Consider the following 115343-nt stretch of genomic DNA (forward strand, 5'->3'; position numbering starts at 1 on the left):
GTAAAAAGAGTCGCTCCTGGCATCAGATCAGGAGCAGAGCGAGGCGCGGCGCGCGTCAGGAGATCGCTTTCTCACCGCCGAAACGTGCTTTGACCTTGTCTTTAACCCGGTTCATAAAGTAAGCACGGTTGTCTTTGTTGGTGAGGAAGAAGTAGCGCGCAAAGCTCAGGCTTGCCATCAGCGACTTACCATCCATCTTGTAGCGCAGCGGCAGCTTAAAAGCTTTGTAGGTGTGGATGTCACGCGGGGTCAGATGCGGCTTCATGGTATCGAGCCAGAACATCGAGTACTTCACCGACTCGCCTTTGTGTTTCGAGCCAAACTTAGTGACCAGATGGTAGTTCGCCAGCGGTGCGGCGATCATCACAAAGTCATAGCCCATGCGGTCGGCACGTATGCAGAAATCATAGTCCTGATGACGGATGTAGCGGGTATCGAACTGAATTTTTGCCGCGTCTTCCCGCTTCAGCACAATGGTGCTGGTCTGGATAAAGCCGTAGCAGCCGAACAGATACTCCGCGACCGTTTCATTTTTGCCTGGCGGCTGCATCGGCATCACTTTCAGGAACGTGCCATCCTGATAGATATTCACCTGGCTGAAAATGACGAAATTCTTTTTGCCCTGCCCGTCCAGCTGAGCAATTTTTTCGCTCACCTGCTGCAGTTTGTCCGCCGCCCACTCATCATCGGCGTCAAGGAAGCTGACATAGTCACCGGTCGCCAGCTCAATGCCTTTGTTACGTGCACCGGCTCCGTTGAGTTTGACCTCGGAGAGCACCAGATTGATATCGAGATCCCGGTAGCGTTCGCTGCGCACCACATCCGCCAGCGCGGCGGCATCCGCAGATTTATCATCAACGATGATGACTTCGAAATTGCGATACGTTTGTGCTTTAACGCAATCCAGCGTCGTGACAATCGATTCTGACGCGTTATAAGCCGGAATTACGATGGAGAAACGAATGTCCTTCATTGCCAGCACCTCATTAAAGTAGTTCAAAAATAAACAGTTCATTCGACAACGGTCGATGAAAAACCTGTGTTCTGACCGGCGACCGCCCCTGGGTGAAACTCGTCACCCAGAGGCGGTCGTCAGATTGATTAGTGGATCAGCCAAAACTCCCGCGCCACTTCATAACCGGTAACGGCCTGTTTGGTTGAAATGGTGTTGTAGTAGAGGTAATAGAGCAGGAAGAACACCAGCATGGCATACAGCGCTGGCTTCCAGGATCGCCTTGCCTGATAAATCAGCGAGGTCAGGATGATCGGCTCAACCTGCTGCAGATAGTTGGACAGGCGCGAACCTGACGGGAAGTTGTACAGGAAGATCCTGATCGCCCCGCCGATGGCAAAACTTAAAATCAGCAGATAGTTAAGGCGATACTGGGCGTAATTCTCGCGCTTCAGCTTATCGGTCAGCATGAAATAGAAGAAGACGAACACCAGCATGATGTTTTTCAGGTTCGATACGGCCAGGATGCTGCCACCCATTGCATAGGAGGGGTCATTGTTATAGCCCGAAGCCCTCTCTCCCAGCGATCCCAGATGACCGGCAATCAGGGCAATAAAGCCCGAGCCACCCACAACCGATAGCGGCAGACTGGCAACGATGATAATGACCGGCCACCAGCGCCAGTCCCGGATAAACAGGAACGGCACAAGCGTCACCACCATGACACCGGTGTTATGGCTCGTGAACGACAGAATAAAGAAGGCAAATGCCCACCAGTAGCGCTTGAGATAGATCGACCAGAGAACGCCAAGGAACAGCGCAGAACTCAGGCCAAAGCGAATCTGGTTAATGTCTTTGTTGATAAAGATGTGCGCCGAATAGAGCACCAGCGCCAGCACCGGATACGGAGACATCTTCCTGAAAAACCAGGTATTGATGGAAACGGCAATGGCGCAGAAGACAAACAGGAAGATGCTGGCATTGTGCGAAAACAGGCTGGTGAGCCAGGCCATCGCAAAAATCAGCGGTTCGTAACGGAAAAACGCAACGGTATTAAAGAAGCCATTAATCTCAATACGTCTTACAAAGTCTTCGAAGAAGCTCCGGTACTGAAAGTCATCCATGCCGGTACCAAGACCGCGTATTCCCCCGAAAATAATCAAAGTCACGGCGGCAAAACAGAGTAGCCAGGTCAGAATATAATTTGTGCGTTCGTCTTTTTTTAGCGCTATTTCAAACAGCGAAAGCAGCAGTAAAAAGCCTGATACATACCAATATGGAGCCATGGTGTGATTCCTTAATTCCACAAGTTCTCATGCCAGCAATAATCACGTTTCGCCTTCCCGACTGGCTTTACAGCGAGTCTGATTGCACGGTCACAAATTGCGTGCGGGCGATGCCTGCTGGTGATGAATTCTGTTGAGTGACGCTCGCCATGCGATTTATAGATGTATCGCTTTTGTGGGTTTGGACAGAATAACCTGTGTAAATTGATGCGTGTCGTCATTCAAAGGGACGATAAAAAGGGGCGGTCAGACCGCCCCCTGTTTTATTGCTCAATGATCAGCTTTTGTTCGTCTTGCCGTAGTCATAGGCATAGTAGTCATACCCATAGCCATACGCATTAGCGGCTTTACGCACCACGGCGTTGAGGATCACACCTTTAATCTCAATACCGTTCTGGGCAAAGCGTTTGAAGCTGACGTCCACTTCTTTGGTGGTGTTGGCTTCGAAACGCGCCACCATCAGTGAGGTGCCGGCCAGCTTACCGATGATGGAGGCATCGGTGACGGCCAGGATTGGCGGCGTATCGATTAACACCAGGTCGTAGTTCTTGCTCGCCCACTCCAGCAGCTCACCCATGCGACGATGCATCAGCAGCTCAGACGGGTTCGGCGGAACCTGACCACGTGGCAGGAAGTCGAAACCGTACACGCCCTGCTGAATCAGCGCCGGGCTGAACTCAGTTTTACCGGACAAGACGTTGGACAGACCTGATTTGTTATCTGCGCCCAGCAGTTCGTGGGTATAACCACGACGCATGTCGCCATCGATAAACAGAACACGCTGACCCGCTTTCGCGACCAGGGTCGCCAGGTTGGCACAGATAAAGGTTTTACCAATACCCGGGCTGGCACCGGTGATCATCAGAATGTTGTTTTTCGCTTCCATCATCGCGAAGTGCAGGCTGGTACGCAGGCTACGAATCGCTTCGATGGAGAGGTCAGTCGGGTTACCCAGCGCCAGCAGCGTTTCGTGCGGATCGGTTTTCACCTTGCTGCCACGACGCGCCAGGGCTTCGGTATCCTTCTTACGCTGCCAGTCTGACAGTGGAACGCTGGCATAGACATTCATGCCCAGCTCTTCCAGCTGATCCGGGTTCTCGATGCCGTGATGCAACAGCGCTTTCAGCAGAACCAGACCCACTGACACGAACAGACCGAAAATCAGGCTCGCGGCGATGATCAGCAGCTTCTTCGGTGCAACAGGCGAGTTAGCGGTCTGCGCGCCATCGATGATGCGGACATCACCCACGGTGCTCGCTTTACTGATACCCAGCTCCTGCTGACGGTTCAGCAGCTGCATGTAGATCTCCTGACCAGACTGAACGTCACGGGTCAGACGCAGGATTTCCTGCTGAGTCTGTGGCATGCCAGCAATTTTCTTGTTCAGCTGAGCCTGCTCACCTTCCAGCGTTTTGCGTTTTTCAAGCAGCGCGCGATACGTCGGGTGATCTTTGGTAAACAGCTGAGAGACTTCAGCTTCACGGAAGGTCAGTTCGTTCAGCTGACTCTGCACGCTGACAGAGGAGTCCAGAGCGGATTTCGCTTCCAGTGACAGGTCAACAGATTCGTTCTGACGACGGAAGGTGTTCAGCTTGTCTTCCGCTTCATCCAGCTTGCTGCGCACGGCAGGCAGCTGAGTGCGTAAGAACTCCAGGCTTTTCTCTGCCTGCGCTGACTTGCGCTCAACGTTCTGTAACAGATAGTTATTCACAATCTGGTTCAGCACTTTGCTGATCTGCTCTGGATCTTCACCCAGATACTCCAGACCCAGCACGCCGGTATCTTTACCTTTGTCTGCCACGGTCAGGTTAGAGAGCACTGAACGGATCGCCTGCAGGTTATTCAGCTTGGTCACGGTGAAGCTGGTGCCTTCATCAGCGTGAATCTCGCTGACCAGCATGCTGATGTCGCCGTGCGACTCCAGCTGGCCGACTTTACCTTTGAACAGCTCATCGCCATCTTTTGAGACGGTGTAGCTATCCGGACCGGTCACTTCCAGTTCAACGTTACGTTTGTCGATAGTGCGTGGGATTTCCAGGCGCGAAATCGCGATACTGGCGGGTTTGTTGCCCATCAGGCGCGACAGACCTTTACCGATAACCGGGAAATAGTTCTGCTCAACGACGGTATCCAGACCCAGATCGTCAACGGTTTTGCCGATGACCATACGGGATTCCAGAATCTCGATTTCCGTATCAGAGGCTGGTGTCGGTGGCAGAATGCTGTCAATTTCGTTCAGAACGGTGCTGGCATTCTTCTGCTCAACCTGAACTAACGCATCTGCGCTATAAATGGGTGTTGCAAACAGTGTGTAGAGTGTTCCCGCCAGCATGAAAAAAGCGGTAACGGCAACAATGATCCAGCGATGATCAATTAGCTGTCCCACAAGATGCGCCAGATCCCATCCATTCGAATCCTCTCCCGGCGCGGTTCTGACCTTATTTTTTATATTCATGGATAATCCCAACTATCGGCTTAATACGTTCACCCACTTCTGGGTAGCGTTTTCCAGTAATCCGTAAATCTCTTCAAAGGCCTCACGGCTTTTTCTGTACGGATCCGCAATTTCTTTCTGATTGAGCCAGTGCCCAAGCAGCATGGTTTTGCCACGCGCGGCCGGGTCGATGCGATTCACCTGTTCAATATGTCGCTTTTCCATCACCAGAATCAGGTCAACGTTGCGGCACATCTCTGCCGTCAACTGTTGCGCCTCATGTCCTTCCAGCGACAGACCCTGCGCAGCAGCGACTTCAGACGCCGTCTTGTCGGCCGGGTGGCCGACCAGCGCCCCCAGGCCGGCAGAGCGAACGTCTAAATCAGGCAGCGCACGTTTAAACAGGCGCTCTCCGGTAGGAGAGCGGCAGATGTTGCCAACGCAAACGACTAACACGGACTTAATCATGATGGGACCTTAATTACCCCAGGTACGGATACGCGATGCGGCCTGTGTTGCATCGTTGATACCTGCGATGGTCGGTATCAACTGCCCAATCACACGGTTCCAGCGCGTCAGCGGCGTAGAGGTGACATAAACAATGTCGTAAGGCTGGAGCTGGAAATCGGTTCCCATCACCATGGATGCCGCATCTTTGGTGTTCAACTGATAGATGTTGGCAATCTTGTTGCGATCGGTGCCGTGCAGTGGACGGATAACGAATACACCGGTGGCGTCAGAGGTGGTTTGATCCATCCCGGCCGCATTGCCCAGTGCTTCCGCCAGCGTCATGCCGCTACGGTCCATTTTCAGGGTGGTCTGCTGCTTCACTTCACCCATCACGAAGATTTTCAGATCATCGTTACGCGGAACGTAAAGAATATCGCCTGGATAGAGGAGGTGGTTCTGGCTCAGGTCACCATTCTGCATCAGTGCCTGCAGAGAGATACGCTGTTCACGACCGTTGTGCGTCAGCACCACGTTGCGCCAGTCAGCATCAGCGGCCAGGCCGCCAGCGGCGTTGATCGCATCCAGCACCGTCAACGGAACGTTGGTGATGGGCTGCTGACCAGAAGTGGTCACTGAACCCGTCACATAGGTTTTCTGTGATTTGAACGAGGCGATGCTGACATCAACCTGCGGGCTTTCAATGTACTGAGCCAGACGACGTGACACTTCGTCACGCACTTCGCCGACGGTACGGCCCGCTACACGCACACGACCGATGTAGGGATAGAAAATGGTGCCGTCAGAATGCACCCAGTTACCGGTGTCGCTGGCGCTACGGTACTGACCCGCTGGGGTGGTCAGTTCCGGGTGATCCCAGACCGTTACGGTCAGGACATCGCCCACACCGATACGGTATTCGTAGTTCTGAATTTCGTTCTGCAGGGCAGGATTCGTCTGAGCCACCAGTGGCTTCGGACGCATCCTTTCAACCAGTGAAGGCGTTAACGGGAAGACGTTGACATATTTATCGATGTCAAAGTTGCTATCCTGCTGTTCAACAACATCTTTTCCTGATGTAGAAAGGTGAGAACCTGGTTCGATCGTACACCCGCTAAGGAATGTGGCGGATACCAGCAAGGGTATCAATTTCATTTTGATTGTAATCATTTAGATCTTCGCTATCAGTTATTTATTGATAGAGGCGAAACCGCCGCTGTGTAAGCGTCCAACAAAAAGTAAATCCTACCTGACTTAAGCACTGAACCTGTCGTTCATTATCCTTGCTCCACTTGTTATAAGTAGCGGCCATCTACCAGGGTGTACCCTGAACGCCACGCATCATAGCGGACTATGGATGCACAGCGATATCCCTGATGATGGCCACTATCAACGACACGCCTGACAACGGCAAAACACCTCTGAGCGCGCGTTAACGCGCTCATTCCGACTCACGATTAATAGGCACCATCGCGTTTCAACACCACGCCCACTGTTTTAAACAGAATCGCGATGTCGTTCCACAGTGACCAGTTTTTCACGTACCACGAGTCGAAATAGACGCGGGTTTCATAGTCAACATCATTACGACCGCTGACCTGCCACAATCCCGTCATGCCTGGCTTTGCCATCAGGTAATAATCAACATCACCGGCATAACGACAGAGTTCATCTTCAATGACCGGACGCGGTCCGACCAGACTCATATCACCGCGCACCACGTTCCAGAGCTGAGGGAGCTCATCGAGGCTTGTTTTACGGATGAAGTGGCCCACTTTAGTAATACGTGGATCATTTTTGAGTTTGAAATCTTTATCCCATTCCGCACGGGCAATCGGATCAGTGCGCAGCACCTCTTCCAGCACTTCTTTTGAATTAATGACCATCGAGCGGAATTTCAGACATTTGAATTTACGGCCATTCATTCCCACACGCTCGTGACCATAAATCGGTGGTCCACCGTCACGACCCACCAGGAAGCCCAGTACCAGCAGCGCTGGCATCAGCATCAGGATAATCGAGAGCGCACCCACGATATCGAATGCCCGCTTCAGGAAGCGCGACGTGCGTTTAGCCAGGTTGTTCTGAACCCGCAGGATCATCACTTCATGGCTGAAGATATAGGCCATGTCGGTACCGTAGAGCGGAACACCACGCAGGGTTGGGATCACTGACACTGAACGGCAGTTGTGCATCGCCAGCGATTTAAGCCAGACATCACGGTACTGACTCTGCTCATACTCAACCGCAACGATAAACTGCGTTTCGCTGTTGGTGAGGCTCCAGAGCTCCTGCTCGTCGCGCAGCACCGGCACGCCGTTCATGATCTCCTGCGGACAGGTTCCATCAACGTCATAGAAGGCGATAACGTCAAAACCCATGACCTCTTCGCTTTGCAGTGCCTGCCAGGCTTCATGCGCATTTTTGCTGCTGCCGATAATAATGGTCTGTTTTTTCCACAAGCCATTTTTATTCAGCAGACGTTTAGAAAGCGCGCGGCAGGTCGGAATTAAAATCAGCGCCAGGATCCAGGTCAGTAACCAGACGAAACGCGACATCTGCCACTGCGACAGGGCGGTAATCGACAGGTCGATAACAGAAAATATAAGAATGGTACGAAAAACTTCTTTTAATTCGAACCAGAAAGGTTTGCGGTAAGTGTAGTGACGCAGCCTTACCCAGAACCAGCCAATACAAATTACCGACAGACAAATGTGTGTGGCAATTTTTAAATTCATTTCTTTTTCAGAAATATCTGCCAGCGGCGAATCTGACTGCAAATTAATTAGCATCATCGCCAAAAAGAACGCTGCGTTGAAACAAATTAAGTCTGAACATGCCAGCATTAATTTGGTAATAAGACTTTTAAACGTAAATTCTGTATCGCGCATATTTAACTCTTTATTTTATTTCCTTAAACCCGCAACGGCTATCGCCTGTTTAATCATTAAGCGACGAAACCTCTCCAGAGTGAGCCGTTTCTAAGGGGAGCTCCTGCGGCGTTTACGCCAATGATCTTAACCATGAAACCAATAATATCGTGATGAATACCAACAGATTACTCTGACTTAACCACCGCCAGCGCTGCTCACTTTATCAACAAAAACGCGATTCGGGCACGCTACCGCCCTTGGCTGTCGCTGCCAATATCGCTGTCATCATTCATAATGCTCCCCGTAATGTGTTAGCGTTACCGCAACGCATCATACAGACGTTCACAGGCGAATTACTCATTCGTGACATTGCGATTAATGTCGAATAGGTACGCAGATTACGACTCTGGGGCAGAGTTTGCTAACTTGTTGCTATACTAGTTATTACTGGCTTGTTTACAAGCAGGTCCCGCCATCCCTGGACTATTTTAGGAAAAAGACTACCAGCAATTAGTATTGAGGCCTGACGGGCAGTGCAATCCTTTCTTCACAATTCGGATTAATGCCATACTCCCGATGAGATAAATCGCATAAGCCCGACAGGTGAATATCTCTTTCCTGTCAGCCAATGACTAAGAATTATCTCTACTGCGCCCTGTGAAGTTAATCAAAGCGTCACACTATTATGTTCATATTTTGCACGATATAGCGCGGTTATCTGAGAACATGCCCCCTGCCCTGCCATTTGTACGTGGCTTCGCACTCCACTATCATCAGAGAAAACTCAATTTAAGACATTCAGGTGAACAACGCATGCTGGAGGTAATTGCAGATCCCTCGCTATGGGCGGGATTAGTAACGCTAATCGTTCTGGAACTGGTTTTAGGCATCGACAATCTGATCTTCATCGCCATCCTGGTTGAGAAGCTTCCAGGGCCGCTTCGCGACCGCGCGCGCGTGATTGGACTGCTGCTGGCGTTATTGTGCCGATTATTGCTGCTGGCATCGCTTTCCTGGCTGGTTACGCTGAAAGAACCCTGGATTACGCTTATGGGCCACCCCTTCAGTGCGCGCGATTTACTGCTGCTGACAGGCGGGATTTTCCTGCTATTTAAAGCCACCACAGAGTTGAATGAGCGTCTTGAAGGGGATGATGAGGCGTCCGGTCAACAAAAAGGCGGCGCTAAATTCTGGCCGGTGGTGGCGCAAATCGTGGTGCTGGATGCCATCTTCTCGCTGGATGCGGTGATTACTGCCGTCGGCATGGTTAATGACTTACCGGTCATGATGATTGCGGTCACCATCGCCATTCTGCTGATGCTGCTCGCCAGCAAGCCGTTAACCCGCTTCGTGAACAACCATCCTACGATTGTGATCCTCTGCTTAAGCTTTCTGCTGATGATCGGCTTCAGCCTGGTGGCGGAAGGCTTTGGCTTTGTGATCCCCAAAGGCTACCTCTATGCGGCAATCGGCTTCTCGGTGGTCATTGAGGCACTGAACCAGCTGGCACACTTTAATCGTCGTCGGGTGCTGTCGGCCGGTCGTCCGCTACGCCAGCGCACGGCGGAAGCGGTGTTACGGCTGCTGCGCGGCGCCGCAGAACCGGCGGAGCTGGATGCGAAAACTTCGTCACTGATTGCTGACAGCGATGACAGCATGCTGTTTAACCGGCAGGAACGGGTGATGATTGCCCGCGTACTGGGCATGGGTCAGCGCCACATTAACAGCATCATGACCTCGCGCCACGACGTCGAACATATCGATCTCAGTGATGATCCGGCAGAGATTATGTCGCGCCTCGACCGCAATCAGCACACGCGAATACTGATAACGGATCACTCCAGCGAACCGCTGGGCGTGGTTCACGTTATCGATCTGCTGCACCAGTCACTGCACCACAATTCCCTGGATTTACGCGCCCTGATTCGACAGCCGCTGGTCTTTCCTGAGCGGCTGACGGTGCTGCAGGCGCTGGAACAGTTTCGTCAGGCCCATACTCACTTTGCCTTTGTGGTTGATGAGTTTGGTTCGGTGGAAGGCGTGGTGACGCTGAGCGATGTAATGGAGACCATCGCCGGCAATCTGCCGAATGAGGCGGGTGAAATCGATGCTCGCTACGATATTCAGATTCAGGATGAAGGTCACTGGATTGCTAACGGTCATATGCCGCTGGAAGATCTGGCGCTCTATGTGAAATTGCCGCTCGATGAGCAGGGTGACTATCATACGCTGGCGGGATTACTGATGGATAAGCTGCAACACATCCCTCAGGAAGGCGAAGTGTTGCAACTGGGTGACTATCTGCTGCGAACGCTGCAGGTCGAAAATCATCGGGTGCAGAAAGTCGAGATCCTGCTGCAGCCCGATATCAGTTACGAGGTCTGAGTGGTTAGCTGGCAGAAGGAAATGCGCCCGCTACGGGCGCATGATTTTCTTCAGGTTCTCTTTGTTCTCGCCCTCTTTCTGGCGATCGATCCACTGATTCAGCCGTGATTTCGCCTCACTCTGCAGCCGGTTACGCAGAACGTCATCCACCGGCAGAGAGTATTGCAGGCTGTCCCAGCGACCATACATGCGCAGCGGAACCGGCTGACTGGAGAGCGCTTTCACCAGCGCATCATCGCCACGCCAGCCGCTGATTTTCAGCCCCAGGGTCATATCCAGCTGTTGCTGCACCATGTCAACTTTGCCCGCACCCTGCAGGCCCAGATTCTGGCCGTTGCCATTGATATCGCTGAAGCTGAGTACGCCCTTATTCAGCGCCACCTGTGCGCTAATCGACTCAATCCCCTCATCCACCGCCTGATCGCTGCTGACCTTATCGCTGACCCGCGCCACGGCACGCTGCACCATCTGCTGCAGATTCAGCTCTGCCAGCTTCAGGTTGCTGGCGCTGATGGTCGCCCTGCCCTGCCAGCGATGTTTGGCTGCTTCGACCGTCAGCGTATCACCCGACAGGTCGCCATCCAGACTCAGGTTCCCCTGCACACTTTCCGGCAGTTCAAACGCTTTAAGCAGCGGCTGAATCGCAATTAAACGGAGTTGGGGTTTAAGGCTGACCCGCGTCTCTGGCTGACGGATATCGATACTGCCGGGAATGGAGAAGCTGCCATTGCCCAGCTTGCCGCTGAGCGTCTTCAGCGTCATCACTCCCTGCTGATTGCTGGCGTTCACCGAAAGACTGGTCAGAGAGAGTCCGCGCCATACCGCATTGTCAGCCTGTAACTTCAGCGCCAGATCCAGATCATTCAGCGGAGAGTCGGCGTTGCTGCGTTCCCGCGGCGCAGCAATCACCGGCGAACGGGCCACGGTGGCGTGCTGCACGCCAGGTACGTCAGAGACGGACGCACTGGTGAGTAAATTATCGACGTTAAGGTTGCTGGCTTTCAGATCCAGCGCCAGCTGCTGCGGTGGCGCAATATGGCCACTGCCCTGCCCGGTCAGGGTGCTGTCATTGGCGGTGAGCTGCAGATTACTGAAGGAGAGCTGCTGGCGGTCACCATCCCACTCGCCCTGCAGGCTCAGCGAGCCTTTGATCCCCTGTGCCGGAATATCGGCGCCGGACAAGGTGTAATCAAGCTGCTGCAACTGGCCGCTGAGGCGATGGGGATATTGCGCGGCATCCAGCTGGCCTTTGAGATTCAGTGTGGCGTTGCGCTGGTTGCGCATCAGCGTAGTGCTCAGCGACAGGGTCGCCAGCTTGTTCGCGTCCTGTTCCATATTAATGTTGAGGTCGCGGAAATTATATTCGTCGCCGCCTGGCTGCTGCCAGATCAACAGACTGTCTGCTACCCGCAGTTTAGCGATATCGAATGACCAGCCGCTGGAAGGCGAAGCCGGCTCCGCATCACGCGGACCCTGGGGCGCATTTCTGGCACGCTGCGCGCGGCTATCTGGCGTCACCCGCACTATCGCATTTTTCAGCATCACCTGGCTGACGCTGAGCTGATGGGATAACAGTGGCCAGAGATCAACATCCAGCCGCATGTTTTCCGCCGAGACCATCGGCTGGCTGGCGCCCGGCGCGGTAAGACTCATCCGGCCGGCCAGAATGCTGAGCTGAGGCCAGACGTGCCAGCGCAGATCGCTGCTGACCTCAAGGCGATAACCACTGCGTTGTTCGACCTGCTGCACCATATAGGCACGAAAGTCGTTGGGATTGACCAGCAGCACCAGCGCGCTCATTCCCGTTACGACCACCACTAACAGGATGGCCAGCGTGGTTATCACTCTTTTCATTACATCCTCAGATCAGTCTTTGTCGATACGGCTGGCATCAGCGCCCTGCTGACCGCGATATTTCGCATCTTCACGCCGGTTGTAGGGACGCGCAGCCGGGCCTGAAAGCGGTTCAAAACTCAGCGCGCCGATCAACATGCCGGGACGCAGAGCCAGCGGCAGTTTACCTGAATTGTAGAACTCCAGCACGATACGGCCCTGCCAGCCAGGATCGATGCGGTGAGCCGTAACGTGTACCATCAACCCAAGTCGCGCCAGCGATGAACGGCCATCCAGCCAGCCGACCAGATCGTCAGGCAGCGTCACGGACTCCAGCGTCACCGCCAGCGCCAGCTCTCCCGGATGAAGGAAAAAGGCTTCGCCATCAGGCAACACGATCTCATCGCTCATGACCCGATCCAGTGCCGCGCTCACTTCCTGTTTCGGGCCGCTCAGATCGATAAAGGCCGCGGTATGACCGCTGAAGGTGCGGAACTGATTACCCAGACGCACATCGACGGTCGCCCCGTTAATGCGCTCGACCGGCGGGCGTGGCTCAATGGCCAGTTTGCCATTGTCCAGCCAGGCTTCAATATCGCGATCGCATAATCTCATTGCGGTAACTCCATGGCATAAGTGTAGCAAACCGGCATGCGTGCCTGCCGCCGGTCTGCACCACGTCCGGACGGACGTGCGTTATTCAAAAAACTGGTTGATTTTCGCCTTGAGGATATCGATGGCGATACGGTTTTTTCCGCCGCGCGGCACAATGATATCGGCGTACTGTTTTGATGGCTCGATAAACTGCAGGAACATCGGACGCACGGTCTTCTGATACTGACTCATTACCGAATCCATTGAGCGGCCACGCTCATTGACGTCACGTTTCATACGACGCATCAGACAGATGTCGAGCGGCGTGTCCACGAAGATAGAGAAGTTGAGTTCCTGGCGCAGACGGGCATCGGTTAACAGCAGAATGCCTTCAAGGATGATGACCTTTTTTGCGCTCAGATGATGCGTTTGCTGGGTGCGGGTGTGCTCAACGTAGCTGTAGACCGGCAGCTCAATATCCTGACCGGCTTTGACCGCCTGCAGATGCTGCAACAGCAAATCATGATCCATCGCGCTCGGATGGTCATAATTGGTTTTAACCCTCTCTTCCATGGTGAGGTGACTTTGATCTTTGTAATAAGCATCTTCCGGGATGACCCCGATGTGCTCGCCACCTACCTGATCACGGATTTCACGATAGAGCGTGCTGGCAATTAAACTTTTACCGGATGCGGAAGCGCCGGCAATGCCTACAATCACGCACTGATGAGACTTGTCAGTCATACTTTTTTAAGACCTGATAACTGGAGCCTGCCACTGGTCACACATTACGCGGGCAGCGGACGGGCCGAAATGGAGAGGGTGTGTTCGCGCTAAGTATAGGGATTTCGGCCTTTTGATGCCAGAGAAATGGCGTCGGCGACTTTTCAGACTTTCTCCTTTGGACGCCACTCATTTCACCGATAAACTAGCGGCACACCATACTATAAAAAAAATGGCCTGCGCGGCACGCTGTTCAGACAACGCGTGTCGCTAACGTGACGACCGAAGATGCATCAGGAGTGGTATGCACTGGAAGACTTTGACCTATTTTGGCGACAGCATGCTGTTGATTCCAACAGCGGTGATTATTGCGCTGATTTTGCCGTGGAAGAGTGATAATCGTCATACGGTCTTTTACTGGATTGTGGCATTTGGCCTGGCTGGCCTGACCGTCAGCATCTCTAAAATTCTGTTTCTGGGGTTTGGCATCGGCAGCGCCCGCTTTAATTTTACCGGTTTCAGCGGTCATAGTGCCATGTCCGCCACGCTGTGGCCGGTCATGCTGTGGCTGATTTCCGGGCGCTGGTCCGCGATGTGGCGCATTGCGGCGATTGGGGTTGGCTATCTGATTCCCCTGATGGTCGGTTTCTCCCGCCTGGTCATCCACGCACACTCAAAAAGTGAGGTGGTCACCGGGCTGCTGCTGGGCTTCACGCTGAGCACGGCGTTTCTGATATCCCAGCGTCGCACCTCGCTCAAAGGCTTCAGCTGGCCGCAGGTCGGTGCTGCGCTGTTAGTGCCGTTTGTATTGATGAGTCACGGTCGTGTCGCCACCACGCAGCAGTTCCTGGAGCGTTTCGCCGCCAGCCTTGCGGGCATGGAGAAACCCTATACCCGCGCCGATCTTTTCCGCCAGTAATCAACGTGCTGGCAATCAATCTTAGCGTGCCCGTCAATTCGCCGAATAACGGGCAATATTGATTTCACCCCTTTTTTCTTTGCCGGATGTGATAGCATGCAGTGAGAGAATGACTGGTGCCTGATACGCCATTGTGGAGCGCTGCACCCTGCCGGAAGTCCGCATGACGATAGAGATCCTGTCCCCGCAAAATAGCACGCCAAACCGCTGGCTCTCGGCGCTGCTCCTTGGCTGCGTGGTGTTTGTCCTGACACTCTTCTGTCTGGAACTGATCGTCGTCAGCGGCAAAATCTCCCCGCTCTGGTTTCCGACTACGTTAATGACCGTCGTGGTTTTCCGCTGCCCGTCACGCCAGCTCCCGCTGCTGCTGACAGCCTGCGTGCTTGGCACCGCCGGGGCTAATGCCATCATCATCGGGCCTGCCCTCTCGAACATTAAATTCGCCCTGCTCAATCTTATCCAGGCCGGTGTGGGTGGCATGCTGCTGCGCGCCCTGCTGGATCGGCGCGCGCCGCTGGATTCGCTGCATGACTGGGCTCGGATGGTACTGTCGGTGGGCATCGTGACGCCGGTGCTCGGCGGCCTGCTGGCACTCTGGACGCTTCAGGTCACCGGCCACGCCTCATTTCCCTTCTTTTATACCTGGGTGATCTCCGAAATCATCGGCATGCTGGTGTTAGGCCCGATGCTGTTACTGCTGCCGTGGCCGCTGCGTCGCACGGGGTTCAGCAATCTGCGCCTGGCCGAAGCTCTGCTGACGCTTCTTCTCACCCTCGGGGCCAGTTATCTGGCGCTACGCTTTTTGCCGTGGCCCTTTACCTTTATCGTGGTGATCCTCTTCTGGTGCGCGGTTCGCCTGCCCAAGCTGCAGGCGTTCGTGCTGTTCTTCCTGAACGCCAGTTTTATCTCGATACTGCTCGCCTTTGATCTGGTCACCGTGGTGAACAACAACAGCGCGCTGGGCCCGGTCTCCAGCTGGCTGCCGTTCCTGCTGGTGCTAATCCCCAGTCACATTATGTCGCTGGTGATGGATGCGTTCCGGCGCGAAAAGCTCCATATCACTGACAGTGAAACCCGCTTCCGTCACGCAATGGAGTACTCCGCCATTGGGATGGCGCTGGTGGCGCCCCACGGCAGCTGGTTGCAGGTCAACCGCTCGCTGTGCCAGATCCTGGGCTACCCGGCTGAGGAGCTGAAGCGGCTGACTTTTCAGCAGATCACCCATCCCGACGATCTCAGCCTCGATTTGCAACATGCGAACCGACTGCTGGCGGGTGAGATTGATACCTACACCTTTGAGAAGCGCTATTTCCGCAAAGATGGCGAGATTGTCTGGGCGCGGCTGACGGTATCGCTGGTGCGCGATGGTAACCAGGAACCGCTCTACTTTATTGCGCAGATTATCGATATCTCTGAGCTGAAGCAGAGCGAGCAGGTGAATCGCCGGCTGATGGAGCGTATTACGCTGGCCAACGAAGCGGGTGGCATTGGCGTATGGGAGTGGAACCTGCTGACCGGCGAGATGTTATGGGACAAGCGCATGTACGCGCTGTTTGGTCTTGCCCCGCATGAGTCACCCAGCTATGACCTCTGGATCCATCTGCTGCATCCCGCCGATCGCGAGTATGCCGCACTGACGGTGCAACAGGCGATTGAGCTTCGCAGCGCGTTTCACATGGAGTACCGCGTGGTCGATGACCAGGGACATCGCTGGGTGCGCACTCAGGCCAACCGGCTGCTAAGCAAAGAGGGGCGCATTGAGCGCATGCTGGGCATCTGTCAGGACATCACGCCGCTACGCAATCTTAACGAGGCGCTGTTTCAGGAGAAAGAGCGCATGGCGATCACCCTGGATTCGATCGGCGAAGCGGTCATCAGCACCGATAAAGAGATGCGCGTTGCCTTTATGAACCCGGTGGCGGAAAAAATGAGTGGCTGGTCGCAGGAGCAGGCCGCCGGTCAGCCGCTGAGTGAGCTGCTGCATATCACGCAGGGACGTAACGGCCCTGAGGTAGAGAGTTTGCTGTTATGCCAGCTGCCGCCGGAAAAAGTCACCCCCGGTCTCGCTGAAGATCTGGTGCTGCATACCCCGGACGGCGGCCATATCGATATTCACTACAGCATCACGCCGCTGCGTTCGGAAGCGGGTCTGGAACAGGGGGCGGTGATGGTCATTCAGGATGTGAGTGAGTCACGCAAACTGATGAAGCGCCTGAGCTACAGCGCGCTGCATGACACCCTGACCCGTCTGCCTAACCGCGCCAGCTTCGAACTTCAGCTTAAGCGTCTGCTGTTTGATGCCGCTGAACATCAGCATCAGCACGTGCTGGTGTTTATCGACCTTGATAAGTTTAAAGCGGTCAATGACAGCGCCGGGCATGCTGCAGGCGATGCGTTACTACGCGAACTCTCCGAACTGATGCAGCACCCTCTGCGCAGCAGCGATTTCCTTGCGCGACTGGGCGGTGATGAGTTTGCACTACTGATGCCCGATTGCGATATCGCACAGGCACATGATGTGGTGCAGCGCATTGTCGCCGCGGTAAATGATTACCGGTTCCAGTGGCTGGGACGCCTCTATCAGGTCGGTGCCAGCGCGGGCGTGACGCAGATTTCAGCAGAAAACTGTCAGAGCAGCGACGTGCTTTCGCAGGCGGACATCGCCTGTTACAACGCCAAACGCAGCGGGCGCGGACGGCTGGTGGTCTACGAACAGCATCGCTTACCGCTGTCGGGCAACCATCAGGGTATGGATGCGGCGATGATTGATGCGCTGCAGATCGAACTGCCCGCCTGGGCCGTTGCGCCGCCAAAAACGCCGCAGGCCGCCTTTATCTGGCTGCTTGAGGTGCAGCTGTTAACCGCTGACGGGTTGCTGCTGGATGAGACACTGTTACGCAATAACCTGCCTGATGAAACGCTGCGTCGCCGGCTGGATAATAATATTCTTGAGGCTTTTTTCCGCCACGACGTGCAGCGGCTCAATAACAAAGGCATTCCGGTGATTCTGCCGCTTAATGCCCAGGTACTGAGTGATGCCGCCTTTGTGCAGCAACTCTGTCAGCGCTTTGTCGCCGCCGGACTCTCCAGCAGCGGCTGTGGTTTTGCTTTCCCTGCCGCCAGCGTGCTGAGCCAGGGCGATCAGCTCTATGCCGCGCTGCTGCAACTGCGGCAGTGCGGCTGCCGCATCGTATTGCAGCATTTTGGCCGTAATCTGGATGCTTTTAATCTGCTGAGTGACGAGGTGGTCGATTATCTGGTGCTGGCGCCTGAACTGGTTGCCAACGTTCACAATAATCTGATGGATGAGATGCTGCTGACCATCATTCAGGGCCAGGCAACACAGCGCAATATCTCGGTGCTGGCCGGTCCGGTTTCGGTACCGGCCCTGCTCAGCACCCTGGCTAACCTTGATGTTAATGGCGTCTGGGGCAGTGCAGTGGCGGAGCGCCAGCCGTTGCGTTCACTGGCTGAAGATCACATCTTCGCTATTCGTTAATTCCGGCGCTGCCCGCTTGCCACCCTGCTGAAGCTGCGCTAAAGTCGCCCCCTTTTTTCCGGCATGGGGGCGAAAATGTTCATAGGATTCGATTACGGCACGGCTAACTGCTCTATTGCAGTCAGCGAAAATGGCACGCCACGTCTGTTAACGCTGGAAAATGATCAGCGCCTGCTGCCGTCGATGATCTGTGCGCCGACCCGCGAGTCGATCAGCGAATGGCTCTATCGTCATCATCAGGTCGCGACACCTGACAGCGAAACCACGGCGCTGCTGCAGCGCGCGCTGCGATATAACCGCGAAGAAGATATCGACGTCCAGCCCAATAGCGTGCAGTTTGGCCTTACCGCGCTGCAGCACTATATGGTCGATCCCGAAGATGTCTGGTTCGTTAAATCCCCCAAATCGTTCCTCGGTGCTACTGGCCTGAAGCCACAGCAGATTGCCCTGTTTGAAGATCTGGTCTGCGCCATGATGCTGCACATCCGCAAGCAGGGTGAAAGCCAGCTTGATCAGGCTATCGATCAGGCGGTAATCGGCCGACCGGTCAACTTCCAGGGTTTAGGCAGTGAAGAGTCTAACCAGCAGGCTGAAGGTATTCTGCTGCGCGCCGCTCACCGCGCCGGTTTCCGCGACGTGGAGTTCCAGTTCGAACCGGTGGCAGCCGGACTCGATTTCGAAGCCACGCTGCAACAGGAGACGCGGGTACTGGTAGTGGATATTGGCGGTGGTACTACCGACTGCTCAATGTTGCTGATGGGGCCGAAGTGGCGTGATAAAGCTGACCGCCGTGAAAGCCTGCTGGGCCACAGCGGTTGCCGTGTCGGCGGTAACGACCTGGACATCATGCTGACGTTTAAGACCCTGATGCCGCTACTCGGTCTGGGCGGTAACACCCAGAAAGGCACCGCCCTGCCTGCGCTGCCGTGGTGGAATGCGATCGCCATCAATGATGTGCCGGCACAAAGTGACTTTTACAGTCCCGCCTGCGGAAAGTGGCTGCGGGATTTAGTGCGTGATGCGGAACAGGGTGACGTGGTGGCTCGCCTGCTGAAAGTGTGGCAGCAGAAGCTCAGTTATCGCCTGGTGCGCGCAGCGGAAGAGAGTAAGATTGCGCTGTCAGCCAGCCCGGCGCATACCGCCTCCCTGGACTTTATTGCCGCCGCATTAGAGACAGAGATTGGCGTGGATCAGCTGCAGGACGCCATCAGTCAGCCGCTGGAGAAAATTCTGGAACAGGTGCAGCTGGCATTAGCCACCAGCCAGATTAAGCCTGATGTGATTTACCTGACCGGCGGCAGTGCGCGTTCGCCGTTGCTGCGCGCGGCGCTGCAGCAGACGCTGCCGGATACACCCATTGCGGGCGGCGATGATTTCGCCTCCGTCACCGCTGGGCTGGCACGCTGGGCGGAAGTGATGTTCCGTTAATTCTGCTTTACGCTGCGCTGCAATAAAAAAATGGCACCTGAGGGTGTAATGCCAGTCAGTTAAGCGACAGGTGATAACGCAGTCTGGTGCCGCGCAGGGGCTGGCGGTCCTCGCGCCGCTGCGCGGTTCCTTCACTTCATTCCTCTGCCTGACGGACCGCCGGGGATGGCACATCCTGTGCCGCCCCGCCTTTCGCCCGCGTCCTGCGGGCTCTCCTGGCAGACTCATTCTGTTCAGCGCTGCGGATTGCCTGCCCCTGCCCGGCATCAGCCTGCTCTGAAACTTCAGTGTGTATTGTTAAAAAGGGCACGAGAGTGGAGGCCTGAGCGCCTCTGCTGCTGAAAGGGCTATCCGCAGCGCTGAGGTGCTCAGGCCCGCACTGCGGCTCGCTCGCCCGGAAAATCAGAAGGCAATATTGGCGCTGATACCGCCGATAAACGCATCTTTCACTTCACTGACTGCGCCTGGTGCAACCACATACTGCAGGTTAGGTCGCAGTGACATCCAGTTAGTTACTTTGGCGTTGTAGTAAACCTCATAGTTGTACTCTGAACCTTCCTGAATCGGCAGATAGGTCGGGCTGTCAAAGCGGCTCTCGCCATTAGCCTGATTCTGCTGACGCAGTGAGCGGGTATAGTCGCTGTTCACATGAATCCGTGACGCGCCCACGCCGATCTCATCCTGAGGACGGGCATCAAACGGGCCTGTCCAGGTAAACGCAATAGACTGGTAGTTGTCGGTCTTTGAGGTCTTGTGATCGTTCATCACCGCCTGCACCCGCACGCCCAGACCGCGATTCACATCGCCATCCTGCGCGGTCAGCTGTTGCTGTAACAGCAGATAGCCGCCATAGGAATGGGCCTGATCCTGATAGCCGCCGTTGCGCCAGCTGCCATAAACATCGCCATCCACTGAGGAATAGTAATAGCCGATGCGGTAGTTACCCGGTAATTTCTCCGGCCCGAAGGTTGGTTTCCAGCCCAGTTCGACCGGCACCAGATTCCCTTCTGAATTGCTGGTATCCAGGCGGAAACCATCACCGCGATCGTAGTTAGCGCGGTTCTGATTATAGAAACCGACCTGGAAGAAAACGTCCGGCGTGATATTGAATTTCACCCGGCCGCCCCACTGCGACACAGGCCAGTTAAACCAGCGATCGCCGCGCCAGTTACCCGCCTGCCCGCTGCCCAGCGCCAGGTTCTGGAACAGATTGCCATCGAAGTTATCGAAGTCTTCCCCTACCGTCACCCGCCCGGCTTTCACATCGACCACATCGTTAAACAATCCTTTGCGTAACCAGAACTGGGTCAGACGCCAGGTCTGGCCGCGACCGTAAACCTCCTGCACCGAGGAGAGCATACCGGTGCGTTGATCCGCGACCTGTTCAGAAAGATTCTGTCCGTTACGACTGGTCACGGTCATCTGGAACTCGGCATCCTGCCAGTCCAGCAACTTCTGCAGATCGAAATTGGTCCCAAACGACCACTGATCGCTGTAGCGCATGGTGGTATTGGTATCTGCCCCGCCGCCTAAATTCGCGGCGCTTTCCATGGTGTAGTTAACGTCAAACTTAATGCCGTCGTCCTGCAGCTGCGTTCGGTACCCGCCCCAGTCACCAAACATCCATTCGGAGTCCGGGCTCAGGGCGTCAGCGGCCAACGCCTGCGCGGAAAACATGGCCAGGATCAGGGTGCCGGTTGCCACACGGCGCAGCGGGAAACGCTGCTCTGCTTTTCTGTTTTTCATCTTGCTTATTCTTATGTAAGTTACGGAAAATGACGCGCAGAGGATAGTGCTGGATAACCTCTGTTTTTTGTAAATACGTGCGCATAATTACCCGTAACATCCGTTTATTAACGCATTTGTGATCGGGATCGCTGATTGGTTATTCTCTGGGCGGGGTGCCAATTTTTTGACAGGTGCAGCGTAAAAAGGGGCGCTATCGCCCCTTGTGTTTACTGGCTTGCCTGATTCAGTTGTTCAATCTGCGCCGGGGTCAGCGTCAGCTGCATCGCGCCAGTCAGATCGTCGAGCTGTTTCAGCGAGGTGGCACTGACAATCGGTGCGGTGATACCGGGACGGGCGATCAGCCAGGCCAGCGCCACCTGCGTCGGCGTCACCTGATGCGCTTCGCTAATAGCATCCAGTGCGTCCAGGATCCGCAAACCGCGCGGGTTAAGGTATTTATCTACGACACCCTGACCGCGCGCGCTTTTACCGGCATCCGCCGCCTCGCGATATTTGCCACTGAGAAAGCCGCTGGCGAGTGAATAGTAGTTGATCACGCCCAGCCCCTGCGCCATCACCACCGGCTCCAGCTCCGATTCATAGGGCTGGCGGTCATAAAGATTGTATTCAGGTTGCAGGGTTTCATAGCGCGCCAGCCCCTGCGTTTCACTGACCTGCAACGCCTCCTGCAGCCGTGCCGCGCTGTAATTGGAAGCACCAATCGCCCGCACTTTGCCCTCTCTGATCAGGCTGTCAAAGGCGCTCAGGGTTTCCGCCAGCGGCGTATCCTGATCGTCGCGGTGCGCCTGGTAGAGATCGATATAGTCGGTCTGCAACCGGCGCAGTGAATCTTCAACTGCCTGACGGATATATTGCGGTTTCAGCCCGGTTTTCTCCGGCGACAATTCCATGCCAACCTTGGTTGCCAGCACGATCTGGTCGCGTTTGCCGCTTTTTTTCAGCCATTCACCCATAATGGTTTCCGATTCACCGCCTTTATTGCCCGGTGCCCAGCGGGAATAGACGTCGGCGGTATCGATAAACCACAGGCCTCGATCCACCAGCGCATCCAGCAGAGAAAAGGAGGTGGTTTGATCCACTGTCCAGCCAAACACGTTGCCGCCAAACGTCAGCAACGGCACCGCGATACCACTGTCACCCAACTGCCGGGTTTGATTCTGACTCATTTCCTGCTCCTTATTTGCCTGAAAAAACCGTCTGTCTTTCAGCATAGCAAAGTGATTTCACGGCTTTATGACGATTGTGATGCGATTAATGAAAGAACAGGCATAATTACCCCGCCCTGACAGATATCCTTATTTCCTTCAACTTCTGCCCGTCAGAGGCGGCTACACTCTGTCGTTTGCAGGCTACCCATTTGATGCCTGCGCCTGGGACTACGTCACTGCTGGAGAGCACCAACAATCATGAGCACCCGACATCCTGTTATGAAGAAAACCCTTATCGTGCTGGCCCTGATCGCCGTGGCCGCTGGCGGCTATTATGCCTGGCAGCGCCATGCCCAGCCGCAGAGCAGCAGTCAGAGTGACGCACCTGCGCCACGTGGCGGCAAAGGCGGCGGTGACGGTGCCCGTCGTCCCCTCGCGCCGGTTCAGGCCGCTACGGCCACCAGCCAGAGCGTGCCGCACTATCTGAGCGGACTGGGTACGGTGACCGCGGCTAACACGGCCACGGTGCGCAGCCGGGTCAATGGCGATCTGCTGGCAATCCACTTCACTGAAGGCCAGCAGGTGAAAGCGGGCGAGCTACTGGCAGAAGTCGACCCGCGGCCTTATCAGGTGGCGTTAACGCAGGCGCAGGGCCAATTGGCGAAAGATCAGGCGACGCTGGCCAACGCCCGTCGTGACCTGGCGCGCTTCGAGAAGCTGGCAAAAACCTCGCTGGTATCGCAACAGGAGCTGGATACCCAGCGCTCACTGGTCAGTGAAACGCTCGGCACGCTGAAAGCGGATGAGGGAAGCGTCGCCAGTGCGCAGCTCAATCTTACCTACAGCCGGATCACCGCGCCGATTGCCGGCCGGGTCGGGCTGAAACAGGTGGACGTCGGCAACTACGTCACCAGCGGCGACACCACCGGTATCGTGGTGATCACCCAGACGCACCCGATTGATGTGGTCTTTACCCTGGCTGAGAACAGCATCAGTTCCATTCTCAAGGCGCAGAAAAGCGGTGAATCGCTGCTGGTGGAGGCCTGGGATCGCAGTAATCAGAATCTGATCGCCAGCGGCAAACTGCTAAGCCTTGATAACCAGATTGATGTCACCACCGGCACCATCAAAATCAAAGCGCGTTTTGATAATCAGGACGACACGCTGTTCCCCAATCAGTTCGTGAATGTGAGGCTGAAGGTCAACACCCTGCAGGATGCAATTGTTATCCCACCTGCCGCGCTGCAGATGGGCAACGAAGGCAACTTTGTCTGGGTGGTTAACAGTGACAACAAGGTCAGCAAGAAAAGCGTGATTGCCGGCTTGCAGGATAGCGAGAAAGTGGTGGTCAGCGCCGGTCTGGAGGCGGGCGAACGCGTCGTGACCGATGGGCTGGATCGCCTGACGGAAGGCGCAAAAGTCGAGGTGGTCGCGCCGCAGAGCAACGCACCGCGCGCTACCCGCGCCACCCTGCCGTCAAAAGGAGAGCGTGAGTAATGCAGGTCATGCCTCCCGATCACAGTGGCGGACCGTCACGCCAGTTTATCCTGCGGCCGGTCGCCACCACGCTGTTGATGATTGCGATCCTGCTGGCCGGGGTGCTGGGCTACCGCTTCCTGCCGGTCTCGGCGCTGCCGGAAGTCGACTATCCGACTATCCAGGTCGTCACGCTCTATCCGGGTGCCAGCCCGGATGTGGTCACCTCCTCCATCACCGCGCCGCTTGAGCGCCAGTTTGGTCAGATGTCTGGCCTGAAACAGATGGCGTCGCAAAGCTCCGGCGGTGCCTCGGTGGTGACGCTGCAGTTCCAGCTGACGCTACCGCTGGATGTCGCAGAGCAGGAGGTTCAGGCTGCTATTAACTCCGCCACTAACCTGCTGCCCAACGACCTGCCTAATCCGCCGGTCTACAGCAAAGTGAATCCTGCCGATCCACCGATCATGACGCTTGCCGTCACCACGCGCAGCATGCCGCTGACGCAGGTGCAGGACATGGTGGAAACGCGGGTGGCGCAGAAAATCTCTCAGGTCAGCGGCGTCGGACTGGTCACGCTATCGGGCGGTCAGCGTCCGGCGGTGCGGGTGAAAATGAATGCCCAGGCGCTGGCTGCGCTGGGTCTGACCAGCGAAACGGTGCGGACCGCCATCAGCAATGCCAACGTTAACTCCGCCAAAGGCAGCCTGGATGGCCCGACCCGCTCAGTTACCCTGTCAGCCAATGACCAGATGAAATCAGCGGAAGATTATCGCCAGCTGATTATCAGCTACAAAAACGGCGCACCGGTGCGTCTTGGCGACGTGGCGACTATAGAACAGGGAGCAGAAAATAGCTGGCTTGGCGCCTGGGCCAACCGCGATGCAGCGATTGTGCTCAACGTTCAGCGTCAGCCTGGTGCCAATATCATCGCCACAGCAGACAATATCCGTGCCATGTTGCCCGCCCTGACCGCAGCCCTGCCGAAGTCGGTGGAGGTTAAACTGCTCACCGACCGCACCACCAATATTCGCGCTTCGGTCAACGACACGCAGTATGAGCTGATGCTGGCGATGGCGCTGGTGGTGATGATTATCTATCTGTTCCTGCGCAACGTGCCCGCCACGCTGATCCCGGCGGTTGCGGTGCCTCTGTCACTGATCGGCACCTTCGCGGCGATGTACTTCCTCGGCTTTTCCATTAACAACCTGACGCTGATGGCGCTGACCATCGCCACCGGCTTTGTGGTCGATGATGCCATCGTGGTGATTGAGAACATCTCACGCTATATCGAGAAAGGGGAAAAGCCGCTCACCGCCGCGCTGAAAGGTGCCGGCGAGATCGGCTTTACCATTATCTCCCTCACCTTCTCGCTGATTGCGGTCCTGATCCCGCTGCTGTTTATGGGCGACGTGATCGGCCGTCTGTTCCGCGAATTTGCCGTGACGCTGGCGGTGGCGATCCTGATTTCAGCGGTGGTCTCACTGACCCTGACGCCGATGATGTGTGCCAGGATGCTGAGCGCGGAGTCGCTGCGCAAACAGAACCGCTTTTCGCGGGCCAGCGAAGCGATGTTTGATCGTATCGTGGCCGCCTATGGCCGCGGCCTGAAACGGGTACTTAATCATCCCTGGCTCACGCTGTCGGTGGCGCTTGGCACCCTGGTGCTGACGCTGTTGCTGTGGATGATCATCCCGAAAGGCTTTTTCCCGCAGCAGGACAACAGCATTATTCAGGGCACGCTGCAGGCACCGCAGTCGGTCTCCTATGCCAGCATGGCGCAGCGCACCCGCGACGTCGCCTCCATCATCATGAAAGATCCGGCAGTGGAGAGCATGACTTCGTTTGTCGGCGTGGATGGCACCAATGCCTCGCTGAACAGCGCGCGTCTGCAGATCAACCTCAAACCGCTGGATCAACGCGACGACCGCATTCCTGCCATTCAGCAGCGCCTGCAACAGCAGGTCAGTGAGGTACCGGGCGTGCAGCTGTGGCTGCAGGCGGTGCAGGATCTCACCATCGATACCCAGGCGAGCCGCACGCCCTATCAGTTCACGCTGCAATCGGGTTCACTGTCGTCGCTCAGCACCTGGGTTCCGGCGCTGCTGACCCGGCTCAGCACCCTGCCACAGCTGCGCGATGTCAGCAGTGACTGGCAGGATCAGGGGCTGGAAGCCTATGTCAAAGTGGACCGCGACAGCGCCAGCCGCCTCGGCATCAGCATGGCGGATGTCGATAACGCGCTGTACAACGCCTTTGGTCAGCGGCTCATCTCCACCATTTATACCCAGGCGAACCAGTATCGGGTGGTGCTGGAGCAGGACAATAGTGCCACTCCAGGCATGGAGAGCCTGAATGCGATTCGCCTTAACAGCAGCGACGGCGGCAGCGTACCGCTGAGCGCCATTGCCCGCATTGAACAGCGCAACACGCCGCTCAGCATTAACCACCTCGACCAGTTCCCGTCGGCGACCTTCTCCTTCAACGTGGCTGACGGCTATTCGCTGGAAGATGCGGTGAAAGCGGTGTCGCAGGCTGAAGCCGAGCTTGGCATGCCCGCAGAGCTGATGACGCAGTTCCAGGGCAGCACGCTTGCCTTTGAAGCGGCGCTGAGCAGCACCGTCTGGCTGATTGTGGCGGCTATTGTGGCGATGTACATCGTGCTGGGCGTGCTTTATGAGAGCTTTATTCACCCCATCACGATTCTCTCAACGCTGCCCACGGCGGGTGTCGGCGCGCTGCTGGCGCTGATGCTCAGCGGCAATGAGCTGGATATCGTAGCGATAATCGGCATCATCCTGCTGATCGGCATCGTGAAAAAGAACGCCATCATGATGATCGACTTTGCGCTGGCGGCCGAACGTGAACAGGGTATGAAGCCTGTTGATGCCATCTATCAGGCCTGCCTGCTTCGCTTCCGCCCGATTCTGATGACCACGCTGGCCGCCCTGCTCGGCGCGCTGCCGCTGATGCTCAGCACCGGCGTCGGTGCCGAACTGCGTCATCCGCTGGGGATTGCCATGGTCGGCGGGCTGATTCTGAGCCAGGTGCTGACCCTGTTTACCACCCCGGTGATCTACCTGCTGTTTGATCGACTGGCGCACGCCACCCGCCGCCGCTTTGCCCGCACGGAGGCCGCAGAGTGAAGTTCTTTGCCCTGTTCATCAACCGGCCCGTCGCCACCACGCTGCTGACGCTGGCCATCGCACTGGCGGGGATGCTGGGTTTCCGGCTGCTGCCGGTGGCGCCGCTGCCGCAGGTTGATTTTCCGGTGATCGTTATCTCGGCTTCGCTGCCGGGTGCCGCGCCGGAGATCATGGCGTCGTCGGTAGCCACGCCGCTGGAGCGTTCACTGGGACGCATCGCGGGCGTCAGTGAAATGACCTCCACCAGTTCGCTGGGAAGCACCCGCATCATTCTGGTGTTTGATTTTGATCGCGACATCAACGGAGCCGCGCGCGATGTGCAGGCCGCGATTAACGCGGCGCAAAGCCTGCTGCCTACCGGGATGCCGTCGCGCCCGACCTATCGCAAAGTGAACCCTTCAGATGCGCCGATTATGATCATGACGCTGACTTCGGATACCTATAATCCGGGTCAGCTCTACGATTACGCCTCGACCCAGCTGGCGCAGAAACTGTCACAGATTGAGGGCGTGGGCGACGTCACCGTGGGCGGCAGCTCGCTGCCTGCGGTCCGCGTGGCCCTGAATCCACAGGCGCTGTTTAATCAGGGCGTCTCGCTGGATGCGGTGCGCACCGCCATTTCCAACGCCAATCAGCGACGGCCGCAGGGCGCACTGGATGATTCGCAGCAGCGCTGGCAGTTGCGTACCAATGACGCGCTGCAGACCGCCAGTGAGTATCAGCCGCTGATAGTGCATTACAACAACGGCGCGGCGGTCAGGCTGTCGGATGTGGCGACAGTCGAAGATTCAGTGCAGGACGTACGCAACGCCGGGATGTCGCGCGGTAAACCGGCGGTGCTGCTGCTGATCCGCAAAACGCCTGAAGCCAACGTCATCGATACGGTGGACCGCATCCGCGCCGAAATGCCGCTGCTGCATGAGGTGATCCCGGCCGCCATCGATCTGCAGATCGCTCAGGATCGTTCACCCACCATTCGCGCCTCGCTGCATGAGGTGGAGCAGTCGCTGGTGATCGCCGTGGCGCTGGTGATTCTGGTGGTGTTTGTTTTCCTGCGCTCGGGCCGTGCCACGCTGATCCCCGCCGTCGCGGTGCCGGTTTCACTGATCGGCACCTTCGCCGCGATGTACCTGTGTGGCTTCAGCCTCAACAATCTGTCGCTGATGGCGCTGACCATCGCCACCGGCTTTGTGGTGGATGATGCGATTGTGGTGCTGGAGAACATTGCCCGACACGTGGAAGCGGGCATGAAGCCGCTGGCCGCCGCGCTGAAAGGGGTACGGGAAGTCGGCTTTACCGTGTTGTCGATGAGCCTGTCACTGATTGCCGTGTTCCTGCCGCTGCTGATGATCGGCGGACTGATTGGCCGCTTCTTCTCAGAATTTGCCATTACGCTGTCGGTGGCTATCGTCATCTCGCTGTTTATCTCGGTCACCCTGACGCCGGTGATGTGTGCCTATCTGCTGAAGCCGCACGCGCCGCGCAGCCAGCCGTGTCAGCGCGGCGCGGGCCGGTTGCTGATGGCGATCCAGCAGGGCTATGGCCGCTCGCTTAGCGTGGTACTGAACCATGCGCGCTGGGTGATGGTGCTGTTTTTCGCCACCATCGTCCTGACCGGCTGGCTGTTTGTCCATATTCCGAAAACCTTTATGCCGGAGCAGGATACCGGACGACTTTCCGGTTTCATCTCTGCCGACCAGAGCATTTCGTTTCAGGCGATGCGCAGTAAGCTGCAGGATTTTATGGAGATCGTCGGGGCCGATCCGGCGGTAGAGAGCGTGGTGGGCTTCACCGGCGGGATGCGTACCAACAGCGGCTCCATGTTTATCTCGCTGAAGCCGCTGTCGGAGCGGAAAGAGAGCGCAGTGGAGATTATCGCCCGCCTGCGCAATAAGCTGGCGAAAGAACCCGGGGCGAGTCTCTATCTGAATGCGGTGCAGGATCTGCGCGTCGGCGGTCGGGAATCGAATGCCGGTTATCAATATTCCCTGCTGTCGGACGACCTTAACGCCCTGCGTGAGTGGGAGCCAAAAATCCGTCAGGCGTTCTCTGCCCTGCCACAGCTGGCGGATGTGAACTCCGATCAGCAGGATAAAGGCAGCGAAATGGCGCTGACCTATGACCGGGAAAGTATGGCGCGGCTTGGCATCGATGTCTCTCAGGCCAATGCCCTGCTGAATAACGCCTTTGGTCAGCGTCAGATCTCCACCATCTATCAGCCGCTTAACCAGTACAAAGTGGTGATGGAGGTCGATCCGCGCTACACCCAGGATATCAGTGCCCTGTCGCAGATGTTCGTGATAAACAGCGAAGGTAAAGCGATTCCGCTGTCGTGGTTTGCCCACTGGCAGCCCGCAAATGCGCCGCTCTCGGTCAACCATGAAGGGCTGTCTGCCGCCTCGACCATTTCATTTAACCTGCCGGAAGGGGTGTCGCTGTCGCAGGCGTCGGAGGCAATTGAACGCACCATGACCGCGATTGGCGTGCCCTCCAGCGTGCGCGGCAGCTTTGCCGGTACGGCGCAGGTGTTTCAGCAGTCGCAAAGCAATCAGCTCTGGCTGATGCTGGCGGCGATTGCGGCAGTCTATATCGTGCTGGGGATCCTCTATGAAAGCTATGTCCATCCGCTGACTATCCTCTCTACCCTGCCCTCGGCGGGTGTCGGTGCACTGCTGGCGCTGGAGCTGTTCGATACGCCCTTCAGCCTGATTGCGCTGATCGGTATTCTGCTGCTGATCGGTATCGTGAAAAAGAACGCCATCATGATGGTCGATTTTGCGCTGGAGGCAGAGCGCAACGGCCAGCTCAGCGCGCGCGAGGCGATTTTCCAGGCGTGCCTGTTGCGCTTCCGGCCGATTATGATGACGACGCTGGCGGCGCTGTTTGGCGCGCTGCCGCTGGTGCTGACCAGCGGCGACGGCGCAGAGCTGCGTCAGCCGCTGGGGATTACCATTGCTGGTGGGCTGGTGATGAGCCAGTTGCTGACGCTCTACACCACGCCGGTGGTCTATTTAATGATGGATAAGTTGCGCCGTAAAAAACGCCCGCTGGCCGCCGCGCAGCAGCCGTAACAGGCATGGCGGCAGCAGGCATCGGGCGTGACGCCTTTATCGGGGGATCGATGAGTACGCAAAGCACTAACGTCCGCTGGCAACTGTGGATTGTTGCCATCGGCTTCTTTATGCAGACGCTGGATACCACCATCGTGAATACCGCGATCCCGTCAATGGCGCACGATCTGGGTGTCAGCCCGCTGCACATGCACTCGGTCATTGTCTATTACGTGCTGACGGTGGCGGTGATGCTGCCGGTCAGCGGCTGGCTGGCCGACCGTTTTGGCGTGCGCAACATTTTCTTCTGCGCGATTGTGCTGTTCAGCCTGGGATCACTGCTATGCGCCCTCTCCGGCACTCTGGATCAGCTGGTGCTGTCGCGGGTGGTTCAGGGGATTGGCGGGGCAATGATGGTGCCAGTGGGTCGCCTGACGGTGATGAAAATCGTGCCGCGCGAGCAGTATATGTCCGCCATGACGTTTGTCACCCTGCCCGGCCAGATCGGCCCGCTGCTGGGTCCGGCGCTGGGTGGTGTGCTGGTGGAGTACGCCAGCTGGCACTGGATCTTTCTGATCAATATCCCGGTCGGCATCGCAGGCGCTATCGCCACCCTGATGCTGATGCCCAACTACAGCATGCAGACGCGTCGCTTTGATTTCGGCGGTTTTATCCTGCTGGCCGCCGGAATGGCAACCCTGACACTGGCGCTGGATGGTCAGCGCAGCAGTGGCGGCTCTCCGCTGCTGCTGGGTGCCATGATCCTCATTGGTATGTTCTCTCTGCTGTTCTACCTGATGCATGCGCGCAGCAATGATAATGCGCTGTTCAGCCTGAAGCTGTTTGATAATCGCATCTACTCCATCGGCCTGCTTGGCAGTTTTACCGGCCGCATCGGCAGCGGCATGCTGCCCTTTATGACGCCTATCTTTCTGCAGCTCGGCATGGGTTACAGCCCGTTTCACGCCGGTCTGATGATGATTCCGATGGTGCTGGGGAATATGGGGATGAAACGCATTGTGGTGCGCATCGTCAATCTTTATGGCTACCGCAACGTGCTGGTGATGTCGACCGTGGCGCTGGCGCTGGTGGTCCTGCTGTTCCCGCTGGTGGCAATTCTGGGCTGGGTCTGGCTGCTGCCACTGGTGCTGTTTCTGCAGGGCATGGTCAACGCCATTCGTTTCTCCTCAATGAATACCCTGACGCTGAAGGAGCTGCCCGATGAGCTGGCGTCCAGCGGCAACAGCATGCTGTCGATGATTATGCAGCTGTCGATGAGTATTGGCGTGACCGTGGCCGGGCTGCTGCTGGGGGCATTTGCTCAGGAGAGCGCAGCGAACAGCACGGCGGAACATCAGATGTTTATTTATACCTACCTTTGCATGTCGCTGATTATCATCCTGCCCGCGCTAGTGTTCTGGCGCGTGCCGCCACAGGTGAGTACCAACGTTGATTTGCGACGCCGGAGAAAAAAATGAGAGATAACCTGCGCCTGGGCATCGGCGCCAAACTGTTTATGGCGATTTTCGCCACCTGCATGCTGGTGCTGATTACCATGCACTGGGGGGTTCGCCTCAGTTTCGAGCATGGCTTTGTCGACTACATTAAGCGCGGCAACGAGCAGCGGTTAAATCTGCTCAGTGATGCCCTGGCCGATCAGTATGAGCAGCACGGCAACTGGGATTTTTTGCGCCACAACGACCGGCTGGTGTTCACCATGCTGCGTTCGCTGGAGCAGAATCCCGACAGTAACAGTCAGCTGCCGCCGCACGGCTGGCGCACCCAGTTCTGGATCCTCGATCAGCAATATAAAGTGCTGGCCGGGCCAAAATCGCCGGTGCCGCCCGAAGGCACGCGACGCAATATCACCACCAGCAATAATAAAGTGGTCGGCTGGGTCATCGGCTCGCCGCCGGAGCGGCTGACGCGCAGCACCGACATTAACTTTGATCAGCAGCAGCGGCGCACCAGCTGGATTATCGTCGGGCTGTCCACGCTGCTGGCGGCGCTGGCAACCTGGCTGATGGCGCGCGGTCTGCTGGCTCCGGTCAAACGACTGGTTGACGGCACCCATCATCTGGCGGCCGGTAATTTTGCCACCCGCGTTGAGGTCAGCAGCCGGGATGAGCTGGGCCAGCTGGCCAGGGACTTTAACCTCCTTGCCAGCTCGCTGGAGAAAAATGAGAGCATGCGCCGCGCCTTTATGGCCGATATCTCCCATGAATTACGCACACCACTGGCGATCCTGCGCGGTGAACTGGAAGCGATGCAGGATGGCGTGCGCAAACTGACGCCGGAAGCGATCGCCTCGCTACAAAGCGAAGTGGTGGTGCTGACCAAGCTGGTCGACGATCTGCATCAGCTGTCGCTGTCCGATGAGGGCGCCCTTGCCTACCGCAAACAGGCAACCGATCTGGTGCAGCTGCTGGAAGTGACGGCAGGCAGCTTTGCCGAACGCTATCGTGCACACGGGCTGACGCTGAAACTCAATCTGCCCGATAACGCCCCCTTCTTTGGCGATCCCGACCGCCTGATGCAGTTGTTCACTAATCTGCTGGAGAACAGCCTGCGCTACACCGACAGCGGGGGCCGGGTTGAAGTGACGCTGAACTATGAGGCACCCAACTGGCGCATCGAGTTTGATGACAGCGCGCCGGGCGTGGATGGGGAACATCAGGCCCAGATTTTTGAGCGCTTCTTCCGCACCGAAGGCTCGCGCAATCGCGCCAGCGGTGGCTCGGGCCTGGGCCTGGCCATCTGTAAAAATATCGCTGACGCGCATGGCGGCGATATTCATGCGGCGCACTCTGATTTAGGTGGACTGAAAATCGCGCTACACTTGCGCTATGTTCCCCTTGTGTAGACGCTTATGAGCCTGGAAAACCACGACCCGCTGATTCTGGTGGTCGAAGATGAGCCGAAACTGGCGCAGCTGATGATCGATTATCTGCATGCCTCGAACTACCGTACCCATCACATCGCCGACGGTAACGCGGTGCTGGAGTATGTGCGCCAGACGCCACCCGACCTGATGCTGCTGGATTTGATGCTGCCAGGCACCGACGGTTTAACGCTGTGCCGTGAAATCCGTCGTCATTCCGAACTGCCGATTATTATGGTCACCGCCCGCACCGAGGAGATCGATCGGCTGCTGGGGCTGGAGCTGGGCGCGGATGACTACATCTGTAAACCCTTCAGCCCGCGTGAAGTAGTGGCGCGAGTTAAAACGATTCTGCGCCGGGTAAAACGGTCGGCGGAAGAGCCGCAAAGCGCCTCGTTACTTCGCGTCGATGAGAGCCGCTTCTTCGCCAGCTGGCGCGACAAGCCGCTGGATCTCACGCCGGCGGAGTTCCGTCTGCTGAAAACGCTGTCGCTGGAGCCGGGCAAGGTCTTTTCACGCGAACAGCTGCTTAACCATCTCTATGATGACTACCGCGTGGTCACGGACCGCACCATCGACAGCCATATAAAGAACCTGCGGCGCAAGCTGGAGACTCTCGATAGCGAGCAACCTTTTATCCGCGCCGTCTACGGCATGGGCTATCGCTGGGAAGCCGATGCCTGTCATTTGATCTAGTTTGATCCCGATCAATTTACTTCCCTTTTCTCACTGCCTACAATTCCGCACCTTTTGCAGGGCTTCACTGCCCTGCACCTGCCGCCTGAGGCGACATGCTGACCTGACATCAGTGAGAAAATCATGAAACCCGAACTGCTTTCCCCCGCTGGCACCCTGAAGAACATGCGTTACGCGTTTGCTTATGGTGCCGATGCCGTCTATGCCGGCCAGCCGCGCTACAGCCTGCGGGTGCGCAACAACGAATTCACCCACGAAAACCTCGCGCTGGGCATCAGTGAAGCGCACGCGCTGGGTAAAAAATTCTACGTGGTGGTGAACATTGCGCCGCACAACGCCAAGCTGAAAACCTTTATTCGTGACTTAGCGCCGGTAGTGGCGATGCAGCCCGACGCGCTGATCATGTCCGATCCCGGCCTGATCATGCTGGTGCGCGACGCTTTCCCGACGATGCCGGTTCATCTGTCGGTGCAGGCCAATGCGGTTAACTGGGCCACGGTAAAATTCTGGCAGCAGATGGGGCTGAGCCGGGTGATTCTGTCACGCGAGCTGTCGCTGGAGGAGATCGCCGAGATCCGCCAGCAGGTCCCGGAGATGGAGCTGGAAGTCTTTGTCCATGGCGCGCTCTGCATGGCCTACTCCGGTCGCTGCCTGCTCTCCGGCTATATGAACAAACGCGACCCGAATCAGGGAACCTGCACCAACGCCTGCCGCTGGGAGTATAAAGTGGCGGAGGGTCAGCAGGATGAGGTGGGGAATATCGTCGGTATCCACCAGCCTGTCGCCGTACAGGATGTGACGCCAACGCTGGGCGTTGGTCAGCCCACCGACAAGGTGTTTCTGCTGGAAGAGAAGATGAAGCCCGGCGAGGTGATGAGCGCGTTCGAAGATGAGCACGGCACCTACATCATGAACTCGCGGGATCTGCGCGCGGTCGCCCACGTGGAGCGGCTCAGCGAGATGGGCGTTCATTCGCTGAAGATCGAGGGACGCACCAAGTCCTACTACTACTGCGCCCGCACCGCTCAGGTTTATCGCCGGGCTATTGATGATGCCGCTGCCGGTAAGCCGTTTGATCCCTCACTGCTGTTAACCCTGGAAGGCCTGGCACATCGTGGCTATACCGAAGGTTTCCTGCGCCGCCACACTCACGACAGCTACCAGAATTATCAGCAGGGCTTTTCGGTGTCCGACCGCCAGCAGTTTGTCGGCGAATTCACCGGCGAACGCCGGAGCGAATGGGCTGAAGTGGCGGTGAAGAATAAGTTTATGCTGCACGACAGCGTGGAGATCATGACGCCTCAGGGGAACCTGAATTGCCAGCTGGACGCGCTGCAGAATGCGCGCGGCGAACCCACTGAAGTTGCCCCGGGCGATGGCCATCGCGTCTGGCTGCGGGTGCCTGAGGAGGTGGATCTGCGTTTTGCACTGCTGCTGCGCAACTTCGATCACGGTGAAGATACCCGGGACCCTCATAATCGTTTACCAACGGAAACATTTTGAGGAAATCAGAACAGGATCACAGACCCCTGCGCGGCGCTGCTTTATAGTCCCGCCTGCTGCTAACGAGTAACAATAAACGGCAGATTTACCAGGAACCACCTCATTTACCCGCCCGGCTCCCCCGTGCGGGTTTTCTTTTTTCTCTCTTTCGCCAATAATTTACTGCTGGCAGCTGTGTTATAAATCCCTTCTTACTCTGTAGATCTTCAAGGAACGCAAAATGGATAATAAACCGCTTACGCTGCTCATCCTGAACGGGAAAGGCGCGGGTAATGATGATCTGCGCGAAGCTATTACGACCCTGCGTGAAGAAGGCTTCGACATTGCGGTGCGTGTCACATTTGAAAAAGGTGACGGCGATCGGTACGTCAAAGAGGCCATTGCGCTGCAGGCCGCGACCGTGGTGGCCGGTGGTGGCGATGGCACCATCAATGAAATTGCGACAGCGCTGGCTTCTTCTGAAGCGGATCATCGCCCGGTGCTGGGCATCCTGCCGCTGGGTACCGCCAACGATTTTGCCACCAGCGTCGGCATCCCGGAAGAGATGGAACCGGCACTGCGACTGGCGATTCAGGGCAAAGCCAGTGCCATCGATCTGGCCAGGGTAAACCAGAGCCACTACTTCATCAATATGGCGACCGGCGGGTTTGGCACCCGTATCACGACTGAAACCCCGGAAAAGCTGAAGTCGGCGCTGGGTGGCGTCTCCTACTTTATTCACGGCCTGATGCGCATGGATACCCTGAAACCGGATACCTGCGAGATCAGCGGCCCCGATTTCGCCTGGCAGGGTGATGCGCTGGTGATCGGTATCGGTAATGGTCGTCAGGCAGGCGGCGGTCAGCGGTTATGCCCTTCTGCCCTGATCAACGATGGCCGACTTGACGTCAGTGTTGTCACCGCGCAGGAGTTGCTGCCTACCCTGCTGCACTCGCTGACCGGCGACGATGACAATCCCGGCATCGTCACCACGCAACTGGAGTCACTGACGATCCGTTCGCCGCATGAGATGACCTTTAACCTCGATGGCGAGCCGCTTTCCGGGCGCGAATTCGTGATTGAGGTGATGGCGGGCGCGCTGAGCTGCCGCCTGCCGCCGCAGTGCGCGCTGCTTGCCTGAACCGACATCAGGGGCGAAAGCCCCTTTTTCTTCTGCTCCCATTAGTTCCCATTTTCTCCGTAACATCCCTCCTGCTGCCTCGCTTTATTACGCCTTAACGGGCGTTTTCAGGCAATGTAAACACTCTGTGATTCCGTTCACAACTCTGCCACCCCAACTTGTATGGTAGTATTAAAGAGCGTACTTTTTCATCATTGAACGCTGACTTAAGGCAACCAGGATGAAAATTGTTAAGGCAGAAGTATTTGTAACCTGCGCAGGCAGAAACTTTGTCACCGTAAAGATCACCACCGATCAGGGTCTGACCGGCATTGGCGACGCAACGCTGAATGGCCGTGAATTACCGGTCGCCTCCTACCTGAAAGATCACGTCTGCCCGCAGCTGATTGGCCGCGATGCGCATCAGATCGAAGACATCTGGCAATATTTCTACAAGGGCGCTTACTGGCGTCGTGGCCCGGTCACCATGTCCGCTATCTCGGCCGTCGATATGGCACTGTGGGATATCAAAGGCAAAGCCGCCAATATGCCGGTTTATCAGCTGCTGGGTGGCGCATCACGCACCGGCGTGATGGTCTATTGCCACACCACCGGCCACTCCATTGATGAAGTGATGGATGACTACGCGAAGCACAAAGAGCTGGGCTTCAAAGCGATTCGCGCGCAGTGCGGCGTTCCGGGCATGAAAACCACCTACGGCATGGCGAAAGGCAAAGGTCTGGCCTATGAGCCTGCAACCAAAGGCAACTGGCCGGAAGAGCAGCTCTGGTCAACCGAGAAATACCTCGATTTCACCCCGAAACTGTTCGCCGCCATCCGTGACAAGTTTGGTTTCGATGAGCACTTGCTGCATGACATGCATCATCGCCTGACGCCAATTGAAGCGGCGCGTTTTGGCAAGAGCGTGGAAGATTATCGCCTGTTCTGGATGGAAGATCCGACGCCTGCTGAGAATCAGGAGTGCTTCCGCCTGATCCGCCAGCATACCGTTACGCCGATTGCCGTGGGTGAAGTGTTCAACAGCATCTGGGATTGTAAGCAGCTGATTGAAGAACAGCTGATCGATTATATCCGCACCACCATTACGCATGCGGGCGGCATCACCGGTATGCGGCGTATTGCTGATTTTGCCTCGCTCTATCAGGTGCGCACCGGCTCGCACGGTCCTTCTGATCTCTCCCCTGTTTGCATGGCGGCTGCACTGCACTTTGACCTCTGGGTGCCGAACTTCGGTGTGCAGGAGTACATGGGCTTCTCTGAACAGATGATGGAGCTGTTTGATGCAAACTGGACCTTTGACCAGGGCTACATGCATCCAGGCGACAAACCCGGTCTCGGCATTGAATTCAACGAGAAACTGGCGTCGAAATATCCCTATGAACCTGCCTATCTCCCGGTCGCCCGTCTTGAAGATGGCACCCTGTGGAACTGGTAAGGAGAAGCTGATGAAAAGCGTTGTTATTGAACAGCCGGGTGAACTGGTGGTGGCTGAACGTCCGCTGCCACAACCTGCGGCGGGCGAAGTCCGGGTCAAAGTGGCTTATGCCAGTATCTGCGGCTCTGATGTGCATATCTGGCACGGGCATAACCCGTTCGCGAAATATCCACGGGTAATTGGTCACGAATTTTTCGGCGTCATTGACGCGGTGGGCGACGGTGTTGATCCGGCCCGGCTGGGCGACCGCGTGGCGGTGGATCCGGTGGTGAGCTGCGGCAGCTGCTATCCCTGCTCGGTGGGCCGTCCCAATGTTTGTACCACACTGCAGGTGATTGGCGTGCATCGCGACGGCGGCTTCAGCGAGTTTGCGCTGGCTCCGGCAAAAAATGCCTTTTCCCTGCCGGACAGCATCCCCGATCGGCTCGCCAGTCTGGTTGAGCCTTTCACTATCGCCGCCAATATCACCGCGTTTCTCAAACCGCAGCCAGACGATGTGGCGCTGATTTACGGTGCCGGTCCGATGGGGCTCACTGCGATTCAGGTGCTGAAGGGCGTCTATAAGGTTAAAAAGGTGATGGTGGTGGATCGCCTGCCGGAAAGGCTGGCACTTGCAGAGCAGAGCGGTGCGGATCAACTGTTCGATAACAGCGAAATCCCGCTGGCGGCACAGCTTGAGGGCGTGCAGCCTACGCTGATTATCGACGCGGCCTGCCATCCCACCATTCTGGCTGAAGCAGCTGCCCTCGCCTCACCGGCCGCGCGCATTGGCCTGCTGGGTTTCTCCGGCGAGCCGTGCAGCATTACTCAGCAGAGCCTGACCAGCAAGGAGCTGTCGCTGTTTACCTCACGTCTTAACAGCAATCGTTTCCCCCAGGTGATCGAATGGATGGAAAAAGGGTTAATCCAGCCAGAGAAACTGGTCACGCACTACTTCCCGCTGCAGGAGATTGAGCGTGCGATGACCCTGTTTGAAAAAGATCCGCGCACCTGCTGCAAAGTCATACTTCAGATGGGTTAATTATCCGCTGAACACCAGGTCTCCTCAGCCGGTGCGTACCCGCCGGCATGACTATAAAGATAAAACAGATCACGGAGTTTGTATGTTCAAGAATCTGCGCTGGACCCTCGTTTTGCTGCTGTTCCTGGTTTACATGATTAACTACCTCGATCGTGTCGCCCTGTCGCTGACGGTGCCGCTGGTGGAAAAAGATCTGGCGATCAATGCTGAGCAGTTTGGCATGATCTTCGGCAGCTTTTTCTTTGGCTATGCCCTGTTTAACTTCCTTGGCGGCCTTGCCACTGACCGCTATGGCCCTAAAATCGTGCTGGCCGTGGCGGTAGGTGCCTGGTCCATTTTCTGCGGCATGACCGCACTGGCCACCGGCTTCTGGTCACTGCTGATCCTGCGTGTGCTGTTCGGCATGGCTGAAGGCCCGATCTGCTCCTCGGCCAACAAAGCGATTAACGGCTGGTTCCCGAAAAAACAGGCCGCGACGGCCATGGGCTTACTGAGTGCCGGATCACCTTTAGGTGGTGCGGTCGCTGGCCCGATCATTGGTTATCTGGCGCTCGCCTATGGCTGGCGTCCGGCGTTCGTGATTGTCTGCTGCATCGGTCTGGTGTGGATGGCGTTCTGGCTCTTCTTCGCCGCTGACAATCCGGCGAAGAGCAAGCGCGTCAGCGAAGAGGAACGTCTGCTGATTGATCGCCTGAAAGCAACGAACCCGAATGATGAAGTTGATTTGTCGGAAACGTCACATCCGTTTGGCTACTACCTGCGCCAGCCGATTATCCTGGTCACCGCTTTTGCCTTCTTCTGCTACAACTACATTCTGTTCTTCTTCCTGAGCTGGTTCCCGGCCTACCTGGTGCAGGCGCACGGCCTGGATATCAAATCGATGAGCATCACCACCATGATCCCGTGGATCGTCGGTTTCGTTGGCCTGGCGCTGGGTGGCTTGATCTCCGATAAGATCTTTAACATCACCGGCAAGCTGTTGTTGTCCCGCAAAATTGTGCTGGTGGTCTCACTGCTGGCCGCCGCAATTTGTGTGGCGCTGGCGGGTACGATAAAAGATGTGGTGCCTGCGGTAATTATGATGTCGGTGTCGATTTTCTTTCTCTACATCACCGGCGCAATCTACTGGGCGATTATTCAGGATGTGGTACACAAGAGCCGTATCGGCAGCATCAGCGGCTTTATCCATCTGGTGGGTAGCCTCTCCGGCATCATCGGGCCCATCGTCACCGGGTTTATTGTTCATCACACCGGTAAATTCGATAGCGCCTTTATCCTGGCGGGCTGTGTCGCCGCGCTGGGTGCCTTCCTGGTGTTATTTGTGATTCGCAGTCCGAAAACCCAGGATAAACCGGTTTCGGTCTGAGTGTTGTTTCGCTAACAGATGTATGATTTCGGGGCGCTTTGCGCCCCGTTTGCCATAAGGATGGACTATGTTACAGATTGATCGCCTGCCTGCTGAGGTCAAGCGCCCCGCTTACGACCGCAGCCAGTTAAAAACCCGCATGGTACATATCGGTTTTGGTGCATTTCACCGCGCTCATCAGGCGCTCTGCAGCGATAAGCTGGCTGAACAGGGCAGCGACTGGGGTTATTGTGAAGTGAACCTCAACAGCGGCGCGTTGATTGAGGCCCTGCGAGAGCAGCAGCTGCTTTATACCCTCACCGAGATGGCCGATGATTCATTGCATACCCGGGTGATTGGCGTCATTACTCAGGCACTGCACGGCAAAAGTGACGGTATTGAGGCGGTGATCAATGCCATGAGCCAGCCTGAGGTGGCGATTATCTCCATGACCGTCACCGAGAAAGGCTATTGCCACCAGCCTGCCAGTGGCAATTTAAATCCCGATCACCCTGACATCGTGCATGACCTGCAGAATCCGCATTCGCCGCGTTCGCTGCCCGGTCTGATTCTGGCCGCGATTCGCCGCCGACGGGATCAGGGCTTACCCGCCTTTAGCGTGATGTCCTGTGACAACATGCCGGAAAATGGTCACGTGACCCGCAACGTTGTTGTGCAACTGGCACAGCATCAGGATCCGGCCCTGGCAGACTATATTCAGCAACACATTACCTTTCCCTCCACCATGGTCGATCGTATCGTTCCGGCCATGACCGATGCAGCGTTTGCGGCACTAAGCGAGCGTCTGGGTTCCGATGACCCGGTTGCGGTTGAAGCGGAGCCCTTCTTTCAGTGGGTGATTGAAGATAACTTCGTCAATGGCCGTCCGGCGTGGGAAAAAGCGGGCGCAGAACTGGTCAGTGACGTTCTGCCCTATGAAGAGATGAAACTGCGCATGCTCAATGGCAGCCACTCTTTTCTGGCCTATCTCGGCTTCCTGGCCGGTTATGAATACATCAGCGACTGCGTGGCCGATCCCCATTTCCGCGCCGCCGCCCGTTCACTGATGATTGATGAGCAGGCGCCGACGCTGCGTACCCAGGGCGTGGATCTCAACGCCTATGCCGATTCGCTGATCGCCCGTTACGAAAACCGTGCCATTAAACATCGCACATATCAAATCGCCACTGACGGATCGCAAAAATTGCCACAACGCATGCTCGACAGTCTGCGCTGGCATCTGCAGCGCGGTAGCCGCTGCGACCTGCTGCTGCTGGGCGTGGCGGGCTGGATGCGCTATGTCGGCGGCGTCGATGAACAGGGTCAGCCGATTGAGATCCGCGATCCGCTGAAAGCCACGCTGGCAGAGACGGTTGCCGGTAGCGAAGAAGGCGAAGCACGTGTCCGTGCGCTATTGGGTCTGCGCGACATCTTTGGCGAAGATTTAGCGCAGAACGCCGATCTGGTTGCCCGACTGACGACGTATTATCAGCAACTGACGACTCAGGGCGCGCGGGCGACGGTGCAACAGTGTATGAGCCAGGCATAACAGCCGGTGACAAAGCGCTGGCGCAGACGCAGCGCGCTGATTAGACTGACACTTTCCCATCGCGCTGGCCCCTGCCAGCCGTAATATGGATATTGCTGCATGTCGATCGCCTATACCATTACTACCAGCGAACCGGTAAATCAGCAGATTTACCGGTATCTGCGCAAAGATATCGTCACTTGCGCAATTCAGCCGGGCTCGCTGCTCTCGGAAAAAGAGGTATCCGCGCGCTTCAACGTCTCACGCCAGCCGGTGCGCGAAGCGTTCATCAAGCTGGCCGAAGCCGGACTGGTACAGGTATTGCCGCAGCGTGGCACTTTCGTGCGCAAAATCTCCGCTAAGCGGGTGGCGGATGGCCGCTTTATCCGGGAGGCCGTTGAGGTGTCGGTGGTTCGCCGTGCGGCACTGGAGATTGATGATCCGGCTCTGATGGCGCTGGAGCATAACCTGCAGCTGCAGCGGATGGCCGCTGAGCGGCATGACAGCCAGGCTTTTCTCACTCTGGACGATGAGTTTCATCGCCTGATTGCTGAAAGCATTGACTGTAAGCTGGCCTGGGAAACGGTGGAGAACATCAAAGCGGCCATGGACCGGGTGCGGTTTCTGACGCTGAGTGAAGTCTCTCCACCGGACAAGCTGATTGAGCAGCATGAAGAGATTTTTGCGGCGCTGAAGCGTCATGACGCCGATGCAGCCGAAGCGGCAATGCGTCGTCATCTGCAGGAGATGATCTTCTCTATCACCCCGATTGCCGAGCGTAACAGCGCCTGGTTTGAAGCACCCTGAACCTGAAACCGCCCGCACCACCTGATTACCAGGTCGATGCGGGCCTTCGTCATTACCACCATTGATGAAAATGGTGAACCGGTCCGATACCCTTCCCGACCTCCAGCGAATCCGCCTGCAGCAGCGCCTGCTGTAACCAGTTTTTGGCTTCCCCAATCGTCTCTGCCCAGTCAGCATGACGTGGTCGCAACGCGGCTAAGGCTGCCGACAGCGTACAGCCTGTGCCGTGCGTATGACGGGTATTTACCCGCGGCGTACTGAATCGCTGCTCTGCTGAGTGCGTGATCAGCCAGTCCGGGCTCTCCGCCGCCGCAAGGTGACCGCCCTTCATCAGCACAGCCTGACAGCCCAGTGCCAGCAATGCCCGTCCCTGCTCGCGCATCTCCTCTTCATCTGCCGCAATGGCGCAGTCCAGCAACGCCGCCGCTTCCGGAAGATTAGGTGTGATCAGCGAGACCTGCGGCAATAACAGCTCCCGAACACTGGCTACGGCGTCTGGCGAGAGCAACGCATCACCACTTTTCGCGACCATGACCGTGTCCAGCACAACAAACGGGATTGCCGCACGCATCAGCCGTTCCGCAACCTGCTCCACGATAGCCGTTTCTGACAGCATGCCAATTTTTGCACTGTCGATGCGCACATCACTGAGCACCGAATCAAGCTGGGCGGCCACAAATTCAGGCGTAATGCGATAAACCGACTGCACGCCGCAGGTATTCTGTGCCACCAGCGCGGTAATGACGCTGGTGCCATAGGCTCCCAGAGCTGAGAAGGTTTTCAGATCGGCCTGAATACCAGCGCCGCCGCTGGGATCGGTACCCGCAATCGTCAGAGCGTTAATACGCTTCATGATTACCCTCCAGCGTCCAGAGTGCATCGATAAACGCCGTAGCAAAGCTGCCGGGTCCGGCAGCCTGCGCCGCCGCCTTTTCACCCGCCAGCGCCATCACCTGACAGGCGGCCGCGACATTCATCAGCCGATCGCCAGCCAGAGAGCTGAAACCCGCCACCACTGCCGAGAGGGCGCAGCCGGTCCCGACTACCCGTGTCATTAAGGGGTTTCCACCGTGTACAGCAAGGAGTCGCTGACCATCGGTGGCGTAGTCCACTTCACCGGTGACGACCACCAGCGTGCTCCAGGTTTCCGCGAGCTGTTGGGCCGCATCGAGTGCTGCATGCGCCTGATGCAGCGTGTCGACACCGCGCCCGCCGCTGGCCTGTTGTGCCAGCGCCAGAATCTCTGACGCATTACCCCGAATCACCGCCGGTTGCTGGCTTAACAATTGCTGGCAGAAGTCACTGCGCAGCGTCAGCGCGCCGACGGCAACCGGATCGAGTGTCCAGGGCGTGCCCGCCTGATTAGCCGCAGTGACGGCAGCCTGCATCGCCTGCTGGCGCTCGCGGGTTAAGGTGCCCACGTTAATCAGCAGTGCATCGGCCATGCTACTGAACTGGGCGGCCTCAGCGGCATCGATCACCATCGCCGGTGAGGCATGGAGTGCCAGCAACACGTTGGCGGTGAAGTTCTGGACCACGTCATTGGTCATACAGTGCACCAGCGGTGACTGGCGGCGGAAAGCGTGCAGAATGGGCGCGAAGTGCGCGGCAGAAAGGTGTTGAGATTGATGTGTCATCGTAGCTCCCAACCGGCGAACAAGAAGGCGAATGCGGTCAGGCATCAGACTTCCCTACGCTGGCATTATCCAGTTCAGGTCAGCGGGTTTTTCTCAGCCCTTTCCGTGTGGAAAGCGGCACCCCGAGTCGTGTTACGGCTTGCAGCATAGGCAAGCCGCGCAGCGAAAGCAAGCGACTCCCGCCTGGGAAATAATCAGAGCTGAAACAATTCACATGATCCCGATCAACGCCTGAGGGTGCAAAAAAAGGCTTAATGCTGCGGGTTAACGAGATACCTCTTTATAGGTAGCCCCGCTTATTACCCGGATGGGTAATATTTCCCGCATTGACTCTGGTTACCCCATAATAATTAACCTGCTCGCAGCATCATCGTAAAAAACACTTTATTTCATGGAGTTAGAAAACTCCTGAAGCGGAACTTCATACTATTCAGGATGTATGATGCGATTTTTAGCGCTTATTCCACACCGCCATCGATGGCAGGATATTAATATTGAACGCAAGGGTGCCGTGGCACCCAATGGCAGACAGTACCTCTCCACCTATATCTCCGCCCGTTGCACAGGCTGTGGCGAAATTATTCACCGTGTCTATTATCGCGACATCAGCGATCGGCAGGCGCGCCGCTGGTTAGGTTAACGTCCCGGCAACGGTCATTCCGGACACAGTTCAGGTTAACAGTTAGTTAGCAATTTGTTAGTCTGGTAACTAATCATCGTCTGACCAGACTCTCTCTATGCCACTGCTGTTTGAAAGCTTAAGCCATCAAATTTACCTGTCAGCCCCGCTGTTTATCCTGATCCTGCTGGGGTACTGCCTGACGCGCCTGGGGAAATGGCCCGCCAGCATCAGTGAAGGGATGAACCGCTTTGTGTTTAACGTTGCTCTGCCCTGCATGCTGTTTCGGGTGATGAGCACCTTCTCGCAAAGTCCGCCGGTGGATGCGCGCCTGTTGCTGGCCTTTTTCGGCAGTTGCCTGCTGGTGTTTATCGTGGGACGACTGCTGGCAACAAGGCTGTTTAATCTGGATGGCGTAGCGGCGTCGGTTTTTGCGCTGGGCGGCATCTTTTCCAATAACGTCATGCTGGGGATCCCGGTGGCCACGGTACTGCTGGGGCCAGAAGCCCTGCCCCCGGTGGCGCTGGTGCTGGTGTTTAACAGCCTGATCCTCTGGACCTTACTGACCGTTTCGGTCGAGTGGGCGAAACAGGGCAGCTTCTCGCTGGAAGGACTCTGGCGCACCCTGCTCGGCGTGCTGAAGAATCCGCTGATCATCGGTATTCTCAGCGGTACAGCCTGGAGCTTTCTGCAACGTCCCTTGCCGCTGCTGGCCGCTGAACCGCTAAAGATGCTGGCCTCACTGGCTGCACCTCTGTCGCTGGTGACGCTGGGCATGAGCCTGGCACACTATCGGGTGCGGGATGGCTTAAAAGAGAGCTATACCATCTGCCTGCTGAAGCTGGTGCTGCAACCGATGACGGTATGGGCTATCGCGTGGCTGACCGATCTGCCGGCGCTGGAGAGTAAAGTGGTGGTGCTGCTGGGATCGATGGCAGTCGGGGTTAACGTCTATCTGATGTCGCAGAAGTTTAATGTCATTACCGGCCCGGCGGCGGCGAGCATGCTCTTTTCTACCGTGTTTGCGGCGGTGACAACGCCAATCTGGATGATGCTGATGACGCTGACGGGCTATTAACAGGCTAAAAAAAAGCCCCTCAGCACGCGTGCTGAGGGGCTATTGTCTGGCTAACTAAATGTTACTCAGCCGATTTGGTACGAATCAGATAGTCAAAAGCGCTCAGTGAGGCTTTAGCACCTTCGCCGCTGGCGATGATGATCTGCTTGTACGGTACGGTGGTGCAGTCGCCCGCGGCGAACACGCCTTTCAGGCTGGTTTCGCATTTACCATCGATGATGATCTCACCCATTTTGTTGCGCTCAACCGCACCTTCCAGCCATGGGGTATTCGGCAGCAGACCGATCTGAACGAAGATACCGGAGAGCGGCAGCTCATGAGTGGTCTGCGTCGTACGGTCGATATAGTGCAGGCCGGTGACTTTGGTGCCGTCGCCTTTCACTTCGGTGGTCTGGGCGTTCAGAATCACATCCACGTTCTTCAGGCTGCGCAGTTTATCCTGCAGCACCTGATCGGCGCGCATCTCATCGGCAAACTCCAGCAGCGTAACGTGTTCAACGATACCGGCCAGATCGATGGCCGCTTCCACGCCGGAGTTACCGCCGCCGATCACCGCCGTGCGTTTGCCTTTAAACAGCGGGCCATCGCAGTGTGGGCAGTAGGTCACGCCTTTGGTGCGATACTCTTCTTCACCCGGCACGCCCATGTTACGCCAGCGTGCGCCGGTCGCCAGGATGATGCTGCGTGATTTCAATACTGCGCCGGAGGCGGTTTCGATGGCGTGCATTCCGCCCTCTTTCGCTGCCGGGATCAGTTTGATGGCGCTCTGGCTTTCAATGACGTCCACGTTGTAATCATCCACGTGTGCGCGCAGTGAACCGGCCAGTTTTGCCCCTTCGGTTTTCGGTACGGAGATATAGTTTTCGATATCGACCGTGTCCAGCACCTGGCCGCCAAAACGCTCACCCAGCAGGCCGGTACGGATACCTTTACGTGCTGAGTAGATGGCTGCCGCTGCGCCCGCCGGGCCGCTGCCGATAATCAGGACTTCATACGCGTCACGCTTGTTCAGCTCTTCCGCTGCACGTTTGTCGGCATTGGTATCCACTTTGCTGACGATTTCCGCCAGGCTCATGCGACCCTGACCAAACTCTTTACCATTGAGGTAAACCGCTGGCACGCCCATCACGTTACGTTCCTGAATCTCGTTCTGGAACAGGCCACCGTCGATAGCGGTGTGGCTGATGCGCGGGTTAATCACCGCCATCAGGTTCAGCGCCTGTACGACGTCAGGGCAGTTATGGCATGAGAGTGAATAGTAGGTTTCGAAATGGAAGTCGCTGTCCAGCGCGGCAATCTGATCCAGCAGGCTTTGTGCTTCTTTCGACGGATGCCCACCGGTCTGTAACAGTGCCAGCACCAGTGAGGTAAATTCGTGACCCAGAGGTGAACCGGCAAAACGCGGGCCGCTGTTCGAACCTGGGTTGGTGATCAGAAATGAGGGCTTACGCACCTGACGATCGTTCTCTTCGCGGAAGCTGACTTTGTCAGACAAACCGGCGATATCAACCAACAGTTCACGGATCTCGGTTGATTTTGCACCTTCGTCCAGCGTGGCAATCAACTCAACAGGTTTGGTTAATTTCTCAAGGTAAGCCTTGAGCTGGGTTTTCAGATTTGTGTCGAGCATAGTGATATCCTGGTCAAAAAATCGGGTGCCGCAGCACCCGATTGGAGAATGGTCGAAAGGCCGAAGCGTAATTAGATTTTGCCAACCAGGTCCAGAGACGGAGCCAGTGTTGCATCACCTTCTTTCCATTTAGCCGGGCACACTTCACCTGGGTGAGAAGCCACGTACTGAGCCGCTTTCACTTTGCGCAGCAGGTCAGAGGCGTCACGGCCAATGCCTTCAGCAGTGATTTCGATTGCCTGGATAACGCCTTCCGGGTCAACGATAAAGGTACCACGGTCAGCCAGACCTTCGTCTTCGCGCATGATTTCGAAGTTACGGGTCAGCGCGCCAGTCGGGTCACCGATCATCGTGTACTGGATTTTCGCGATGGTGTCAGAAGAACCGTGCCAGGCTTTGTGGGTAAAGTGGGTATCGGTAGAAACGGAGTAGATATCTACGCCCAGTTTCTGGAACTCTTCGTAGTGATCAGCCACGTCGCCCAGCTCGGTCGGGCAGACGAAGGTGAAGTCAGCTGGATAGAAGAAGAACACACTCCATTTACCTTCAACGTCTTTCTCGGTTACGTCGATGAATTCGCCGTTTTTGAATGCTGCGTTTTTGAACGGCTTGATTTTGGTATTGATAATAGACATCTGGTGGCCTCCGTTAAAATATGTGATGCAGGTTACATAATTTCCGGGCCAACATCTAATATGCAGTCGTTATCAATTTGATTAACGAAAGCTATCAAACGCTAAGAGCCTGATGCTCTCTGGCCCGGCAGGCAGTGTACAGCGATTTACGTGACATTTAACCCGCTTTATCTTTTCCGCCCCTCTCCGCGAATCGCTGCTAGTTTTGTAAGACCGGATTAAAAGGGAGCTGACTTGTGGAGATTCGTCCGTTTACTGAAGCCGATCGTCCTTTTCTGCGTACGCTGTTTCTGGCGGCGCGTCGGCATAACTGGCGCTGGCTGGACGGCAGCGAGTGGCAGCTGGAAGATTTTGATGGGGTAATCCTGGGTGAAACCGTGCTGGTCGCGGAAGCTGATGGACAGCGGGTCGGATTTGCCGGCCTGCTGGAGAACGATAACTTCCTGCACAGCCTCTATGTCGATCCTGACTGGCAGGGGCGCGGCGTGGGCAGCGCTTTGCTTAAGGCGGCAGAGGCGCGCTTTACCTCAACCGGTGCGCTGAAGTGCCTGCAGAAGAATAAAGCGGCGCAGGCCTTTTACCTGAAACATGGCTGGAAGATGATTTCACAGGGCGAAGGCGAACATGGCGGCTACGTGTTAATGCACTACCCGCTGGCCTCGCAATATGCCAGCGGGTCGGGTCGTGCTTAAAGCGCGCGGAAGGCGATGTCGCCGGGGATGACTTCGCCCTGCCAGTAAAGCTGGGCAGCAACGCGTCCGGCCAGTTGGCGATAAAGCGCGGTAAACTCGCTATCGGGCCGGCGAATCACCGTCGGCTGACCTTCATCGAGATCTTCGCGCAGGTCAATGTGCAGCGGCAGCTGAGCCAGCAGCTGCGTCTGGTAATCCTCTACCAGTTTCTGTGCGCCGCCGGTGCCGAAAATCGGCTCATGGAAGCCACACTGACTACAGACATGCAGGCTCATGTTTTCCACCACGCCAAGCACCGGCACATTGACCTTTTCAAACATCACCAGCCCTTTGCGGGCATCAATCAGGGCGATATCCTGCGGCGTGGTCACCACCAGCGCGCCCGTGACCGGTACGTTCTGCGCCAGCGTCAGCTGAATGTCACCGGTACCGGGTGGCATATCCAGCACCAGATAATCCAGCTCAGGCCACAGCGTCTCGTTCAGCAACTGCATCAGCGCTTTGCTGGCCATCGGCCCGCGCCACACCATCGCATTATCGTCCGTGACCAGATAACCAATAGAGTTGGTTGCCAGCCCGTGCGCCATGATCGGCGCCATGTGGGTGCCATCCGGCGAGGTAGGCCGTTGATCCTGGGTGCCAAGCATGTTCGGCACTGACGGGCCATAAATGTCGGCGTCAAGAATGCCGACCCGCGCCCCCTCTGCTGCCAGCGCCAGCGCCATGTTCACGGCGGTGCTGGATTTACCCACGCCGCCTTTGCCAGAGCTGACCGCAATAATATTTTTCACGCCGTTGACGCCCGGCTGGTTTTTCACCCGTTTCAGGGTGGCAATGTCATGGCTGAGTCGCCAGTCGATGGCACCTGCACCGGTCTGACGCAGCAGTTCGGCGCTGACCTGCTCTTTCAGGACGTCGAACCCGCTGGCCCAGGCAAACGGCATCAGCAGCTCCACATGCAGCGTACCGTCAAGCTGTGCCACGTGATGTAACGCCTTCAGGGCGGTGAGATTCTGCTTAAGGGTCGGATGCTCAAAGCTTCTCAATACGCCAGCCACGATGGCGCGCAGGCCTTCTGGCGTCTGCGGTTCCCGGGATTGTGCTGTCATCCCCTACTCCTTATTTCTGCTGTGCTTACGCTGTGTTTCAGCGATGTATTGTCAATGATATCAGATGCTCGTGGATCTGCGGTGACCGCAGGGGGTGAATCCCTTGTGTTTACGCAGGAGAAGCCTTCAGTTACCATCTAAGCCCGTTTTTTCAATCAACAGAAAGCTACGCAAACTATGACTCAAGTCGCTAAAAAAATTCTGGTAACGTGCGCACTGCCTTACGCGAACGGATCAATCCATCTCGGCCACATGCTCGAGCATATCCAGGCCGACATTTGGGTGCGTTATCAGCGAATGCGTGGCAATCAGGTTTATTTCATCTGCGCCGATGATGCGCACGGTACGCCTATCATGCTGAAAGCTCAGCAGTTAGGGATTGCACCGGAGCAGATGATTGCAGAAATGAAAAGCGAGCATGAAGCCGACTTTGCCGGTTTCAACGTCAGCTATGACAACTATCACTCGACCCACGGCGACGAAAACCGTGAGCTTTCTGCGCTGATTTATGGCCGTCTGAAAGAGAACGGTTTTATTAAAAACCGCACCATCTCCCAGCTTTACGATCCGGAAAAAGGGATGTTCCTGCCGGACCGTTTTGTGAAAGGCACCTGCCCGAAATGTAAATCTGCCGATCAGTATGGCGATAACTGCGAAGTGTGTGGCGCGACCTACAGCCCGACCGAGTTGATCGAGCCAAAATCGGTGGTCTCTGGCGCGACACCGGTTCTGCGCGACTCTGAACACTTCTTCTTTGATCTGCCATCCTTCAGCGCCATGCTGCAGGCCTGGACCCGCTCGGGTGCGCTGCAGGATCAGGTGGCGAACAAAATGCAGGAGTGGTTCGAATCGGGCCTGCAGCAGTGGGATATCTCCCGCGACGCGCCTTACTTCGGCTTTGAAATTCCGGACGCGCCAGGCAAATATTTTTATGTCTGGCTGGATGCGCCTATCGGCTACATGGGCTCGTTCAAGAACCTGTGCGACAAGCGCGGCGACATCGACTTCGACGAATTCTGGCGTAAAGACTCTACTACCGAGCTCTATCACTTCATCGGTAAAGATATCGTCTACTTCCACAGCCTGTTCTGGCCAGCGATGCTGGAAGGCAGCAACTTCCGCAAACCGAACAATCTGTTTGTGCACGGCTATGTCACCGTCAACGGTGCCAAGATGTCGAAGTCGCGCGGCACCTTTATTAAAGCCAGCACCTGGCTGCAGCATCTTGATGCGGACAGCCTGCGTTACTACTACGCGGCGAAACTCTCTTCACGTATCGACGATATCGACCTGAATCTGGAAGATTTCGTCCAGCGCGTAAACGCCGACATCGTCAACAAAGTGGTTAACCTGGCGTCACGTAACGCGGGCTTTATCACTAAACGCTTTGACGGCAAACTGGCGGCTGAGCTGGCCGATCCGGCGCTCTATCAGACCTTTGTGGACGCGTCAGAGAAGATTGGTGACGCCTGGGCCGGTCGTGAATACAGCCGGGCTATTCGTGAGATCATGGCGCTGGCCGACCTGGCGAACCGTTATGTCGATGAGCAGGCTCCGTGGGTGGTAGCGAAGCAGGAAGGCCGTGATGCCGATCTGCAGGCGATCTGCTCAATGGGCATCAACCTGTTCCGCATTCTGATGACCTGGCTGAAGCCGGTGCTGCCGTCACTGAGCGCCCGTGCAGAAGGCTTCCTGAACTGCGAACTGAGCTGGGATGCTATCGCGCAACCGCTGCTGGACCACCAGGTTGCGCCATTCAAAGCGCTTTACAGCCGCATTGAGATGGCAAAGGTTGAAGGACTGATTGAGGCCTCGAAAGAGGATGCCGCTGCCGCCAGTGCACCGGCCGCAAGCGGCCCGCTGGCAGATTCGCCGGTAGGTGACACCATCACCATCGACGATTTCGCCAAAGTTGATATGCGCGTGGCGCTGATTGAGCAGGCGGAACTGGTTGAGGGTTCGGACAAGCTGCTGCGCCTGCAGCTCGACCTGGGCGGTGAAAAGCGTCAGATCTTCTCGGGTATCCGCGCCGCCTATCCCGATCCCTCTGTGCTGGTCGGTAAAATGACCATTATCGTGGCCAACCTCGCGCCGCGTAAAATGCGCTTTGGTATCTCTGAAGGCATGGTGCTGTCAGCGGGTCCTGGCGGCAAAGATCTGTTTGTGCTGTCCGTCGACAGCGGTGCTGTACCGGGAATGCCCGTTAAGTAACACTCTGCATTCTGCGGCTTTAACCGCTTAGCGCAGTGCCGTTCTTAAACCCTTCGTGCCTCATCACGGGCGCGAAGGGCTATCACTCCTCGCTCTGAATGTGCACCGCTTCCATTCCACTTCCGCCCCTGAAAATCTGTATCTGCTAATGCCACACCGCTGCATAAATGTGATCGCTAGCACGCTAAGCGGTTAATGCGTATGATGAAGCTCAGTGAAAACAGGAGCCTGCCATGCTCACCGTGCTGTCTGTCTGCGGGCGCTATCTTCGCGCCTTTATCATCATTTATCTCTGTTTATACGCCGGAATCGGCATCGCCTCGCTGCTGCCCATCAAACTGCCCGGCAGCATCCTTGGGATGTTAATTCTGTTTGCCCTGCTCGCCTCGCAGATCCTGCCGGTCAGCTGGGTTAAACCGGGCTGCCATCTGCTGATTCGCTATATGGCGCTGCTGTTTGTGCCGATCAGCGTCGGGGTGATGAGCTACACCGATATTCTGACCGCGCAGTTTGGCCCTATCGTGATCTCCTGCGTCGTCAGCACCTTCCTGGTTCTCTCTATTGTTGGCGTAAGCGCCCACCAGCTTCATAGTCGCCGTCCGGCCGGGGAGTCAGGCGATGAGTGAAATATGGTGGTCACTGCCACTGACCCTGGCGGCATTTTTTCTGGCGCGCAAACTGGCGATACGGCTGAAAATCTCGCTGCTTAATCCGCTGCTGGTCGCGATGGCGATTATTATCCCGATTCTGCTGCTGTTGCAGCTGCCCTATTCGCGCTATTTCGCGGGCAGTCAGATTCTTAATCAGCTGCTGCAACCGGCTGTTGTCGCGCTGGCACTGCCGCTGTATGAGCAGATGCATCAGATCCGTGCCCGCTGGAAATCGATTATTGGCGTCTGCTTTATCGGCAGTGTGACCGCCATGACCTCTGGCACCGCTATTGCTCTGTGGATGGGTGCCACGCCTGAAATCGCCGCTACCATCATTCCTAAATCCGTTACCACGCCCATTGCGATGGCCGTCTCCGGTTCGCTGCACGGCATTCCCGCCATCAGCGCCATCTGCGTGCTGATTGCCGGGGTACTGGGTGCGGTGTTCGGACATACCGTGCTGAATCTGCTTGGCGTGAAATCTAAAGCAGCGCGCGGACTGGCGATAGGTAACGCGTCGCACGCCCTCGGCACAGCACGCGCCGCTGAACTCGACTATCAGGAAGGGGCATTCAGTTCACTGGCGTTGGTGATCTGCGGCATCATCACCTCACTGCTGGCGCCGTTTATTTTTCCGCTGCTGCTGCACTGGTTTGGCTGAAAGTTTGCGAGAGATCTCGCAAAGTTGAAACATGCAACACAGGTTACATTGTCAGAGCGATGTGGATCACATATAAACCGGTGACTGGCACATCGCCCTGCTGAATCTAATGAGGCTCACATGCAATCCCGTTTCCTCTCTGCCTTTGAGGCATTGCCGTCAACGCTGCAAACCGCACTCTCTCCCCTGCTGGACGATCCTGGCTTTCAGGCGGTGCTGAGCGCCGACCAGGTCGCCTCACTGCAGCAACAGACACAGATGGATGCCGATGCTCTGGCGCTGGCGCTGCTGCCCCTGGCGGCGGCCTGTGCCGTTGCTACCGTGTCGCATTTTAACGTCGGGGCTATCGCCCGTGGCGTCAGCGGCAACTGGTACTTCGGGGCCAACATGGAATTTATCGGTACGCCGTTGCAGCAGACGGTTCACGCCGAGCAGAGCGCCATTACCCATGCGTGGCTGCGTGGCGAAAGTCAGCTTGAGACGATCACCGTTAACTACACACCGTGCGGTCACTGCCGTCAGTTTATGAACGAGCTGAACAGCGGTACGAACATTCGCATCAGCCTGCCACAACGCGCGATCAGCACCCTGGCAGATTATCTGCCGGATGCCTTTGGACCGCGCGATCTGGACATCACGACCTTCCTGATGGACAGCGTGGATCACGGTTATGTAGCCGAAGGCGATGAACTGGTGCAGGCCGCGGTTGCCGCTGCCAATGCCAGCCACGCGCCTTACAGCCAGTCACACGCCGGTGTTGCGCTGCTGACCGCAACCGGCGCGATTGTCACCGGGCGCTATGCGGAAAATGCCGCCTTTAACCCGAGTTTCCCGCCCCTTCAGGCGGCGCTGGTCCTGCTCAACATGCAGGGTGGCGATGTTCGTCAGATAAAAAAAGCGGTATTAGCCGAAGTGGAAAATGCCACGCTAAGCCAGTTCGCCGCCACACAGGCGACGCTTAAGACATTTGGTTGCGGTGAGCTGCTACAGGTGACGCTGTACAAAGCATAACCCGCTGTCAGAGAGGCCACAGTTTTGTGAGCTTTTATGAACAAACGCTGTACTTCTGCGGGAAATTTCATAGGATCTGGCGCCAGAATTCACGTGATTACAAATTACTCTGAATAATTCAGGTTGCAGGATAGCAGCACGGTCGTGAATGTTTTAGCAGCGGTTCCCCTGCCGCTGCCAGGCCTGCAGTCTGAGCTATAACGGGTAAGAAAACTGGCGCTACCTTTCCGGCGTGACGCCAGACAACACTGCAACCGGAGCATTACCGCATGGAACTCGACTACGAAAGTAAACGCCCGCTGTATATCCCTTATGCTGGCCCGATTTTGCTGGAATTTCCCCTGCTGAACAAAGGCAGCGCCTTTAGCATCGAAGAACGTAACGAATTCAACCTCAACGGTCTGCTGCCAGAAGCAGTGGAATCGATTGAAGAGCAGGCGCAGCGTGCCTGGCGTCAGTTCCAGGACTTCAAAAACAATAACGATAAGCATGTCTACCTGCGTAACATCCAGGACACCAACGAAACGCTGTTCTACCGCCTGCTGGATAACCATCTCGAAGAGATGATGCCCATCATCTACACCCCGACCGTCGGCGCAGCCTGCGAACACTTCTCTGAAATCTACCGTCGTGCGCGTGGCGTGTTCATCTCCTACCCTAACCGCGACCATATCGAAGATATGCTGCAAAACGCCACCAAGCAGAATGTGAAGGTGATCGTGGTGACCGATGGCGAGCGTATTCTGGGCCTCGGCGATCAGGGCATCGGTGGTATGGGTATCCCGATTGGTAAGCTTTCACTCTATACCGCCTGTGGCGGCATCAGTCCGGCTTACACCCTGCCGGTGGTGCTGGATGTGGGTACCAACAACCAGCAGTTGCTGAACGATCCGCTCTATATGGGCTGGCGTCATCCGCGCATCACCGGTGAAGAGTATGATGCGTTCGTGAACGATTTTATTCAGGCCGTTAAACGCCGCTGGCCGAAAGTGCTGTTGCAGTTTGAAGATTTCGCCCAGAAGAATGCCATGCCGCTGCTGAACCGCTATCGCGATGAAGTCTGCTGCTTTAATGATGATATTCAGGGCACTGCCGCCGTAACCGTGGGTACGCTGATTGCCGCCAGCCGCGCCGCCGGCAGCCGCCTGTGCGAGCAGAAAGTGGTGTTCCTGGGCGCCGGTTCCGCAGGTTGTGGTATCGCTGAACAGATCATCGCACAGATGAAATCCGAAGGTCTGAGTGACGAGGAAGCGCGTGGCCGCGTAATGATGGTGGATCGCTTTGGTCTGCTCACTGACAAGCTGCCTAACCTGCTCGATTTCCAGAGCAAGCTGGTGCAGAAGAGCGAAAACCTGCAGCAGTGGGATGTCACCAATGATTCCATCTCGCTGCTGGACGTGGTGCGCAATGCGCAGCCCGATATTCTGATTGGTGTCTCTGGCCAGCCGGGCCTGTTCACCGAAGAGATCATCCGCGAGATGCACAAGCACTGTAAGCGCCCTATTGTGATGCCACTGTCGAACCCGACATCACGCGTGGAAGCGACGCCAGCCGATATCATCGCCTGGACTGACGGTGCCGCACTGGTCGCAACCGGCAGTCCGTTCTCGCCGGTGAGCTGGAACGGTAAAACCTATCCGATTGCGCAGTGCAACAACTCCTACATCTTCCCGGGCATTGGTCTGGGTGTGATTGCTTCGGGTGCCAGCCGCGTTACCGATACCATGCTGATGACCGCCAGCCGCGCGCTCGCTGACTGCTCTCAGCTGGTGAATGAAGGTGAAGGCCCGGTGCTGCCTGAGATTAAAGATATCCAGGGTGTATCGAAAATCATTGCGATGGAAGTGGGTAAAGCTGCTCAGCTGGCGGGTGTCGCCGTGGTGACCTCTGAAGATGTGTTGTCACAGGCTATCGCCAACAACTTCTGGCTGCCGCAGTACCGTCATTATCGTCGTACCTCGATTTAATCTTCAGACTGCCGGATTGCATCCGATCCGGCAGTGTTCAAAAAGAGCACAGCCAGCCGGCAGTAACTTGCTTCACAGTGACAGCTCAAGTAGCCTTGTCCCATCTCACTATTCTGACATCGAGTCTCCAGGCGCATGCTGAAACGCGTTTTCATTGGTCTGCTTTTCATCATCTTACTGATGATGGCAACGGCGCTCGGCCTTGATCGCTGGATCAGCTGGAAAACTGCGCCCTTTATCTACGAAAATGTCGCCTCTTTGCCACATCGTCAGGTCGGTGTGGTACTGGGTACGGCGAAATATTATCGCACCGGCGTCATCAATCAGTATTACCTCTATCGTATGCAGGGCGCGCTGAATGCCTACAACAGCGGCAAGGTCAATTATCTGCTGTTAAGCGGTGATAACGCGCTGCAAAGCTATAACGAGCCGATGACGATGCGCCGCGATCTCATCAAAGCCGGTGTCGATCCGGCTGATATCGTGCTGGACTATGCCGGTTTCCGCACGCTGGATTCGATTGTGCGCACCCGCAAAGTGTTTGATACCAACGACTTCATTATTATCACGCAGCGTTTCCATTGTGAGCGTGCCCTGTTTATCGCCTTACAACTGGGTATTCAGGCGCAGTGTTATGCGGTGCCCTCGCCGAAGAACATGCTTAGCGTGCGCTTCCGTGAGGTAGGTGCCCGGCTGGGCGCGCTGGTGGATCTCTTCCTGCTTAAGCGCGAACCGCGCTTCCTGGGCCCACTGGTGCCGATCCCCGCCGTACGCGATGTCCCTGAAGATGCGCAGAGTTACCCGGCAGTGACGCCGGAGCAGCTGCTGGAGCTGGAACAGAAGCTGCGGAAATAGCTCACGCGCTGCGGCTTCTTTATGCTGGTTACTGCTGTACCGAAGTCTGGCAGTGACGTGCAGGGCTCAGGGAGCATACGCCTTCCGCAAAGACGCAGGACCTCTATACCTGGCGGGCTCAGCGCGGGCGATTACGCACCTCATCCCTGAGGTGCGCCCGTAAACGAGCCAACGCTTTGCTACAGGCGTATGCTCCTATCGCTTTAGTTTTTGTCGCCGTCTGACAGAAGACCATTCCGCAGCGATTTTTAAGCTGACTGCTTATCAGTCTGAATTAGGGTGAATCCAACAGCAATAAATCAGCTCAACGCGCAGGGAACACGGTCAGAAGAGGAAAGCGTCCCACGCCAGGGATGGCGTGGGCCGAGCGTGTCATGGATGACGGCTTTTGCGACTTTCCGATCTGACCGTGTTCCCTTCGCAGACTCGATCTCACAGCGACAAGGCATGCACTCCAGCAACAATGCCTGCACACCAGCAACAATGCCTGCACTCCAGCGACAATCCCTTCTTTTAAATAATAAAAAAGCGACCCGAAGGTCGCTTTATGAGCACTGAAGAAGACTTACTTCTTACGGGAATATTTCAGAGAATCCAGCGCCACGGCGAAGATGATGATGCCGCCTTTAATGATGTACTGCCAGTAAGGGTTGACGCCGATATAGGTCAGACCATAGTTGATGACGGTAAAGATCAACACACCGGTCACTACGCCCGCCACGCTACCCACACCACCGGCGAAGGAGACACCGCCGACCACACAGGCCGCAATCGCATCCAGCTCATACATAAAGCCGAGGTTGTTGGTGGCCGAACCGATACGACCCGCTTCCAGCATCCCGCCGAAGGCGTAGAACACACCTGACAGGGCATAAATCATGATCAGGTTCAGGTTGACGTTAACGCCTGAGACTTTCGCCGCTTCCGGGTTACCGCCGATAGCAAAAATGTTCTTGCCGAAACGGGTTTTATTCCACAGCACCCAGACGAAAATAATGGCAATCACGGCGTAGAAGGTGATGAACGAGAGCTTAAAATCACCAAAGCGTAAGAAGCCTTGGGTAAATTTCGAGAACCCTGTATCAAAACCGGCAATCGGTGATGCGCCAACAAAGTCGTAATAGAGTGAGTTGATACCGTAAACGATGATCATGGTGCCCAGCGTGGTGATAAATGGCGTTACCTTGAGGTAAGCAATAATCACACCGTTGACCAGACCAATCACGCCGCCGATGATGCACACGGTCAGAATAACCAGTGGAATCGGCACCGTATCCAGCGTCGGGAAGACCTTATTCGCGTTATCCATCGCCTGCAGCAGCGTCGCGGCAACCACCGCCGCCAGACCGACCTGACGTCCGGCTGACAGGTCAGTACCCTGCGTCACAATCAGACCCGCCACACCCAGTGCAATAATAATGCGCACCGAAGATTGGGTCAGAATATTACTCAGGTTCATTAAACTTAAAAATGAGGGGTCCTGGAAAATAATAATAGCCAGCAATACCAGCAGCACGACATAAATGCCGCCCTCTTTTAACCAGGTTAGCGCATTCTTTTTTGTAGTCGCTTTCATGTTAACAGCCCTTGCTTCATTAAAGGTGTAATGACGCTAAACGCAATATTTCGTTCTGCGTGGTCGTTTTGGTATCAACTATGCCTGCTACCAGACCATTACTCATTACCAGAATACGATCGGTAATGCCTAACAGCTCCGGCATTTCGGATGAGATAATAATGATGCCCTTTTCTCTTTTCGCCAGCTCAGCAATTAACTGGTAAATTTCGAATTTTGCACCAACATCAATACCGCGAGTGGGTTCATCAAGCATCAGGATTTCAGGCTGGGTCAATAACCAGCGGCCAATAATCACTTTTTGCTGGTTACCGCCCGAAAGCGAACCAATCTGAGTATGGTGGCCTGGCGTTTTTACACGCATAGAATCGATCACCCATTGGGTATCACTCTTCATGCGTTTATTATCCAGCAGTCCCATACTGTTTTTATATTTTTTAATATTGGAAATAAGCGAGTTAAAACCAATGTCGAGGAAAGCATAAATACCGGTTGAGCGACGCTCTTCGGTCACCAGCGCAAAACCGTGGTTAATGGCTTCATTGGCGCTGTGATTATTAATCGGTTTACCATGCAGTTTAATGGTGCCGCCCGATTTTTCGCGAATGCCAAACAGCGTTTCGACGATATCGGTACGTTTGGCGCCCACCAGCCCGGCAATGCCGAGTATCTCCCCTTTACGCAAATCAAATGAGATGTCGCGAATCGATGGCTGACGCAGTGACGTCAGATGACGCACCTCAAGAATCGTCTCGCCTGGCACGTTAGTACGGTCAGGGAAACGCTGGTTCAGTGAACGGCCAACCATCATGGAGATGATCTTATCCATATCCAGCCCTTCCAGCGGCTGAGAGGTGATCCACTGACCATCACGCAGGATAGTGATCTCATCACACAGCTGGAAAATCTCTTCCATTTTGTGCGAAATATAAACAATGCCACAGCCGCGATCTTTCAGCTTACGAATAATCGTGAACAGGTGATTAACCTCTTTCTCGGTTAACGAGGAGGTCGGCTCATCCATAATCACAATTTTCGCGTCGTAGGAAAACGCTTTGGCAATTTCAATCATCTGCATCTGCGATACAGAAAGATTGGCAACTTTATCGCGCGGATCGATATCAATATCCAGCTCGTCAAAAATCGCTTTGGTATCCCGGTACATTTTATCCTGATCGACAAAGAAGCCTTTGCGCGGATAACGCCCAAGCCACATATTGTCCATCACGGTACGCTGCAGGACCAGGTTTAATTCCTGATGCACCATCGACACGCCATTTTCCAGCGCCTCTTTGGAACTTTTATAGTCGATCTCTTTACCCTGAAACAGGATACTGCCGGTATCTTTTTTATAAATACCAAACAGGCATTTTAATAAGGTAGATTTCCCGGCACCGTTCTCGCCCATTAATGCATGAACAGAGTGAGGCCGCACTTTTAAATTCACATTATCTAACGCTTTAACGCCGGGAAATGATTTTGAGACATCCGTCATTTCCAGCAGATATTCTCGCTGCGCGGTCGTATTATCACTGGCCATATTTTACCTGGCTAAAAAACGGTGGTGACATAAAAAAGGCGCGACAGCGGTCGCGCCCGTAATCGATCTTATTTCACGAACTGAGACAGATTTTCTTTATCAACCGGCACGTAAGGAACGCGGACGATCTTATCAACCATCTTGAAGTTTGTTCCGTCGGTGGCAGCTTTGCCGTTAGCCAGATTGTTGGCAATATCCAGCGTTGCTTTCGCCTGGTTTTCCGCATCGTTCAGCACGGTACCGGCCAGCGCACCGGATTTCACCAGCGCCAGCGCTTCTGGCAGTGCATCGACGCCGAAGACCGGGATTGAGGTCATGTTGTGCGCTTTCAGCGCTTCAACCGCACCCATCGCCATCGCATCGTTGTTGGCAATCACCACTTCGATTTTTTTGGCATTCGGGCCTGACAGCCACGCATCCATCTTATCTTTGGCCTGCGCGGTATCCCACATTGCAGTATCCATCGCTAACTGCTGGGTTTTCAGACCATCTTTGTTCAGGGTATCGATCACATATTTGGTACGGGCTTCTGCATCAGGATGGCCCGGCTCGCCTTTCAGCAGCACGAACTGAATCTGACCATCTTTGTTCAGATCCCACGCGGGTGTGGCTTTCCAGTGCTTCTCAATCAGCTGACCCTGAATGATGCCTGACTCTTTAGAGTCGGTACCGACATAGTAAGCTTTGTCATAACCGGCCAGCACTTTGGCGTTAGGTTCTTTGTTGAAGAAGACCACCGGCACGTCGTTGGCACGCGCTTTGTCTACTACCACCGCAGCCGCAGCCGGGTCAACCAGGTTAATCGCCAGCGCTTTCACGCCTTTTGCCATCAGCACGTCAATCTGATCGTTCTGTTTGGACTGGTCATTCTGTGAATCATTCATCAGCAACTGCACGCCACCGTTCGCTTTCGCTTCTTTCTCGATGTCTTTGCGCACCATTGACATGAAGTTGTCATCATATTTGTAAATGGTCACGCCGATACGGGTGTCAGCTGCGTGAGCGGTTGCACCAAACATCATGCTGGCAACCAGTGCTGTAAGCGTGAAAACCTTCTTATTCATGGTATCTCCGGTTTTATTATGCAGGGTCTTTTTAGCGCTACCGCGCCATACAGGCGGGAGAGCAATCGGTAAAACAGATCGGCGCGTCGGTTAACGTAATGAGAATGTTAAGCCATTGAACACCGTCTAAAACCTGACTTCCCTGTGCCAGAATGCTTCCATGAAGAGGGTATAAACCCTTTAACCGGCTACTGAGACCACAACTGATGCCGTTACACTGGCGTTACATAATGTTTCAGTCCGGTAAGACGCTGCCATCATAGTGAGAGCAATGTTAATTAACTGTGAATGTAATCACAGATTGAAAACGGTTACATGGCTGAATCGCCTGAATTAGTGACGGACTCCACATTTTGCCGCTGCGCCACCGAATGACGCCGCACCAGCGTTGGCATAAAGATGTGCGTTGCCGTGTCATCCAGCAGTCCGGCTGCGCCCTGCAGCGCCAGTTCAGTGGCGATTTTTGCCATAGATACAATGGGATAGCGCACAGTGGTTAACTGCGGATCGGTGTAACGGGAAATGGGGATGTCATCAAAGCCAATGACAGAAAAATGCTGTGGCACCTGGATGCCGTTGTCTTTCAGCGCAGTGAGTGCACCAGCCGCCATGCCGTCGTTATAGGCAAACACCGCACTGAGGTTGAGATTGCGTCCCAGCAGCTCCACCATCGCCGCTTCGCCGCCCTGCATATCGGGCTCTGCGCTGGCTATCCAGCTCTCCTGGGGCCGGATGCCCTGCTCTGCCATCGCCTGAATCCACCCTTCACGGCGCTGCGCCACATCTTCAATGGGATGGCTGGAACAAAGGTAGCCAATGCGGCTATGCCCCTGTTGCAGTAGGGTTCGTGAGGCCATCAACGCACCCGTGACGTTATCCAGACTGACACTGCGGTGTTCAAATCCGGGCACGATGCGGTTAATCACCACCATGCCCGGAACGTGGCGCATAAAATCCGCCAGCTCAGCGTCAGGCAGTGTTTTCGCGTGCACCACCAGGGCGCTGCAACGCTGACGAATCAGCACTTCAATGGCATGACGCTCTTTCTCTTCCTGATGCCAGGAGTTGCTGATTAACACATGTTTGTGCACGCGCTGCGCCACGGTATCCACCGCTTTAACCAGTGCACCGAAGAAGGGATCCGAAACATCCATCACCACCACGCCAATGGTGTCACTGACCTGCGTCGCCAGCGCCTGCGCATTGGCGTTGGGGCGATAGCCCAGCGCTTCCACCGCCTGTAACACGGCGTCGCGGGTGTCAGAGGTGACGGCGCTGCTCTGATTGAGGACGCGCGACACGGTCGCCACCGACACGCCAGCCTGACGGGCAACATCACGAATTGTTATCATGCAGCAGTTCCACAGAGGAAAAATAAGGCATCACGCCGGGTTGAACACCGGCGCTATTTTGTCAGGGGCAGGAGGCGTACAGCGTGAATTGCGTCACATCAATGAAAACGGTTACATACAATTCTGTAACCTTTGTGATGGCGGTCATTATCTGGCGTTGTCAGTGATGCGCGATTTACCGGCTGAGATCAGCGTAAGCCGCCGCCACAGCCACTCCAGCGGACCCTGTGCGAAGAAATGTAACCAGATGAGTGAAAAGAGGATATTGATAAGCCAGACCGCAGGCACCATCAGCACCAGCTCCAGCCGGGTAAAGTGCATATAGAAGCCGAAGCGATAGAACAGCGTGGTGCAGATCAGCGACTGCAGCAGATAGTTGGTCAGCGCCATGCGGCCCACGCACTGAATGGCATAGCTGATGCGCCAGCGCGCTATCTGCGGCCAGTAAGCCAGACAGAGCGCGGCATAGCCCAGGCTAATCAGCGGGCTGGCGAGATCGCGCGGGGCTTGCAGATAAAAAGCGGTCCAGCGGAATTCCCAATGTAACAGCCATTGCGCTGCCACACCGGCCACCGCAATCAACAACCCCATCGTCAGCAGCAGCGCCGCCGCCTGACGGTAATGTTGCGCTGAAAACTCGCCGATCAGCCAGCCACTACGCAGCAGTGCGCCACCGATCATCATCAGGCCCGCCAGCTGCCAGCCATACTGTGCTGCCAGCGCCATCAGTCCTGACGAGAGATGATCCAGCCGGTTCTGTATCGCTTCCCAGCCGCCGGTCAGTTTCCAGTACTGTTCATATTGCAGATCGGCAGCACCTGGCAGCCAGGATCGGGTCGGTTCAGGATCGGAGATTGACCCAAACACCAGCAGAACGCCACAGCCCACCAGATAGAGCAGAATGCCGGTATTCATCAGGCTGCGGGTGGAAGGGACATCGCGCACTACCCGCCAGACCACCAGTCCGATAATGCCGTAGTCCAGCAGGATATCGCCCTCCCAGAGAAAGACGCCGTGCAGAAAACCGATCAGCACCAGCAGTGAGAGCCGGGCAGTCAACCAGCGACTGCCGCGTGGCAGCTGCATTTGCAGACCTGCGCCAAACAGCAGCGCAAACAGGGTGAGGAATTTGAGCTGGGCAAAGGCGTCAGAGATCGCCCATGTCCAGACATCGGACAGGCTGACGCTGCCCTGCCATGCCGGATTAAGGTAGGCGGCAGAAGGCAGGCCGAAGCCGACAATATTGAGCAGCAGAATGCCGAGAATGGCACATCCACGAATGAAATCCAGCGCGTGATAGCGTTGCATGCGGCACCTGCACCATTGAGGCGGGCAACGTTATGCGCCCGCCGTAGACTCAACTATGGCGCACCGCGCGCAAAAATTCCTGGCGGGTATTCTGGCTGGACTTGAACAGGCCGCCCAGAGAGGTCGTCGTGGTGGCACTGGTGGCATCTTTTACGCCACGCGCTTTCACGCAGTAATGCACCGCATCAATAGAAACAGCCACATTGTTGGTGCCCAGCAGCGTCTGCAGTGCGACCAGAACCTGCTGCGTCAGACGCTCCTGCACCTGCGGGCGCTGGGCGAAGAACTGCACGATACGGTTGATTTTCGACAGGCCAATCACCTTTTCTTTGGGAATGTAGGCGACGGTCGCTTTGCCATCGATGATCACAAAGTGGTGTTCACAGGTGCTGGTCAGCGTGATATCACGCACGGTCACCATCTCATCAACCTTCATTTTATTCTCAATGACGGTGATTTTCGGGAAGTTGGCGTAGTCGAGACCGGAAAAGACTTCATCCACATACATTTTGGCGATGCGATGCGGCGTTTCCATCAGGCTGTCATCTTCAAGATCCAGATTCAGCAGCTGCATAATCTCGGTCATGTGCCCGGCAATCAGACTTTTACGTGTGTTGTCATCTATATCGCGCGTCGGTGCACGTAACGGCGTTTCCAGTCCACGCGCCAGCAGCGCTTCGTGAACCAGGGCAGCTTCCTGACTTAGGGTGCTCATCTTACTCTTCTCCGGCTGGTGTTGCGCCCGCCAGCTTTTGCCAGCGGGCCCTGTAATCAGGCGCGTATTGTGAAACTTTCTTTGCGGGGAATCCAGCAATCAATCAGATTGGTGATGAAAGCTTTTCACCCGGTTCGCCGCCAGACCAGCAGGCCGGCCCAGACCAGGCTAATCCCTGCAACCCACAGGGCAGGCTCCAGCCGATGTAACAGGGCTGTGGAGAGAAAAGAGAGCAGCGGGCCGACCAGCTGCCCGATAGCATAGCCGGTGGTCAGCAGGCCAGCCATGTAGCGAAGATGATTGGGTGCCAGCTCACGGGCGCAGAGCAGCGACAGCTGCACCACGCTGAGGAAACCGCCCCCCACCAGCAGCGCACCGGCCAGCAGGCCGCTAAAGCCTGGCAGCAGCGCCGCGGCAAATACGCCCAGCGCCTGCGCCCACAGCACCAGTGCCAGGCGGACGTGGCTGTGCCCCCAGCGTCGCGTCAGGATCCCCAGCAGGATGCCGATCATCGCCGCGCCGCCAAAAATCGGCCAGACAAACTGCGCGAAGATGCCGTCAGGAAACCGCGTGGCGGCCATCTGCGACAAAAAGGTGGCGGGCAGAATGTAGCCAAAGCCCGCCAGACTGTAACTCAGTACCAGCCGTTTAAGGTTGCGATCCAGCACCAGCGGCTCGGGTGCCTGATCCGGGCGATGCAGTTCGCCCCGACGCGGCAGATTACGGGTAATCAGCGCAATCAGCAGCAGCGCCAGCGCACCGTAAGCGGCCCAGGCCAGACCGGCAGAAACCTGCAATGTGTGCAGCGCTACCCCCAGCAGACCGCTGACAAAAATGCCGCAGCCTGGCCCGGCAAAAACGGCCGCTGACAGCCCTGCCCGGCCATGGCGATGCAGCTGTTCATTGCTCCAGGCCGCCACCAGCACCATCGCCCAGCCGCTGGCCCAGCCAATCAGAAAGCGGATTGCGCCGTGCAGCCACGGTCCGCTGGCGAATGCTGAGAGCAGGGTCAGGATCACCGCGCCCCATACGCCCGCCTGCAATCGCAGCTCAACCCGCCGGTGTGCGCGCATGGCATCAAATGAGCCACACAGATAGCCAAGATAGTTAAGTGCCGCGACCAGGCTGGCACTGGTGAGTGTCAGCTGGTGTGCCTGAATCATCAGCGGCACCTGGGGCGTAAAGGCAAACCGCCCAATGCCCATCGCGACAAATAAGGTTAAAAACGCGCTGAGCGCGACGCGTAACGCCATTGCTGAACTCCTGTTGTTCTGCCCTGAGATCTCTTCTGACTTGCTAACAGCATGCAGGATGATTAAACTCACGGAAAGTGAATAATTTTAACCAACTTGCTTACAGGAAGAGAAGATATGGATTTAGTTCAGCTGCGTATGTTCTGTTCCGTCGCCGAAACGGGTTCACTGGCGCGCGCAGCAGAACAGCTGCATCGCGTCCCCTCTAATCTCACCACGCGGCTGCGCCAGCTGGAAGAAGAATTAGGTGTGGATCTCTTTATTCGTGAGAAACAGCGCATTCGCCTGTCACCAATGGGCCATAATTTTCTGAATTATGCGCAGCGTATCCTGGCATTAAGTGAAGAAGCGATGAGCATGACCCGCACCGGTGAACCGGCGGGCAACTTTGCGCTGGGCTCAATGGAGAGCACCGCGGCGACGCGTCTGCCCGGCCTGCTCGCCGCCTATCACCAGCGCTTCCCCAAAGTGGCGCTGTCGCTGATTACCGGCACCTCGGGCGAAATCATCGATCGGGTGCGTGAAGGCACCCTGGCGGCCGCGCTGGTGGATGGCCCGGTCTCCCATGACGATCTCAATGGCTGCATCGCCTTTCGCGAAGAGATGATACTGATCACCGGCCTCGATCATGCGCCAATCGCCACCGCGCGCGACGTGCAGGACGATACCCTGTTTGCCTTTCGCAACAGCTGCTCTTACCGGGTGAAGCTGGAGAGCTGGTATCGGGACAGCCAGACCGCGCCCAACAGTGTGATGGAGATTCAGTCCTATCACGCCATGCTGGCCTGCGTGGCAGGCGGTGCGGGCGTAGCGATGATCCCGGCCTCGGTGCTGAAGCAGATGGCGGATCGGTCACGGGTGCAGGCGCATACGTTACCTCCCGCTTATCGCGACACCGCCACCTGGCTGATGTGGCGACGCGACGCCTTTACGCCGAATGTTGAAGCACTGAAGTACCTGATTATTGAACAATTTGACGATCGTCCGCTCAACGATGAGCTGATTTACCCATTACAGGCGGCGGAATAAGCGTTCCACGCTATGTTTAAGAGCCTGACCCACCAGGCTTTGAATCATCACGACCACCCGGCGCCACTGCGCGTCACAATCTGACTGGAAGAGGGATTGCATGAATATGATCAAAACCCGTGCCGCTGTTGCCTGGGCTGCTGGCGAACCGCTGAAAATCGAAGAAGTTGATTTAATGCCACCGCAGAAAGGTGAAGTGCTGGTGCGTATCGTCGCGACCGGCGTCTGTCATACCGACGCCTACACCCTGTCCGGCACCGACCCGGAAGGCGTTTTCCCAGCGATTCTTGGCCATGAAGGCGGCGGCATCGTCGAAGCCGTGGGCGAAGGCGTGACCAGCGTTGAAGTGGGTGACCACGTCATTCCGCTCTACACCCCGGAGTGTGGCAAATGTAAATATTGTCTTTCAGGCAAAACTAACCTCTGCCAGGCGATCCGTACCACTCAGGGCAAAGGCCTGATGCCGGATGGCACCACCCGCTTCTTTAAAGATGGCAAACCCATTTTCCACTATATGGGCACCTCAACCTTCTCTGAGTACACGGTAATCCCGGAGATCTCGCTGGCGAAAATCAGTAAAGAAGCGCCGCTGGAAGAGGTTTGTCTGCTGGGCTGTGGCGTGACCACTGGCATGGGCGCGGTGATGAACACTGCCAAAGTGAAAGAAGGCGACACCGTGGCGATTTTCGGTCTCGGCGGCATTGGCCTCTCTGCGGTCATCGGCGCGAAGATGGCGAAAGCGGGCCGCATCATTGCCATCGACCTTAACACCAGCAAATTCGATCTGGCACGCAAACTGGGTGCCACCGATCTGATCAACCCGAAAGATTACGACAAGCCGATTCAGGATGTGATCGTCGAGCTGACCGACGGCGGCGTGGATTTCTCGTTTGAATGTATTGGTAACGTCAACGTGATGCGTTCCGCGCTCGAGTGCTGCCACAAAGGCTGGGGCGAGTCCGTGATTATCGGCGTCGCCGGTGCCGGTGAAGAGATCTCCACCCGTCCGTTCCAGCTGGTGACCGGCCGCGTCTGGCGCGGTTCCGCGTTTGGCGGCGTAAAAGGCCGTTCGCAGCTGCCTGGCATTGTGCAGGATTACCTCGACGGTAAATTTGCGCTGAACGACTTCATCACTCACACCATGCCGCTGGAAGAGATCAACGACGCCTTTGATTTGATGCACGAAGGAAAATCGATTCGCTCGGTCGTGCACTTTAACAAGTAATCAGGAGGCGTTATGGCATCCACTCTGGAGCTACTGGAAGAACACCGTATTTTTGGCGGCTGGCAGCAGCGCTGGCGTCATCAGTCTGCGGTGCTGAATTGCCCTATGACCTTCAGCATCTATCTGCCTGGGCCGCACGGTGATGCGCCGCCGCCGGTGGTCTGGTTTCTGGCCGGGCTGACCTGTAACGATGAGAACTTCACCAGCAAAGCCGGCGCACAGCGGGTTGCAGCGGAACTGGGTCTGGTGCTGATTATGCCGGACACCAGCCCGCGCGGCGAAGGGGTTGCGAATGATGAAGGATACGATCTGGGTCAGGGCGCGGGATTTTATCTCAATGCCACCCAACAGCCCTGGGCCAGCCATTTCCGCATGTTCGATTATCTGAGCAGCGAGTTACCCGCCCTGATTGCGGATAACTTCAAGGTCAGTGAACGTCAGTCGATTATGGGTCACTCCATGGGCGGACATGGCGCACTGATGCTGGCGCTGCGTCTGGGTAACCGCTTTGCCTCGGCTTCCGCTTTTGCACCGATTGTGAATCCGATGCAGGTACCCTGGGGCCAGAAAGCGTTTCAGGCCTATCTGGGCGACGATCGTGCAACGTGGCGGGAATATGACAGCTGCCAGCTGATGGCGGAGGTGTCACATCGGCTGCCAATGCTGATCGATCAGGGCGACAGCGATCAGTTCCTGGCCGATCAGCTGCAACCGGAGCGGTTAGAAGACGTCGCGAATGAGGTGGGTTTCCCGCTGACGCTGCGCATTCAGCCGGGTTATGACCATAGCTACTTCTTTATAGCCAGCTTTGTGGAAGATCATCTGCGCTTCCATGCGCAGCATCTGCTGGCGTAAACAATCAGGGCCGCATTCGCGGCCCTGAACTTTTATGCCTGCTCTGCTGGCTAACGCTCTGTCACAGAGCCAGCGTCCTGCCAGCCTGCCCTGTAAAAATTCCTTTCTCAGAACAGTGATGCTCAGCGCCCTACCGGGCGCCTCCTCAATATCAGACCAGTGCCGGGCCGGTCAGCCCGTCGATCATCACCTGCGGGATACCACGCGAGCAGTGTTCGATACGACCATCGACGCCATACACCTTTGCCAGAGTGGCAGGCGTGATCACCTTATCCGGCTGCCCTTCCGCCACCAGCGCGCCCTGCTTCAGCATCAGCGCATGTTGCGCATGACGCAGTGCAATATTGATGTCATGCACCACTACCACCGTCACGATGTTACGCTGAGCGGTTTCGCGCCGCACCAGATCCATCACGTGAAACTGGTAGTTGAGATCCAGCGCGCTCAGCGGTTCATCCAGCAGCAGCAGCTTAGGGCGACGGATCAGTGACTGCGCCAGCCCGACCAGCTGTTTCTGTCCGCCGGAGAGCTGATCGAGATATCGCATCGCCAGATGGGCAATGCCCAGTTGTTCCAGCAGATGCATGATTTCCGCTTCGCTGCTGGCGCTGTGCAGACCACCGGAGGCACGCTGCGCCACGATGATCGACTCCAGCACATGCAGATGTACGCCCGCAGGCAGCGACTGCGGCAGATAAACCACGTTCTTCGCACGCCGGGCAAACGGCTGGGTCATGAGATCCTCACCGTTGAGCCACATCTCGCCCTGGCCTTTATTCAGACCGGCCAGTGCACGCAGCAGCGTCGATTTACCACAGCCATTCGGCCCCAGCAGCACAGTGATCTCGCCGCGCGGCAGCGGCGCGATATTAAGATTATCAATGACTTTATTTTTTGGGTACCCGGCACTGAAGCCGCGTAACGTCAGACCCTGTTCCATCATACCGTCCCCCGATGACGCAGAATAATACTCAGGAAGAACGGCACACCAATTAGTGAGGTGACAATGCCAACCGGGATGATTACACCGGGGAGCAGGTTTTTCGAGGCGACCGACGCCAGCGACAGCACCAGCGCGCCAACCAGCGCACTGGCAGGCAGATAGAAACGGTGATCTTCACCAAACATCATGCGGGCGATATGGGGTGCGACCAGCCCAATGAAACCGATCGGGCCGACAAACGCGACCGCCAGGGCAGAGAGGATACTGATGCGCAGTAACGTAGTCAGGCGCAGACGACGCACGTCAATGCCAAAGCTTACCGCGCGGTCTTCGCCCAGACGCAGCGCCGTCAGCTTCCAGCTGCTCATCATGGAAAACGGCACCAGAATGGCCAGCGCCACGCTCAGCACGCCCAGCTTCTCCCAGGAGGCGCGCGCCAGGCTACCCATGGTCCAGAACACCAGGCCCTGCAGGGTATCTTCGCTGGCGATGAACTGCATCATGGATACCAGGGCGTTAAAGGTGAAGACCAGCGCGATACCGAACAGCACCACGCCTGCCGAAGAGACCTGAGTCCAGCGGGTTACGGCATCCAGCATCAGCGCGGCAAACAGAGCAAAGACAAAGGCGTTGGCAGAAATTAACCACTGATCGGGAATGCCGGGAATACCCACGCCGAGAATGATCGCCAGCGCGGCACCAAACGCCGCCGCCGATGAGACACCGAGGGTAAACGGACTGGCCAGCGGGTTATTCAGGATGGTCTGCATTTCAGCGCCCGCCAGACCCAGCGACAGGCCCACTACCAGCGCCATCAGTGCATAGGGCAGACGAATGTCCCAGACAATGACGCGCGTGCCGGCATCGACGCTCTCCGGGCTGAGCAGCGTATTCCACAGCGTTTCAAGTGAGAGCCCCGCCGGACCCAGCGTGAAGTCGAGGATCAGCGAGGCGAGTATCGCCAGCAACAGCACGCCAATCCAGATTAAGCGGCGGCGCAGCACCTGATGATAGTTCTGCATGGTGTGGTGAAGCGTCTCTTCCCCCGCCAGCAGCGAAGTTTCGGTAGTCATGTTTGAACCCTGTGTGGCTATCACGTCAGAAAACGCAGCCACAATAGTGCAGGTGATAATAATTATCAATTCGAGAACATAAGCGAGACGTGAAAAAACAGTAAAAAACGGTGTTGCAGGCAGGAGAAAAGCTCAGGGAGCCTGCGCCTTTCGCAAAGACGCAGAACCCGCCATCCCTGGCGGGCTCAGCGTGGGCGATGACGCAGAGTTAATCTTTGTGAACCGGGAACTCCATCTCGCTGTACTTCACGAAACGGCTACCGCGCGTCAGCTTGTAGCCGAACCAGATAATCAGGAACAGCGGAATGCCGATGTAGGTTGCCGCCACGCCGTACCAGTCGATGCTGTCGTTGAGGAATGCCTGGTAGTTCTGACCCAGCGTGATGATCAGGCAGAGCACAAAGGCGAAAATCGGACCCAGCGGGAAGAAGCCGGAACGGTAAGGCAGATCGTTCAGGTCACGTCCCTGGGCGACATAGCCCCGACGAAAGCGATAGTGACTGATGGCAATACCCAGCCAGGCAATAAACCCGGTCATGCCTGAGGTATTCAGCAGCCACAGATAGACTTCCTGATTACCAAATTTTGAGGTCAGGAAGCACAGTCCGGCCACCACGGTGGTGGCCCACAGGGCATTACGCGGCACGCCGCCTTTAGAGAGCTTCGCGAAAATCCGTGGCGCTTTACCTTCGCTGGCAAGGTTGTAAAGCATACGCGTTGACGCATACATCCCGGAGTTACCCGCTGACAGCACAGCCGTCAGGATCACCGCATTCATGACGGCGGCGGCAGAGAGCAGACCGGCATTCTGGAACACCAGGGTGAACGGGCTGACGCTGATATCGTCGATATCATTGTGCAGCAACTGCGGATCGGTGTATGGCAGGATCAGGCTGATAATCAGGATAGCGAACACATAGAACAGCAGGATACGCCAGAAAATCTGCCGCACAGCGCGCGGAATATTTTTCGCCGGATCTTCAGATTCGCCCGCCGCGATACCGATCAGTTCGGTGCCCTGGAAGGAGAATCCCACAATCATCGCCACCCCAATCATCGCCGCAAAGCCGCCCGCAAACGGCGCGTCGCCCACCTGCCAGTTCTGCCAGCCCGCATGTTCAGCACCGCGCATAATGCCGGTGATCATCAGCACGCCAACGATGATAAAGATAATCACGGTGGCCACTTTAATCAGCGAGAACCAGTATTCCGCCTCGCCAAAGCCTTTGACCGAAATGTAGTTGAGCAGGAACATCAGCCCCAGGAACAGCGCGCTCCAGATCCAGCCAGGCGTGTCGGGGAACCAGTAGTTCATCACCAGCTGGGACGCTACCAGGTCAACCGCGATGGTCACCGCCCAGTTATACCAGTAGTTCCAGCCGAGCGCGAAACCAAAGCCCTCTTCGACATATTTCGCGCCGTAGGTGGCGAAGGAACCCGATACCGGCATGAACGCAGCCAGTTCGCCGAGGCTGGTCATCAGGAAGTAGACCATCAGGCCGATGAGGATATAGGAGAGCAGTGCTCCGCCCGGGCCAGCCTGAGCGATGGTGGCACCGGAGGCGACAAACAGGCCGGTACCAATGGAGCCGCCGATGGCGATCATCGTCAGGTGACGGGCTTTTAACGCACGTCGTAATGCAGGTTGTTGTGTTGTATTTGAGTCATTATGCATGTGTTAACGCTACGCTGGGTAAAAATGAGGCGCGATTGTAGCAGCCAGATCGCCTCTGTATAGCGAATGCCAACCTGTTATTAGTTAACTTCATGATCGCGCCGGAATTATTAGTAATTACTCGCGACAATAGGAAAAAAACCGCGTCAGTGCTTTGGAAATATGCTTCTGCCGGTGGTGGATGCGATAGAGCGTGCGGATAAGACGCGGCAGCGGAATCGTCAGTTCAACCAGCGTGCCCGCCTCCAGCAAATCGGCAATCACCCGGCGCGAAAGACAGCTGATGCCCATGCCGTGCCGCACCGCATGTTTAATCGCCTCGGAATTGCCCAGTTCCATGCCCAGCTGAAAACTCGGCAGATGCGACAGCAGCAGATAATCGACAATTTCACGGGTGCCGGAGCCGCGTTCGCGCAGGATCCACGGGGCGTCAGCCAGGGTTTGCAGCGTCACCGGCTGTTGCAGAATCGCCGCGTCTGGTGCGGCAAACACCACCAGTTCATCTTCGAGCCAGGGTTCACTGACCAGCTCGGTCATATGGCACGGCCCTTCAATCAATCCGACATCGACGCGGAAATCGGAAACCGCCTGAATCACATCCTGACTGTTGCCGACACTCAGCTCCAGCGGCAGGCGGGGAAAATCGCGACGATAAGCGGCCATCATGCCTGGCAGCAGATAGTTACCGATGGTGCTGCTGGCAAAGATGCGGATCGCGCCGTTATCCTCTTTAAACAGCTGCTCGATTTCGCCCGCCTGCTCCAGCAGCCCTACTGCACGGGGATAGAGCAGCCGTCCATGCTCATTCAGCACCAGCCGTTTGCCGACCCGGTCAAACAGTTGCACGCCGAGCTGACTCTCCAGATCGGCCAGCGCTGCACTCACTGCGGACTGCGACAGCGCCAGCAGTTGCGAAGCCTGAGTGGTGGAGCCGCTCTTAAGCACTTCGGTGAAAACTTCAATTTGTCGCAGCGTAATGTGCATCGTTGCCTCTTAACTCAGTGACTGCCTGACCAGGTAAATGATTAATGCCAGCCAGATCAGCCCTATTGCCACCAGCCAGCCTGCAATTTTTTTGCCGCGCGAACGTTGAGACTGTGCCCGCTCGCTGCTGCTGATGCGCACCTCTCGCGGCAGTAAACGCAGCAGGACCATGACGCCCGTCGGAATAATCACCGCGTCATCCAGCAGACCGACAAAGGGGATGACATCAGGAATGAGATCGATCGGGCTGATGCCATAGGCGACCAGCCCCAGCATCCCCAGCTTGTTCCACCAGGGTGTGCGGGGATCGCGGAAGGCAAACCCCAGCACAAACACATCTCTTTTGATCAGCGTCGCCCAGCGGCGCAGACGCGAAACTATCATGATTGCTGCCTTATCGTTTATTCTGGTTAATTATAAATATATTATCAATTTCACTTTTAAGCCAGTCGCCGTCATGATCGGGTCTCAACCAGGAGGAGTGACCACCATGACTGAACTGAGCATCGCTAAACCGCATCATCCCGTTCCGCTCTGGATCCCGGGTCTGCTGCTGTCCGCCGTGATTGCCGGGGCAGCCAGCTGGCTGGCGCAGCAGCCGATGATTGCCGCGCTGGGGCTGGGTTCACTGACTCTGGCGATTATGCTGGGCATCCTGGTCGGTAACAGCATCTATTCGCCGCTGGCGTCACGCTGCGACAACGGCGTGCTGCTGGCTAAGCAGAAACTGCTGCGGCTGGGGATCATCCTGTTTGGCTTTCGCATCACTTTACAACAAATCGCTGACGTCGGTTTCAGCGGCATCCTGATTGATGCGCTGACCCTGACCAGTACCTTCCTGATAACCTGCCTGCTGGGCATGCGGCTGCTGAAGCTGGATCGCGATACCGTCTGGTTGATTGGTGCGGGCAGCAGTATCTGCGGTGCTGCGGCCGTACTGGCGACCGAGCCGGTAGTGAAAGCCGCGCCGTCGAAAGTTGCGGTGGCTATCGCGACCGTGGTGCTGTTCGGCACGCTGGCGATTTTTATCTATCCGCTGCTGTGGCCGCTGGCGCATGAGCTGTTCCCGGGACTGAGTTCGGCGCAGTTCGGGGTTTTTACCGGCTCAACCATCCATGAAGTGGCGCAGGTGGTGGCCGCCGGACACAGCATCAGCCCGGAAGCCGAGAACAGCGCGGTCATTGCCAAAATGCTGCGGGTAATGATGCTGGCTCCCTTTCTGCTCTGCCTGAGCGCCGTGATACGCGGTAAACGTCAAGGGAGCAACGCGCGCCAGGCTGTGACGTTTCCCTGGTTCGCCCTGCTGTTTATCGGTGTTGCACTGTTTAACTCGCTGCAGCTGCTGCCTGCCATGGTGGTGGCGTCGCTGAATCAGCTGGCGGGTCTGCTGCTGGCGATGGCGATGGCGGCGCTGGGATTGACCACCCGTTTCGGGGCATTGCGTGAGGCAGGCGTTAAACCGCTGCTGCTGGGTGCGATGGTGTTTGTCTGGTTAATCGCGGGCGGCGGTGCAATCAATCTGCTGGTGCAACATTTCATGGGCTAGCGGCATCGGGTATCATGCCGTCTCATCCGTGCACAGCCCCAGGAGAAAGGCATGAAATATATTGGCGCACATGTGAGTGCGGCAGGTGGCGTGGATCAGGCAGTGATCCGCGCCCATGAAATAGAAGCCACCGCCTTCGCGCTCTTTACTAAAAATCAACGTCAGTGGAAGGCCGCCCCGCTCTCGACTGAGGTGATTGATGCTTTTCGCGCCGCCTGCGAGACGTACAAATTCGGTCCGCAGCAAATCCTGCCGCACGACAGTTTCCTGATAAACCTGGGTCATCCGGTTGAAGAGGCGCTGGAGAAATCCCGCGCCGCTTTTATTGATGAGCTGCGACGTGCCGACCTGCTCGGCCTGACTTTGCTGAACTTCCATCCGGGCAGCCATCTGCATCAGATTGATGAGGAGGCCTGTCTGAAGCGGATTGCGGAGTCGATCAACATCGCTCTCGACCAGAGCCAGAACGTCACCGCCGTCATTGAGAATACCGCCGGTCAGGGCAGTAATCTGGGTTTCCGCTTCGAGCATCTCGCCACCATTATTGAGCATGTTGAAGATAAATCGCGTGTCGGCGTCTGTATTGATACCTGCCATGCGTTTGCCGGTGGCTATGATCTGCGTACCGAAGCGGATTGCGAAGCAACTTTCGCCGAATTTGAGCGCATTGTCGGCTTTAACTATCTGCGCGGCATGCACCTTAACGATGCCAAAAGCGCCTTCGACAGTCGCGTTGACCGCCATCACAGCCTGGGTGAAGGCAATATCGGCAAAACAGCGTTTAGCTGGCTGATGAAAGATCCGCGGTTTGATGGCATCCCGTTGATTCTGGAGACCATCAATCCCGATATCTGGAAAGATGAGATTGCCTGGCTGAAAGCCGAACAGCAGGGATAGAAAAGGGAGCCAGCTGGCTTAATGCTGGTCAGTTAAGATTAGATTTGTAAAGGCTGTCACGGTCAAACGTGGCAGCTTTTTTGTCAGTGCGAGCGAGCCGCAGTGCGGGCCAGTGCACCTCTGCTGCTGCCGGGCCGTCCTCGCGCCGCTCACGCGGTACCTTCGGCTTTGACGTCGTGCCGACGAACCGTTCGGGGATCGGCCCTCCCTGGCCGGCCCCGAACTGTCCACGCTTCCCGGCGTGGACTTCTGGCCCACCGTCACGCCTCAGCGCTGCGGATAGCCCTTTCAGCAGCAGAGGCGCTCAGGCCTCCACTCTCGTGCCCTTTTTAACAGTACGCACCAGAAGCTTCAGAGCAGGCCGGTGGCGATCAGGAGCAGGCAATCCGCAGCGCTGAACAGAATGAGTCTGCCAGGAGAGCCCGCAGGACGCGGGCGAAAGGCGGGGCGGCACAGGATGTGCCATCCCCGGCGGTCCGTCAGGCAGGCGAATGAAGTGAAGGAACCGCGCAGCGGCGCGAGGACCGCCAGCCCCTGAGCGGCACCAGACTGCGTTATCACCTGTCGCTTAACTGGCTGGCATGCTCCCTTTTCGTTTAGAGAGAACGCTGGCTCAGGGAGCATACGCCTTCCGTAAAGACGCAAAAAAACGCCATCCCTGGCAGGCGCAGCGCGGGCGATTACGCACCTCATCCCTAAGGTGCGCCCGCAGCCGGGCCAACGCTTTGCGTTGTTCAAAAACGCTCCCGGCTTTTTGTCCATGGCCCGCGATGCTTTACTCCAGGCGTATGCTCCCTTCGCTTTGACTTCGGGAACTGTCTGTAAAAGCAAACAGGGAGCCATCCGGCTCCCTGTTATTTTCACTTCAGCAGATTATGCACTTCTGCAAATCAGGCTTTCACCAGCTGCTCTTCCGGACGTTTCAGTACCGCATAGCTCAGACCCGCAATCGCGGTGCCGATGATAATCGCCATCAGATAGCCGATAACCGGGGTAATCGCGCCAGGGATCAGCAGCACGAACAGTCCACCGTGCGGAGCCATCAGTTTTGCGCCAATCGCCATGGAGATCGCGCCGGTGGTTGCACCGCCAACGATACAGCAAGGCAGAACGCGCATCGGGTCACGGGCGGCAAACGGAATCGCACCTTCAGAGATAAAGCAGAGACCCAGAACCAGTGCCGCTTTACCGCCTTCCTGCTGACCTTTATTGAATTTACGACGGGCAACCAGCGTCGCCAGCCCCATCGCCAGCGGTGGCACCATACCGGCTGCCATAATGGCAGCCATTGGCGCATAGGTCTGCGAACTCAGTAACCCGACGCCAAACGCGTAAGCCACTTTGTTTACCGGACCGCCCATATCGGTACACATCATTCCGCCCAGAATGGCACCCAGCAGGACCGCATTCGCCGTTCCCATGTTGGCCAGCCAGTGCGTCAGGCCGTTCATGATGCCAGCAACCGGTTTACCCACTACGTAGATCATCAGCAGACCGGTGATCAGACTGGCGAACAGGGGAATAATCAGTATCGGTTTCAGCGCTTCCATACTCTGCGGCAGTTTAACTTTGCCGCTGATCAGCTTCGCCGCATAACCGGCAATAAAGCCCGCGATAATTCCGCCTAAGAAACCTGCGTTAATACTGGTGGCGATCATACCGCCAATCAGACCCGGCGTCAGACCCGGACGATCAGCGATGGAGAAGGCGATAAAGCCCGCCAGCACCGGCACCATCAGGGCAAAGGCGCTGCCACCACCAATTTGCATCAGCGCCGCAGCCAGCGTGCCCTGCTCTTTAAACGCCGTGATACCAAAGGCAAACGACAGCGCGATGCTCAGACCACCTGCGACCACCATCGGCAGCATGTAAGAAACACCGGTCAGCAGGTGACGATAAGCCCCTGCTCCGCCTTTCTTCTCTTCTTCACTGCTATTGTTCTGTCCGCCAGCCGCCGCTTTATACGGCTTCGCTTCTGCTACCGCTTTATCCAGCTCCTGCGCAGTTTTCTTCAGCGCCAGACCGGTTGAGGTACGGTACATCGGCTTACCGGCAAATTTCGCCAGATCGACTTCGATATCAGCTGCGACGATCACCAGATCGGCGGCAGCGACTTCTTCCGGAGTGATCGCGTTACCGGCGCCCACTGAACCACGGGTTTCAACTTTCACCCACCAGCCGCGACGGGTCGCTTCAGCCTGAATGGCCTCGGCAGCCATAAAGGTGTGCGCCACGCCGGTCGGACAGGCGGTCACCGCGACGACGCGTTTCTGCGCGTCAGCCTGAGCCGGTGCAGCAGGTGCGCCTGCTGCAGGTGTTGCTACCGCAGCCGGTGCCTGCCAGGTTTTCGCTTCTGCTTTCGCGCGGTTCAGGAAGGTTTCTGGCTCACGTACTGCCAGCTGGATATCGCCCAGCCAGACCGCTTTGCCGTTCAGCGCCGCATCGTCCGGCACGTTTTTGCCCAGCACAATCGCCAGCTCAGCGTCGGCAGGATTATCAGTCAGGGTCAGGCCCGCCGCAGCGGCGGCAGCCGCCAGACGCTGTTGTGCCATATATGCGGAAGCCAGTCCCAGTGTAGGGTCTTTAATCAGCAGCGTTTTCATTATCGCTCTCCTGCTGTCAGTTAACGGGTTGTAAGTCGACGCGCGCCATCATTGCGGCCAACTGAGTACGATCGGAAACGCCAACATTGCTCTGGCTGACGGCCATCGCCGCCACGGCAGTCGCAAGACGCAGCGTGTGTTCGCTGGATTCGCGCATCAGCAGGCCATAAATCAGGCCGCCAACCATTGAGTCGCCTGCACCCACGGTGCTGACCACTTCGCACACCGGCGGTTTAGCGATCCATTCGCCAGAAGCGTTGACCCACAGAGCGCCTTCTGCGCCCAGCGAAATCACCACATGGGCGATACCCTGCTCGCGCAGTTCGTGCGCAGCGCCAATCACATCCTGCAGGGTTGGCAGTTTGCGACCGGCCCAGATTTCCAGCTCACGTCGGTTAGGTTTAACCAGCCACGGTGCCGCCTTCAGTCCTGCCACCAGCGCCTCGCGGCTGCTGTCAAAGATGATGCATGGGCAGTGGGTGCGAAGTTCGGTCATCCAGCGGGTAAAGGCATCGTGGTCAACGCCCTCTGGCAGGCTACCGCTGACGCAGACCATATCGAACTGGCCCAGCCAGGTCAGAGAATCGGTAGTAAAACGATCCCAGTCCTGCGCCGTCACCTGAAAACCGGAGAAATTCAGATCGGTGACGTCACCGGTCTGTTCAGTGAGTTTGACGTTGATACGGGTACGGCCTGGCACGACATGGAAACGGTTGGCTATGCCCAGCTCACTGAACAACTGCTGGAAACCGTCCTGATTCTCTTTCCCCATGAAGCCACCGACGGTGACATCGATACCCAGATCCTTAAGTACTTTGGCTACGTTGATGCCCTTGCCCGCAGCATGCAGCCCGGTGGTTTTCACCAGGTTAACTTCGCCACGTTCAATTTCAGGGGTATATCCCACCAGGTCATACGCCGGATTCAGCGTAATGGTGGCGACGCGTCTGCTCATGATGCCCCCTCACCCAGACCACTGGTGATCGCTTCTTCAATCGCGTTCAGCGCCTGCTGTGCATCTTCACCGCTGGCGGTGAAGCGCAGGCGATGGCCTTTCTTCACGCCCAGCGCAACCACTTTCATCAGGCTACGGCCATTAGCGGGTTTGCCGCTGCCGTCGAGATTGGTCACGGTAATGTCGCTGTTGAACTGCTTGATCACGCTAACCAGCGCCGTGCCCGGACGGGCATGCAGGCCGTGTTCGTTGCGAATGGTAAATTCAGCCGTCAGCACGTCAGCCTGCTCATCGACTTCGCTGGTGAGCAGTGCGTAAACGCCCGCAGCATCCGCTTTCAACAGACGATCCGCTTTGCCCTGCTGCAGCAAGGCGCTGAGGTAACCCAACACTTCCAGCGGACGTTCATCGGTCGCCGAAACGCTGATTAACATAGCAGCCGATTCGCCCTGATGGTCGAAGGCATGTTCAGCGCGGCTGATAGCCACGCCGCTGCGCAGGTTGCCGAGGCTGCTGTCGCTGAGCCAGATGCCCTGACCCAGATTCAGCGGAGTCGTTGAAACCACGTCCGCGACGTAGCTGGCATCCACCACACCAGCGGACTGCAGCCGACCGGCGTTCATCGCCTGTAAGGTGATCAGATCGCTGGCAGCCACGTTGAGCGTGATTAATGAGGTGTCGAAGCTGAATTCAGCGGCTTGTTTCTCGCCCATCAGCAACGCACGAAGATCTTCAGCAGAGGCGGTTTTTAGCTGTTCTGCAATGGTGTCATCGCTCAGCACATGGGTCAGCTGACGCAGCAGCGCCAGATGTTCATCCGACTTAGCGGCAATCCCGATGGCAACATAGGCTGTCTGATCGTCACCCCAGGCAATGCCCTGCGGAAACTGGAAAACCTGAACGCCGGTTTTCAGCACCAGATCGCGGGTATCGGTGGTGCCATGAGGGATTGCGATGCCGTTGCCAAGAAAGGTTGAGGTCTGCTGTTCGCGCGCCAGCATCCCGTTGACGTACCCTTCGGTCACATTGCCCGCCGCGGTTAACGCGGCAGCAACCTGACGAATGGCCTCTTCTTTATTCTGGGCGCTGGCTCCGGTATGGATGGCCTGCAATTCGAGCTGGAACATAATTCTCCTCGCTTGCTGAGATTGAATCGTTTCAGCTAGTGGGAAAGATTTTACGCCATGCTGAGGAAAACAGATGGCGCAGTCACCGCTGAAACGTTTCAGGGATTGTGGTACAGCCGCTTTCACCAGGCAAGAAAATGCGCAAACGGCGTAGCAGATTTTTGACGTTACGCACATTTCGGGCAGGTTTAGCGGATTAACGGACGAACAGGCTGACGCTGCTGCTGTAAAGTGAGAATGGGTGGACCGAAAAACTTCAGCAGCGTCAGCGCCTCAGGGCGCGGTATCCGCTTCGGTTTACAGCAGATACGTTTGCAATTGGTGGATGCATTCTGCGCACGTCCTGATGCTGTACTTTCATGGGATCGCGCAGCGGTAGATGCAACCACTGAAATCAAAGCGGCGCTGGCTGCTGCCGGAACGCCCATTGGTCCCAACGACACCGCGATTGCCGGGCATGCCATTGCGGCCAGAGCTACTCTGGTGACCAATAACACACGCGAGTTTGAACGGGTACCCGGATTGCAGCTGGAAGAGTGGGTCAGCTAACCGCTGACGCGGGATTAAATCTAAGCGGTGGGAGGGTTCTCAGGCACGAGTGCTGGCTTCAAGCTCAATCAGGTAGGTCATGGCTGAAGTACGGTCTGTAAGACACATATCAACTGAAGGTTGCAGACTTCCGCATACTTTCGGCCTTAAAGCTGAACCGAAAATCATGCACAAATTTTCATCCGATAACTGAATGCATCGGACATTCGCGGGTTTACCCTGCGGCATTCCGGGGATGGGGCTGGAGATTGACGGCGCAATGCAGCAGGCTCCACAATCAATACGACACTGCATTAACACCTCTCACGCGACCTTCAGGATACAACAGACAGTAACAGAACCTCAGAGGGAGCGACACCACACCCTTCAGCTCTTAACTTCCTGCTTAAATCGTTCACTGTCACCCATGTCAGAAATCGGTGAAGAGATAGAGGGCGCTGTACCACAGGCACCGCCCTGGCTACGGCATTGCATGCTGTGCTCAGGCAGAGAAAGTCGCGGCGACAATAGCAGTCCGGGGCGGCAATTGCCATGAAAGCCGCGGCCTGAGACAAAATTTCACGCCGGTGATATTGCCAGTTTTCATCGGCGCGAGTAACGTTGCGCGCACTTCACTTTCAAGATAGCGAGAACAGCAATGCCAAAAGCCAATGAAATCAAAAAAGGGATGGCCGTCACGCACAACGGTAAACTGCTGCTGGTTAAAGATATTGATGTCCAGAGCCCCAGCGCACGCGGTGCCGCCACCCTGTATAAAATGCGCTTTACCGATGTCCGCACCGGTTTAAAAGTGGAAGAGCGCTTTAAAGGCGACGAGATTATTGATGCAATTTCGCTCAGCCGTCGCAGCGTGACCTTCTCTTATATAGATGGTGACGAATATATTTTTATGGATGATGAGGATTACACCCCCTACTCCTTTAAACAGGAGCAGATTGAAGAAGAGCTGCTGTTTATCCCTGAAGGCGGTATCCCTGGCATTCACGTGCTGACGATGGAAGGTCAGGTGCTGGCGCTGGAACTGCCACAAACCGTGGATATGGAGATTGTGGATACTTCACCAGGCATTAAAGGTGCTTCTGCCAGCGCTCGCACCAAACCCGCCGGTATGAGTACAGGCCTCTCGATTCAGGTACCGGAATACCTCAGCAACGGTGACCGCATCCGCATCCACATTGCTGAACGCCGCTATATGGGCCGTGCAGACTAAATCAGAAGCCTGCTGCCGATCGTGATAGTGTTATATTATTACATTATCACGTTATTCCCCGGCAGGAGTCACTCCCATGACACGCGTTAATCTGATTACCGGTTTTTTGGGCAGCGGCAAAACCACGCTGCTCTGCCATCTGCTGGCTGCCAGGCCGTCCGGGGAAAACTGGGCGGTGCTGGTTAATGAATTTGGTGAGATCGGGATCGACGGCGCCCTGCTGGCCGATAGCGGTGCCACGCTGAAAGAGATCCCCGGCGGCTGCCTGTGCTGTGTGAATGGCCTGCCGATGCAGGTCGGGCTGAATATGCTGCTGAAGAGTAAACCCGATCGGCTGCTGATCGAGCCAACCGGCCTGGGCCATCCTCGTCAGGTGCTGGAGATGTTGAGTGCGCCCGTCTATCAGTCGTGGCTGCAACTGAATGCCACACTAACGCTGCTGGATGCGCGTCAGCTGGCCAATCCTCGTATCGTTGCCAATGAAAACTTCCGCGATCAGCTGGCTGCCGCCGACCTTATTATCGCTAATAAGCGCGACTGCTGGGATCAGGCGGATCATCAGCGCCTGGCTGACTGGCAGCAGCAGATGCAGCCTGCGCGCCCTCTGATAGAGACAGAATTTGGTCAGATCCCCCTTTCCCTGCTGGATACACCCCGGCAACCGCGCGAGCTTCCCGTGCCGCAGCACCATCATTCGTCGGGTCCCACCAGCGGTCTGGCGGCGTTGCGACTGAATGGCGAGGCGCGCTGGCGTCGGGCGCTGAACCACGGACAGGGCTATAGCGCCTGCGGCTGGCTGTTTGATGGTGATACGCTGTTCGACAGCGGCATGCTGCTGGAATGGGTTCGGCAGGCGCCGGTAGATCGCGTTAAAGGAGTGATGCGCACGAAAGAAGGCGCTCTGCGCATCAATCGCCAGGCAAATGAGCTGCAGAGTGAAACACTCCCCTCACCGCCATCCGATAGCCGCATTGAGATCATTCATTCTCAACAGGCTGACTGGAATCGACTACAATCGGCATTGTTGAAGTGCCGTTTACGCTGACAGAGGTATTGTCGGCGGTTATTTTTAATAATAATGAGTTTAACTATGCGCGTAACTCGCCTTATTACTATCCTGCTGCTTAATGCACTGGGCGTGGTGCTATTTCTGTCATGGTATCTGCCCCCGGAACATGGCTTCTGGTTCGGCGTCGATAAATCTATTTTCTTTGGCTTCAATAGCCAGATGGTGACCCATCCGCTGTTCGCGCTGATCGTCGCTATCACGAATTACCGTGGTTTTGATGCGGTGTCATTGCTGGCGATGGGTCTGCTTTACCTGTCGATCTGGCGGCGCGAAACGCCACAGGCGCAGCGCCGGATGCTGGCAATCGGCATCACCATGCTGCTGACCGCCGTCGTTCTCAATCAGCTGGGCCATTTATTGCCGGTTAAACACTCCAGTCCGACACTGTTCTTCGAAAACGTGCATCGCGTCAGTGAACTGACCGGTATTCCCGCTAAAGATGCTTCAAAAGATAGCTTCCCTGGCGACCACGGTATGATGCTGATCATTTTCGCCTGCTTTATCTGGCGTTACTTTGGTTTCAGCCGCTTTTTAATTGCCACGGCTATTGTGGTGATATTTTCACTGCCACGCATCATGGCCGGTGCGCACTGGTTTACCGATGTTGCCGTCGGTTCAATGTCGGTGGTATTAGTGGGTCTGAGCTGGTGGCTATTAACGCCAGCCAGTGACGTATTGGTTAACTGGTTTTATCGCAAATTGCCGGGTAAATATAAGCCCGTGACGTAAATGTTAAGCGCGGGCGATTTAAACCCCTGGTTTGAACCGCCCGCGCTTATAAAAAACACCCCATCACTATTAGCCTGCTAATTAAATTCACGAAAAGAAAAGGTTATGACCCTGCTGGCAGGTTAAATAGTCGCCAATATCCTCTGTCAATAAAGAAAACTCTAAAAATAGCGGCTATGCCCCGAATTAGCCCCCCTTTAACTCCCTGTTCTCACCATCATTTGACCACAATTGTAGCTAAAGTAGTCAGTGTGTTACGGTTTGATTTCACATCAAAAAAACCTATATGAAATTGATTAAAAGCACTCGCCACGGCGTCTGTAATCAGTTAACCTCAGTCGCAGTGAGGCAAAAGCGGCAGAAAATTCGGATTTTTTACCGTTAAAATGTGTCCATTAACACATTTTAGTAATTAAGGATTTGTCTTAGTCTGTTTCGCTTATTAATCTCCCTGTTTTGTCATCTGGCTGGCGACAATCTTGTCGTAAGGAAATCGAAGGAAAACCCGAATAATGGTCAAGTCTCAACCAATACTGAGATATATCTTGCGGATCGTGCCCGCAGTGGCGCTGGCAACACTCCTCTCAGCTTGTAGCAGTACCCATAGCAGTCAAAACGCGAATAACGAGAATCATGAAGTTAACAACCACAATGGTTTTTTACTTCAGGCGTCTCAGGATGAGTTTGAAGAAATGGTGCGTAATGTCGACGTTAAGTCGCGCATCATGGAACAATACGCCGTCTGGAAAGGTGTGCGCTATCGCCTCGGTGGCGATACTAAACGCGGGATCGATTGTTCCGCCTTTGTACAACGCACCTTCCGCGATCAGTTTGGCTTAGAATTACCGCGTTCTACCTCTCAGCAGCAGGACACCGGTAAAGAGATTACCCGCAGTAAACTGCGTCCCGGCGATCTGGTGATGTTCCGTGCAGGCTCTACGGGCCGTCACGTTGGCATCTATCTTGGCAACGATAACTTCGTTCATGCCTCGACCAGCAGTGGCGTGATGATCTCCAGTCTGAATGATGATTACTGGAAAAAGCGCTACCGTGAAGGACGCCGTGTATTAAGTCGTAACCCGACCTGATAACCACTTTCGATCTTCTCTCAGCCAGAGAACATGAAACGCTGCTTATGCAGCGTTTTTTTTCGCCTTTAATCATTTTTACCAGCAGTTATATAAGATAAAAGCATTCTGACTCAGATTAATAGCAAGACATTTCCCGCCGTCTCGTTATATTCTCGGTCGCTTAAACCGAAGCCGTCGTGCGCAATAACATAATAATAATTTGATTAGGGGAAGCTCCTCATGCCACTGTCGGGGGCGCTACGGCGCCATGCCACCTATCCTCGCCGTATCGCATGGAGTAGTGCGATGGCTGGCGGCTTATTCTTTCTGTTATTTGCTGCACTCTCGCTTCACCAGACCTGGCAGAAGCGCGAACGACAGCATCAGCAACTGCTGGAGAGCAGCCGCACGGCATTGCAGCAAACGCTCTCCAGCCTGATTAACAGTACTCTCAGTCCCCTGCTTCCGTTTACCCACACTGCCTGCAATACCATCAATCGTGAACTCACCTCACGCGCCGCCTTTGCCGGAAATCTTCGTGCCATCCTGCTGGTTAAAGAAGGTAATGCCTTTTGCTCCTCGGCCACCGGCAGTTTTAATCTGCCGCTCAATGTAATTGCGCCCCTGAGTGATATTTCGCGAGATATCGATCTGCAGCTGATGCCGGGCACGCCGTTGCAGCCCAATAAACCGGCGCTGGCGTTGTGGATCAAAAATCCCGGCAGCCTGCAGTCAGGCGTTTTCGCGACGCTGAATATTACCCTGGCACCCTATCAGCTGCTGGCGTCCGGGCATCCGGAAATCACCGGTATGGCACTGGTGGCACAACGCAGTGCCTTAACCAGCTGGCAATCCGTCGTCATGCAGAATAAAAACCTGCCGACGCCGCTGCACCGGCAGGCGCTGACAGGCTATCCGCTGCAGTTTGTGTTGTACGGTTCCACTCTGGCGTTCAGCGATTATCAGAATATCCTGCTGAGCGGCCTGCTACTGTCGCTGCTGGTTTCAGGCGCTTGCTGGCTGCTGTTGTCGGTTTATCAGCGCCCTGGTAAAGAGCTGATTCGGGGCATGAAGCGCGGTGAATTTCACGTCGAATATCAGCCGCTGGTCACCTCCCATGATGGTCAGCCGTATGGGATGGAAGCGTTACTGCGCTGGACCCACCCGACGAAAGGCCCGATTCCGCCCGATGTGTTTATTCACTATGCCGAGGCGCAGAACCTGATTATTCCCCTGACCCGACATCTGTTTCAGCTGGTTTCCCGTGATGCCCACCTGCTGTGTCATACCATTCCCCGTCATGCCTGCCTCAGCCTCAACATTTCGCCCCTGCATCTGGCTGACAGCGGTTTCCGTCAGGATGTGCTGCGCTGGCTTGATACTATGCCTGCGGACCACTTTACTTACGTGTTTGAGATCACCGAGCGAGCCATGGTGCGCGACGAAAACGTTGGAGAACTGTTTGACTGGCTGCATCAGCAGCAGATCCATATCGCCATTGATGATTTCGGTACCGGTCACAGCGCGCTGATCTATCTGGAACGTTATGACTTTGATTATCTGAAAATCGATCGCGGTTTTGTTCAGAGCATCGGTACGGATAGCCTGACCTCGCCGGTGCTCGATACCGTGCTGCAGCTGGCGAAGAAGCTGAACCTGAAAAGTGTGGCCGAAGGGGTAGAAACCGGCGAGCAGGCTGCCTGGCTGATTAACCGCGGTGTGACCCATCTGCAGGGTTACATCTTTAGCCGTCCGCTGCGGCCGGAAACGCTGATAGACTATTTCCGGCGTCATAACGCCTGACACTACCTGGCCCAATCGCGCCAGACATCTGACAGGAGAGTGCATGCTGCTTCGTTCCGGACTTCTGCTGCTGTGCAGCCTGCTCAGCGCCCCGCTGCTGGCGGCCTCTGTCCAGCAAAGCTACGCGTTCACCCAGGCCGGTGAAGCGAAATATCCGCCCGGCTTCAGCCATTACGACTACGCCGATCCCCGCGCACCCAAAGGCGGCAGCATCACCATGGCGGTAGTGGGCACTTACGACAACTTCAACCGCTACGCTTCTCGCGGTAATCCGGGCATTAACACCGGCACGCTTTATGATGGGCTTTACACCAGCTCAGACGATGAACCTGGCAGTTATTATCCGCTGATTGCCGAGTCAGCGCGCTACGCCAGCGATTTTACATGGATTGAGATCCGCCTTAATCCCCGCGCCCGTTTTCAGAATGGCACACCCATCACCGCCCGCGACGTGGCGTTCACCTATCAGAAATTCATGACCGAGGGCGTGCCTCAATTTCGCGTCGCCTACCGTGGTGTGACCGTTAAAGCGCTGAACGATCTCACTGTACGCATCGAGGCACAGAAGCCGGATAAAGATCTGCTGCTTGGCTTACTGACGCTGCCGGTTATCGCAGAGTCGTTCTGGCGCGATAAGAAGTTTAATGAGCCGTTAAGCGAGCCACCCTTGTCGAGCGGACCCTATCGCATCACTCGCTGGAAGCTGGGACAGTTTATTGAGTTCAGCCGGGTAAAAGATTACTGGGCCGCTGATCTGCCGGTCAATCGCGGACGCTTTAATTTTGATCGAATGCGCTATGACTACTATCTGGATGACAATGTGGCATTTGAAGCCTTCAAGGCGGGTGCTTACGATCTGCGTGAAGAGACATCGGCAAAGAAATGGGCCACTCAGTATCGTGGCCGCAATTTTGACGATGGCAGCATCGTTAAAGAGACCACGCCTAACGATGCCGCTATCGATACCCGCTGGCTGGCATTCAACAATGAAAAACCGCTGTTCCAGGATCGCCGCGTGCGTCAGGCGCTGTCACTGATGTTCGATTTCGAGTGGATGAACAAGGCGCTCTATTACGGTGCCTGGCAGCGCGCCAGCAGCTATTTCCAGAACACGGCGTATGCGGCCAGTGGCGTGCCGGATGCACAGCAGCAGGCCCTGCTTGAACCCTGGCGCGCGCAACTGCCACCTGAGCTGTTCAGCCAGCCTTATCAGCCACATAAAACCGACGGCAGCGGCTATGACCGCGCCAGCCTGTTAAAAGCGTCCGACCTGCTGAAACAGGCGGGCTGGCAGATAAAAAATCGCCGTCTGGTCAATGATAAAACCGGTCAGCCGTTTACCATAGAACTCCTGCTGCGCGGTGGCACCAATACCGACTGGGCGTTACCATTCCAGCACAATCTTTCCCGGCTTGGCATTACGCTAAACCTGCGGCAGATCGACAACTCACAGTATCTGCGGCGCTGGCGCGAAGGCGACTATGACATGATTGCCACGGTCTATGGGGCAATGCCGATCCCGACCTCCAGTCTGCAGATCCTGTGGCAGTCTGACTTTATCGCCTCGTCGTGGAATACCGCGCGGGTCAAAGAGCCTTTAGTCGATCATTTCGTGAAACAGATTGTGGCGCATCAGGGTGATCCCGCCGCGCTGCGGCCGCTGGCCCAGGCGCTGGACCGGGTGCTGCTGTGGAATGCGTATATGATCCCGATGTGGTACAACGCAGAGCAGCGGTTGGCGTACTGGGATAAGTTTTCTCACCCTGCCGGCAAGCCAGCCTACAGCGTCGGACTGGAAAACTGGTGGTACGACACAAACAAAGCCGGACGCCTGCCGGCCAGCAAACGCTAAGGAGATCACCGTTGGCCGCTTACTTTCTGCGCAGATTGCTGCTGATCATCCCGACGTTATGGGCGATCATCACGCTTAATTTTTTTATCGTGCAAATCGCGCCCGGGGGACCGGTCGATCAGGCGCTGGCTAACATTCAGTTTGGTCAGACAACCGGTCTGCCCGGCAGTGGTGCAGACAGCGCCGGTTCACGCGCCAGCGTCAGTCATCTCAATCCTGCCGATAATCAGTACCGGGGCGCACGCGGGCTGGATCCCGAAGTCATTGCTGAGATTAAACAGCGTTACGGTTTCGATAAACCTCTCTGGCAGCGTTACGGCGAGATGCTGTGGAATTACCTGCGTCTGGATTTTGGCGACAGCCTGTTTCGCAGTGCCTCGGTGATCGGGCTGATCAAAGAGAGCCTGCCGGTTTCGATCAGTCTGGGATTATGGAGCACACTGATTATCTACCTGGTGTCGATCCCGCTGGGCATCCGCAAAGCGGTGCGCAATGGCAGCGCTTTTGATGTCTGGAGCAGCGCTTTTATTATCATTGGCTACTCCATCCCGGCTTTTCTGTTTGGCATCATGTTAATCGTGCTGTTTGCGGGTGGCAGCTATCTGGACTGGTTTCCACTGCGCGGCCTCACCTCTGCGCAGCACGACACACTGCCCTGGTATGGCAAAGTGCTGGACTACTTCTGGCATATCGCCCTGCCGGTGCTGGCGACGGTGATCGGCGGCTTCGCCACGCTGACCATGCTGACGAAAAACGCGTTTCTGGATGAGATCCGCAAGCTCTATGTGGTGACTGCGCGCGCCAAAGGGGTGCCGGAGCGCCGTATTCTCTATCACCATGTGTTTCGCAATGCGATGCTGCTGGTGATCGCCAGCTTCCCCGCCACCTTTATCAGCATGTTCTTTACCAGTTCAGTGCTGATCGAGGTCATGTTCTCGCTCAACGGGCTTGGACTACTCGGCTATGATGCGACTCTGCAACGTGACTATCCGGTGATGTTTGGCACGCTCTATATTTTTACGCTGATAGGTTTGCTGATGAATATTCTCAGTGATCTCACCTATACGCTGGTCGATCCGCGCATCGATTTCGGGAGCCGCTCATGAGGCTCTCTCCGCTGAATCAACAGCGCTGGCAGCGCTTTCGCCATAACCGACGCGGCTACTGGTCGCTGTGGATCTTTCTGATCATCTTTCTGCTGTCGATGGGTGCCGAACTGATTGCCAATGACAAGCCACTGCTGGTGCATTACCAGCAGCGCTGGACAGTGCCGCTGCTGTTTGACTACAGCGAAACCGACTATGGCGGCGCACTGGCGACAGCGGCGGATTATCAGGATCCCTGGCTGCGGCAGCGCATTGAGCAGAATGGCTGGGCCATATGGGCACCGATTCGTTTCAGCGACAGCACTATCAACTTTGCCACCGAGGTGCCCTTCCCCTCTCCGCCCTCTGCGCAGAACTGGCTTGGCACGGATGCTAACGGCGGCGACGTGATGGCACGCCTGCTCTATGGCACGCGCATTTCTCTGCTGTTCGGACTGATGCTGACGCTCTTCTCCAGCGTCATCGGGATTGTGGTCGGCGCGGTGCAGGGCTATTTCGGCGGCCGGATTGACCTGATTGGGCAGCGGCTGATTGAAGTCTGGTCCGGCATGCCTGCGCTGTTTCTGCTGATTCTCCTCTCCAGCGTGATCCAGCCGGGTTTCTGGTGGCTGCTGCTGGTCACCGTGGCTTTCGGCTGGATGAGCCTGGTCAGCGTGGTCCGGGCCGAGTTTCTGCGTACCCGAAACTTTGATTACATCCGTGCGGCGCAGGCGCTGGGGGTCAGCGACGGCCGGATTATGCTGCGCCACATGCTGCCAAATGCCATGGTCGCCACCCTGACCTTTCTGCCGTTTATTCTGTGCGGATCGATTACCACGCTGACCTCACTCGACTTTCTCGGCTTTGGCCTGCCGCTGGGTTCGCCCTCGCTGGGCGAGTTACTGCTGCAGGGCAAAAATAACCTGCAGGCACCCTGGTTAGGCCTGGCGGGCTTTTTCACCCTGGCGATCCTGCTTTCGCTGCTGATTTTTATTGGCGAAGCGGTACGCGACGCTTTTGATCCGGGCAAAGGAGCCTGAATGAACACGCCATTGCTTGCCATCAATCATCTCTCGGTCGCCTTTCGTCAGGGCGAGACGCTTCGCCAGGTGGTGAATGACGTTTCACTGCGCATTGACGCGGGCGAAACGCTGGCGCTGGTGGGCGAGTCGGGTTCCGGTAAGAGCGTCACGGCACTGTCGGTGATGCGACTGCTGCATGAGGCTGCGGTGGCTTATCCCAGCGGGGAGATTCTGTTTAACGGTGAAGATCTGCTGCGCGCACGTGAGCAGCGCCTGCGCGGGATTCGCGGCAACCAGATCGCGATGATTTTTCAGGAGCCGATGGTATCGCTTAATCCGCTGCACACCGTGGAGAAGCAGCTGTATGAAGTACTGTCGCTGCATCGCGGGCTGCGTCGTCCGGCGGCACGCGGTGAAATTCTCAGCGTGCTTGATCGGGTCGGGATACGGCAGCCCGCCACCCGGCTCAATGATTTCCCCCACCAGCTCTCGGGTGGGGAACGTCAGCGGGTGATGATCGCTATGGCATTGCTGACCGAGCCTCAGCTGCTGATTGCCGATGAGCCAACCACCGCGCTGGATGTGACGGTGCAGGCGCAGATCCTGACGCTGCTTCGTGAACTGCAGCGGGAGCTGAATATGGGCATGCTGTTTATCACCCATAACCTGAATATCGTGCGTCAGCTGGCGGATAACGTTAGCGTGATGCGCAATGGTCACATCGTCGAACAGAACCGCTGCCAGGTCCTGCTGAATCAGCCGCAACACCCTTACAGCCAGCAGTTGCTGGCCGCCGAACCGGAAGGAAAAGCGCTGCCGCTGCCCGCAGACGCGCCGGTCATTCTTCGGGTCGATAATCTTCAGGTCAGCTTTCCGCTGCGGCGCGGGCTGTTCCGCCGGCAGACCGGTGAGAAACAGGTGCTCTCCGGGCTGAGCTTTAGCCTGCGGCGCGGCGAAAGTCTGGGGCTGGTGGGTGAGTCCGGATCAGGTAAAAGCACTACCGGGCTGGCACTGCTGCGGCTGATTGCCTCACGCGGCGAAGTCTGGTTTGACGGCCAGCCGCTGCATCAGCTGTCACGTCGTCAGTTATTGCCGCTGCGTCAGCGCATTCAGGTGGTGTTCCAGGATCCCAACTCTTCACTGAATCCGCGTATGACAGTGCAGCAGATCATTGCGGAAGGCCTGGCGGTGCATCAGCCCGAACTTAGCCGTGCGCAACAGGAGCAGCGGGTCATCGCGGTGATGGCGGAGGTGGGGCTTGAAGCGGAAAGTCGCCACCGTTATCCGGCCGAATTTTCGGGCGGTCAGCGACAGCGTATTGCCATTGCGCGTGCACTGATTCTGGAACCGGAGTTGCTGGTGCTGGATGAACCGACCTCATCGCTGGATCGCACGGTGCAGAAGCAGATTCTGACGCTGTTGCGCCGCTTACAGCAGCAGCGGCAGCTCAGCTATCTGTTTATCAGTCACGATCTGGATGTGGTGCGCGCCCTGTGCCATCAGCTTATTGTGCTGCGTCAGGGAGAAGTGGTGGAACAGGGAGAGTGTGAAAGGTTGTTTGCTTCACCCGCGGCCGGGTATACCCGCGAGCTGCTGCAGTCGGCACAACTCAACCTGCGATAAAGGTTTCGGCAATCGCTACGCCCTGATTTTTCAGGCAGCAGTTGGTGGCGCTTTCGTCACGACGCTGAATGAACAGGCAGGGCTGTCCTTCGCACTCGGCCACTTTACAATCGACCTGAATATCCGCCAGAACCTCTTTTAGCTGCTGAAGGATCTCCCACGCCGGAATGCCGTCATGGCTGATCAATCGCAGCGCAACGAAATCCTGCTCGTCCAGCGTGGTGTCATCGGATTCGATAGCACTGTGGTGATCGCTGGCCCAGCGAAAATGCTGTGGCAGACGATGCACAATCGAAAGTTGCAGCATAGTTTACTCTCCCCGGATGAGTTTATGTCGCAACACAAAGCAGCCCAGCTGGAAGCGGCCTGATAACCGCTGAGTCCGGACAGGGTTTAATGGCCCGTCCGTGTGGATTGCAGAAGCGCATTTTTTGCGACTCACATCGCACTTCAGCCTAGATGTACCGCGTTCACACGCCGTTAACAATCATTTTAGCTGCATTGTGATTACTTTTTTAACTAAATATTTTCACAATATCGAAACAAAGTCAGGAGGCGTGCAAGTCGGCAGGTCATTGCAGAGGGAAACCACTGCGCCCGATTACCGGGACGCAGTGCGGGGACGTGAAGCGTAGAAAAAGAGCAGCAGAGAGATTGTCGCGCACAGTGCAATCGTGCCGACCATTGGCCAGGCGCTGTTGAAACTCACCAGCGACAGCAGCGCGCCGACAAATGCCCCGACGCCAAAACGCAGGGTGCCCGCCAGGGACGATGCCGTACCCGCCATATGCGGAAACTCATCCAGAATCACCGCCATCGCATTCGATGAGACCATCGACACGCAACCGATAAACATCGCGATCCCCATCACCAGCGGCAAAAAGCCGAGGCTGAAGGCGCTGACCAGCAGCAGCCAGATCCCCATACAGAACTGTATCAGCAGTCCCATCCGGAACATCGCCACCGGGCCAAAGCGGCGCACGGCGCGGCTGTTAATCAGCGTCAGGACAAACAGAAACACCACATTGAGGCCAAAGTAGTAGCCAAAGTTTTGCGGTGAAACGTGGTTCAGTTCGATGTAAACAAAGGGACCGGCATTGAGAAAGGTAAACAGCCCGGCAAAGGAAAAACCGCTCGACAGCATGTAACTGAACGCGCGCTTGTGGCGAAACAGCGTTACGAAATTGCCCAGCGTAGTACGCAGATGAAACCGCTGTCGCTGCTCCGGCTTCAGGGTTTCACGGATCTGCGTGGTCACCAGCACGGTCGTCACTAATGCCGCGCCCGCGAGCGCCCAGAAGATGGCGTGCCAGCTCCAGAGCACCAGCAGCCAGCCGCCGATGATCGGCGCCAGCAGCGGCGCAATGGTGGTAATCAGCATCACAAAGGACATCATGCGGGAGAAGTCCTCTTTCGAGTAACTGTCACGCATTAACGCATTGATCACCACACTGGCTGCGGCAGCCGACAGTCCATGCAGAAAGCGCATCGTAATCAGCTGATCGATGGTTTGCGACAGCGCACAGGCCGCGGCGGCGCAGGCAAAGATCAGGGTGCCGAGCGCAATCACCGGCTTACGCCCATAGCTGTCTGCCAGCGGCCCATAGATCAGCTGCCCAATCGCGAAGCCAAGAATGTAGAGGTTGAGCGACATCTGCACGCTACCGGCTGAAACGCCGAACTCACGTGCAATCTGCGGCATGGCGGGCAGATACATGTCGATCGACAACGGCATCAGCATGGCTAACAGACCGAGGATGACCACCAGTCCTGTTGGCGAATTCTTTTCCTTACGCACACCCTCTCCTGCCCTTATGGTCGTAATGCGGGCCGCCGGGCCCGTCCGGTTATTTTGTCTGCAGCTCTTTCGGCAGACCGATGCTGGCGATCTCTTCTTCGGTCAGCGCACGATATTCGCCCGGTTCCAGATCGGCGTCCAGTACGATGTCACCGATGCGCTCGCGATGCAGCTCAAGGACCCGATTGCCGACTGCCGCAAACATCCGTTTTACCTGATGATAACGACCTTCGCTCAGTGTCAGCCGGACGTCTGTCGGGGTGATCACCTCCAGCTGTGCCGGTTTAGTCAGGCTCTTCTCATTGTGCAGCTGCACGCCCGCCGTAAACTGTGCGGCGGTATCGTCACTGACCGGCGATTCCAGGGTCACACGGTAGGTTTTCTCGCAGTGATGACGTGGCGAGGTAATACGGTGTGACCACTGGCCATCATCTGTCAGCAGCACCAGTCCGGTGGTGTCGATATCAAGACGCCCCGCCGCGTGCAGTTTGAATGACATCGGTTCTTCAATGAAATAGATGATGGTGGGATGATCGGGATCGTCGGTTGAGCAGACGTAACCCTGCGGTTTGTTCAGCATAAAGTAGCGTGGACCGGTCTGCATCTGCAGTACGTTGCCGTCATAGACGACTTCGTGGTCGGGCAGCAGTTTAAACGCGGTATCGCGTACGATTTCCCCGTTAACGGTGACACGCTGGCCACGGATCTCGCGATGGGCGATGGCGCGGCTGATTTCCAGTTGCTGAGAGATGAATTTGTCGAGTCGCATGAATTCGTTTTGCCTGTTACTGCGGAGGGAATCTGAAACGGCCTGGTTAACCGTTGAAAATGTGCGGGAAGTATAACGTGATCCGCGCCAGCCTGACAGCGCGTTTACCGCACTTTCATGGCATAATTACCCCCAGTTTTGCAAAAGTGAGCATCATGTCTTTTACCTTACGCCCCTATCAACAGGATGCGGTGAATGCCACCGTGGCGCATTTCCGTCGTCATCAACAGCCTGCAGTCATTGTGCTGCCGACCGGTGCCGGAAAGAGCCTGGTCATTGCCGAGCTGGCACGGCTGGCGCGTGGCCGGGTGCTGGTGCTGGCGCACGTCAAAGAGCTGGTAGCGCAGAACCACAGTAAATATCAGGCTTACGGGCTGGAGGCGGATATCTTTGCCGCCGGACTTCAGCGTAAAGAGAGTCAGCGCAAAGTGGTGTTTGGCAGCGTGCAGTCAGTGGCGCGTAACCTCGACCAGTTCGACAGCGCCTTTTCACTGGTGATTGTCGATGAGTGCCACCGTATCGGTGATGATAAAGAGAGTCAGTATCAGCAGATCTTCAATCATCTGCGTCAGCATAATCCGCAACTGCGTTTACTGGGCCTGACCGCCACGCCTTTCCGGCTGGGTAAGGGCTGGATTTATCAGTTCCACTATCACGGCATGGTGCGTGGCGACGAAAAATCGCTGTTTCGCGACTGTATCTATGAACTGCCGCTGCGCTACATGATCAAACATCAGTTTCTGGTGCCGCCGGAGCGACTGGATATGCCGGTGGTGCAGTATGACTTCAGCCGCCTGACGGCACAAAGCAGCGGCTTGTTCAGCGAAGCCGATCTTAATCGTGAACTGAAACAGCAGCAGCGCGTGACGCCCCATATTATCCGTCAGATCGTGGAGTTCGCTGAAGATCGGCTGGGGGTGATGATTTTTGCTTCAACGGTGGAGCATGCGCATGAAATTTTGCGGCTGCTGCCCGCTAACAGCGCGCTGGTGTCAGCCGAAACGCCTGCCAGAGAGCGCGATGCTCTGATTCTGGCCTTTAAGGCGCAGCAGCTGAAATTCCTGGTTAACGTGGCGGTGCTGACTACCGGGTTTGATGCTCCGCACGTTGATCTGATTGCGATTCTGCGCCCGACCGAGTCGGTCAGCCTCTATCAGCAAATCGTCGGACGCGGCCTGCGGCTCTCGCCCGGTAAAACCGACTGTCTGATTCTCGATTATGCCGGTAATCCGCACGATCTTTTTACGCCCGAGGTCGGCGCGCCCAAGGGGGCCAGCGACAATCAGCCGGTACAGGTTTTTTGTCCCGCCTGCGGTTTCGCCAACACCTTCTGGGGCAAGGCGACCGAAGATGGCATGGTTATCGAACATTTTGGCCGACGCTGTCAGGGCGTGCTGGAAGATGATGAGGGCGAGCGCGAACAGTGTGACTTCCGCTTCCGCTTTAAAAGCTGCCCCGACTGTGGCGCAGAGAATGATATTGCCGCCCGGCGCTGTCACCAGTGCGACAAAATATTGGTCGATCCTGACGATATGCTCAAAGCGGCGCTGAAGCTTAAAGATGCGCTGGTGCTGCGCTGTGGTGGCATGACGCTGGAACAGGGCCGTGACGCCAAAGGTGAATGGCTCAAGGCGACCTATTATGACGAGGAAGGCACCAGCGTCAGCGAACGGTTTCGTCTGCAGACACCGGCCCAGCGCAAAGCGTTTGAACAGCTCTTTATGCGCCCGCATCAGCGCGCGCCCGGCGTGCCGCTGGGCTGGCAAAGCGCCGCTGACGTGCTGGCGCTGCAGCCGCTGCTGCGTCATCCCGACTTTGTGGTGGCGCGGGCCAAAGGTCAGTTCTGGCAGATCCGCGAAAAAATGTTCGATTATCAGGGTCGCTATCGCCGTGCCAATGAGCTGCGCTAATGAGCGCTATCGGGTCCGGCTAACCGGATGCCGAACCCGGCTGGCGGGTATATCGTTTGCTACCATCCAGCATAACGGCTATACTGCCGCCCGCTTTTGCATGTGCATCAGCGGTATTGAATAACCAGCCTGTTACTGGGTCGCCTGTAGCAGGAATTAAATAAAGAGATATATTAATGCTCACTATCAATGCAGTAGAACGTAAAGAGCAGGGTAAGGGTGCGAGCCGCCGCCTGCGTACAGCAAACCGTTTCCCGGCCATCATCTACGGTGGTTCTGAAGCGGCTGTTGCCATCGACCTGGATCACGACTCCGTAATGAACCTGCAATCTAAGCCAGGTTTCTACGACGAAGTGCTGACCCTGTCAGTTGACGGTAAAGAAACTAAAGTGAAAGTTCAGGCTGTTCAGCGTCACCCGTTCAAGCCAAAACTGTTCCACATCGACTTCGTTCGCGCTTAATCGCGAACTTCGTTGAAAGCAGAAGGGCCGGTTGCGAAACCGGCCCTTTTCTTTTGGCGCTGCCCGGTGAAATGATCGCCGCGCGCAGGGAATGAAAGCCGGGCTAAGCCCGGCTTTTTTATTTGCTGCTGGTACGGCGCTGCAGCTGATCGCGAAGATTGGGTGGTGTGCCCTTAATCGTCAGGGTGTCCGTTGCCGGATCCCAGAAAATGCGTTCGCCCAGCAACATCGCATCGAAGTTCAGGGTCAGGCCCCCGCCGCTTCCGGCAAATTTCGTCAGCTGGCGCAGAGTACTGCGATCCGCCGGGAAGCTCTCTTCCAGCTCATACCCCTGCTCCTGGGTAAAGGCCTGGAACGTTTTTTCACCCAGTGGTGGCAGTTCGCTCGACAACTCTTCCAGCGCAATCTCCTCGCCCGCCTGCAGCTGCTCGTTGCAGTAGCTGTAGACCTGCTGGCGATAGTTCTGCCGCTCCTGCTTATCCAGTTCCGATTCGTTGCAGTAGTCATCTACCGCCTGCAACAGACCGCGGTTCTGCGCCTTGGTATCTAATCCCACTTCGGCACCCAGGAAGTCCATAAAGAAGTCAGCCACTTTACGTCCGACGCGGCCACGCAGGAAAGTCAGATAACGGGTCGATTCCGGGTTAGTTTCCCACTCAGTTAAATCGATGCGTGCCACGATGTCGGCATGATTGATGTCAAGATAGTGGGTGCTGCTGATATCCATCTGCTCGTTGACGCGCATGCTGGACTGGCTGTTCAGCACCGCAATCAGCAGGTATTCCACCGCCAGATAGCGGTAGTGAATAAACAGCACCACGCCGCCTTCAGCGAAGGGGTATTTTGCAAGCTCATCGCGCAGACGACCGGTCGCGGCACGGCTAAAAGCGAGAAAATCATCGTTGCCCTTACGACAATTACGCAGCGCTTCTGCCAGTTCACTCTCTGCATTGAACAGGCCATAGGCTTTGCTTTTTGCGCTATAAACCCGGTGTAACTCCTCCACCATCGCGTTGACCGTGTTGGTGGCAGGCAGCAGCGAATCGCGCAGCGCCAGTTCAAGCTGGTTTTCATCGCGTTTAATTAACTGATGCAGGGCAATCTGGTCGATATCCAGACTCATGGTAGACTCTCCTTTTAGCACAGGCGCGTATTCAAACACCGCCAGCATCGGCTTTCAACTCCATGCGTATAGCGAACGCGCTGCTTTCGATAAAATTGCGGTAAAAAGTGCGCTGTTCCGGTAATATATCGCCTTTTGAAATGAGCTTAGACGACGATATGGCACAATCATCCCGTTACAGTGACGAACGCGTGGAACAACTCCTCGCGGAAATGGCCCAAATCCTGCACAAGGACAAGGCCCCCACCGATCTCTCCCTGATGGTTCTGGGAAATATGGTGACCAACTTAATTAACAGCGATGTCGCTCCGGCGCAACGTCGTTCACTGGCACGATCTTTCGCCGATGCCCTTCAGGCGTCTGTGCGTGACGATAACGCCCATTAATTGGCTGATTTGACTTCATAATATGGTAACCAACCGGCAGCGCTACCGCGAAAAAGTTTACCAGATGATCAGTTGGGGTCACTGGTTTGCTCTGTTTAACATCTTATTCGCGCTGATTTTAGGCAGTCGCTACCTGTTGGTCGCCGACTGGCCTTCTTCGCTGGCGGGGCGCATCTACGCCTATACCAGCTGGGTTGGCCATTTCAGTTTTGTTGTTTTTGCCGCCTATCTGCTGATTATCTTCCCGCTGACCTTTGTGGTGATGTCGCAACGGCTGATGCGGGTGTTGTCCGCGGTGGTCGCTACCGCCGGGCTGACGCTGGTGATGGTCGACAGTGCAGTGTTCAGCCGCTTCCACCTGCACCTGAATCCGGTGGTGTGGGAGCTGGTCATTAACCCTGATCAGAGCGAGATGGCGCGCGACTGGCAGCTGATGTTTATCAGCGTGCCGCTGATTTTCCTGGTTGAGATGCTGTTTGCGACCTGGAGCTGGCAGAAGCTTCGCAGTCTGAATCGCCGTTCGTTTGGTAAGCCTGTCGCCGCCCTGTTTATCAGCGCCTTCTTTGCCAGCCACCTGATGTATATCTGGGCCGATGCGAATTTTTATCGTCCGATTACGATGCAGCGTGCCAACCTGCCGCTCTCCTACCCGATGACCGCCCGCCGCTTCCTTGAGCGTCATGGTCTGCTGGATGCGCAGGAGTATCAGCGTCGGCTAATTCAGCAGGGCGACCCGGAAGCAGTGGCGGTGGAATATCCGCTGAGCGAGATTACTTTCCGTGATGCCGGCACACGCAACAACCTGCTGGTGCTGACGGTCGATGGTCTGAACAACGCCACGCTGGCCAAAGCGCTGCCGGAGCTTAATCAGTTCGCCAGCGAGAACGTGCGTTTTACCCAGCACTACAGCGCGGGTGATACGCCAGAGAAAGGGTTGTTTGGCCTGTTCTATGGGATCTCATCCAGCTACATGAACGGTATTCTGGCATCCCGAACGCCGTCGGCGCTGCTGGGCGCGCTTAGCACCCAGGGTTACCAGTTTGGCCTCTTCTCCTCAGAAGGTTTTAATCCGCCGCTCTACCGGCAGGCGTTGCTGACTGATTATTCACTGCCTGCAACGACCAGCCAGCCCAACGCCAGTACTGTGGCGCAATGGCAGAACTGGCTGGAGAAACAGAACGGTTCACAGGCGCCGTGGTTCTCATGGATTGCCCTGAACGGCCCGGACGTCACCGGCGACAGTGCAAAAGCGCGTCAGCGCAGCTATCTGCGCCAGGCTCCTGCCGTTGATGAGCAGATCCACGCGGTGCTCAGCAGCCTGCAGGCGCGTGATTTACTGAAGAACACGGTGGTGGTGATTACGGCGCAGCGTGGACTGGCACTGGATGGCAATCCTGACAGCGCTGGAAACCGCCAGACTCTGCAGGTGCCGTTAGTGATTCACTGGCCTGATACGCCCGCGCAGACCGTTGATCGCCTTTCTGATCATCAGGATGTGATGTCGACGCTGATGCAGCGACTGCTGCATGTGCGGACCAATCCGGTGAACTTCTCTCAGGGTGAAGATCTGTTTGCTGCGCGCCGTCGCCATGACTGGGTCGTCAGCAGCGAAGAGAATAAGCTGGTGATTACCACGCCGCAGGTGACGCTGGTACTCAACAATAACGGCAGCTATCGCGCTTATGATGCGCAGGGCAACGCCCTGAAAGATCACAAGCCAGAACTGGCGCTGCTGTTGCAGGTATTAACTGAAGAGAAGCGGTTTATCGCTAACTGATTAATAATCAGGCAAATAGTCTGCAGGTATCTTGCATTAATGGTGATAACCAGTAGACTAATCCTCCAGTGTTCGGCACGTAGCGCAGCCTGGTAGCGCACGGTCATGGGGTGTCCGGGGTCGGAGGTTCAAATCCTCTCGTGCCGACCAAATTACTCTAATAGGTCAAAGGGTTAATCGAAAGGTTAGCCCTTTTACTTTATGGGCTTTTCTGCACATGTGCAATCCCCCTTTGTGAACACTCTCCCCTTCTTCTTGCCCCTTTTCCTTCCCATGACAGTAGGGAATATCGCTGTGCTCTATTCCTACGCTCCAGCAACTGACGTTGCTTTCGCTTCGCTGCTCCCAGGCTGCGCTACGTGCCTCTCTTTTTGACGCATTCCATGCACGCTATTACGCAATACACATGACGCATTGTGAACGCATCGGGATAACTGATTGATTGTTATGTCCCTACCCCTGTCTATCTAAGACACATATCATCAACAGGCAGGAAAGAAATTCTCTGTATGAGGGGAAGAAAGGAAGCTGGCTATTTTTCAGGAAAGTTACGCTCTGGGGGGTATAAAGGGGGCTACCGGGGGGTTGCTACTATACGAACTGCACCTCTTAAATTTCTAGCAAAAATTATGGTGTTTCGGGGGGATGGATATGGGGATATACATAGGGGAAAGCAGAGGCCCCGGTAAGGGGGCATCCAATAGGCAAGGCATCACTGCCCGTTTAATGAGGGGAAAACATGGAAGTATTGGGGCTACATGAGGATAGTGGGGAGGAAATGCGTAGGGGGTGTAATGCCACTAATTTTTTTCTAAGAAAAATAGCTGTCTCAAAGGAACACATCAGACGAGATATAGGGGATGTCAGAAGAATCGACTTCCTCAGAGCAATAGTTGCACGTTAGTAGTTTGATTCCTGTATCTATCCTCTCCTCCTTCCCCCAGCTATCCACTACATAGTCCCATTTAACGTGGATACCCTTTGAATCCACCAATGCTACTGAGCCGCATGAAGGACATTTCCAGTTACGGTATTGCTCCATGACAGCCTTACGTCTCTCAGGGCAAGCCAGCTCAAGCCCTAAATCAATAGCCAGCTTTAGCATAGCGGGATCTGTCCAAATCCCTTCAACTGAGGCAACAGGAAAGCCAGAGATAACTATCCTGCGCCCTATCTGGTAGGCTCCCTGTGCTCTCTTCACTACTACGCCTCTGTATGAAAACTTACAGAATCCGTTCTGCGTAGAGAAATAAGGAGGGGGCTGTAAGCTGTCTGCCCGCTTCTGCTTACTGTCAGAATGAGAGCTGTTGTATCTCCTTTGGCGAGAAGCCAGATTAAAATTCCTGTTCATGCTCCCCCCTTTGATTATTTCTGGTTACGGAAGAATTCAATAGCAGCCTGAGTGCTGCGCATCGGGCCTTGAGCTACAGAGCGTTGCTTCATGCGTTGCTTAAATGCTTCCTGTGCTTCAGCTACAGCTTGCTCTGATACGTACATTTCACGAGTGCGCTTGTCCATTGATTGGGCCATCGTGCTTTCACGTAGGGTTTTCATATATGCTGAACGCTCTGCCTCAGTCTTTAGCTTCGAATAAGAAACATCCGGGAGAGTGGTAGCCTTTTTCTTAGCCTCAATCTGGCGCATTACAGCAGCCCCAGCTTCATCAGCACTACAGCCTGTCTCTTGCATCAACTGATGCATGATGCCCTCAATGTCATACCCCTGAGCGTCTGTAGCTGGGTGTTCAGAAGGAGCCGGAGAAGTTGGGAATAATTCATAAGTCATTATACTTTTCCTTTTATGGTTTTTTAATATTTGCAGGGGAAGGAGTGCGGCGATATTTCTGATTAAGAATGTGCTCTGTCCATGTAAATGCATTACGGAAAGAATCATCTAAATGTTCTGTCCAGTATGCTGCGTGTCTTGCACGTTCAGCGTTAAACGCTTCACGGGCTGCTTTAGTATATTTAGCCATGCCATGCCTCTTTATTATTATTTTTATGGGCGTAATACTTATAGAGTTTTCATTTCTAAACGCTTCAGCGTCTTCTTCACAGAATCAATAGTCCACTGAGTGCCCCAGCGGCTTAACACTCCACGAGTATTTAATGCATTAGCTAACGCTGTGTAGCCATAGCCATATTGAATTAGCTCTTCAAATACTGGCTTCACCTTCTCATCAAAGATGGCTGTTTTATTCTTACGGATTTCTTCGTACATATACATTCCTATATTGTTATTATTATAAATGGAGAATTAAGATAATGGCTTTCAATGCAAATGAGAGGATAAGCAACGCCATCCATAGCGGGAGAGTTTTCAATACTGTTCTTTATTCCATCTGTCTTTCAACTTCAAACATCCAACTAACAGATGAAGGTTCCTTAGTAATCGGGGAGGTTAGTTTCTTTCTGCGCATCACATAGCCATTGTCATCTTCGTATGGCTCATAAGGAAACTCAGCGTCCAGTTGGTCATAAGCCTGTTTAGAATCTTCGCTTAATGGCTTGCCTAAGATGCGTTGCATCATACGCCCTGATTGTTCTGTTACACGCTGGAGGTAATCATTGATAGCCTCAATATTACCGGCCCTTGCTAAAGCCCGGATAGTTCGCTTGTCTCCCTCTGTAAACTCAACAGGACAGAGCATTGCATTAACCACTCCCTGAGAGCGTTCATACGCTACGCTGTCAGCATTAAACTGAAAGGCTGAAGAATCATTCAGGTTGAGAGTGCCACGCTCCTGATGCATATCAATGCGTTTAATCAGGTGTTCAGCGGCCTCAAGAATTTGCTGGCAATAGCGCTTACCGGGGGCTTTCTCACCTTTGATGATTCGCCGCTTACCTAGCGTTTCCTGTACCCCTTTCGTTGAAAGATCCTCAGCACGCATTACATGCACAAGCTGCTTAACGGGAATGCGGGTATTACCTGTACTGGCTGTGCTTGCTGAATAAACCAAATCATCCAGCGTATCAATCATGTTGCTACTTCCCGTATCTTCTCTGTATTGAACGTTAGAGAAGAAAGAAGCATACGGATTAGAAACCTGCTTAGGCTTAGGCCCGGCCTTAGGCTTATCTAATAGCGAGGTAGTTATTACAGAGTCTCCAAACATATCTTCAATAACATCAATCACAGCCTTGCTTACATCATAGTCAGCAGGGAGAGGGGTTAGTGATTCATCCAGAATCTCACCTGTTGTTTTATCAATGGCAACCATCATGCCATCTACTTTAATCCATTCAATTTTCATTATTATTGTTATCCTTGAAAGGGTAGTTTATTTTGGAGGTAGTTATTAAGGGAATCAGTAATCATCCAATCTACTAGCTGTCATGGGCATTTACTTCGTAGCCTGCCCATGTGGGGAAGGTCAACAGAATGCCTACGGCGTTACGCTGGAAACTCAGTTCAGCTAGTGAGCTAGCTTCTCATGAGCTTCAAAGGGCAAAGACTGTTGCTGGGAGCGTAGCGAGCACGAGAGTGCGAGATAGCTTCAGGCGTTTCTTTTAGCCTGCCCGGCTAGGACGTTAGGATGTTATTCATTTCTATAAGGGTATACAGATAAAAAGTAAGAATAGATTAATTTACTCTGGTATATACTAATACCGGTTTTTTCAGAAATCCTGACAAACTTTCTTCATAAGGACAATAAAAAAATAATGTCTCTATAAATACTAATACCGGTTTTTTAGAGAAAATACTGCAAATTATTTTAATTATTTCCCCTGAACTCTCTAACTTGTTGATAGTTAATGAAGGGAAGGTTCAGGACAAACAGTCCCCTAACTATTCATGATAGCATTTAATTGTTAGCCACTGTTCAGCTAGGCTATGGCAACAGGTATACATGCTATTTAAACGCCTGTAACGCATCAGGAGAAGAGATATGATAAAAGATAGGTCTATGTATTACTTAATAAAGAGGTCGCCAGGATGCTTCTGAGAGCGCTAGAGAATGAATGCCTATTCTCCTTCTAATTTTACTAAACTTAGTAGTTCACTCTCCATAGGGATTTATCCTATGATGCCAGCTTACCTTTGCTGCACCCTCTGGAGAATCTTGTGGATAAAAGATATCAGGTATTCGTTAGCTCAACTTACAGTGACTTAAAAAGCGAGCGTCAAAAGATAATGATGGCGCTTATGAAGATGAACTGTATACCCGCCGGGATGGAGCACTTCCCTGCTTCAGACGAAGAACAATTTAATTTCATCAAAAAGATAATTGATGATAGCGACTATTATCTTCTAATCATTGGAGGAAGATACGGAAGTCTGGCAGAGGATGGAATTAGCTATACGGAAAAAGAGTTTGATTACGCTGTTTCTAAGAGCATTAAAGTTGTTGCAATTATCCATGACAACCCTAGCAAGCTTTCTGTAGAAAACTCAGAGACCTCTCAAGAATCAAAAGAAAAGTTAGAGAAGTTTAAAGAAAAAGTAAAGCATAAAAGACTAGTAGAGTTTTGGAGTGAACCATCCGACCTGCCTAACAAGGTGGCATTAAGTATTATTCATGTTATGACAGTCTATCCAGCAGTGGGCTGGATGAGAGCTGACAAGATAACAAATGAGGAAAACTTAAATGAACTTATTAAAGCAAAGAATGAAATTGAAAATCTAAATAAAATAATACTAGACCTAAAAGGAGCTGAATCAAAAGACCAATATGGAGATGACTTAGCAGGACTTGATGACTTCCATAAAGTCAATTACATGGAATTCTCCAACGATACCTTTATCACTGAGCATCATAAGTCGATATCGTTAAATCTCGGCAGAATATTTGATAGGATAGCACCAAAAGCAGAGGCGGGATGTGTTGAATCAAACATATCAATTGAAATATCTGATATGGTTACGTCATTAATTGGTGAAGAGGATATTAGCATCAGCATTTATACTGATGAAATAATAACACTAAGGATGCATTTTATTGCATTGGAGTTAATTCAATTCGATAGCCCTTGGTGGTCATTAACAGCAAAAGGCAGAGACCAAATGATTAAGAGAAGAGTAATTAGAAAACAGCCCTCATCTTAATATAACCTTCTATAATTTAACCCCGCTCAATACGGGGTTATCTATTTTTATCCCATCAAATCAGCCACACTGCTTGCCTTAATGTGGCTGTATCTGGCTAACATGCTAATGCTCTTATGCCCCGAGATACATTGAAGCTGTATTGTATTAAGCCCCTTCTCAGCATATCTAGTGATAGCTGTATGCCTCAGAGAATGGAAGCAGACGCCATGTACATAGCTGAGCCTTGCTGCCCTTCTAAAGGCTTGTGTAACAGCGTAGGGAGTGAGCGTAAACAGCCTGCTATTAGCCTCCCTCCCCTCACATAATTCCTGTAAGAGCGTTACAGCGTTAGATGAGAGAGGAACATCACGCCCTTCTCCGTTCTTTGTTTGTTCATCTGACAGATGGATAACACGCTTCTTAAAATCCACCATTGAAGGAGTGATAGCTAATAGCTCATTCCTGCGCATAGCTGTTTCCCATGCAAGCATGATGATAGCTTTAGCCTTCTCACTAGCACGCTCCAGAATCATCCTGTATTCATTCTCTTCTACTATCTTGCTTCTGGGCTTACCAGCATTAGGGAGCTTTACAGGCTTTACTACATCGCTACATGCTACGCCCTTCTCACTATTAGCCCATCTGAGGAAACGGGAAAGGAGTTGCATCTCTAAGCGTACAGTTGAACCACTCACCTCTTTAATGCGTGCTTGTCTGTAAGCTACAGCATCTTCACTGGTGAGGAATTCCAGCGTCTTACCGTTAAGGATTCTCCCTACAGTGTTCAGCTTGAACTTAGCAGATTCATAGCCTCCCCTTTGCTTTCCATTTCTGGTCATCACTTCTTCAAGGTAGATGGCCTTGAGAGATTCAATAGTGTTGGCCTCTTTCTTTATGTCCCGCTCTTGTTCAATAGCCCATTGCTCTACTTCTTCTCTGGTTAAACGTGTAGCTGTCTTAGTGGGATAGCCCTTAATCCTTACCTGCGCATTCCACTTACCAGAGGGGAGCTGTCTTACTGTAGCCATGTGCAATATTTCCTATGTACATCATGACCTATCTTATTGAGTATGCTAACTATTCCATGCCTTTACAGGTCATGGGGTGTCCGGGGTCGGAGGTTCAAATCCTCTCGTGCCGACCAAATTCCCTGAAAAGCAGCCTTAAAGGCTGCTTTTTTCGTTTCTGTCATCAAACCTTCACTTTCCTCGCACCTTCCGCAATCCGTTCTATACTTAACTGCGTGTGGGTAACAAGAGGAGAGTTCATGACATATATTGAAAAAGACGATCCAACAGAAGCACCCGAGTCAGGCGATAAGCAACCTTCCCCGCCAGACCAGAAGTAACCCACGGGGCCGCGTCTGACGCGGCCTTTCTATCTCAGCTTACCTCTCCGTTTAACATTCAGAATAGTCCCGTGTGGCAGTTAACATTCCTCTTACAATCAGCAGGTTAACAGTTGCATTATAATCTGATCTGCTTCACAAAATCGGCTACCGGCTGCGCTTATTCATCAAACTGAAACAAAAATGTCACATAAAATGCCTACCCTGAAATCCCCAGAAATTGACGGATAATTTTTATGGCGATCAAAGCGAAAAGCCTGAAAGATGCAGAAGCGTTGCTGCATTCAGGCATTAGCAAAGTGGAACTGGCGTATGACATTGGCAGCGACGATTTCTTTCGTCTGGCAAGCCACTGGTGCGACCGAGGTGCACGCATCAGCAGGGGTCACCACCATTTCGTTGTTTCTCTGAAGAGTTTTGCCATTCCTCCCAACGACTGATTCCGGCGGGCTGCTTGCCCTGATCCATCGCGCCTGATTTAATGCCTTTTTGGTTTTGATGATGGTCCCGCATGCGCTATCCCGACCTGCCGCTGCCGCCTGTTGCAGGCGGCTTTATCCTTTCCCGGCACCTTAACCGCAGCGATCCTTTGCTGGCGGTGAGTCACTTCGATCCGCAAAAGTATCATGACGGGCTGGCTGTCGAATGGGATATTCCGCTGCCCGCCCGACTGCAGCAGGCTGTCAGTAAACGGCGTGCTGAATACCTCGCCAGCCGTCTGCTGGTCCGGTCAGTGATGGCAGAACTGGGTATTGCTGATTTCATTCTGACCAATGCAGCCGATCGATCCCCCTGCTGGCCCACTGGCATTCAGGCGTCACTATCGCACAGTGCAGGCATCGTTGTGGTAGCGGCAACCCGTCAGCCCTGCGCTGTTGGGGTGGATGTCGAGCAGTTCATGTCGGAGACGACGGCGCATGAAACGGCTGAGTTGCTGATGAACGAGCAGGAACAACACCTGTTACGGACGCTGCCCGTCTCTTTTCGCGCTGCCGCTACCCTGCTCTTCTCACTCAAAGAGAGCGTTTATAAAGCCATCTGGCCGCAACTGCTTCAGCCGATGGACTTTCCGGATGCGGAACTGGTGTCGGTAGATTTTGCGCAGCAGCGCGCGACGTTGCGACTGACTCAGGACTTCAGCGGATGTTTTGCGATGGGGACGTTACTGGAGGCGAGCTTTGTGTGGCGGGATACTCAGGTAATCACGCTAATCACACATCGGCTTAAAAAAACCGGCTAAACAATTCGCGTTAAAACAATGCGGTTTAGCCGGGGGTAACACAGACGAAAGAAAAGGTTCAGAATGGCAGAAACCGGAGTTTCTGCTGATCGCTAACGTAGCCTGGTTCAGGCGAAACACGCCACTACGCTTTTTTGCTAAGCTTTGCCAGCTGCCGTTAAAGCCCGGTGTCGGTGCGTTTTACCGAGTCGAGCGTGGCAAGATCGCGCTCATTACCGGTCAGCTCCGTCAACTTGCCTTCACGCATCTCCAGCAGCCGATCGGCATGAATGAAGTAGTGATCGTCATGGCTGATGGCAAACACCGTTTTACCCGCCTGCTGTAACCATGGCAGCAGCTCGCGGTAGAAGATACGGCGAAAATGGGGATCCTGATCCGCCGCCCACTCATCCAGTAGCAGCACATCGCGCTCTTCTGCCACCGCCAGCAGCAGTGCCAGTCGCTTACTCTGTCCTTTAGAAAGCTGCAGATTCAGCACTTTGTTGCCTTCAATCTTCAGCTTATCCTGCATCTTCAGTCTCTCCAGCCAGAGCTGAACCAGCGCCGGATTGGCTGCAACCCCTTCCCGTCCCATTAACCGGTCAAACAGGTGTAAGTCGGTAAAGACCGCCGAGAACTGACTGCGCCACACATCAAGCTCATCCGCCGTTATCGGCTTGCCATCCAGCAGCAGCGTGCCGGACTGAGGCTGATAAAGACCGGTCAGCAGCATCGCCAGCGTCGATTTCCCGCTGCCGTTGCCGCCAATCAGAAAGACCAGTTCGCCCCGGCGCAGCGTCAGGTTAACCGGCCCGACCTGGAAGCCGTTATCACCATAGTGAAAAGAGACGTCGCGCAACTCCAGCGTTTGCCAGTCTGAGGACGTGGAGGCGGAGTGGAATCCTGACTGATAAGGAGCGAGGTCAAAGGCATTGAGCTTACGGAATGCGACCTGGGCACTGAGCAACGTCGGTAACGCGCCCACCGCGGAGAGCAGCGGTGTGCGTAAAAACAGCAGCGTCAGGGAAAAGGTAGCGGCGACGGCGGTATTGGCCCAGCCCAGGCTGTTGGCCATAAAAAAGACCATGCCGATAGCGCCTAACGTCATGATATTTGACCAGTTGACCGCACTGAGATGATAAGTATCGGCGCGGACAATGTGGTGTCGCCAGGCGCGGGCATCTTCCTGATAAACCGTGTCGTAAACCTGCTGAGCGCGTGAGCGGTTAAGCTGTAGCTCTTTGCGCCCTTCAATCACCGTCTGATAATCACGATAGAGGTTATCTTCGATTTCCCGCAGCTTTGCCATGTGCTGGTAAACCCGCGAGACCAGCAGCCAGCCGCCAACCAGCGTGACACCCAGCCAGACACTGGTTACCAGCAGCATTTTTGGCGACAGCCACGCAAGATAGATCGCCGAGCCAAGCGTAATAATCACGCCCTGAAAGAGCTCCGGCAGGCGCACAAAGGCCAGAGTAATGGCCCGCACGTCGCTGGTCAGTCCCGCCAGCAGTTGCGCACTACCGAGTTGCTCGATGCGTTCAATGCGGGTATCGAGGATACGCTTGATAAATTCGCCGCGCAGTCGCCAGACAAACTGATGGCCAAGCATGGTCAGCGCCAGCTGCGAGGCCAGCGTCACCGCCATCAGCACCACCAGCTGCAACAGAAACTGCGGCAGTACCGCAAATGAGGTGTTGATGGCGACAATCATTTCGCGATTGATAAAGGCGATCATGCCGATACCCAGCACGGCGCTTAACAACGTGAGCGCAATCACCCCGATAAAAGGCCAGCGGAACTGGCGAAAAACAACGCTTAGCAACGTCATGCAGGCAATCCAGCAGTCAAAAAACAGCCTGCAGTGTAATGGGATGCAAAATGATAGCAATAGTTATTCGTACCACGCCGTAACCGGCGTGGTGGGTCAGAAAGCGCGTCGAAACGTCAGGTTATAACGCCAGGCACCCACCAGCGGATGAACGCCTGGCTTAAGTGGCAGGATGCCGTGGTAACGCAGGCGCGACGGCCCGCCCCACACCACAATGTCGCCATGCTCCAGCAGCACACGCTGGGTACTATCACCCCGTTCGAAACCGCCAAACTGAAAGACCGCCGGTAAACCCAGCGACACCGAAACGATAGGCTGACGCAGATCTTTCTCATCTTTATCCTGATGCAGCGTCAGCTTCGCGCCCGGCTCATAGCGATTAAGCAGGCAGGCATCCGGATTAAAGCCAGGGAACCCCGCCTCAGACGCCGCCTGCTGCGCCAGAGTACGAAACAGCGGCGGCATAGCCGGCCATTTACGCCCGTTCAGGTTGTCCTGCTGCTGATACTGGTAGCCGCGAGAATCCACCGACCAGCCGAAATCGCCACAGTTGGTCATCGCCACCGACATGCGATGGCCACCGGGCGTAATGCGATGGGCAAACGGATTCTGCTCCGCAATTGCCATTATTTGCTGATAAAGCGCCTCTGCATCCTCACGTGCGCGACGCCGCAGGATCACCGCGCCCTCAGCCAGCGTCTCCTGCCAGGGTTGTTCTTCACTAAACAGATCTAACATCAGGGTTCTCCGGATTCAGCGGGGATCAGGAAAGCAGCGAACTGCGGCGACATCCAGCTGACAAATTTATCGCCCTGCTTGCTGATCAGATAGACCGCCAGATGCTGTTCGATCGCCAGCGCCTGGGCTTTTTCCGTGCCAAGTACCATCAGTCCGGTATCCCAGCCATCGGCTTCCAGCGCCGTGGTGGCGATCACCGTGGCGGAAACCAGTTTATGCTCAATTGGCCGTCCGGTAACGGGATCGATCACATGAGAAATGCGCTTGCCGTCCAGTTCATAATAGTTGCGATAGCTGCCGGAGGTACTGATGCCGTGTCCCTGCAGATTAACGCGCGCCTGAACCGCATTCTCACGATCGGTCGGTTTCTGAATCGCCACCCGCCACGGCTGCTTCTGCGCATTAAGGCCACGGCTCAGCACGGCGCCGCCCACAGACACCAGATAGTTATTGATGCCAAGCTGCTCCATCAGTCGCGCCAGATGATCGGTGGCGAAGCCCTCGCCCACCGTCGAGAGATCGACATAGAGACCTGGCAGATCTTTCTGCAGCCACTGTCCATCTGCGCCCTGCACCACCCGCAGATGCTGCAATCCGGTCTGCGCCCGGGCGGCGGCGATTTGTGCCGCATCCGGCGTATGGCCGGGCTGCTTCGTCGGGCCAAAGCCCCATAAGTTGACCATTGGCCCGATGGTAATATCCATCGCCCCGCCGGTTTTACGGCCAATCCGCAGTGAGGTCGTGACAATATCTGCCATGTTTTCACTCACCGGCTGCGGTGACAGGTCACGGCTTTGGTTAAAGCGCGATAAGGCGGAGTCTGGCTTCCAGGTAGAGAGTTCCGCATCGTCCGCATCCAGCTGCTGCTGAATCCGCTGTTGCAGTTCCGCTCTGCGCTCACTAGCCACACCGGCCAGGCTTACCCGCCAGACGGTTCCCATGGTTTTTCCTTCCAGCACCAGCGCGGATGTGGTCGCTGACTTATCACAGGCCGTTAACATCAATGCTAACATCGCTATAAACAGCAGATTAATCTGAGAACGCATCTTTCCTCACTTGTAACACTTTATTCAGCTCTGCTACAAAGCATAAACTTCGGGTAAAGACGCTTAAAGAGAGTTGAATATTTCTCTGAAACCTATCAGTATTCACCGGTCATCTACCCTGTATGCGCCTTTTATCAGGCGACTAACGTTAATCAAAGTAAGGAGCGGCAGATGATCTATCTGATTCTCGTCATTGCCCTGGGGCTGTTTATCTTCAGTAGCTATAAAGTCTTGCATCAGCGTCGTCATCGTCACATGACACCCTCACGCCCGCGCCAATAACAGGCTTAACTGCACCTGATTGGGGCAAGATCGCCCTGACGCGCGCGGCAAGTGTACCAAAGTGCGCGCGAGGTCTGTGGCTATGAGAGCGGTAAAGCTGGCATGAATTCTGCACTGTTGAAACAGTGTTTATCTCTGAGAGGTGCAGAATGAAAAATTCACAGAAGTGGCAGTCAGCATGGCATCACTGGCTGAGCTTTTCAGCCTTCACCCTGGCAGGCGTGGCATTTGAAGGCGCGCGATTCGGCAGCGTGGTGTCGTCAGTGACAACCGCGCCGGAAGCCACCAAGTGGCGAAAGGCTGAAGCGCTCAGCCCGAAAGGTGACGCAGGAGCGCAGCGGTAACTGCGCTCCCGTACAACTCAGAACTGGTAAACCAGACCCAGTGCCACCACGTCGTCGGTATTGATACCGGCTGCGTCGGTGAAAGCGTTGTCGTCCAGCAGGTTGATCTGGTAATCAACGTAGGTGGACATGTTTTTGTTGAAGTAGTAGGTCGCGCCAACGTCGATATATTTTTTCAGATTCTGTTTACCCCAGTTCTGAACATCGGTGCCGCGTGAGGTGACGTACGCCAGGGATGGACGCAGGCCAAAGTCGAACTGATACTGCGCAACCAGTTCCCAGTTGTCCGCTTTATCCGCATAGCCATAAGCTGCAGAGTCGCTGCTGCCGAAGCGAGTAGCGTTATAGGCGCGTGAATACATAGCCGCCAGATAGATGTTGTTCGCGTCATATTTCAGACCGCCGGTGTAAGCTTCCGCTTTATCACCACGCCCCAGAATACCCTGCGCTGCGCCATTCTGGTCGTTGGTACGATCAGACTGGAAGGCAGACGCACCAATGCCGAAACCTGAACCCAGATCATAAGTGGTGCTCAGACCCCAGCCGTCGCCGTTCTGACCCAGTACGTCACGGCCATTTGGAGACTCGGTGCTGTTGCCATTCTTGCCCTGATACTGGACTGCAAAGTTCCAGCCATCCACCAGACCGAAGAAGTTATTGTTACGGTAGGTCGCCATGCCGTTACCGCGCTGATACATAAAGTTATCTGCGCCGTAGGTGTCGCCGCCGAACTCTGGCAGCACGTCGGTCCATGCGCCGATGTCGTAAGCTACGCCGTAGTTACGACCGTAGTCGAACGAACCTGCATCACCAAATTTCACACCGGCAAAGCCAACACGGGTGAAGCTGTCAGCCGTACCTTCAGACTCGGCGTTGTTCAGCGCGGCCTGGTATTCCCACTGGCCGTAACCGGTCAGCTCATTGCTGATTTCGGTTTCGCCTTTGAAGCCGAAGCGAACGTAAGACTGATCGCCATCAGAACCATCGTTATCAGAGAAGTAGTGCAGACCGTCAACTTTACCAAAGAGATCTAATTTGTTGCCGTCTTTGTTATAGATTTCAGCTGCGTTTGCTGATCCTGCTGCAACCAGCAACGCAGGGATCATCAGGGAGAGAACGCGACGTTTCATTTTATTACCCTCTGTTATGTGCCTTTATTATTTGCCACTGCTAACTGAATGATTAAAAATTCAGCCGGCAGGCCATTGTTGTTTTATAACGGGCAATAATCCACCAGGAAAATGCTACTAAATTTCCAAAAGTGTTTCATACGTCGAAACAGTTATTTCATAATGTAAATAACGGGGAACTAATAACCAGCACGGATCGATAAAAAATGGCGCACAAATCGATAAACCGATTCAGAGAGCTATGTTATCAACAGGTTACATCAGAGTATTCCGAAGCACTGAATGATAAAACTTATACGGCATCTGGTAATAGAATAGACCCCGCTATCATCATTTATTCCATTATTACCTTCATTCTCCCCGAATGAGATGTACAACTTATTATTTCCCGCCGGACAAGTTGTCCGGCATTTTTTTGCCTGCTATTTACCGTTCCGTTATATCTTCGTAAACTTTCTTAACCGGGTTAAATTAACTACGGCCTGTTTCCGCACATATTGTTAAAATACGCACACTTTGCGCCCTGACTGCCCAAATATCCGCCATGTTAATTTATCACCGTAATTAAGCAGGCGGATATTTAAGCTGGTGCGGATTTTCAGCGCTCACGCATCGATTCTTTGACTTTATTCAGGGGCTTAATCAGATAATCCATAACCGATTTCTGACCGGTTTTAATCTCTACATTGGCCACCATACCGGGCACGATCGGGAATTTTCGTCCGGCACGGTTAGTCAGCTCGGCTTTCTGGGTACGAACATAAACACGATAGTAATATTGATCACGTTTTACCTCATCCTGCAGGGTATCTGGCGACACCGTTTCAACTTCGCCGTGCAGATCGCCATAGATGGAGGAGTCATAGGCGGTCACTTTGACGGTAGCCGCCAGACCGGGCCGGATATAAGCGATATCGCGTGGATTGATGCGCGTCTCAATCAGCAACTGATCCTCCAGCGGGACGATTTCCATCAGTTTGCCGCCAGGCTCCAGTACCCCACCGACCGTGGTGACCTGAATATCTTTAACAATGCCGCGCACCGGTGAATAGAGCGTGGCACGCGTCAGCTGATCCTCTTTGCCTGCAGCAACCTGCAATTGCGCATCCAGTTCGGCATTGTTTTTCACCTGCTCTTCGTGGGCGCGCACCAGATAGTCATTGCGCGCCTCATCGATTTTGCCGCGCAGATCGCTGACCTGACGACGCAGTCGAATCACCTCGACCTGCCCTGCTGCGCCTTTGGCAACCAGCGGTTCCGTCAGGCGCAGTTCATCCTGCACCAGTCGCAGCGACTGCTGCAGATTACTGATGGTTTCGGTGAGATTACGGCGTCGCGACTCGTAGAGCTGCCGTTCGCGCGTCACCAGGTTCGGCTCCTTCAGCGTT

Annotated in this window: 96 protein-coding genes, 1 tRNA gene, 1 pseudogene and 1 riboswitch (1 of these 99 running past the window's edge); of the genes and pseudogenes, 51 read left to right on the forward strand and 47 right to left on the reverse strand. The window is 55.4% G+C overall.

The annotated features are described in order from the left end of the window. Window positions 1–55: 55 nt before the first annotated feature. From AC6I8B_RS12830 to wbaP, 6 genes are all read right to left on the reverse strand, one after another. Window positions 56–973 carry a glycosyltransferase family 2 protein gene (locus tag AC6I8B_RS12830; protein WP_157352607.1) on the reverse strand — a complete coding sequence of 306 codons (918 nt, stop codon included), beginning with the start codon at window positions 971–973 and terminating at the stop codon, window positions 56–58. 128 nt (window positions 974–1101) lie between these two features. Beyond that, window positions 1102–2238 carry an EpsG family protein gene (locus tag AC6I8B_RS12835; protein WP_010248137.1) on the reverse strand — a complete coding sequence of 379 codons (1137 nt, stop codon included), beginning with the start codon at window positions 2236–2238 and terminating at the stop codon, window positions 1102–1104. Window positions 2239–2515: 277 nt separating this feature from the next. Continuing rightward, a complete protein-coding gene (wzc, locus tag AC6I8B_RS12840) occupies window positions 2516–4693 on the reverse strand; it encodes a tyrosine-protein kinase Wzc (RefSeq protein ID WP_010248139.1) in 2178 nt (725 codons plus the stop codon). A 12-nt stretch (window positions 4694–4705) separates the two neighbouring features. Then, window positions 4706–5140, reverse strand: coding sequence for an arsenate reductase/protein-tyrosine-phosphatase family protein (locus AC6I8B_RS12845; RefSeq protein WP_010248142.1), 435 nt, complete (start codon window positions 5138–5140; stop codon window positions 4706–4708). Window positions 5141–5149: 9 nt separating this feature from the next. Then, window positions 5150–6289 carry a polysaccharide export protein gene (locus AC6I8B_RS12850; RefSeq protein ID WP_010248145.1) on the reverse strand — a complete coding sequence of 380 codons (1140 nt, stop codon included), beginning with the start codon at window positions 6287–6289 and terminating at the stop codon, window positions 5150–5152. Window positions 6290–6576: 287 nt separating this feature from the next. Beyond that, window positions 6577–8010 (reverse strand): undecaprenyl-phosphate galactose phosphotransferase WbaP, encoded by a 1434-nt coding sequence (gene wbaP, locus AC6I8B_RS12855; protein WP_010248148.1) that lies wholly within the window; start codon window positions 8008–8010, stop codon window positions 6577–6579. Window positions 8011–8805: 795 nt separating this feature from the next. On the opposite strand from wbaP, the gene AC6I8B_RS12860 reads away from it, so the two are divergent. Then, window positions 8806–10377, forward strand: coding sequence for a TerC family protein (locus AC6I8B_RS12860; protein ID WP_010248151.1), 1572 nt, complete (start codon window positions 8806–8808; stop codon window positions 10375–10377). A 30-nt stretch (window positions 10378–10407) separates the two neighbouring features. Here AC6I8B_RS12860 and asmA read toward each other — a convergent pair whose 3' ends face one another. The 3 genes from asmA to udk form a co-directional block, all read right to left on the reverse strand. Beyond that, window positions 10408–12231 carry an outer membrane assembly protein AsmA gene (gene asmA, locus AC6I8B_RS12865; protein ID WP_157352609.1) on the reverse strand — a complete coding sequence of 608 codons (1824 nt, stop codon included), beginning with the start codon at window positions 12229–12231 and terminating at the stop codon, window positions 10408–10410. Window positions 12232–12243: 12 nt separating this feature from the next. Next, window positions 12244–12825, reverse strand: a complete 582-nt coding sequence (gene dcd, locus AC6I8B_RS12870) for a dCTP deaminase (protein WP_004571280.1) — start codon at window positions 12823–12825, stop codon at window positions 12244–12246. A gap of 81 nt (window positions 12826–12906) precedes the next feature. Further along, window positions 12907–13548 carry a uridine kinase gene (gene udk / locus AC6I8B_RS12875; RefSeq protein WP_010670982.1) on the reverse strand — a complete coding sequence of 214 codons (642 nt, stop codon included), beginning with the start codon at window positions 13546–13548 and terminating at the stop codon, window positions 12907–12909. A gap of 283 nt (window positions 13549–13831) precedes the next feature. Between udk and AC6I8B_RS12880 the strand changes: the two genes are divergently transcribed. From AC6I8B_RS12880 to yegD, 3 genes are all read left to right on the forward strand, one after another. After that, window positions 13832–14446: a phosphatase PAP2 family protein gene (locus tag AC6I8B_RS12880; protein WP_010248160.1), complete on the forward strand. Its 615-nt coding sequence runs from the start codon at window positions 13832–13834 to the stop codon at window positions 14444–14446. 163 nt (window positions 14447–14609) lie between these two features. Beyond that, a complete protein-coding gene (locus AC6I8B_RS12885) occupies window positions 14610–17945 on the forward strand; it encodes a diguanylate cyclase (protein ID WP_157352611.1) in 3336 nt (1111 codons plus the stop codon). A gap of 75 nt (window positions 17946–18020) precedes the next feature. Further along, a complete protein-coding gene (gene yegD, locus AC6I8B_RS12890; RefSeq protein ID WP_010248167.1) occupies window positions 18021–19373 on the forward strand; it encodes a molecular chaperone in 1353 nt (450 codons plus the stop codon). Between the two features lie 402 nt (window positions 19374–19775). Here yegD and AC6I8B_RS12895 read toward each other — a convergent pair whose 3' ends face one another. Both AC6I8B_RS12895 and AC6I8B_RS12900 read right to left on the reverse strand, forming a co-directional pair. Then, window positions 19776–21119 (reverse strand): carbohydrate porin, encoded by a 1344-nt coding sequence (locus AC6I8B_RS12895; protein WP_033778772.1) that lies wholly within the window; start codon window positions 21117–21119, stop codon window positions 19776–19778. Window positions 21120–21328: 209 nt separating this feature from the next. Continuing rightward, window positions 21329–22288 carry an aldo/keto reductase gene (locus AC6I8B_RS12900; RefSeq protein WP_010670985.1) on the reverse strand — a complete coding sequence of 320 codons (960 nt, stop codon included), beginning with the start codon at window positions 22286–22288 and terminating at the stop codon, window positions 21329–21331. Between the two features lie 240 nt (window positions 22289–22528). Here AC6I8B_RS12900 and AC6I8B_RS12905 point away from each other — a divergent pair, with 240 nt between their 5' ends. The 13 genes from AC6I8B_RS12905 (at window position 22529) to AC6I8B_RS12965 (ending at window position 42275) form a co-directional block, all read left to right on the forward strand. Continuing rightward, window positions 22529–23767 carry an MdtA/MuxA family multidrug efflux RND transporter periplasmic adaptor subunit gene (locus AC6I8B_RS12905; RefSeq protein WP_033772217.1) on the forward strand — a complete coding sequence of 413 codons (1239 nt, stop codon included), beginning with the start codon at window positions 22529–22531 and terminating at the stop codon, window positions 23765–23767. Beyond that, window positions 23767–26889, forward strand: coding sequence for an MdtB/MuxB family multidrug efflux RND transporter permease subunit (locus AC6I8B_RS12910; protein ID WP_033772219.1), 3123 nt, complete (start codon window positions 23767–23769; stop codon window positions 26887–26889). Before AC6I8B_RS12905 ends, AC6I8B_RS12910 begins: the two co-directional genes overlap by 1 nt. Further along, complete coding sequence (mdtC, locus tag AC6I8B_RS12915) at window positions 26886–29960, forward strand: multidrug efflux RND transporter permease subunit MdtC (protein ID WP_332837851.1); 3075 nt, start codon at window positions 26886–26888, stop codon at window positions 29958–29960. The genes AC6I8B_RS12910 and mdtC overlap by 4 nt, the downstream gene beginning before the upstream one ends. Window positions 29961–30010: 50 nt before the next feature. Beyond that, window positions 30011–31417: an MFS transporter gene (locus tag AC6I8B_RS12920; RefSeq protein ID WP_157352613.1), complete on the forward strand. Its 1407-nt coding sequence runs from the start codon at window positions 30011–30013 to the stop codon at window positions 31415–31417. Beyond that, window positions 31414–32802, forward strand: coding sequence for an envelope stress sensor histidine kinase BaeS (gene baeS, locus AC6I8B_RS12925; protein ID WP_010670989.1), 1389 nt, complete (start codon window positions 31414–31416; stop codon window positions 32800–32802). Before AC6I8B_RS12920 ends, baeS begins: the two co-directional genes overlap by 4 nt. A gap of 6 nt (window positions 32803–32808) precedes the next feature. Further along, window positions 32809–33516, forward strand: a complete 708-nt coding sequence (gene baeR / locus AC6I8B_RS12930; protein WP_010248188.1) for an envelope stress response regulator BaeR — start codon at window positions 32809–32811, stop codon at window positions 33514–33516. Window positions 33517–33636: 120 nt separating this feature from the next. After that, window positions 33637–35019 carry a prephenate-dependent tRNA uridine(34) hydroxylase TrhP gene (gene trhP, locus AC6I8B_RS12935; protein WP_061703770.1) on the forward strand — a complete coding sequence of 461 codons (1383 nt, stop codon included), beginning with the start codon at window positions 33637–33639 and terminating at the stop codon, window positions 35017–35019. Between the two features lie 220 nt (window positions 35020–35239). After that, window positions 35240–36139 (forward strand): lipid kinase YegS, encoded by a 900-nt coding sequence (yegS, locus tag AC6I8B_RS12940; protein ID WP_033772226.1) that lies wholly within the window; start codon window positions 35240–35242, stop codon window positions 36137–36139. A gap of 220 nt (window positions 36140–36359) precedes the next feature. Beyond that, entirely contained in the window at window positions 36360–37574 is a 1215-nt protein-coding gene (gene manD / locus AC6I8B_RS12945; protein ID WP_010670990.1) for a D-mannonate dehydratase ManD, read from the forward strand. Between the two features lie 10 nt (window positions 37575–37584). Beyond that, window positions 37585–38595, forward strand: a complete 1011-nt coding sequence (locus AC6I8B_RS12950) for a Zn-dependent oxidoreductase (RefSeq protein ID WP_033788256.1) — start codon at window positions 37585–37587, stop codon at window positions 38593–38595. A gap of 82 nt (window positions 38596–38677) precedes the next feature. Then, window positions 38678–39961 carry an MFS transporter gene (locus tag AC6I8B_RS12955; RefSeq protein ID WP_497817451.1) on the forward strand — a complete coding sequence of 428 codons (1284 nt, stop codon included), beginning with the start codon at window positions 38678–38680 and terminating at the stop codon, window positions 39959–39961. A 67-nt stretch (window positions 39962–40028) separates the two neighbouring features. After that, window positions 40029–41489 (forward strand): mannitol dehydrogenase family protein, encoded by a 1461-nt coding sequence (locus tag AC6I8B_RS12960; RefSeq protein ID WP_404543039.1) that lies wholly within the window; start codon window positions 40029–40031, stop codon window positions 41487–41489. A gap of 99 nt (window positions 41490–41588) precedes the next feature. Continuing rightward, on the forward strand, window positions 41589–42275 hold the full coding sequence (locus tag AC6I8B_RS12965; protein WP_010248206.1) for a GntR family transcriptional regulator: 687 nt from the start codon (window positions 41589–41591) through the stop codon (window positions 42273–42275). A 52-nt stretch (window positions 42276–42327) separates the two neighbouring features. Here AC6I8B_RS12965 and thiD read toward each other — a convergent pair whose 3' ends face one another. Continuing rightward, window positions 42328–43128 carry a bifunctional hydroxymethylpyrimidine kinase/phosphomethylpyrimidine kinase gene (thiD, locus tag AC6I8B_RS12970; RefSeq protein ID WP_061703768.1) on the reverse strand — a complete coding sequence of 267 codons (801 nt, stop codon included), beginning with the start codon at window positions 43126–43128 and terminating at the stop codon, window positions 42328–42330. Beyond that, the gene (gene thiM / locus AC6I8B_RS12975) at window positions 43115–43912 is read right to left on the reverse strand and encodes a hydroxyethylthiazole kinase (RefSeq protein ID WP_033788251.1); all 798 of its coding nucleotides are present in this window, start codon (window positions 43910–43912) and stop codon (window positions 43115–43117) included. Before thiM ends, thiD begins: the two co-directional genes overlap by 14 nt. 34 nt (window positions 43913–43946) lie before the next feature. After that, window positions 43947–44047, reverse strand: a riboswitch (TPP riboswitch). Window positions 44048–44354: 307 nt separating this feature from the next. Here thiM and AC6I8B_RS12980 point away from each other — a divergent pair. Then, window positions 44355–44552 (forward strand): hypothetical protein, encoded by a 198-nt coding sequence (locus AC6I8B_RS12980; RefSeq protein ID WP_010248217.1) that lies wholly within the window; start codon window positions 44355–44357, stop codon window positions 44550–44552. A 97-nt stretch (window positions 44553–44649) separates the two neighbouring features. Further along, on the forward strand, window positions 44650–45609 hold the full coding sequence (locus tag AC6I8B_RS12985; protein WP_497817452.1) for an AEC family transporter: 960 nt from the start codon (window positions 44650–44652) through the stop codon (window positions 45607–45609). A gap of 61 nt (window positions 45610–45670) precedes the next feature. On the opposite strand, the gene ahpF is transcribed toward AC6I8B_RS12985, so the two are convergent. Continuing rightward, complete coding sequence (ahpF, locus tag AC6I8B_RS12990) at window positions 45671–47239, reverse strand: alkyl hydroperoxide reductase subunit F (protein ID WP_497817453.1); 1569 nt, start codon at window positions 47237–47239, stop codon at window positions 45671–45673. 71 nt (window positions 47240–47310) lie between these two features. Next, the gene (gene ahpC / locus AC6I8B_RS12995) at window positions 47311–47874 is read right to left on the reverse strand and encodes an alkyl hydroperoxide reductase subunit C (RefSeq protein ID WP_010248225.1); all 564 of its coding nucleotides are present in this window, start codon (window positions 47872–47874) and stop codon (window positions 47311–47313) included. Between the two features lie 236 nt (window positions 47875–48110). Between ahpC and AC6I8B_RS13000 the strand changes: the two genes are divergently transcribed. Beyond that, window positions 48111–48566, forward strand: coding sequence for a GNAT family N-acetyltransferase (locus tag AC6I8B_RS13000; protein ID WP_010670997.1), 456 nt, complete (start codon window positions 48111–48113; stop codon window positions 48564–48566). Here AC6I8B_RS13000 and apbC read toward each other — a convergent pair. Continuing rightward, complete coding sequence (apbC, locus tag AC6I8B_RS13005) at window positions 48563–49675, reverse strand: iron-sulfur cluster carrier protein ApbC (RefSeq protein ID WP_010248231.1); 1113 nt, start codon at window positions 49673–49675, stop codon at window positions 48563–48565. The two genes, AC6I8B_RS13000 and apbC, sit on opposite strands and share 4 nt — an antisense overlap. 177 nt (window positions 49676–49852) lie before the next feature. Here apbC and metG point away from each other — a divergent pair, with 177 nt between their 5' ends. The 6 genes from metG to sanA all read left to right on the forward strand — a co-directional run bounded on the left by metG (window position 49853) and on the right by sanA (window position 57030). Beyond that, the gene (metG, locus tag AC6I8B_RS13010) at window positions 49853–51886 is read left to right on the forward strand and encodes a methionine--tRNA ligase (RefSeq protein ID WP_010248234.1); all 2034 of its coding nucleotides are present in this window, start codon (window positions 49853–49855) and stop codon (window positions 51884–51886) included. Between the two features lie 233 nt (window positions 51887–52119). Then, entirely contained in the window at window positions 52120–52512 is a 393-nt protein-coding gene (locus AC6I8B_RS13015; RefSeq protein ID WP_010248237.1) for a CidA/LrgA family protein, read from the forward strand. Further along, a complete protein-coding gene (locus tag AC6I8B_RS13020) occupies window positions 52505–53197 on the forward strand; it encodes a CidB/LrgB family autolysis modulator (RefSeq protein ID WP_022625036.1) in 693 nt (230 codons plus the stop codon). The genes AC6I8B_RS13015 and AC6I8B_RS13020 overlap by 8 nt, the downstream gene beginning before the upstream one ends. A gap of 120 nt (window positions 53198–53317) precedes the next feature. Beyond that, the gene (gene cdd, locus AC6I8B_RS13025) at window positions 53318–54208 is read left to right on the forward strand and encodes a cytidine deaminase (RefSeq protein WP_497817454.1); all 891 of its coding nucleotides are present in this window, start codon (window positions 53318–53320) and stop codon (window positions 54206–54208) included. 269 nt (window positions 54209–54477) lie between these two features. Beyond that, window positions 54478–56175, forward strand: coding sequence for an NAD-dependent malic enzyme (locus AC6I8B_RS13030; protein ID WP_497817455.1), 1698 nt, complete (start codon window positions 54478–54480; stop codon window positions 56173–56175). 135 nt (window positions 56176–56310) lie between these two features. Then, window positions 56311–57030: an outer membrane permeability protein SanA gene (gene sanA, locus AC6I8B_RS13035; RefSeq protein ID WP_010248246.1), complete on the forward strand. Its 720-nt coding sequence runs from the start codon at window positions 56311–56313 to the stop codon at window positions 57028–57030. A gap of 565 nt (window positions 57031–57595) precedes the next feature. Here the strand turns inward: sanA and mglC are convergent. The 7 genes from mglC to AC6I8B_RS13070 all read right to left on the reverse strand — a co-directional run bounded on the left by mglC (window position 57596) and on the right by AC6I8B_RS13070 (window position 65838). Continuing rightward, window positions 57596–58606: a galactose/methyl galactoside ABC transporter permease MglC gene (mglC, locus tag AC6I8B_RS13040; protein ID WP_010248248.1), complete on the reverse strand. Its 1011-nt coding sequence runs from the start codon at window positions 58604–58606 to the stop codon at window positions 57596–57598. A 19-nt stretch (window positions 58607–58625) separates the two neighbouring features. Further along, the gene (mglA, locus tag AC6I8B_RS13045) at window positions 58626–60146 is read right to left on the reverse strand and encodes a galactose/methyl galactoside ABC transporter ATP-binding protein MglA (protein ID WP_010248250.1); all 1521 of its coding nucleotides are present in this window, start codon (window positions 60144–60146) and stop codon (window positions 58626–58628) included. A 68-nt stretch (window positions 60147–60214) separates the two neighbouring features. Further along, window positions 60215–61210, reverse strand: coding sequence for a galactose/glucose ABC transporter substrate-binding protein MglB (mglB, locus tag AC6I8B_RS13050; protein ID WP_497817456.1), 996 nt, complete (start codon window positions 61208–61210; stop codon window positions 60215–60217). A 311-nt stretch (window positions 61211–61521) separates the two neighbouring features. Further along, window positions 61522–62562 carry an HTH-type transcriptional regulator GalS gene (gene galS / locus AC6I8B_RS13055; protein ID WP_022625039.1) on the reverse strand — a complete coding sequence of 347 codons (1041 nt, stop codon included), beginning with the start codon at window positions 62560–62562 and terminating at the stop codon, window positions 61522–61524. Window positions 62563–62709: 147 nt separating this feature from the next. After that, complete coding sequence (gene yeiB, locus AC6I8B_RS13060; protein ID WP_010248256.1) at window positions 62710–63870, reverse strand: DUF418 domain-containing protein YeiB; 1161 nt, start codon at window positions 63868–63870, stop codon at window positions 62710–62712. Between the two features lie 49 nt (window positions 63871–63919). Further along, window positions 63920–64585 carry a GTP cyclohydrolase I FolE gene (folE, locus tag AC6I8B_RS13065; RefSeq protein WP_010248259.1) on the reverse strand — a complete coding sequence of 222 codons (666 nt, stop codon included), beginning with the start codon at window positions 64583–64585 and terminating at the stop codon, window positions 63920–63922. Window positions 64586–64710: 125 nt separating this feature from the next. Continuing rightward, the gene (locus AC6I8B_RS13070) at window positions 64711–65838 is read right to left on the reverse strand and encodes a YbfB/YjiJ family MFS transporter (RefSeq protein WP_187495753.1); all 1128 of its coding nucleotides are present in this window, start codon (window positions 65836–65838) and stop codon (window positions 64711–64713) included. 117 nt (window positions 65839–65955) lie between these two features. Between AC6I8B_RS13070 and ptrR the strand changes: the two genes are divergently transcribed. From ptrR to fghA, 3 genes are all read left to right on the forward strand, one after another. Then, window positions 65956–66867: a putrescine utilization regulator PtrR gene (gene ptrR / locus AC6I8B_RS13075; RefSeq protein WP_010248266.1), complete on the forward strand. Its 912-nt coding sequence runs from the start codon at window positions 65956–65958 to the stop codon at window positions 66865–66867. Between the two features lie 100 nt (window positions 66868–66967). After that, window positions 66968–68092 carry an S-(hydroxymethyl)glutathione dehydrogenase/class III alcohol dehydrogenase gene (locus tag AC6I8B_RS13080; RefSeq protein WP_010248270.1) on the forward strand — a complete coding sequence of 375 codons (1125 nt, stop codon included), beginning with the start codon at window positions 66968–66970 and terminating at the stop codon, window positions 68090–68092. A gap of 12 nt (window positions 68093–68104) precedes the next feature. Beyond that, the gene (gene fghA / locus AC6I8B_RS13085; RefSeq protein WP_022625042.1) at window positions 68105–68947 is read left to right on the forward strand and encodes an S-formylglutathione hydrolase; all 843 of its coding nucleotides are present in this window, start codon (window positions 68105–68107) and stop codon (window positions 68945–68947) included. Window positions 68948–69098: 151 nt separating this feature from the next. Here fghA and AC6I8B_RS13090 read toward each other — a convergent pair whose 3' ends face one another. The 5 genes from AC6I8B_RS13090 to AC6I8B_RS13110 form a co-directional block, all read right to left on the reverse strand. Next, window positions 69099–69887 carry an ABC transporter ATP-binding protein gene (locus AC6I8B_RS13090; RefSeq protein ID WP_010248276.1) on the reverse strand — a complete coding sequence of 263 codons (789 nt, stop codon included), beginning with the start codon at window positions 69885–69887 and terminating at the stop codon, window positions 69099–69101. Further along, window positions 69887–70963 (reverse strand): FecCD family ABC transporter permease, encoded by a 1077-nt coding sequence (locus tag AC6I8B_RS13095; RefSeq protein WP_010248280.1) that lies wholly within the window; start codon window positions 70961–70963, stop codon window positions 69887–69889. The genes AC6I8B_RS13090 and AC6I8B_RS13095 overlap by 1 nt, the downstream gene beginning before the upstream one ends. Window positions 70964–71171: 208 nt before the next feature. Beyond that, window positions 71172–72638: an amino acid permease gene (locus tag AC6I8B_RS13100; RefSeq protein WP_022625044.1), complete on the reverse strand. Its 1467-nt coding sequence runs from the start codon at window positions 72636–72638 to the stop codon at window positions 71172–71174. A 117-nt stretch (window positions 72639–72755) separates the two neighbouring features. Then, the gene (gene yieE / locus AC6I8B_RS13105) at window positions 72756–73622 is read right to left on the reverse strand and encodes a DNA-binding transcriptional regulator YeiE (RefSeq protein WP_010248285.1); all 867 of its coding nucleotides are present in this window, start codon (window positions 73620–73622) and stop codon (window positions 72756–72758) included. A gap of 9 nt (window positions 73623–73631) precedes the next feature. Continuing rightward, window positions 73632–74006 (reverse strand): YkvA family protein, encoded by a 375-nt coding sequence (locus AC6I8B_RS13110; protein ID WP_031592072.1) that lies wholly within the window; start codon window positions 74004–74006, stop codon window positions 73632–73634. Window positions 74007–74112: 106 nt separating this feature from the next. Between AC6I8B_RS13110 and AC6I8B_RS13115 the strand changes: the two genes are divergently transcribed. Together AC6I8B_RS13115 and nfo are read left to right on the forward strand one after the other, a co-directional pair. Then, window positions 74113–75168: a YeiH family protein gene (locus AC6I8B_RS13115; protein WP_497817457.1), complete on the forward strand. Its 1056-nt coding sequence runs from the start codon at window positions 74113–74115 to the stop codon at window positions 75166–75168. 51 nt (window positions 75169–75219) lie between these two features. Continuing rightward, on the forward strand, window positions 75220–76065 hold the full coding sequence (gene nfo, locus AC6I8B_RS13120) for a deoxyribonuclease IV (protein ID WP_111534051.1): 846 nt from the start codon (window positions 75220–75222) through the stop codon (window positions 76063–76065). An 890-nt stretch (window positions 76066–76955) separates the two neighbouring features. On the opposite strand, the gene fruA is transcribed toward nfo, so the two are convergent. Genes fruA through fruB form a run of 3 tightly spaced genes read right to left on the reverse strand, consistent with a single transcriptional unit; the run spans window position 76956 to window position 80750 of the window. Continuing rightward, window positions 76956–78668: a PTS fructose transporter subunit IIBC gene (gene fruA / locus AC6I8B_RS13125; protein ID WP_497817458.1), complete on the reverse strand. Its 1713-nt coding sequence runs from the start codon at window positions 78666–78668 to the stop codon at window positions 76956–76958. Window positions 78669–78684: 16 nt separating this feature from the next. Further along, on the reverse strand, window positions 78685–79623 hold the full coding sequence (gene fruK / locus AC6I8B_RS13130) for a 1-phosphofructokinase (RefSeq protein WP_010248301.1): 939 nt from the start codon (window positions 79621–79623) through the stop codon (window positions 78685–78687). Beyond that, entirely contained in the window at window positions 79620–80750 is a 1131-nt protein-coding gene (fruB, locus tag AC6I8B_RS13135; protein ID WP_033758445.1) for a fused PTS fructose transporter subunit IIA/HPr protein, read from the reverse strand. Before fruB ends, fruK begins: the two co-directional genes overlap by 4 nt. 312 nt (window positions 80751–81062) lie before the next feature. Between fruB and AC6I8B_RS13140 the strand changes: the two are divergent. Next, window positions 81063–81299, forward strand: a pseudogene (locus tag AC6I8B_RS13140) (PIN domain-containing protein); the annotation flags it as partial. 39 nt (window positions 81300–81338) lie between these two features. Here the strand turns inward: AC6I8B_RS13140 and AC6I8B_RS13145 are convergent. Then, on the reverse strand, window positions 81339–81593 hold the full coding sequence (locus AC6I8B_RS13145; protein WP_010248308.1) for a YkgJ family cysteine cluster protein: 255 nt from the start codon (window positions 81591–81593) through the stop codon (window positions 81339–81341). A gap of 343 nt (window positions 81594–81936) precedes the next feature. On the opposite strand from AC6I8B_RS13145, the gene yeiP reads away from it, so the two are divergent. From yeiP to yejF, 9 genes are all read left to right on the forward strand, one after another. Next, the gene (gene yeiP / locus AC6I8B_RS13150; protein ID WP_003854146.1) at window positions 81937–82509 is read left to right on the forward strand and encodes an elongation factor P-like protein YeiP; all 573 of its coding nucleotides are present in this window, start codon (window positions 81937–81939) and stop codon (window positions 82507–82509) included. Window positions 82510–82585: 76 nt separating this feature from the next. After that, window positions 82586–83554 (forward strand): CobW family GTP-binding protein, encoded by a 969-nt coding sequence (locus tag AC6I8B_RS13155; protein ID WP_256844606.1) that lies wholly within the window; start codon window positions 82586–82588, stop codon window positions 83552–83554. Window positions 83555–83599: 45 nt separating this feature from the next. Beyond that, the gene (locus tag AC6I8B_RS13160) at window positions 83600–84307 is read left to right on the forward strand and encodes a phosphatase PAP2 family protein (protein ID WP_010671014.1); all 708 of its coding nucleotides are present in this window, start codon (window positions 83600–83602) and stop codon (window positions 84305–84307) included. 512 nt (window positions 84308–84819) lie between these two features. Further along, window positions 84820–85395 (forward strand): bifunctional murein DD-endopeptidase/murein LD-carboxypeptidase, encoded by a 576-nt coding sequence (gene mepS, locus AC6I8B_RS13165; RefSeq protein WP_010248316.1) that lies wholly within the window; start codon window positions 84820–84822, stop codon window positions 85393–85395. A gap of 222 nt (window positions 85396–85617) precedes the next feature. Next, the gene (gene pdeN / locus AC6I8B_RS13170; RefSeq protein WP_497817459.1) at window positions 85618–87180 is read left to right on the forward strand and encodes a cyclic di-3',5'-guanosine monophosphate phosphodiesterase PdeN; all 1563 of its coding nucleotides are present in this window, start codon (window positions 85618–85620) and stop codon (window positions 87178–87180) included. A gap of 43 nt (window positions 87181–87223) precedes the next feature. Continuing rightward, window positions 87224–89032, forward strand: coding sequence for an extracellular solute-binding protein (locus AC6I8B_RS13175; RefSeq protein WP_497817460.1), 1809 nt, complete (start codon window positions 87224–87226; stop codon window positions 89030–89032). An 11-nt stretch (window positions 89033–89043) separates the two neighbouring features. Continuing rightward, on the forward strand, window positions 89044–90138 hold the full coding sequence (locus AC6I8B_RS13180; RefSeq protein ID WP_010248326.1) for a microcin C ABC transporter permease YejB: 1095 nt from the start codon (window positions 89044–89046) through the stop codon (window positions 90136–90138). After that, complete coding sequence (locus tag AC6I8B_RS13185; protein WP_022625052.1) at window positions 90135–91157, forward strand: ABC transporter permease; 1023 nt, start codon at window positions 90135–90137, stop codon at window positions 91155–91157. The genes AC6I8B_RS13180 and AC6I8B_RS13185 overlap by 4 nt, the downstream gene beginning before the upstream one ends. Then, window positions 91158–92762, forward strand: a complete 1605-nt coding sequence (gene yejF, locus AC6I8B_RS13190) for a microcin C ABC transporter ATP-binding protein YejF (RefSeq protein ID WP_346528152.1) — start codon at window positions 91158–91160, stop codon at window positions 92760–92762. It abuts the gene before it with no gap. Here the strand turns inward: yejF and AC6I8B_RS13195 are convergent. The 3 genes from AC6I8B_RS13195 to rsuA all read right to left on the reverse strand — a co-directional run bounded on the left by AC6I8B_RS13195 (window position 92749) and on the right by rsuA (window position 95329). Then, entirely contained in the window at window positions 92749–93069 is a 321-nt protein-coding gene (locus AC6I8B_RS13195) for a YejG family protein (protein WP_010248336.1), read from the reverse strand. The two genes, yejF and AC6I8B_RS13195, sit on opposite strands and share 14 nt — an antisense overlap. 294 nt (window positions 93070–93363) lie before the next feature. Further along, entirely contained in the window at window positions 93364–94560 is a 1197-nt protein-coding gene (locus AC6I8B_RS13200; RefSeq protein WP_010248339.1) for a Bcr/CflA family multidrug efflux MFS transporter, read from the reverse strand. Between the two features lie 49 nt (window positions 94561–94609). Beyond that, a complete protein-coding gene (gene rsuA / locus AC6I8B_RS13205) occupies window positions 94610–95329 on the reverse strand; it encodes a 16S rRNA pseudouridine(516) synthase RsuA (protein WP_010248342.1) in 720 nt (239 codons plus the stop codon). A 155-nt stretch (window positions 95330–95484) separates the two neighbouring features. On the opposite strand from rsuA, the gene radD reads away from it, so the two are divergent. Together radD and rplY are read left to right on the forward strand one after the other, a co-directional pair. Beyond that, complete coding sequence (gene radD / locus AC6I8B_RS13210) at window positions 95485–97239, forward strand: DNA repair helicase RadD (protein WP_010248344.1); 1755 nt, start codon at window positions 95485–95487, stop codon at window positions 97237–97239. A gap of 176 nt (window positions 97240–97415) precedes the next feature. After that, entirely contained in the window at window positions 97416–97700 is a 285-nt protein-coding gene (gene rplY, locus AC6I8B_RS13215; RefSeq protein ID WP_003854168.1) for a 50S ribosomal protein L25, read from the forward strand. 118 nt (window positions 97701–97818) lie between these two features. Here the strand turns inward: rplY and yejK are convergent, their stop codons facing one another. Further along, window positions 97819–98823, reverse strand: coding sequence for a nucleoid-associated protein YejK (gene yejK, locus AC6I8B_RS13220; RefSeq protein ID WP_010248346.1), 1005 nt, complete (start codon window positions 98821–98823; stop codon window positions 97819–97821). Window positions 98824–98981: 158 nt separating this feature from the next. Between yejK and AC6I8B_RS13225 the strand changes: the two genes are divergently transcribed. The 3 genes from AC6I8B_RS13225 (at window position 98982) to AC6I8B_RS13235 (ending at window position 101136) form a co-directional block, all read left to right on the forward strand. Next, window positions 98982–99209 (forward strand): YejL family protein, encoded by a 228-nt coding sequence (locus AC6I8B_RS13225; RefSeq protein ID WP_010248348.1) that lies wholly within the window; start codon window positions 98982–98984, stop codon window positions 99207–99209. 22 nt (window positions 99210–99231) lie between these two features. Then, window positions 99232–100986, forward strand: a complete 1755-nt coding sequence (gene yejM / locus AC6I8B_RS13230) for an LPS biosynthesis-modulating metalloenzyme YejM (RefSeq protein ID WP_497817461.1) — start codon at window positions 99232–99234, stop codon at window positions 100984–100986. 73 nt (window positions 100987–101059) lie between these two features. Then, a tRNA-Pro gene (locus AC6I8B_RS13235) sits at window positions 101060–101136 on the forward strand. A 679-nt stretch (window positions 101137–101815) separates the two neighbouring features. Here AC6I8B_RS13235 and AC6I8B_RS13240 read toward each other — a convergent pair. The 5 genes from AC6I8B_RS13240 to AC6I8B_RS13260 form a co-directional block, all read right to left on the reverse strand. Continuing rightward, window positions 101816–102187: a hypothetical protein gene (locus AC6I8B_RS13240; RefSeq protein ID WP_497817462.1), complete on the reverse strand. Its 372-nt coding sequence runs from the start codon at window positions 102185–102187 to the stop codon at window positions 101816–101818. Window positions 102188–102351: 164 nt separating this feature from the next. Next, window positions 102352–102771 (reverse strand): hypothetical protein, encoded by a 420-nt coding sequence (locus AC6I8B_RS13245; RefSeq protein ID WP_497817463.1) that lies wholly within the window; start codon window positions 102769–102771, stop codon window positions 102352–102354. Window positions 102772–102784: 13 nt separating this feature from the next. After that, on the reverse strand, window positions 102785–102961 hold the full coding sequence (locus tag AC6I8B_RS13250) for a hypothetical protein (RefSeq protein WP_497817464.1): 177 nt from the start codon (window positions 102959–102961) through the stop codon (window positions 102785–102787). Window positions 102962–102999: 38 nt separating this feature from the next. Further along, the gene (locus AC6I8B_RS13255) at window positions 103000–103206 is read right to left on the reverse strand and encodes a recombinase family protein (RefSeq protein WP_181162197.1); all 207 of its coding nucleotides are present in this window, start codon (window positions 103204–103206) and stop codon (window positions 103000–103002) included. Between the two features lie 112 nt (window positions 103207–103318). After that, on the reverse strand, window positions 103319–104242 hold the full coding sequence (locus AC6I8B_RS13260; RefSeq protein ID WP_497817465.1) for a hypothetical protein: 924 nt from the start codon (window positions 104240–104242) through the stop codon (window positions 103319–103321). Window positions 104243–105054: 812 nt separating this feature from the next. Between AC6I8B_RS13260 and AC6I8B_RS13265 the strand changes: the two genes are divergently transcribed. Further along, window positions 105055–106035, forward strand: a complete 981-nt coding sequence (locus AC6I8B_RS13265; protein ID WP_497817466.1) for a DUF4062 domain-containing protein — start codon at window positions 105055–105057, stop codon at window positions 106033–106035. Window positions 106036–106082: 47 nt separating this feature from the next. Here the strand turns inward: AC6I8B_RS13265 and AC6I8B_RS13270 are convergent, their stop codons facing one another. Further along, window positions 106083–107045 (reverse strand): tyrosine-type recombinase/integrase, encoded by a 963-nt coding sequence (locus AC6I8B_RS13270; protein ID WP_497817467.1) that lies wholly within the window; start codon window positions 107043–107045, stop codon window positions 106083–106085. A gap of 556 nt (window positions 107046–107601) precedes the next feature. Here AC6I8B_RS13270 and AC6I8B_RS13275 point away from each other — a divergent pair. Together AC6I8B_RS13275 and AC6I8B_RS13280 are read left to right on the forward strand one after the other, a co-directional pair. Next, window positions 107602–107805, forward strand: a complete 204-nt coding sequence (locus AC6I8B_RS13275; RefSeq protein ID WP_003854174.1) for a hypothetical protein — start codon at window positions 107602–107604, stop codon at window positions 107803–107805. A gap of 71 nt (window positions 107806–107876) precedes the next feature. Further along, window positions 107877–108605, forward strand: a complete 729-nt coding sequence (locus AC6I8B_RS13280; RefSeq protein ID WP_187484439.1) for a 4'-phosphopantetheinyl transferase family protein — start codon at window positions 107877–107879, stop codon at window positions 108603–108605. Between the two features lie 157 nt (window positions 108606–108762). Here the strand turns inward: AC6I8B_RS13280 and AC6I8B_RS13285 are convergent, their stop codons facing one another. The 3 genes from AC6I8B_RS13285 to apbE all read right to left on the reverse strand — a co-directional run bounded on the left by AC6I8B_RS13285 (window position 108763) and on the right by apbE (window position 112199). Continuing rightward, window positions 108763–110415, reverse strand: a complete 1653-nt coding sequence (locus tag AC6I8B_RS13285) for a multidrug ABC transporter permease/ATP-binding protein (protein ID WP_010248354.1) — start codon at window positions 110413–110415, stop codon at window positions 108763–108765. 96 nt (window positions 110416–110511) lie between these two features. After that, the gene (gene alkB / locus AC6I8B_RS13290) at window positions 110512–111153 is read right to left on the reverse strand and encodes a DNA oxidative demethylase AlkB (RefSeq protein WP_033767444.1); all 642 of its coding nucleotides are present in this window, start codon (window positions 111151–111153) and stop codon (window positions 110512–110514) included. Next, a complete protein-coding gene (apbE, locus tag AC6I8B_RS13295; protein ID WP_497817468.1) occupies window positions 111153–112199 on the reverse strand; it encodes an FAD:protein FMN transferase ApbE in 1047 nt (348 codons plus the stop codon). The genes alkB and apbE overlap by 1 nt, the downstream gene beginning before the upstream one ends. Before the next feature lie 171 nt (window positions 112200–112370). On the opposite strand from apbE, the gene AC6I8B_RS13300 reads away from it, so the two are divergent. Both AC6I8B_RS13300 and AC6I8B_RS13305 read left to right on the forward strand, forming a co-directional pair. Next, on the forward strand, window positions 112371–112481 hold the full coding sequence (locus tag AC6I8B_RS13300; protein WP_010248361.1) for a hypothetical protein: 111 nt from the start codon (window positions 112371–112373) through the stop codon (window positions 112479–112481). A 149-nt stretch (window positions 112482–112630) separates the two neighbouring features. Next, the gene (locus AC6I8B_RS13305) at window positions 112631–112825 is read left to right on the forward strand and encodes a hypothetical protein (protein ID WP_010248364.1); all 195 of its coding nucleotides are present in this window, start codon (window positions 112631–112633) and stop codon (window positions 112823–112825) included. Window positions 112826–112842: 17 nt separating this feature from the next. Here AC6I8B_RS13305 and ompC read toward each other — a convergent pair whose 3' ends face one another. Then, on the reverse strand, window positions 112843–113955 hold the full coding sequence (ompC, locus tag AC6I8B_RS13310) for a porin OmpC (RefSeq protein WP_163798767.1): 1113 nt from the start codon (window positions 113953–113955) through the stop codon (window positions 112843–112845). A 598-nt stretch (window positions 113956–114553) separates the two neighbouring features. Further along, window positions 114554–115343, reverse strand: partial view of a beta-barrel domain-containing protein gene (locus AC6I8B_RS13315; protein ID WP_010248368.1) — the 3' portion only. 380 nt of this gene lie beyond the right edge of the window; 790 of the gene's 1170 nt are visible here — the last part of the coding sequence; its start codon lies off the right edge, out of view; the stop codon is at window positions 114554–114556.

The sequence above is a fragment of the Pantoea sp. X-Soil-ISGK-285 genome (genome assembly GCF_059730815.1).

Excerpts from the sequence above, each read along its gene's own strand:
- AC6I8B_RS13270 (WP_497817467.1), bottom strand. The coding sequence starts at position 107,045 with ATGGCTACAGTAAGACAGCTCCCCTCTGGTAAGTGGAATGCGCAGGTA.
- fruA (WP_497817458.1), bottom strand. The coding sequence starts at position 78,668 with ATGAAAACGCTGCTGATTAAAGACCCTACACTGGGACTGGCTTCCGCA.
- cdd (WP_497817454.1), top strand. The coding sequence starts at position 53,318 with ATGCAATCCCGTTTCCTCTCTGCCTTTGAGGCATTGCCGTCAACGCTG.
- AC6I8B_RS13175 (WP_497817460.1), top strand. The coding sequence starts at position 87,224 with ATGCTGCTTCGTTCCGGACTTCTGCTGCTGTGCAGCCTGCTCAGCGCC.
- yegS (WP_033772226.1), top strand. The coding sequence starts at position 35,240 with ATGGATAATAAACCGCTTACGCTGCTCATCCTGAACGGGAAAGGCGCG.
- folE (WP_010248259.1), bottom strand. The coding sequence starts at position 64,585 with ATGAGCACCCTAAGTCAGGAAGCTGCCCTGGTTCACGAAGCGCTGCTG.
- yegD (WP_010248167.1), top strand. The coding sequence starts at position 18,021 with ATGTTCATAGGATTCGATTACGGCACGGCTAACTGCTCTATTGCAGTC.
- baeR (WP_010248188.1), top strand. The coding sequence starts at position 32,809 with ATGAGCCTGGAAAACCACGACCCGCTGATTCTGGTGGTCGAAGATGAG.
- AC6I8B_RS13095 (WP_010248280.1), bottom strand. The coding sequence starts at position 70,963 with ATGACTACCGAAACTTCGCTGCTGGCGGGGGAAGAGACGCTTCACCAC.
- mepS (WP_010248316.1), top strand. The coding sequence starts at position 84,820 with ATGGTCAAGTCTCAACCAATACTGAGATATATCTTGCGGATCGTGCCC.
- ahpF (WP_497817453.1), bottom strand. The coding sequence starts at position 47,239 with ATGCTCGACACAAATCTGAAAACCCAGCTCAAGGCTTACCTTGAGAAA.
- mglC (WP_010248248.1), bottom strand. The coding sequence starts at position 58,606 with ATGAAAGCGACTACAAAAAAGAATGCGCTAACCTGGTTAAAAGAGGGC.
- AC6I8B_RS12905 (WP_033772217.1), top strand. The coding sequence starts at position 22,529 with ATGAGCACCCGACATCCTGTTATGAAGAAAACCCTTATCGTGCTGGCC.
- AC6I8B_RS12960 (WP_404543039.1), top strand. The coding sequence starts at position 40,029 with ATGTTACAGATTGATCGCCTGCCTGCTGAGGTCAAGCGCCCCGCTTAC.
- fruK (WP_010248301.1), bottom strand. The coding sequence starts at position 79,623 with ATGAGCAGACGCGTCGCCACCATTACGCTGAATCCGGCGTATGACCTG.
- yeiB (WP_010248256.1), bottom strand. The coding sequence starts at position 63,870 with ATGCAACGCTATCACGCGCTGGATTTCATTCGTGGATGTGCCATTCTC.
- pdeN (WP_497817459.1), top strand. The coding sequence starts at position 85,618 with ATGCCACTGTCGGGGGCGCTACGGCGCCATGCCACCTATCCTCGCCGT.
- AC6I8B_RS12850 (WP_010248145.1), bottom strand. The coding sequence starts at position 6,289 with ATGATTACAATCAAAATGAAATTGATACCCTTGCTGGTATCCGCCACA.
- nfo (WP_111534051.1), top strand. The coding sequence starts at position 75,220 with ATGAAATATATTGGCGCACATGTGAGTGCGGCAGGTGGCGTGGATCAG.
- AC6I8B_RS13225 (WP_010248348.1), top strand. The coding sequence starts at position 98,982 with ATGGCACAATCATCCCGTTACAGTGACGAACGCGTGGAACAACTCCTC.
- rplY (WP_003854168.1), top strand. The coding sequence starts at position 97,416 with ATGCTCACTATCAATGCAGTAGAACGTAAAGAGCAGGGTAAGGGTGCG.
- apbE (WP_497817468.1), bottom strand. The coding sequence starts at position 112,199 with ATGCGTTCTCAGATTAATCTGCTGTTTATAGCGATGTTAGCATTGATG.
- ompC (WP_163798767.1), bottom strand. The coding sequence starts at position 113,955 with ATGAAACGTCGCGTTCTCTCCCTGATGATCCCTGCGTTGCTGGTTGCA.
- ahpC (WP_010248225.1), bottom strand. The coding sequence starts at position 47,874 with ATGTCTATTATCAATACCAAAATCAAGCCGTTCAAAAACGCAGCATTC.
- yieE (WP_010248285.1), bottom strand. The coding sequence starts at position 73,622 with ATGCACATTACGCTGCGACAAATTGAAGTTTTCACCGAAGTGCTTAAG.
- thiD (WP_061703768.1), bottom strand. The coding sequence starts at position 43,128 with ATGAAGCGTATTAACGCTCTGACGATTGCGGGTACCGATCCCAGCGGC.
- dcd (WP_004571280.1), bottom strand. The coding sequence starts at position 12,825 with ATGAGATTATGCGATCGCGATATTGAAGCCTGGCTGGACAATGGCAAA.
- apbC (WP_010248231.1), bottom strand. The coding sequence starts at position 49,675 with ATGACAGCACAATCCCGGGAACCGCAGACGCCAGAAGGCCTGCGCGCC.
- metG (WP_010248234.1), top strand. The coding sequence starts at position 49,853 with ATGACTCAAGTCGCTAAAAAAATTCTGGTAACGTGCGCACTGCCTTAC.
- AC6I8B_RS13275 (WP_003854174.1), top strand. The coding sequence starts at position 107,602 with ATGGCGATCAAAGCGAAAAGCCTGAAAGATGCAGAAGCGTTGCTGCAT.
- AC6I8B_RS12920 (WP_157352613.1), top strand. The coding sequence starts at position 30,011 with ATGAGTACGCAAAGCACTAACGTCCGCTGGCAACTGTGGATTGTTGCC.
- fghA (WP_022625042.1), top strand. The coding sequence starts at position 68,105 with ATGGCATCCACTCTGGAGCTACTGGAAGAACACCGTATTTTTGGCGGC.
- yejF (WP_346528152.1), top strand. The coding sequence starts at position 91,158 with ATGAACACGCCATTGCTTGCCATCAATCATCTCTCGGTCGCCTTTCGT.
- AC6I8B_RS13015 (WP_010248237.1), top strand. The coding sequence starts at position 52,120 with ATGCTCACCGTGCTGTCTGTCTGCGGGCGCTATCTTCGCGCCTTTATC.
- AC6I8B_RS13110 (WP_031592072.1), bottom strand. The coding sequence starts at position 74,006 with ATGATAGTTTCGCGTCTGCGCCGCTGGGCGACGCTGATCAAAAGAGAT.
- manD (WP_010670990.1), top strand. The coding sequence starts at position 36,360 with ATGAAAATTGTTAAGGCAGAAGTATTTGTAACCTGCGCAGGCAGAAAC.
- AC6I8B_RS13285 (WP_010248354.1), bottom strand. The coding sequence starts at position 110,415 with ATGACGTTGCTAAGCGTTGTTTTTCGCCAGTTCCGCTGGCCTTTTATC.
- AC6I8B_RS13245 (WP_497817463.1), bottom strand. The coding sequence starts at position 102,771 with ATGACTTATGAATTATTCCCAACTTCTCCGGCTCCTTCTGAACACCCA.
- AC6I8B_RS12880 (WP_010248160.1), top strand. The coding sequence starts at position 13,832 with ATGCACTGGAAGACTTTGACCTATTTTGGCGACAGCATGCTGTTGATT.
- wbaP (WP_010248148.1), bottom strand. The coding sequence starts at position 8,010 with ATGCGCGATACAGAATTTACGTTTAAAAGTCTTATTACCAAATTAATG.
- AC6I8B_RS12985 (WP_497817452.1), top strand. The coding sequence starts at position 44,650 with ATGCCACTGCTGTTTGAAAGCTTAAGCCATCAAATTTACCTGTCAGCC.
- AC6I8B_RS12835 (WP_010248137.1), bottom strand. The coding sequence starts at position 2,238 with ATGGCTCCATATTGGTATGTATCAGGCTTTTTACTGCTGCTTTCGCTG.
- alkB (WP_033767444.1), bottom strand. The coding sequence starts at position 111,153 with ATGTTAGATCTGTTTAGTGAAGAACAACCCTGGCAGGAGACGCTGGCT.
- rsuA (WP_010248342.1), bottom strand. The coding sequence starts at position 95,329 with ATGCGACTCGACAAATTCATCTCTCAGCAACTGGAAATCAGCCGCGCC.
- mglA (WP_010248250.1), bottom strand. The coding sequence starts at position 60,146 with ATGGCCAGTGATAATACGACCGCGCAGCGAGAATATCTGCTGGAAATG.
- AC6I8B_RS12895 (WP_033778772.1), bottom strand. The coding sequence starts at position 21,119 with ATGAAAAACAGAAAAGCAGAGCAGCGTTTCCCGCTGCGCCGTGTGGCA.
- ptrR (WP_010248266.1), top strand. The coding sequence starts at position 65,956 with ATGGATTTAGTTCAGCTGCGTATGTTCTGTTCCGTCGCCGAAACGGGT.
- AC6I8B_RS13185 (WP_022625052.1), top strand. The coding sequence starts at position 90,135 with ATGAGGCTCTCTCCGCTGAATCAACAGCGCTGGCAGCGCTTTCGCCAT.
- AC6I8B_RS12965 (WP_010248206.1), top strand. The coding sequence starts at position 41,589 with ATGTCGATCGCCTATACCATTACTACCAGCGAACCGGTAAATCAGCAG.
- sanA (WP_010248246.1), top strand. The coding sequence starts at position 56,311 with ATGCTGAAACGCGTTTTCATTGGTCTGCTTTTCATCATCTTACTGATG.
- AC6I8B_RS13100 (WP_022625044.1), bottom strand. The coding sequence starts at position 72,638 with ATGCATAATGACTCAAATACAACACAACAACCTGCATTACGACGTGCG.
- AC6I8B_RS12980 (WP_010248217.1), top strand. The coding sequence starts at position 44,355 with ATGCGATTTTTAGCGCTTATTCCACACCGCCATCGATGGCAGGATATT.
- udk (WP_010670982.1), bottom strand. The coding sequence starts at position 13,548 with ATGACTGACAAGTCTCATCAGTGCGTGATTGTAGGCATTGCCGGCGCT.
- AC6I8B_RS13280 (WP_187484439.1), top strand. The coding sequence starts at position 107,877 with ATGCGCTATCCCGACCTGCCGCTGCCGCCTGTTGCAGGCGGCTTTATC.
- AC6I8B_RS12860 (WP_010248151.1), top strand. The coding sequence starts at position 8,806 with ATGCTGGAGGTAATTGCAGATCCCTCGCTATGGGCGGGATTAGTAACG.
- AC6I8B_RS13255 (WP_181162197.1), bottom strand. The coding sequence starts at position 103,206 with ATGTACGAAGAAATCCGTAAGAATAAAACAGCCATCTTTGATGAGAAG.
- AC6I8B_RS12830 (WP_157352607.1), bottom strand. The coding sequence starts at position 973 with ATGAAGGACATTCGTTTCTCCATCGTAATTCCGGCTTATAACGCGTCA.
- AC6I8B_RS13260 (WP_497817465.1), bottom strand. The coding sequence starts at position 104,242 with ATGAAAATTGAATGGATTAAAGTAGATGGCATGATGGTTGCCATTGAT.
- thiM (WP_033788251.1), bottom strand. The coding sequence starts at position 43,912 with ATGACACATCAATCTCAACACCTTTCTGCCGCGCACTTCGCGCCCATT.
- AC6I8B_RS13155 (WP_256844606.1), top strand. The coding sequence starts at position 82,586 with ATGACACGCGTTAATCTGATTACCGGTTTTTTGGGCAGCGGCAAAACC.
- AC6I8B_RS13070 (WP_187495753.1), bottom strand. The coding sequence starts at position 65,838 with ATGGCGTTACGCGTCGCGCTCAGCGCGTTTTTAACCTTATTTGTCGCG.
- AC6I8B_RS13115 (WP_497817457.1), top strand. The coding sequence starts at position 74,113 with ATGACTGAACTGAGCATCGCTAAACCGCATCATCCCGTTCCGCTCTGG.
- AC6I8B_RS13160 (WP_010671014.1), top strand. The coding sequence starts at position 83,600 with ATGCGCGTAACTCGCCTTATTACTATCCTGCTGCTTAATGCACTGGGC.
- galS (WP_022625039.1), bottom strand. The coding sequence starts at position 62,562 with ATGATAACAATTCGTGATGTTGCCCGTCAGGCTGGCGTGTCGGTGGCG.
- AC6I8B_RS12955 (WP_497817451.1), top strand. The coding sequence starts at position 38,678 with ATGTTCAAGAATCTGCGCTGGACCCTCGTTTTGCTGCTGTTCCTGGTT.
- AC6I8B_RS13250 (WP_497817464.1), bottom strand. The coding sequence starts at position 102,961 with ATGGCTAAATATACTAAAGCAGCCCGTGAAGCGTTTAACGCTGAACGT.
- AC6I8B_RS13090 (WP_010248276.1), bottom strand. The coding sequence starts at position 69,887 with ATGGAACAGGGTCTGACGTTACGCGGCTTCAGTGCCGGGTACCCAAAA.
- AC6I8B_RS13030 (WP_497817455.1), top strand. The coding sequence starts at position 54,478 with ATGGAACTCGACTACGAAAGTAAACGCCCGCTGTATATCCCTTATGCT.
- AC6I8B_RS12950 (WP_033788256.1), top strand. The coding sequence starts at position 37,585 with ATGAAAAGCGTTGTTATTGAACAGCCGGGTGAACTGGTGGTGGCTGAA.
- baeS (WP_010670989.1), top strand. The coding sequence starts at position 31,414 with ATGAGAGATAACCTGCGCCTGGGCATCGGCGCCAAACTGTTTATGGCG.
- AC6I8B_RS12845 (WP_010248142.1), bottom strand. The coding sequence starts at position 5,140 with ATGATTAAGTCCGTGTTAGTCGTTTGCGTTGGCAACATCTGCCGCTCT.
- fruB (WP_033758445.1), bottom strand. The coding sequence starts at position 80,750 with ATGTTCCAGCTCGAATTGCAGGCCATCCATACCGGAGCCAGCGCCCAG.
- AC6I8B_RS13300 (WP_010248361.1), top strand. The coding sequence starts at position 112,371 with ATGATCTATCTGATTCTCGTCATTGCCCTGGGGCTGTTTATCTTCAGT.
- wzc (WP_010248139.1), bottom strand. The coding sequence starts at position 4,693 with ATGAATATAAAAAATAAGGTCAGAACCGCGCCGGGAGAGGATTCGAAT.
- yejM (WP_497817461.1), top strand. The coding sequence starts at position 99,232 with ATGGTAACCAACCGGCAGCGCTACCGCGAAAAAGTTTACCAGATGATC.
- AC6I8B_RS13145 (WP_010248308.1), bottom strand. The coding sequence starts at position 81,593 with ATGCAGTGTCGTATTGATTGTGGAGCCTGCTGCATTGCGCCGTCAATC.
- asmA (WP_157352609.1), bottom strand. The coding sequence starts at position 12,231 with ATGAAAAGAGTGATAACCACGCTGGCCATCCTGTTAGTGGTGGTCGTA.
- mglB (WP_497817456.1), bottom strand. The coding sequence starts at position 61,210 with ATGAATAAGAAGGTTTTCACGCTTACAGCACTGGTTGCCAGCATGATG.
- AC6I8B_RS12900 (WP_010670985.1), bottom strand. The coding sequence starts at position 22,288 with ATGAGTCAGAATCAAACCCGGCAGTTGGGTGACAGTGGTATCGCGGTG.
- AC6I8B_RS12910 (WP_033772219.1), top strand. The coding sequence starts at position 23,767 with ATGCAGGTCATGCCTCCCGATCACAGTGGCGGACCGTCACGCCAGTTT.
- radD (WP_010248344.1), top strand. The coding sequence starts at position 95,485 with ATGTCTTTTACCTTACGCCCCTATCAACAGGATGCGGTGAATGCCACC.
- AC6I8B_RS13305 (WP_010248364.1), top strand. The coding sequence starts at position 112,631 with ATGAAAAATTCACAGAAGTGGCAGTCAGCATGGCATCACTGGCTGAGC.
- AC6I8B_RS13020 (WP_022625036.1), top strand. The coding sequence starts at position 52,505 with ATGAGTGAAATATGGTGGTCACTGCCACTGACCCTGGCGGCATTTTTT.
- AC6I8B_RS13080 (WP_010248270.1), top strand. The coding sequence starts at position 66,968 with ATGAATATGATCAAAACCCGTGCCGCTGTTGCCTGGGCTGCTGGCGAA.
- yejK (WP_010248346.1), bottom strand. The coding sequence starts at position 98,823 with ATGAGTCTGGATATCGACCAGATTGCCCTGCATCAGTTAATTAAACGC.
- AC6I8B_RS12885 (WP_157352611.1), top strand. The coding sequence starts at position 14,610 with ATGACGATAGAGATCCTGTCCCCGCAAAATAGCACGCCAAACCGCTGG.
- yeiP (WP_003854146.1), top strand. The coding sequence starts at position 81,937 with ATGCCAAAAGCCAATGAAATCAAAAAAGGGATGGCCGTCACGCACAAC.
- AC6I8B_RS13195 (WP_010248336.1), bottom strand. The coding sequence starts at position 93,069 with ATGCTGCAACTTTCGATTGTGCATCGTCTGCCACAGCATTTTCGCTGG.